This window comes from Streptomyces sp. NPDC044064 (assembly GCF_056434245.1).
On sequence record NZ_JBWKFN010000003.1, the window covers coordinates 1 to 114919 of the forward strand.

Below are 114919 nucleotides of genomic sequence, written 5' to 3' on the forward strand. Positions count from 1 at the left end.
TGGTCGAGCTGTTCGGTCTCGCCCGCGAGCTGAACATCGACGCCGAGGGCATCGACATGGGCCCGTCCCCGACGGACGCCGCCCTGGCCGCCGACCTCGCGCTCCCGATCGAGGAGCTCGAGCTCACGGTCCGCTCGTACAACTGCCTCAAGCGCGAGGGCATCCACTCCGTGGGTGAGCTCGTCGCCCGCTCCGAGGCGGACCTGCTGGACATCCGCAACTTCGGTGCGAAGTCCATCGACGAGGTCAAGGCGAAGCTGGCCGGCATGGGCCTGGCCCTCAAGGACAGCCCGCCCGGATTCGACCCCACGGCCGCTGCCGACGCCTTCGGCGCCGACGACGACGCGGACGCGGGTTTCGTGGAGACCGAGCAGTACTGATCCGGTACTGAGCGTGTTCCACCTCCGGGGCCCGGAAGGGCCCCGGATCTCTGACAGACAACCGTCTGCTCAGATACTGACCTCGGTACCTGGTACGGCCGGGGCAGACACACAGGAGAAGAACAATGCCGAAGCCCACCAAGGGTGCCCGTCTGGGCGGCAGCGCCGCGCACGAGAAGCTGCTCCTCGCGAACCTGGCGAAGAGCCTCTTCGAGCACGGCCGCATCACCACCACCGAGGCGAAGGCCCGCCGCCTGCGCCCGTACGCCGAGCGTCTGGTCACCAAGGCGAAGAAGGGCGACCTTCACAACCGCCGCCAGGTGCTCCAGGTCATCACGGACAAGAGCATCGTCCACACGCTCTTCACCGAGATCGGCCCGCGCTACGAGAACCGGCCCGGTGGCTACACCCGCATCACCAAGATCGGTAACCGCCGTGGCGACAACGCGCCCATGGCTGTCATCGAGCTGGTCGAGGCGCTGACGGTCGCCCAGCAGGCGACCGGTGAGGCCGAGGCCGCCACCAAGCGTGCGGTCAAGGAGGCCGAGGAGACCAAGGCCCAGGAGACCCAGGTCGAGGAGACCGAGGCTCCGGCCGAGGAGTCCAAGGACGCCTGAGGCTCTGCCTGACGCTGGAAGCGGGTCCGCCCTTCGGGGCGGGCCCGCTTCCGCGTTTTTTGAAAGGGACCTGTCCTGAGAGGATTCCCGAGTGAGTGACGAAGTACAGCCCGGGTACGTCCGTGTCCGCCTCGACCTGTCCTACGACGGCACCGATTTCTCCGGGTGGGCCAAGCAGGCGGGTGGCCGGCGGACCGTGCAGGGCGAGATCGAGGACGCGCTGCGCACCGTGACGCGGTCGCGGGAGACGTACGAGCTGACCGTCGCGGGGCGCACCGACGCAGGGGTGCACGCGCGGGGTCAGGTGGCACACGTGGACCTGCCCGAGGGGGTCTGGCGCGAGCACCACGAGAAGCTGCTCAAGCGGCTCGCCGGGCGTCTTTCCAAGGACGTGCGGGTGTGGGCCCTCAGGGAGGCGCCCAGTGGCTTCAACGCCCGTTTCTCGGCCGTCTGGCGGCGCTATGCGTACCGCGTGACGGACAACCCCGGGGGCGTCGACCCGCTGCTGCGCAACCACGTCCTGTGGCACGACTGGCCGCTCGACGTCGATGCCATGAACGAGGCCGCGCGGGTGCTGCTCGGCGAGCACGACTTCGCCGCGTACTGCAAGAAGCGGGAGGGCGCGACCACCATCCGTACGCTCCAGGAGCTGAGCCTGGAGCGGGGTGCGGACGGGATCATCACCGCGACGGTGCGGGCCGACGCGTTCTGCCACAACATGGTGCGCTCGCTGATCGGCGCGCTGCTGTTCGTCGGCGACGGCCACCGGGGCCCCGAGTGGCCCGGGAAGGTGCTGGCCGCGGGGGTGCGCGACTCGGCCGTGCACGTCGTACGACCGCACGGGCTGACCCTGGAGGAGGTCGGTTACCCCGCCGACGAGCTGCTGGCCGCCCGGAACAAAGAGGCCCGGAACAAGCGCTCGCTCCCGTCGGCGGGGTGCTGCTGAGACCTACCGGTTCGCTGCGGCCGAGGCCTGGGCCTCGCCGCGGCGCCAGATCTGGCGGAAGGTGAACTCCTGCAGGTCGTCGCTGACCGAGAAGGCCTTGGTGTCCTTCTTGGTGACGTTCTTGCCGTTCGTGAAGCCGGTGATCGTGAAGTAGCCGTAGCGGCCGACGGCGTTGCGGGTCGAGAAGCAGATCGCGCCGTCGCAGAAGGACTTGACGCCCTTGCCGGACAGTGAGCGCACGATGCTCTTGTCGTCGGTCTGGGACTTGGCCTTCGCCGTCTGGGCCGCGGTGTCGAAGACGGCGACGCCGACGGTGACCGCGATGCCGTCCTTGGTGTAGGTGGCCCGGATCACGCGGGTGCAGCCGTTCGCGGTGAGGATCTTGGGCAGGGTCGCGTCGGCGGCGGAGGCACAGTTCTTCGTGTCCGCCGTGGCGCCCTTCTTGTACACCGTGCTGCCCATGGTCAGCTGGGTGCCCGGGAACAGCGTCTCGGGGCTCAGCGGCGCGGTGTCCTTCTTGGCGCTGGATATGAAGTCCCTCGGGTCCAGCGGTGGCGGGGCGCTGGTCGGTTCGAAGGACGGCGCCGTGGCCGTGCCGCTGGGCAAGGAGGCGCTGGCGGGCAGGCTGGTGGGATTGCCCGAGGCCTTGTTGTCGCCGTTCGCGGACACGACGGCCATCGCGACGGCGGTGCCGATCCCGATCGTGGCGAGCGCGCCGCCGCCGATGAACAGCAGCCTGCGACGCTTGTTCCGTGTCTCCGAGGCCTCGGCCAGCGAGGCCCAGTCCGGAGTGCCGTCGTCGCTCCCGCTGCTCCACGGCTGCTGGGAATTAGGTTTCCAGGGATCCCACTGAGACTGGGGTCCCCCCTGCCCGTAACTCATGGGGCGCATCTTAGACGGGGGGCGAGGGGTGCTGGAGTGCCTCGGGCGGCATGCCTTGTTTGTCCGTCGACATGAGGGGGAAGAGCCTCGTTTTGACCCTGCCGGGGGCGCCCAGGTATTCTGCCTCTTCGTTGTGTATTGGCTTGCTCATTCTCACGGGACGGGCCCTTACACCGGTCCACCGGGCCGATGACCAGCGATCAGCACGCGGTTTGCGTCACCGTGGTGCGGTCGAGGCTGTCGTGATCGTTTCGGTGACCTGTTCAGGACCATTCACTCGAAGCGAAGGCTACGAACCGTGCGTACGTACAGCCCCAAGCCCGGCGATGTGACGCGCCAGTGGCACGTCATCGACGCTCAGGACGTTGTCCTGGGCCGTCTCGCCAGCACCGCCGCCTCCATCCTGCGGGGCAAGCACAAGCCGATCTACGCGCCCCACGTCGACACCGGTGACTTCGTCATCGTCATCAACGCCGACAAGGTGCACCTGTCCGGCAACAAGCGGACCCAGAAGATGGCGTACCGCCACTCCGGCTACCCGGGTGGTCTGCGCTCCGTCCGTTACGACGAGCTGCTCGACAAGAACCCCGAGAAGGCCATCGAGAAGGCCGTCAAGGGCATGCTCCCCAAGAACACGCTGGGCCGTCAGATGCTCTCGAAGCTGAAGGTCTACAAGGGTGACGTGCACCCGCACGCTGCGCAGCAGCCGGTGCCGTTCGAGATCACCCAGGTCGCGCAGTAAGTCCGGCCACCCCCTAAGACTGAAGAGAATCTGAGGAGAATCGTGGCCGAGACCACTGCCGAGCAGCCGATCGAAGAGATCGACATCGAGAGCTACACCACCGAGTCCGAGGTCCCCGTCGAGGGCGAGTACACCTCGGAGTCCCTGGCCTCCCGTTTCGGTGAGCCCCAGCCGGCCGCCGGCCTGGGCCGTCGCAAGAACGCCATCGCCCGTGTCCGGATCGTCCCGGGCACCGGCAAGTGGAAGATCAACGGTCGCACCCTTGAGGACTACTTCCCCAACAAGGTGCACCAGCAGGAAGTCAACGAGCCCTTCAAGGTGCTCGAGCTCGAGGGTCGCTACGACGTCATCGCCCGCATCGCGGGTGGCGGTGTCTCCGGTCAGGCCGGTGCGCTCCGTCTCGGTGTCGCCCGTGCGCTGAACGAGGCCGACGTCGACAACAACCGCGGCCCGCTCAAGAAGGCCGGCTTCCTCCGCCGCGACGACCGTGCGGTCGAGCGCAAGAAGGCCGGTCTGAAGAAGGCCCGCAAGGCCCCGCAGTACAGCAAGCGCTAACCAGCAGCTGCCTGCTCGTACTCCGAACGCCCCGGCGGCACGCCACATGTGCCGTCGGGGCGTTCGTTTATCCCGGCCAAGGGCGTATAACGACACAAGACGCTCAAAGGCTGGTGTGATCGGATGTTCAGCCGTCTGCCATCATTCCCGGCAGCAATGAAGCTTCCCTTGGAGGACACGTGGGACGACTCTTCGGTACGGACGGCGTGCGTGGTGTCGCCAACGCGGACCTGACGGCCGAGATGGCGCTCGGCCTGTCCGTGGCGGCGGCGCACGTGCTGGCCGAGGCGGGCACCTTCGAGGGCCACCGGCCGACGGCGGTGGTCGGGCGGGACCCGCGTGCGTCCGGGGAGTTCCTGCAGGCCGCCGTGGTCGCGGGCCTGGCCAGCGCCGGCGTGGACGTGCTGACCGTGGGCGTCCTGCCGACGCCGGCGGTGGCGTTCCTGACCGGCGCGCTCGGCGCGGACCTGGGCGTGATGCTCTCCGCCAGCCACAACGCCATGCCGGACAACGGCATCAAGTTCTTCGCCCGCGGCGGCCACAAACTCGCCGACGAGCTCGAGGACAAGATCGAGGCCGTGTACGAGTCCCACCGGCACGGCGAGCCCTGGGAGCGGCCCACCGGTGCCGGGGTCGGCCGTGTGCGGTCGTACGACGAGGGCTTCGAGCAGTACGTCGGCCATCTGCTGGCGGCGCTGCCGAACCGTCTCGACGGCCTGAAGATCGTCCTGGACGAGGCGCACGGCGCGGCAGCGGGGGTCTCGCCGGAGGTGTTCTCGCGGGCCGGCGCCCAGATCGTCACGATCGGTGCCGAGCCGGACGGGCTCAACATCAACGACGGCTGCGGCTCCACCCACCTGGACAAGCTGAAGGCCGCGGTGCACGAGCACGGCGCGGACTTCGGTGTCGCGCACGACGGCGACGCCGACCGCTGCCTGGCCGTGGACCACACCGGCGAGGAGGTGGACGGCGACCAGATCCTGGCCGTGCTCGCGCTGGCGCTGCAGGAGCGCTCCGAGCTGCGCTCCGACACCGTGGTCGCGACCGTGATGTCCAACCTGGGCTTCAAGCTGGCGATGGAGCGGGCGGGGATCCACCTGGTGCAGACCGCCGTGGGCGACCGGTACGTGCTGGAAGAGATGAAGGAGCACGGGTACGCCCTGGGCGGTGAGCAGTCCGGCCACGTGATCATCCTCGACCACGCGACCACCGGTGACGGCACGCTGACCGGGCTGCTGCTGGCGGCGCGGGTGGCGCAGACCGGTCGTACGCTGCGTGAGCTGGCCGCGGTCATGGAGCGGCTGCCGCAGGTCCTCATCAACGTGCCGGACGTGGACAGGTCCCGCGTGAAGACGTCCGCCGACCTGGCCGCCGCCGTCGCCGAGGCGGAGCGGGAGCTGGGCTCCACCGGGCGGGTGCTGCTGCGTCCCTCGGGCACGGAGCCGCTGGTCCGCGTGATGGTCGAGGCGGCGGACATCGAACAGGCCCGGTCGGTCGCCGGGCGGCTCGCCGACGCCGTGAAGTCGGCCCTCGGCTAGCCCACTTCCCGCTTTTCCACCGCCGGCCCGGAACCGCTTCCGGGCCGGCGGTGTCGTCGGGTCAGAGCTTGCGCAGACGCAGCCGCTGGACCTTGTGGTCGGGGCCCTTGCGCACGACGAGGGTGGCGCGGCCGCGGGTGGGGGCGATGTTCTCGACCAGGTTGGGCTTGTTGATCGTGCGCCACTGGGTGCGCGCGTAGTCGAGGGCCTCCTCCTCGGAGACCTGGGTCCACTTGCGGAAGTACGAGGACGGGTCCTGGAAGGCCGTCTGGCGCAGCTTCTTGAAGCGGTTGAGGTACCAGCTCTCGACGTCGTCGGCGCTCGCGTCGACGTACACGCTGAAGTCGAAGTAGTCGGCGAGACCGACGCGGGTGCGGCCGTCCTTGCCGGGCAGCGCGGGCTGCAGGACGTTCAGGCCCTCGACGATCAGGATGTCGGGCCGGCGTACGACGAGCTTCTCGCCCGGGACGATGTCGTAGATGAGGTGGGAGTAGACGGGGGCGGTGACCTCGTCCTTGCCCGCCTTGATGTCGGCGACGAACCGGGTCAGCGCCCGGCGGTCGTACGACTCGGGGAATCCCTTGCGCGACATCAGTCCGCGGGCCTGGAGCTCCTGGGTCGGCAGCAGGAAGCCGTCGGTCGTGACCCGCTCCACCCGCGGGTGCTCGGGCCAGCGGGACAGGAGGGCCTGGAGCAGACGGGCCACGGTCGACTTGCCGCACGCCACGGATCCGGCGATCCCTATGACGAAGGGCGTGCCCGACTGCGAGCCCCCCTCGCCCAGGAACGTGTTCAGGGCGCTTCTGAGCCCGTCCGTGGCGCCGACGTAGAGGTTGAGGAGGCGGGAGAGCGGGAGGTAGATGTCCCGCACCTCGTCGAGGTCGATGACGTCGCCGAGGCCGCGGACCTTCTCGACCTCTTCGGCGGTGAGCGGCAGCGGAGTCTTGTCGCGCAGCGCGCTCCACTCGGTACGGGTGAGGTCGACGTAGGGAGTCGCCTCCGGCTTGGGCCGGTGGGCGCTCCGGGGCATCGAGGAGACCGGTGAGATCACAGTCCATTGTTAACGGAGTTTGAACGGGGGTGCGGGGTGGGGTGCGTCACGTGTGGGCGGGAGCGGGCATCCGGTCGGTGACCACCCGCTCCAGCGGGGGGACGAGCCCGGTCACCGGAGTGCCGTACAGAGGGTTCTCCGCAACTACGCTGACCGGCTTGTGCGCGACCCCGGGTGCGAGAATCGCGCTCAAGCCGGCCAGTTGCCTGCCGGCGGCGCCGTCATGCCGGAGACCCGGGCATGACGGCACATGTGTCACATCACTGTTCGCCGAATTCCCCGAGCTCGCTGATCAGCCGCCGGCGAGCCGCTGCCAACTGGTCAGAGTAGGAGGAATCGAAGATCGATGACAATTGTGTTTCCAGTGTCCCGTTGATCTTCAACAGGGCAGACCAGACGGCGCGGTCATCGACAATCGCCGAGAATTCTGCCCGATGCATGACGCGACTCATCCAGTCGGACAGGACAAGCGCCTGGTCGTCTGTCAACTCAATCTTCACGGATATCTCTCTTCGGATCGTGCTTTCGTCCCGACGCTCTATCCCTAGAGCTTCCCATCGCGCAGCAGGTAGGTGAGCTGATCCCCGGTGGATCGCCACCCTCCGAGATACTCCCCGACGTTCGGGCCGTCTGTGGCGAATGAGACGTGCAGTCCTGTGTCGTCCACGAAGTGGATGGCTTCCTGACCCCTGTACGTGCCCTTGATCTGCCGTGTTCCCGGGTTCTTCACGAACTGCTCGATCGTGACGATGAATGCCTGCGCATTCACCTTGTTGTAAGGGCCCTTGAGGCCGAAGTCGGCAGCATGCATGACTCCCTCGTCGTTCAGCGACATGTAGTGATGCGGAAGTCTGTCGCCCGAAATCCACAGGCTTCCGCACCCGGGCCCGCTTCTGGCGGCCGAGCTGGTGATGCCGAGCTTCGCGCCATCGGCCTTTCCACCGGCCAGCAGTGCGCTTCCTCCGGCGGGGAGGCTGCCCTTCAGACAGAGTCCGCGCAGCTTCTGAAAAACCTTGCTCATGATGCCCGCGACGGCCTCTTCCGACAGCCCGGCGGCACGCAAGCCCTTGTAGGCGTCGACGAAGCCGATGTCCAGTCTCATGGAGGCGTCCACCGCCTGGACTGCCTTGCTGATCTCGCTGAGTACGCCTTCCACCGGGACGTAGGTCGCGTAGGCCCAGGCGCAGCCGCTGGCGCTGCCGTGGAGGCAGTCCATCATGTCGTCGGCGAAGAAGGAGAACAGGATCGATCCGGCCACGTCACCGAAGAGGCTCTGCCATCCGGCGCGGACGATGTCCTTGCCGGAGAAGTGGTGCTGCCAGTTGTCGATCTTGACGTTCTTCAGCGTCGTCCGCTGGAGGAACTGCCACGCCGGCTTCGGGCAGCCGTCCGCGGTGGCCTGCGCATCCTGATCCGTGCACAGGTAGAAGTCGGCCTCGTAGTTGACGACCAGGTCGAACGTGGCGTCGCAGCCCTTGATGGCTGCTTCCGGCATCCCGGGGCACGTTCCGTGCTGCTTGGAGCTGACGATCTCGACGGTGGACTCGTCCGGGACGGCGAACACACCGGGAATGCCCGTACCGGATCCCTTGGAGGCCTCCTTGTTGGCCTCCGCCCTTTCCGCCCTGTCGGCGGCGTCCTGGGCTTCCTTGGCGTACTTGTCGGCGTCCTTGGCCGCCTGTTCGGCCTCGGTGGCGGCCGCGTCGGCGCGGTCGGCCGCCGCGCGGGCGTCCTTGGCGTCCTGCTCGGCCTGGTCGGCGGCGGAGCGGGCGGCGGAGGCGTCGAGCTCGGCCGCGTCGGCGCTGTCGCGGGCGTCCTTGGCGTAGCCCTCGGCGTTGCCGGCGGCCTTGTCGGCGGCTGCGGCGTCGTCCGCTGCCTGCTGGTCGTAGTCGATGGTGCGGGCCAGGGACGCTGAGGCCGCCGCTGCGGCCTTGGCGGCGTCGGCGGCGTAGCCGAGAGCGTCCTTGGAGTAGGTGCGGGCGTCGGCGGCGTACTGGGCGGCGTTGGCCGCGTGCTGGTAGGCCTCCTTCGCGTCGCCCTTGGCCTGGTCGGCGATGTCCTTGGCGGCCTGGGCCTCGGCCGCCGCGTTCTTGGCGTGGGCGTCGGCGACGGCCTGCTGCTGTTCGGCGATCGTCTTGGAGTTCTGCCCGGTCAGGACGACGAGGCCGGCGGCCGAGTCGGTGTCGACATAAGCGGAGCCCAGCTGGATGGCGTCGTTGGCCGGGTTGGCGACCTGCTCCGCCGCCTTGCCGGCGTCCACGGCCGCCTGGGCGGTGACGTGGGCGTAGCCGGCGGCCTTCGCGGCGGCCGCGAGGGCGTTGCCGGCTTCCTTGTTCGCGGCGTCGGCCTGGGTCTTGGCGTCCTTGGCGTGCTGTTCCGCTTCGTCGGCGAGCTTGACCGCGGTCTTGGCCTCGGCGGAGGCGTCCTGGGAGGCCTTGATGGCGTCGGCGACGGCGCTGGTCGCGGTCTTCACCGCGGCGTCGGCCTTGAGCTTGTCGGCCTGGGCGGCGTCCGCGTCGGAGCGGGCGCGTTTGGCGGCCGCCTCTGCGCGGGTGGCGGCGGCGTCCGCGTCGGCGGCCGCCTGGGTGGCGGCATCGGCCTCGGAGCGGGCCTTGGTCGCGGCGGCTTCGGCGTCGTCGGCGTGCTTGTCGGCGTCGTTGGCGGCAGCGCGAGCGGCGTCGGCGGCGTCGCCGGAGTCCAGGGAGTCGGCGTAGGCGTCCTTGGCGTCGGCCTTGGCGCGTGCGGCGTCGGCCTTCTGCTCGGCGTCCCACGCGTCGTCGCGCATGTCCTTGGCGTGGTCCTTGGCCGCTACGGCGTCGTCGCGCCGGTCCTCGGCGGTCTTCTCGGAGGCTTCGGCCTTGTCCTTGGCGTCCTTCGCCTTCGTCGCCTCGGACTCGGCGTTCTTGCGGTGCTCGGCGGCCTCGGCCCGGCTGGCGGCGGCGTTTTCCTTCTCCGCCTTGGCCGTCTTCTCCTCGGCCTCCGCCGCGAGCCGCTTGGCGTGCGCGTCGGCGGCGGCCGCCTTCGCGTCACCCTCGGCCTTCACCGCGACGGCGAGCTTGGCCTCCGCGGTCTCCTTGTCCTTCTTGGCGTTGTCCCGGTGCACCTTCGCCGCGTCCGCGGCGGCCTTGGCCTGCAACTCCGCTGCCTCGGCAGCCTTCTTGCGGAACTCCGCCTTCGACTGGGCGGCCTGGGCGAGGGCGCGCTGCGCGATCGTCGCGCTGTCCCCGGCCGCGGCACGGGTCGCGGCCTCGGCGGTCTCACCGGCCTTCTCCAGGGCCTGAAGTGCGGCAGCCGCACCCTTGGTGACCTGGTCCTTCTGCAGACCGACCAGCAGACCACGACCCCGCGGCGCACCGGCCGCGTCGGCGATGCCATAGGCGGCCTGGAGCGCGGTGTCCGACGTGGTCGCGGCCTTCTGCGCGGCCGCCAGCTGCGCCTTGAGTACGGTCAGCTGGCTCTTCGCGGCGCTCTGGGCGGCCGTGAGACCGGACTTGGCCTTGGTGAACTGGGCCTTGTCCGGGTAGTTCGGGCTGTCGTCGCCGGTGTGCCCCTCGGGGACGAGGCGGAACTTCTGCGCGGCGGAGCCGTTGCAGGTCGACAGCACGGCGTCTTTGCTGTTGTCGAACGTCGGCAGGTGCAGGCACTTGCCGGTGGCCGCGTTGCGCAGCTCGCCCGCCGAGCGGACGTCGAACTTCCACTGCTGGGCCTTGGCGTTGCCACAGTCCCGGATCTGGATCTTCGTGCCGTCGGCGTTGTTGCCGTTCAGCACCTCCAGACACTTGCCCGAGTTGATGTTGCGCAGGGTGTAGCCGCCGTCGTAGGAGCCCCACATCTGCCACTTCTGGCCATTGCCGCCGTTGCAGGTGTAGATCTGGACCGGGGTGCCGTTGGTCTTGCCGGCGCCCTGGACGTCGAGGCACTTGCCGGTAGCGCCCGGCACCTGGATGACCAGCGGAGCGTCACCGATGTAGCCGATGCCGCCGGCGGACCAGTAGTCCTGCCAGCGGGTGATGTGGTCGGCGACCCAGGACTGCCCCAGCATGTCGGAGAGGGCCTTCGCACCCTTGGCCAGGGCGTCGGCGGCGTCCTTGTTCGCGGTGACGATCTGGTTGCGCTGCGTGGCCTGCGAGGAGATCTCCTGCTGCCATTCGCCGGCCGCGGTCGCCGTGACGTCGTCGAGAGCCCGGTCCGGGTCGAGCGGGTCACGCCACGCACACGAGGCGAAGCGGGTCTTCAGGTCCTCGACCGCGATGCGGTACTCCGGCGTGCCCGGCTGCGGGGCGGTGCGCGGGAAGCCACCCGAGGACAGGAAGATACGGGCGTCGTCGGCGCCCATGTTGGCGTTGCTGAAGTCGTGCATCCACTCGAAGGCGTTGTGCTCGTCGAGCGCCCGGTTCCAGTCGGGCTGTTGCGGGTCCGGGTGCTGTGCGTACAGCGGGTTGCCGAGATCGTCGACGGCCTTGACGGTCTTGGCGTCGGCCTTGGGGGTGGAGTCCTTGTAGAAGTCGTCGTCGTTCTTCCAGAACCGGTCGGCGACCCAGGTGGACAGACCCGTCTGCTCGTAGAAGGTCTGTTTGCCGTCGCCCGGCGACCCGGGCGGCCAGTGGAAGTCCGTGTCCGTGAAGCCGACCGGGGTGTTCAGGCCCGACAGGGGCTTCTGCCAACCGTCCCGGGCGGCGGCGAGGTCGTCCAACTGCTTGCCTGCGGCGTCGCGGTCGCTCTTGTAGGCGACGGCGAGGGGAGTCTGCTCCCAGTTCTTCCGGTCGGCCAGGACGTGCAGCTTGTCCGGCGGCTGGTTGAGGCCGTCCTGCGCGGTCGCGGCCATCGACGGGCCGCCGAGGCGCAGTACGTCGGCCATCAGGCACTGGTCCTGCCGCAGTTGCTCGGCGGCCGTGTCCTCGTACCAGGGGTCGGAGTCGCCCACCGGCTCGATGTTCGGCTTCATCGAGCCGGGCTGGACCGCGAGACCGGCCACAACGGCCAGCGCTGCTACCGAGGTGACGGCGGAGGTGAGTGTTCCTGCTCTCCCGAGTCTTCGTGATCCGGGCAGGCGGAACCATGGTCTGGGGTGCAAGGAGCATCCCTTTCTTCGTCCAAGAGGGGGGCGTGGGCCGTGAGGGCGGCCGAAGAGCAGGGAGCGCAGATGCGCTGCGTGGTCCTGAGCGGGACTCAGGAGGACACGGCAGCGGCTGAGTCGATGTGTGCGGGCGCCCGATGCGACGGCATGGCGATGCAACCCCTCCCCGTGAGCGACGGCGTTCCCCCGGTCGCTGTGCGATGTGCGCGACGGTGGACTGGTCAGGTACCCGTCATGCGCGGCGCCACCATACGCAGGTGCGAACAGGGTCGTACAGGGGTTCCTTGCGGGTGGACGGGCGGTGGCCGGAATCTTCCTGCCGCCCGGCGGCCCGCAGGCCGGGCACCGAGTCCACCCATGAGTGGCGTTTCTGTGCACTTCGTGTGTGCACGGGCGGCACGTCGACAAGCGTCGACCGCTCAGAGTTGGCCGATTTTCGCCCCCGGCGACGCCGGCCGGGTGGCCATGGGGTGCGTCACGTGGCCGCAGGGCCGGGCGCCGAGCCCGTCAGCGGGGAGTTGTCGGCGTACCTGACCTCGTAGACGCGCTCCGTGAACCGCCAGCCGTCCGGGGTGCGCCGGTAGCGGTCGTGGTAGAGGGAGTGGTTCGCGTGCGAGGTGCCGTCGCGCATGCGCCCGAACTCCGAGATGTACGCGCGGCCTTCCGCGGCGTCGCCCGTGAGCCGGATCGTGCCCGGGTGCACGTTCTGCACGAAGTAGTCCCAGAAACCCTGCAGCCGCTCGATCCCGGCGCGGATGTCCGCCCGGCCGGTGAACTCGGCGACGCCGGGTATCCGCCAGGCGCCGTCCTCGGTGAACAGGGCGGCGAACCGGTCGTAGTCGCGCATCATCCCCGCGTCGGTGAACTCGCCGCGCAGGGCCTCGATCTCGAAGCGGTCCGCGAGGGACTGGAGGTCGCTCATCAGTTTTCTCTTCTCGTGTCGAAGTGCCGAAGTGTCGAAGTGCGTCAGCCGGCGAAGGAATGGGGGCCGAACCGGCCCCACGCCACGAAGGCGGCCAGCGCGAGCAGGACCACGTTCACCGCGACGGCCTGGGCCTCCTGGCGGCGCAGGTGCGTGATCACCGCGCCGATCATCAGCAGCACCCAGCCGGCGGCGGCCAGCGGTACCAGGACCGGCGCGACGTGGAGTGCGGCGGGCAGGATCAGGCCCGCCGCGGCCAGGACCTTGAGGGCGCCGATGACCTTGACGGTGCCGTCACCGAAGTCCTCGACCCAGGCCCAGCCGGAGGTGGCCAGCTGCTGCCTGGACTGGATCAGCAGCATGGCGCCGCCGGCCAGGGAGCCCACGGCCAGCAGCGCCGCAGCGATCCACAGAGCGATGTTCATGAGGGTTCTCCCAGCGGAGTGGATGTGTCGGTCTCAGCGGTACGACGGCACGGCTCCCCGGGATGTGAGGTGGCGCGCCCACGTCACAGTCCGGTGGGCTGTCCCGTCGTACCGGTGGGTGCAGATACGACCGAGGGAGACGGCGACACATGAGCACACAGTCCGGGCCTGCCGACGGCCCGCTCGATCCGGGCCTGAGCGCGATCACCAGCGAGCGGCGTCAGCTGATCAATCTCGGCTACCGGCTCCTCGGCTCGCTGGCCGATGCCGAGGACGTCGTGCAGGAGACGTACGTGCGCTGGTACGCCATGTCCGCGGAGCAGCGGGACGCCATCGACTCCCCGGGCGCCTGGCTGACGAAGGTCGCCGGCCGTATCTGCCTGGACCTGCTGCGCTCGGCACGGGTCCGGCGGGAGCGCTATGTGGGCGCGTGGATCCCGGAGCCGCTGCCCGACCGGACGGAGTGGATCAGCGGGCGGCCGGGCGGCGGCGCCGTCGACCCGGCCGACCGCGTCACCCTCGACGAGTCGGTCAACATGGCCTTCCTCGTCGTGCTGGAGGCGATGACCCCGGCCGAGCGCGTCGCGTTCATCCTGCACGACGTCTTCCGCTATCCCTTCGCCGAAGTGGCCGAGATCGTCGGCCGCAGCCCGGCGGCATGCCGCCAGCTGGCCTCGTCGGCCCGCCGGCGCATGCGTGCCTCGCAGGCTCCCGCGGCTGCCGGGACTCCCGCGGCCCCGCGCGCCGACGTCGTCAGGGACTTCAAGCGGGCCTGGGAAGCGCAGGACATCGACGCGCTCATCGGCCTCCTCGACCCCGACGTCACGGCGATCGCGGACGGCGGCGGCCTCGCCCAGGCCGCGCTGCTCCCCGTCGACGGCGGCGAGCAGGTCGCGCGCTACCTCGTCGACCTCTCCGCCCGGGCGGTCGGCATGAGCCTCCTGGAGCGTACGGTCAACGGCCGGCCCGGAGTCGTCGTCCAGCAGGACGGCGTCACCGTGGCGGTGCTGGCCCTCGACGTCGTGGGCGACCGGATCCACCGCATCTGGGCCGTCCGGAACCCCGAGAAGCTCCGGCCCTGGACGGCCCAGGGCGGCGGGCCCACCTGGTGAGCGGCGGCGGGCCTACCTGGTGAGCTCGGACGGTTCGTCCAGCCGCGTCAGCTTCCGCGGGTTGCGCACCACGTAGATCCGGGTGATCCGCCCGTTCTCGACCGAGAGGCTCACCGCGGACGGCTCGCCGTCGAACGCGAGCCGGCCCGCGGGGGCGCCGTTGAGCCACACGTCCGTCGCCTCGAACCCGGCCACCACCCGGCTCGCGCGCGCGAGCAGCGGCGCGACGAGCCCGGCGCCGTGGACCGGGGTCAGCGCGGCGGCCACGAACCCGCCACCGTCGGCGATCATGACCACGTCCGGCGCCATGACCTCCATCAGCTCCTGAAGATGCCCGGTGCGCAGCGCGGCCAGGAATCGCTCCACCACCGCCTGCTGTTCCGACCGGCTCACCCGCACCCGCGGCCGCCGGGCCGCCACATGCGCGCGGGCCCGGCGGGCGATCTGCCGCACCGCGGCCGCCGACTTCCCGACGGCCCCGGCGATCTCGCCGTACGGCAGGTCGAAGACCTCGCGCAGTACGAAGACCGCCCGCTCGGTCGGGGCGAGCGTTTCGAGCACGGTCAGCACCGCGATCGAGACGCTCTCCGCCAGTTCGACGTCCTCGGCGACATCTGGGCTGGTCAGCAGCGGTTCCGGCAGCCACTGGCCCACGTAGTCCTCGCGGCTGCGCGACAGGGCCCGCAGCCGGTTGAGCGCCTGCCGGGTGACCGTCCGGACCAGGTAGCCCCGCGGGTCACGCACCTGCGCCCGATCGACGCCGGCCCACCGCAGCCAGGACTCCTGCAGCACGTCCTCCGCGTCGGCCGCCGACCCGAGCATCTCGTAGGCGACCGTGAACAGCAGGCTGCGATGGGTGACGAACGGGTCCTCGGTCATGCGCCGGACGCCGCGCGGGGGTGGGCGGGCCGCGCGGCCAGGGGAATCTCGCACGCGTCGGAGTAACCCTGCGACGTGATCCCGTGCGCCGTGTTGCTCCTGGTCGCGAAGTTGGCGAAGGCGATGAACACGGTCAGCTCGACCAGCGCCGCCGGGCCGAGCCGGTCGAGCAGGCTCGCGGACAGCTCGTCGGTGACGGTCGTCGGCGTGTTCGTCATGGCCTCGGCGTACTCCATCACGTCCCGCTCCAGCGGGGTGAACACGTCCGACTCCCGCCAGCGCGGCACCTGGCTCGCCTTGGCCAGGTCCAGGTGCTGGTTCTGCGCCTGGAAGTAGCCGATGTCGAGGCACCAGCTGCAGCCGACCTGTGCCGAGACGGCCATGTGCGCGAACGACTTGAGGCTCGCGTCGGCCGCGTTCCAGGCGGCAACCCTGGCCGAGAAATCCATGTTGGCCAGGGCGACGTCGGGGTTGTTGAACACCACCTCGACGGGCTCGGGCACGGCACCGAGCTGCTTGGTCAGGTTCTCCTTCAGCTCGGGGTCGAGCTCCGCCTTCGGAATGCGTGGCGCCATGGTGTCCTCCTCGGACGTCTGCCTGCCGGGCAGTTCAGCTGCCGGGCTGTCGGGCTGTTCGACATGAAGACACCGCCGGACCCGCGCATGTGACACCCGCCGAGTTGATGATCCGGACCGTCGTAGACCTTCGTACCCCGGCGGGAATTTCCGATTTCGGGCAGGCGAAGGCCACTTGTGCCGCTCGTCGGCCCGTAGGCTGCCGGTCATGTGCGGAATCGTGGGATACGTAGGGTCGCAGTCGGCGCTCGAGGTCGTGATGGCCGGGCTGAAGCGGCTGGAGTACCGGGGGTACGACTCGGCGGGCGTCGCCGTGCTGGCGGACGGCGGGCTGGCCGCCGGGAAGAAGGCCGGGAAGCTCGTCAACCTGGAGAAGGAACTGGTCGACCGGCCGCTTCCGGCGGGCTCGACGGGCATCGGCCACACGCGCTGGGCCACCCACGGCGGCCCGACGGACGCGAACGCGCACCCGCATCTCGACAACGCCGGCCGGGTGGCGGTCGTCCACAACGGCATCATCGAGAACTTCGCCCTGCTGCGGGCCGAGTTGGCCGAGCGGGGACACGAGCTGTCGTCCGAGACGGACACCGAGGTGGTCGCACATCTGCTGGCCGAGGAGTTCTCGGCGTGCGCCGATCTCGCCGAGGCCATGCGGCTGGTGTGCCGGCGCCTGGAGGGCGCGTTCACGCTGGTCGCGGTGCACGCCGACGAGCCCGACGTGGTCGTGGGCGCGCGCCGGAACTCCCCGCTCGTGGTGGGCGTGGGGGAGGGCGAGGCATTCCTGGCCTCCGACGTCGCCGCGTTCATCGCCCACACCCGCTCGGCGATCGAGCTGGGCCAGGACCAGGTGGTGGAGCTGCGCCGGGACGGCGTGAAGGTGACGGGCTTCGACGGCCGCGAGGCGGACGTGCGCTCCTACCACGTCGACTGGGACGCCTCGGCCGCCGAGAAGGGCGGCTACGACTACTTCATGCTCAAGGAGATCGCCGAGCAGCCGAAGGCGGTCGCCGACACGCTCCTGGGCCGTATCGACGCGGCCGGTTCACTGACCCTGGACGAGGTGCGCATCTCGCCGTCCGAGCTGCGCGAGGTGGACAAGGTCGTCATCGTCGCGTGCGGTACGGCCTTCCACGCCGGCCTGATCGCCAAGTACGCCATCGAGCACTGGACCCGGATCCCGTGCGAGGTGGAACTGGCCAGCGAGTTCCGCTACCGGGACCCGATCCTGGACGGCCGCTCCCTGGTGATCGCCATCTCCCAGTCCGGCGAGACCATGGACACCCTGATGGCGCTCCGGCACGCGCGGGAGCAGGGCTCGAAGGTCCTGGCCATCTGCAACACCAACGGTTCGACGATCCCCCGCGAGTCGGACGCGGTGCTGTACACGCACGCCGGGCCAGAGGTGGCCGTCGCCTCCACCAAGGCGTTCCTGACGCAGCTGGTGGCGTGCTACCTGGTGGCCCTGTACCTGGGCCAGGTGCGGGGCACCAAGTGGGGCGACGAGATCCGTGCCGTGATCCGGGACCTGTCGCAGATCTCGGGCGAGGTCGAGCGCGTGCTGGAGACGATGGAGCCGGTACGGTCCCTCGCCCGGTCCCTGGCCGGCAAGAACACGGTGCTGTTCCTGGGCCGGCACGTGGGCTATCCGGTCGCCCTCGAAGGAGCCCTCAAGCTCAAGGAGCTCGCCTACATGCACGCCGAGGGCTTCGCGGCGGGCGAGTTGAAGCACGGTCCGATCGCGCTGATCGAGGAGGACGTGCCGGTGGTGGTCGTCGTTCCGTCGCCGCGCGGCCGGTCCGTCCTGCACGACAAGATCGTGTCCAACATGCAGGAGATCCGGGCACGGGGTGCGCGGACGATCGTGATCGCGGAGGAGGGGGACGAGGCGGTGGTCCCGTATGCCGACCACCTGATCCGGATCCCGGCCACGCCGACGCTGCTGCAGCCGATGGTGGCGACGGTGCCGCTGCAGGTGTTCGCCTGCGAGCTGGCCACCGCCCGCGGCAACGAGGTGGACCAGCCGCGGAACCTGGCCAAGTCGGTGACGGTGGAGTGAGCCACTGAGGGGCCGGTTCCTCACCGTAGGGTGCTCACCATGAGCATCATCGGGGTCGGAATCGACGTAGCCGAGATCGACCGGTTCCGGGCGTCGCTGGACCGGACGCCTGGGCTGGCCGATCGGCTGTTCGTCGAGAGCGAGTTGTTGCTGCCGAGCGGGGAGCGGCGGGGTGTCGCGTCGCTCGCGGCGCGGTTCGCCGCCAAGGAGGCGCTGGCCAAGGCGCTGGGTGCGCCGCCCGGGCTGCACTGGACCGACGCCGAGGTGTTCGTCGAGGACAGCGGGCAGCCCCGGCTGCGGGTGAAGGGCACCGTGGCCGCGCGGGCCGCGGAACTCGGGGTGCGGTCCTGGCATGTGTCGCTCAGCCATGACGCGGGGATCGCGTCGGCCGTGGTGGTCGCCGAGGGCTGACGCCCCCGGGTGTGGCGGCAGGGGTTTCCGGGGCAGACTCGATGCCATGCGTACTGCGTACAGCGTGGAGACGGTGAGGGCGGCCGAGCGGGAGCTGATGGCGCGGCTTCCGGAGGGTGCGCTGATGCAGCGGGCCGCCGCGGGGCTGGCCGCTGCCTGTGCGGACCTGCTCGGGCGGGTCTACGGCAGCCGGGTGGTGCTGCTCGTCGGCAGCGGGGACAACGGCGGCGACGCGCTGTACGCGGGGGCGCGGCTGGCGCGTCGGGGGGCCGGGGTCACGGCCGTACTGCTGGCGCGGCCCGAGCGGACCCACTCCGGGGGGCTCGCGGCGTTGCTCCGGGCGGGTGGACGGGTGGCTGCCGACGGTGCCGCCGAGGAGGCCGTCGAGCGGGCCGACCTCGTCGTGGACGGCATCGTCGGGATCGGGGGCAAGGGCGGACTGCGGCCGGACGCGCAGGCGCTGGCCGGTGCCGTCGAGCGGTCGCGGGCCGCCGTCGTCGCCGTGGACCTGCCGAGCGGGGTCGAGGCGGACACGGGAGAGGTGCGGGGGACGGCGCTGCGGGCCGACCTCACCGTCACCTTCGGGACGCACAAGCCGGGGCTGCTGGTCGACCCCGCGCGGGAGTACGCCGGGTCGGTGCGGCTCGTCGACATCGGGCTCGAACTGCCGCCGGACGCCGAGCTGGAGGCGTTGCAGCACGCGGACGTGGCGCGGCTGTTGCCGCTGCCGGCCGCGGAGAGCGACAAGTACCGGCGGGGTGTGGTCGGGATCGCGGCGGGGTCCGCGCGCTATCCGGGGGCCGCCGTGCTGGCCGTGTCCGGGGCGCTGCGGGGCGGGGCGGGGGCCGTGCGGTACGTCGGGCCCGCGGCGCAGGCGGTCATCGCCCGCTTCCCGGAGACCCTCGTGTCCGACCGGGGTCCTGCCAAGGCCGGCCGGGTGCAGGCCTGGGTGGCCGGGCCGGGCGCAGGGGACGACGCGGCGACCGTGGCGGAGGTGCTGTCCACCGAGGTGCCGGTGCTGCTCGACGCCGACGGGCTGCGGCTGGCCGAGCGGAACGCCGTGCGCGGGCGTACGGCACCGACGCTGATGACTCCGCATGCCGGTGAGGCGGCGGCGTTGCTCGGGGTGCCGCGGGAGGAGGTCGAGGGGGCCCGGCTGGCCTCGGCGCGGGAGTTGGCCGCGGTGTACCGGGCGACCGTGCTGCTGAAGGGGTCCACCACGTTGGTGGCGGACTCCGGCGGCGGGGCGGTGCGGGTGAACGCCACAGGGACGGGGTGGCTGGCCACGGCCGGGAGCGGGGACGTGCTGTCGGGGCTGGCCGGGTCACTGCTGGCAGCTGGGCTGTCCGCGTCGGACGCGGGGAGTGTGGCGGCGTATCTCCATGGCCTGGCGGGCCGTTTCGCCGCCGACGGGGCACCGGCCGGGGCCCACGACGTCGCGGACAGGATCCCGGAGGCGTGGCGGGATGTGCGCGGGTGAGCCGTGGCCGGCCGGGAGGCGGCTTCGCCCACCCGCGCCGGGCGGGGCACCGGACGGTGGCTGTGGCCCGCAGCCGAAGGACCGTCACTCAGCCCTTCAGGTAGGCCAGTACCGCCAGCACCCGCCGATTGTCCTCCGGTGACTGCTCCATCCCCAGCCTGGCGAAGATCGACGCGATGTGTTTGGCCACCGCGCTCTCGCTGATGTGGAGGGTGCCGGCGACGGCCGTGTTGGAGCGGCCCTCGGCCATGAGGGCGAGGACCTCGTGCTCGCGGGGGGTCAGCGAGTCCGTGCGGCCCCGTTTCTCGCTGCGCGTCAGGAGCTTGGCGATGACCTGGGGGTCCATCACCGTGCCGCCGGCAGCGACCGTGTGCAGGGCGTCGACGAACTGCGCCGTGTGGGTGACGCGGTCCTTGAGGAGATAGCCGACGGCACCCTCGCCTGAGGCGAGGAGTTCATGGGCGTAGAGCTGGTCGACGTACTGGGAGAGGATCAGGACCGGCAGCCGCGGGCGGGTGCGGCGGGCCTCCAGGGCCGCCTTCAGGCCCTCGTCCGTGTGCGTCGGCGGCAGCCGGATGTCGATCACCGCGACGTCCAGGTCCGTCTCGCGCAGCGCCCGTACCAGCGCGGGCCCGTTGTCCACCGAGGCCACGACCTCGCAGCCGTGCTCGCGCAGGGTGCGGGTCAGGCCGTCGCGGAGGAGGAAGAGGTCTTCGGCGAGGACGACGCGCACGGGATCTCCAGGGTCGCGGTGGTCGGGCCGCCCGGCGGGCTGTGCAGGGCGAGCGTGCCGTCGAAGGTATCCAACCGGCGCCGTACGCCGGGCAGTCCGGTCCCGGCCGACGGGTCGGCACCGCCGTGGCCGTCGTCGGTCACCGTCACCCGCAGCCGCGTGCCGTCGTGGCCGAGGGCGATGTCGACCCGGCTCGCGTCCGCGTGCTTGGCCGCGTTCGTGAGGAGTTCGGACACCGCGAAGTAGGCCGCCGACTCGACGGGCGCGGGAAGACGTTCCGGGGGCAGGTGCACGGCCACGTCGACGTCCAGGTGGCTGTCCAGGGCCAGGGAGCGGACCGCGTCGCCGAGGCCCCGGTCCGCCAGGACCGGCGGATGGATGCCGTGGACCAGGTCGCGCAGGTCCTGCAGCGCCCGTGCGGACAGGGCGCGGACGTCCAGGAGGAGGGTGCGCGCGGTCCCGGGATCGGTGTCCAGCAGCCGGGTCGCCTCGCCCAGAGTGAGGCCCAGGGCCACCAGACGCGCCTGGGCGCCGTCGTGCAGGTCCCGTTCGATACGGGTGAGTTCGGCCGCGTGCACGTCCAGCGCGGCGGCCCGGGTGTCCGTCAGCCGGCTCACACGGCGGGCCAGTTCGGTGGTGCGCGGGGCGGCGAGGAGGCGTCGGGTGAGCCGGGCGTGCAGGGCCGCCATGACCGGCGCCAGGCGCAGGCCCGCCACGATGAGGGCCAGACCGAGGAGCAGGGCCATGAGCATGGTGGCCCTGGAGGTGACCGGTACGAACGCGTACCAGTTGCCGTCGCCCAGCAGACGCCAGACGAAGGGCTGGACCAGCGCGCCGAACACCCCGTACTCGACCAGCGCGAGCGGAACCGCCGCCAGCACCCCGCCGGTCCACGGCTCGAGCCAGGCCCAGCGCAGGTCGCACCAGAAGCCGTCGTCCCCGAGGATCGCGGCGCTGCTGCGGCGGGCCGACGTGCCGCGGGGGAGGGGGTCGGGAGCGCTCAGGGGACGGCCGGTCCAGCGGGCCGCGCGGGCCCGGTACGTGTCGGACACGCGGCGCAGCAGCCCGGCGGCCGCGGGCAGCACCCGGAAGCCGATGCCGAGCGGCAGCAGCGTCAGCGCCGCACCGGCCGACAGCGCGGCCCCGACGACGAGAAACCCGGCCAGTCCGGCCAACTGGCACCGCCAGAGAGCGACCCAGTCCGCGCGCCGCAAACCCCGCACCCCACGCCCCCTCACCCCACGGCCGCCGGGATCGTAACCTCCCGCCCGCGCCACACCCACGGCACCGCCGCCACCGCGCAGGCCAGCCCGAACAGGACCATCGGCAGCGCCCTGCCCGTCTCCTCGTCCATGAACAGCAGCATTCCGAGGTTGACCAGGGCGTGGAAGCCGCCCGCGAGAAGCAGGCGCCGCAGTCCCCCGACCTCCTCCAGGGCCAGACCCAGGACGACGGACATGGCGGTCGTGGCGAGCAGGAAGCCCGCCGCGTAGGCCGGGCTCCGACCCAGCACCTGGACGTGCCACAGGCCCCACACCGCCCCGACCGCGACCGACGCGGTGAGCGGGCCGAAGCGGGTGCGCAGCAGGGGCTGCAGGAAGCAGCGCCAGCCGATCTCCTCGCCGCAGGCACCGACCAGTTGGGCGAGGGCGATGAGGAGGAAGGGGTGGTGCAGGCCGCGTGGGTCGGTGGCGTGGGCGGCGCCGGTGAGGAGGGCGTACGGGCCCGCCGAGAGAAGGACGATCAGGAGGGGCGTGGCGAGCAACTGCCGCCAGGGGGAGGCCGGATGCCCCGCGGAACCGACGAGCAGCTCGCGTGTCCGGGACGGCCACAGCAGAGCCGCCAGGGCCACGCCCAGCGCCGGGCCGAACTGGGTCAGTTGGACGACCTCCGTGGGAATCCCGGTGGCCGGCTGCACGGCTCCCAGCGCTCCGGCCGCCAGGAAGGCGACCACCAGGAAGATCCCTGCCGGGACCTTCCACCGCTGTGTCGTATGTGTCGTCTGTCTCGTCCGTGTCGTCTGCATGACCTCGACGATGCCGGGGCGGTGACGTGCGCGGACTGAACCTGCCTGCCGAACCGGGGTGTACCCAGGTGCACCCCCCGGGTGACCCGTCCGCGCGGCATCCGGGATCGGCCGGGGCCGCGCGTTTGGCTGATCGCATGATCAGCAGACGAATCACCCATGGAGGCGTCACGGTGCTGCCCGCCATCGCGAGCCCGGCAAGTCCGGCAAGTCCGGCAAGGCGGAGGAGGCGGGGGAGCGGGGGCGCCGGCCCGGTACCCGATGCTGCACCGGGAGCCCGCACGGGCCTCTGAGACACTGGGGGCGCCATGAGTGAGACTGCAGCTGTGCCGACCGCGCCCCTGCGCGCCCGGGCCGAGATCGATCTGGCCGCCCTGCGCGCCAACGTGCGGGCCCTGCGTGCCCGGGCGAAGGGCGCTGCCCTGATGGCCGTCGTCAAGTCCGACGCCTACGGCCACGGGGCCGTGCCGTGCGCCCGCGCGGCCGTCGAGGCGGGGGCCACCTGGCTCGGCACGGCCACGCCCGAGGAGGCACTCGCCCTGCGCGCCGCCGGCCTTGACACGCGTGTCCTGTGCTGGCTGTGGGTGCCCGGCGGGCCCTGGCGGCAGGCCGTCGAGGCCGACATCGACGTCTCGCTCAGCGGGATGTGGGCGCTGCGGGAGGTGACGGAGGCCGCCCGGCAGGCGGGACGGCCCGCGCGGGTGCAGCTGAAGGCCGACACCGGGCTCGGCCGCAACGGCTGCCAGCCCGCCGACTGGCCCGAACTGGTCCGAGAGGCCCTGCGCGCCGAGCGCGAGGATCTGGTCCGGGTGACCGGTCTGTGGTCCCACTTCGCGTGCGCCGACGAACCCGGGCACCCGTCCATCGCCGCCCAGCTCGCGCTGTTCCGGGAGATGGTGGCGTACGCCGAGGAGCAGGGCGTGCGCCCCGAGGTGCGGCACCTCGCCAACTCCCCGGCCACGCTGACCCTTCCGGAGACCCACTTCAACCTGGTCCGTCCTGGTATCGCCATGTACGGCGTCTCGCCCAGCCCGGAGATCGGCACCCCGGCCGACTTCGGCCTGCGGCCGGTGATGACGCTGAGTGCGTCGCTGGCGTTGGTCAAGCACGTGCCCGGCGGGCACGGCGTCAGTTACGGCCACCACTACGTCACCGCCGGCGAGACCACCCTCGGTCTCGTGCCCGTCGGCTACGCGGACGGCGTTCCCCGGCACGCCTCCGGCAGCGGTCCGGTGCTGGTCGACGGCAAGTGGCGGACCGTCGCCGGTCGGGTCGCGATGGACCAGTTCGTGGTCGACCTCGGCGGGGACGAGCCCCCGGTGGGCGCGGAGGCGGTGCTGTTCGGGCCCGGCGACCGGGGCGAGCCGACCGCCGAGGACTGGGCGCAGGCCTGCGGCACGATCGCGTACGAAATCGTCACGCGGATCGGAACGCGCGTTCCTCGCGTCTATGTGAACGGGGAAGAAGAGGGGTAGCCCCTTCTGAGACGGGCGCCGCGCGCCCGGTTGCTCCTGTCACGACCGGCACCACGCACCAGACCCGCACCACAGCCACACCGGCATCACCTGTTTCATTCACCCAGCGAACTGCAGTACGGCGAAGAGGAGCGGTACGTGAGCGAGAGCAGTGCGGAGGCCGTGGCGGACATCGTCGCCTCGGCGGCCGCCGCCTCCGCCGCGGAGGCGGCCGGCAGCTGGCGCAGGGCGACCGGCATCGCCGGTGCCGCGATAGGCGTGCTCGCCGCGGGCGCGGCCGCCGGTGTCGCCATCGAGCGGATGACCGTGGGCCGCGGGATGCGGCGCAAGGCACGGCTGGCGCTGGACTCGGCGGGCCCCTACGGCGCCCTGCGCGGCACCCCGGGCAAGGCGTACGCCGACGACGGCACCGAGCTTTACTACGAGGTCGACGACGTCGAACCCGACCCCGGCCCGAACGTCTCCCCGCGCCGCCGCCGGCTCTTCGGCCGCAAGGCACCCGCCCCGGTCACCGTCGTCTTCAGCCACGGCTACTGCCTCAACCAGGACTCCTGGCACTTCCAGCGCGCGGCCCTGCGCGGGGTCGTGCGCACCGTGCACTGGGACCAGCGCAGCCACGGGCGGTCCGGGCGGGGCGTCGTCCAGACCCAGGACGGCGTGCCCGTCGCCATCGAGCAGCTCGGCCGGGATCTGAAGGCGGTCCTGGACGCGGCCGTGCCGAACGGGCCGATCGTGCTGGTCGGCCACTCCATGGGCGGGATGACGATCATGGCGCTGGCCGACCAGTTCCCGGAGCTGATCCGGGACCGGGTGGTCGCCACCGCCTTCGTCGGCACGTCGTCCGGGCGGCTCGGCGAGGTCAACTTCGGGCTGCCCCTGGCCGGCGTCAACGCGGTGCGCCGGATCCTCCCCGGAGTGCTGAAGGCGCTCGGCCAGCAGGCGGAGCTGGTGGAGAAGGGCCGCCGGGCCACCGCCGACCTGTTCGCCGGGATCATCAAGCGGTACTCGTTCGCGACCCGGGACGTCGACCCGGCCGTCGAGCGGTTCGCCGAGCGGATGATCGAGTCCACGCCGATCGACGTGGTCGCCGAGTTCTATCCGGCCTTCACCGACCACGACAAGACCGAGGCGCTCGGCTGCTTCCGGGACTTCCCGGTGCTGGTACTGGCCGGAGTGCGGGACCTCGTCACGCCCAGCGAGCACAGCGAGGCCATCGCCGACCTGCTGCCGGAGGCCGAGCTGGTGCTCGTGCCGGACGCCGGGCACCTGGTCATGCTGGAACACCCGGAAGTGGTCACCGACCGGCTCGCCGACCTGCTCACCCGCGCGGGTGCCGTGCCCGCAGGGGCTACCGTAAGTGGCTATGGAAGCACCAGCAGCACCGCACAACCCCGCTGAGACCCGGCTGACCATCACCTCCCCCGAGCAGATGCGGGAGCTGGGCCGCCGGCTGGCCAAGCTGCTGCGCGCGGGCGACCTGGTGATGCTCACCGGGGAGCTGGGTGCGGGCAAGACGACGCTGACCCGAGGGCTCGGCGAGGGGCTGGGGGTCCGTGGCGCGGTCACCTCGCCGACCTTCGTGATCGCCCGGGTGCACCCCTCCCTCGGCGACGGCCCGCCGCTCGTCCACGTCGACGCCTACCGGCTCGGCGGCGGCCTCGACGAGATGGAGGACCTGGACCTCGACGTCTCGCTGACCGACTCGGTGATCGTCGTGGAGTGGGGCGAGGGCAAGGTCGAGGACCTGACCGAGGACCGGTTGCAGGTCGTCATCCACCGGGCCGTCGGTGACACCACGGACGAGGTACGGCACGTGACGCTGAGCGGGCTCGGCCGGCGATGGGCCGAGGCCGGTCTGGACGCGCTCGCCGCCTGATCCGCCGTACTTTCCGACAAGCCGTCGGCAACGTGTTGCGCCGGACGTCCCGGGCGTGGTCACATGGTAGCCAGCCCGTAGTTAGGTGTGCCTAACTACGCCCCGCCCCCGCACGTCAGGAGGCGTCCATGCCCGCTTCTCGACCCACCGCGCAGCCGGCCGAGCCGGTCGCGGTCTCCGCGGTGTCCATGCGTGACCTGCTGGCGTCGTGCGCGGCCGCCGACGCGGTCTCCAGACCACCGCGCCGGCCGGAGCCCGAGAAGACCGACCGGGACCGGGAGCAGGGGCACCGCCGGGCCGCGTAGTCGCCGCTAGCGGATGACGACGACCGGTACGCCGATCGTCGCGAACTTCCACATCGCGTCGCCGTCCTCGCGCCGCTCCCGGATGCCCCCCGTCTTCACGCCGTCGGTGGTCATGCCCACGCTGCTGCCCACCGCCGCGCTGAAGCCGATCACCACGCCGTCCACGCTGGTGAAGCGCACCACGTGCTCGATCGGCGCGCCGTCCGTGCCGGTGACCGCGTTGGAGCGGGACGTGACCCAGTACCTGCCCACCGGCGGGTCGACGGCGCCCGGGTGCACCCCGAAGCCGCGCTGCACCACGTTCCGCTCGTCGACCAGCCAGACCCGGTCGTCGTCCACCGAGTACACGACCCGTTCACCCGTACCGGAGTCGCCCGGCAGGGCGCCCGGGTTGCGCAGGTCGCGCGGTGCCTTGCTGGCGCTGACCGAGGGCGACGCGCCCGCGCCGGCCACGCCGCCGAGGCCCGCCGGTACGGTCGCCTGGGCCTGGTAGGCGAGGAAGCCGACGGTGCCCACGGCGGCCGCGGTGAGGCCGGCCACGATCCCCGAGCTGGTCCCTGCCACGTCCGCCACCTCTGCCTCGCGTCATATGTCGTACTTCGTACAGACCGTAGCAGTCGGTCACCGTCTGCCCCGGACGGCCATGCACGAGCCGCGGGCGCCGTAGGCTGTTCGCGTGCTCTTGCTCGCTCTGGATACCGCCACGCCCGCCGTCACCGTCGCACTGCACGACGGGACGGACGTCATCGCGTCGTCGAGTCAGGTGGACGCGCGCCGGCACGGGGAGCTGCTGCTGCCGGCCGTCGACCGTGTGCTCGCCGAGGCGGGGCTCAAACTGGAGGCCGTCACCGGGGTCGTCGTCGGCACCGGCCCCGGCCCCTACACCGGCCTGCGCGTAGGCCTGATGACGGCCGACACCTTCGGCCTCGCGCTCGGTGTCCCCGTGTACGGCCTGTGCACGCTGGACGCGCTGGCCTACGCCGCCGACATCGAGAAGGGCCCCTTCGTCGTGGCGACCGACGCCCGGCGCAAGGAGGTCTACTGGGCGAAGTACGCCGACTCCCGCACCCGCCTGACCGGCCCGGCCGTCGACCGTCCCGCCGACATCGCCGAGCAGGTCGCCGGACTCCCCGCGGTCGGCGCGGGCGCGCTGCTCTACCCCGACACGTTCCCGAGCGCCCATGAGCCCGAGCACGTGTCCGCCGCCGCCCTCGCCTCACTGGCCGCCGAGCAGCTGGCCGCGGGCGAGGAGATCCCGGCCCCGCGCCCGCTGTACCTGCGCCGCCCCGACGCGCAGGTCCCCAAGAACTACAAGGTGGTCACGCCCAAGTGACCGCACAATTGCGCGAGATGCGCTGGTGGGACATCGACCCGGTCCTCGAGCTGGAGAAGGATCTCTTCCCCGAGGACGCCTGGTCCCGCGGCATGTTCTGGTCCGAGCTGGCCCACTCCCGGGGTGACGAGGCGACCCGGTGCTACCTCGTGGCCGAGGACGCCGGCCGCATCGTCGGCTACGCGGGCCTGGCCTCCTCCGGCGAGCTGGCGGACGTCCAGACCATCGCGGTGGCCCGCGACCAGCAGGGCACCGGGCTCGGCGCCCGCCTGCTCACCGAGCTGCTGAAGGCCGCCACCACGTTCGAGTGTTCCGAGGTCATGCTCGAGTGCCGGGTCGACAACGTCCGCGCCCAGAAGCTGTACGAGCGCTTCGGCTTCGAGCCCATCGGCTTCAGACGCGGCTACTACCAGCCGGGCAACGTCGACGCCCTGGTGATGCGCCTGACCACGGAATCCGGCAGCTCCGCCACGGGTTCCCCCTCCGTACGAGAAACCGAGACCAATGACTGACGAACCTCTCGTCCTCGGCATCGAGACCTCCTGCGACGAGACCGGCGTCGGCATCGTCCGCGGCACCACCCTGCTGGCCGACGCAATCGCCTCCAGTGTCGACGAGCACGCCCGCTTCGGCGGTGTCGTCCCCGAGGTGGCGTCCCGGGCCCACCTGGAGGCGATGGTCCCGACCATCGACCGCGCCCTGAAGGAGGCCGGCGTCAGCGCCAAGGACCTCGACGGCATCGCGGTCACCGCCGGGCCCGGTCTCGCCGGCGCCCTGCTGGTCGGCGTCTCGGCCGCCAAGGCGTACGCCTACGCGCTCGGCAAGCCCCTCTACGGCGTCAACCACCTCGCCTCCCACATCTGCGTGGACCAGCTGGAGCACGGCCCGCTGCCCGAGCCGACCATGGCCCTGCTGGTGTCCGGCGGCCACTCCTCCCTGCTGCTGTCCGAGGACATCACCTCCGACGTCCGCCCGATGGGCTCGACCATCGACGACGCGGCCGGCGAGGCCTTCGACAAGATCGCCCGCGTGCTCGATCTGGGCTTCCCCGGCGGCCCGGTCATCGACCGCTACGCCCGCGAGGGCGACCCGGAGGCGATCGCCTTCCCGCGCGGCCTGACCGGCCCGCGCGACCCCGCCTACGACTTCTCCTTCTCCGGCCTGAAGACGGCCGTGGCCCGCTGGATCGAGGCCAGGCGCGCGGCCGGCGAGGAGGTCCCGGTCCGTGACGTGGCCGCCTCCTTCCAGGAGGCCGTGGTGGACGTCCTCACCCGCAAGGCCGTCCGCGCCTGCAAGGACGAGGGCGTCGACCACCTGATGATCGGCGGCGGCGTCGCCGCCAACTCCCGTCTGCGCGCCCTCGCCCAGGAGCGCTGCGAGGCCGCCGGTATCCGGCTGCGCGTCCCGCGCCCCAAGCTGTGCACGGACAACGGCGCGATGGTCGCGGCCCTCGGCGCCGAGATGGTCGCCCGCAACCGGGCCGCCTCCGACTGGGACCTGTCCGCCGACTCCTCCCTGCCGGTGACGGACCCGCACGTCCCGGGCCACGCGCACGACCACGACCATGTGCACGAGGTCAGCAAGGAGAACCTGTACTCGTGACGGTCGCCCTGATGTGGGAGGCCCGGGCCGCCGAGGGCCGGGGCGGGGAACTGCTCGCCTGGGCACGGGAACAGCGGCTCGCCCCCGCGCCGGTGCGGCGCGAGACCTTCCGCGCCCCGCAGGACCGGGTGTTGGTCATCACGTGGTGGGACGCGCCGTACGACGCCCCGCTGCCCGAACTCCCCGAGCCGGAAGCGGAGTTGGTGACCCGGGCGGTGCACCGGTGGCGGTTCGAGTCGGTGGACGGGGAGCGCCCGGACCGCTGAGTGGCGCACGGGCCCGTTCACCCGCTATGATCATCACACGCGAACGGCCGGAACACCGGCCCGGACGCAGTGCGTTGGTGGTCCAAGGAAAGACGCCCCGCTTCCTGCGGGGAAATGCAGGTGCAAGGCCTGCCCGGCGCTCCATGAAAACCCCGCCCCCGGTTCTCCGGGGGCGGGGTTTTTTCGTTACCGGCGGCCGGCCCTCGCGCGGCTGACCGCCTCCGCCTCCGGGCCTTCGGGCCGGTCCGTCCCGGCCCGCCGCTCCTGCAGCTGTGCGTACGCCATCAGGCCGAGCAGGAGTGCGAGCAGCACCGCCGACGAACCGACCGTCCCCAGGTCCAGACCGCCCTTGGCGACGGGCTTGGTCAGGAAGTCGCCGGCCGTGGCGCCCAGCGGGCGGGTCAGGACGAAGGCGATCCAGAAGAGCAGGACGTTCGGGACGGCCGGCACCTTCATCAGCGCGACCAGGACCAGCAGCACACCGGTCACCAGCGCGGCACCGCCCAGGTAGCCGAGGCCCGAGCTGTCGGAGAGGAAGTCGCCCATCGAGGTGCCGAGCGTGTTGGAGACGAGGATGGCCGCCCAGAACAGGGCCTCGCCCCGGAAGGAGACGATCTCGGTGATCTGGAAGGTCATCCCGCTCAGTTTCCAGGCGAGGAAGATCGCCAGGAGGATCGAGACCAGGATCGCCGCGCCCTCCGGATAGCCGAGGCCGAGGCCCTGCGGGCCCCAGCCCAGCTTCGTGGCGCCGCCCGAGAGGTACTTGGCGCTGGCGTCCCGGTTCATGAAGTCGGACATCGTGGTGCCGGCCATGGAGGTCGACAGGATCACGGTCCAGTAGAAGAACGGGTTGTAGTGGGAGGAGCGCAGCTGGATCACCAGCGTCACCACGAAGACCAGGAACAGGGCGATGGTGGTGAGGAAGTAGCCGAGCTTCAGCGTCTGCGCGAACAGGTCGCCGGCCGTCTCGCCCAGGGTCGTCGCGGCGATCTTCATGATCCAGAACGCCAGCGTTACCTCGGGCAGTTTCTTCATCACGGATTTCGTGGTCGTCAAGGGTGCTCCTGCCAGGGGGGATCAACTTCGGCCCGACCCCGCCGGGCGCAACTCGAACCGATTCCGAACGCCCGTGTCAGAGGTCTTGCGGAACCGGGTTCTCTGTGGTCCCGCTGCGGCTGAATACGTCCCCCCGGCCCCTTCCGCTCAATCGGTTCCCGCGGACACCTCCACCTCGCAGCGCAACCGCCGATCCGCCCCCACCACCCGCACGGGTCCCGTCAGCCGCAGCGCGGCCGTGTGCCGCACCTCCGCGCTCGACGGTCCCAGCCGCAGCTCCAGAGACCGGCGACTTCCACCACGACTCCGGCCACCGCCTGGGCCTGGAGCTGCTGCGCGGCCCCGGCCGGCCCACCGCGGTCTTCGCGGGCAACGACCTGCAGGCGCTCGGTCTGTACGAGGCCGCGCGCGAGCTGGGGCTGCGCATCCGGGAGGGCCTGAGCGTGGTCGGCTTCGACGATCTGCCGGTGGCCCGCTGGGTGGGCCCGCCGCTGACGACCGTACGGCAGCCGCTGACCGAGATGGCCGAGGCCGCGGCCGGGCCGGTGCCGGAACTGGGCCGCGCCGAGGACGAGCGGGCCGCTCCGGCCGCTGCCGTCGGCCTGCTCGCCGCGGTCATGAGAATTTCCCAAGAAAAGCGATTCTCATGGCTTCCGCTAACAGTCTGCTAATAATTCGGACTTACGTTCCTGCCCGTGACGCGACACGAGGAGCAGGGCGACGCGGGCGGACGGGTGGGCCGGCGGCCGAGAGCGCTGAAGGCCGTCGGCCTCACTCTGGCGGGATTCCTGGTGCTGGGCGTGGCCACGGCCGGCTACGCGTACTGGCACCTCAACAACAACATCAAGAGCGTCGACATCAACAGCGCGCTCGGCGACAACCGCCCGGCAAAGGCGGTGGTCACCCCGGCCGCGACCGCCTCGGCCGCCGCCTCCCCGCTGCCCACCGAGGCACTGAACGTCCTGGTCCTCGGCTCCGACTCGCGCAGCGGCGAGGCCAACCGGGAACTGGGCGGCGGCGACAGCTCCGGCGCCCGCTCCGACACGGCGATGGTCGTGCACATCGACGCCGGCCGCACGAAGGCGACCGTCGTCAGCATCCCGCGCGACACCCTCGTCACCCGCCCGTCCTGCCCGCTGTCCTCCGGCGGCTCCACGGCGGTGGCGTACGACGCGATGTTCAACAGCGCCTACTCGGTGGGCGGTCCGGTGTGCGCGGTCAAGACCGTCGAGTCGATCACCGGCGTCCGCATGGACCACTACGTCGAGATCGACTTCTCCGGCTTCGCCAGGCTGGTGGACGCGCTCGGCGGGGTCACGGTCACCACCGCCCAGGACATCGACGACGACAGGAGCCATCTGCACCTCGCCGCCGGCACCCACCACCTGAACGGCACCCGGGCCCTGGCCCTCGCGCGCACCCGGCACGGCATAGGCGACGGCAGCGACCTCGGCCGCATAGGCCTGCAGCAGAAGCTGGTGAAGGCCCTGCTGGAGCAGATGGCCGCCACCGACCTTCTCACCGACCCGGCCAAGCTCTACCAGGCCGCCGACGCGGTCACCGCCGGCCTCACCACCGACACCGGCCTGGACTCGCTGGGCGAGCTGACGAAGCTCGGCCAGAGTCTGAAGGGCCTCACCGCCGACCGGGTGAAGACGGTGATGATGCCGGTCGTCACGGCACCCTCCGACGCCAACCGGGTGGTGGCGAAGGAACCGGCGGCGAGCGAACTGTGGACCTCGCTGCGCTGAGCAGCACCACAGGCTGCCTGGCGGAGCAGCACAACCATCGCTGTGACCCGAGAGTCTCCTGCGGTGATCTGGTCACCGTACACATGGGGGTTTTCCGGTGTTCTCGTTGCGTTCGCACGCCCGTTGGGCGCTTCCGCTGACCCTGGGCCTCACCGCCCTCGGGGTCGCCGTACCGCAGGCGTCCGCGACGCGCCCGGCCGCGCCCGTCCGCGACGACTTCAACGGCGACGGGTACGCGGACCTGGTCGTCGGCGCCCCGCGCGCCACGGTCGGCGGCCAGTCCGGGGCGGGCTACGTGGCCGTGATGTACGGCGGTCCGCACGGCCTGTCCACCACCCACCGCACGATCATCAGCCGTGCCACGACCGGAGTCCCGGGCAGCCCGGCCAAGAACCAGCGCTTCGGCCTCCAGGTCTCCAAGGGCGACCTGGACGGCGACGGCCACGCCGACCTCGTCATCGGCACGGGTTCCGCGTCGGCCGACGCGGTCGTGGTCTGGGGCGGCCCGCACGGCCTGTCCGGCGGCACGTCGATCCCCGCAACCGACACCCAGACCGGCGACTTCGACGGCGACGGACGCCTCGACCTCGCCGCGTTCCGCACCGGCTTCGCCACCGGCGACGACCCGCACGGCACCACCGCGACCCTCTGGAAGGGCCCGCTCAAGCGCTCCGGCACCCCGGCCGCCAGGACCCCGCTCGACCCCGACCACCTCAAGTGGATCGACATCCACGACGGCGGCACCGGCGACGTCAACGGCGACGGCCGTGCCGACCTGCTGCTGACCGGCTACTGCGGCGACGGCAGCCACTGCAGCCGCCTCTACCTGAGCGGTCCGTCCGGCCTCACCCCCGTCACCGGCGGGTACCCGGGAGGCGACGGGGCGGCCGCGCTCGGCGACGTCAACGGCGACGGCCACGCCGACCTGGTCAGCGGATTCGCGGACGACGAGCGGATCTCCGTGGCCTACGGCTCGCCCTCCGGCCTCGGCGGCCAGGACACCTGGCAGTCGTACTCGCAGGACACCCCCGGCGTCCCGGGCGCCACGGAGCCGAGCGACCGGTTCGGCACCTCCCTCTCCGTGGGCGACATCACCGGTGACGGCATCGACGACGTGGCCGTCGGCGCGCCCGGCGAGAACGACGGCGAGGGCGTGGTCGACGTGCTGCGCGGCAGCGGCTCGGGCCTGACCGGCACCGGCGCGCAGGTCTTCGGCCAGAACACCAAGGGCGTCCCCGGCGCCGCCGAGCGCAACGACTCCTTCGGCGCCACGGTCGCCCTGCTCGACACCGGCCGCGACGGCCACGCCGACCTCGCCGCCACCGCACTGTTCGAGGACGCGGGCAACGGCGCGGTCACGGTCCTGCAGGGCCGTACCACCGGCCTGGTCACGGACGGGGCCCTCGCCTTCGGCGGCAGGGGGGTCGGGGCTCCGTACACGAAGGCGGCGTTCGGAGCCGAGCTGAAGTAGCGGGGCCGCACGCCCGCGGAAAAGATTTCTTCGAGGAATTTCCGAGAGCGTGTCGATCCAGGTGTCTCCCGATCGACGCATGGGTGAGCGGCGGGGACGGACCCCGCCGCACCGACCGAAGGAGTCACCATGCCCCGCTACCTGTCGATCGTGCACATCGACGAGTCCTCCGCCCCCGCCGAGGGCCCCAGCGAGGAGCTGATGCAGCGGATGGGCCAGCTGATCGAGGAGGTCACCAAGGCCGGGGTCATGCTCGACACCGCCGGCCTGACCCCCTCCGCCCAGGGCACCACCGTGCGCTGGACGGGCGGGAAGATCTCCGTCACCGACGGGCCCTTCACCGAGTCGAAGGAGGTCATCGGCGGCTACGCGATCATGCAGTGCAAGGACAAGGCCGAGGCCCTGGAGTGGGCCAAGCGGTTCCTGCAGGTCCACGAGGACTACTGGACCGTCAGCTGCGAGGTCCGGGAGATCGCGGAGGGCTGAGCCTTTCTTGGCCTCGGGCCGCCCGGGGGTGTTGCATGGTGGGCTGTGGAAGCACAGCCCACCGCGGCGCACGCGATCGAGACCGTCTTCAGGCTGGAGTCCCCGAGGGTCGTCGCCGGCGTGGCGCGCATCGTGCGGGACGTCGGCATCGCCGAGGAACTGGCGCAGGACGCGCTGGTCGCGGCGCTGGAGCGATGGCCCCGGGACGGCGTGCCCGACAACCCCGGCGCCTGGCTCATGGCCACCGCCCGGCACCGCGCCGTCGACCTGGTCCGGCGCCGTGAGACCTACGCCCGCAAGCTCGCCGAGATGGGCCGGGACCTGGAGACCACGGCACCGCCGGAGGAACCCGCCGACCCCGAGGACATCGACGACGACCTGCTGCGGCTCGTCTTCACCACCTGTCACCCGGTGCTGTCCACGGGGGCCCGCACCGCGCTGACCCTGCGGCTGCTCGGCGGCCTGACCACCGCCGAGATCGCCCGGGCCCACCTCGTCCCCGAGCCGACGGTCGCCCAGCGCATCGTCCGCGCCAAGCGCACCCTGGCCACGAAGAACGTCGCCTTCGAGGTGCCGTACGGCCCCGACCGCGAGGCCCGCCTCGGCTCCGTCCTCGACGTCATCTACCTGATCTTCAACGAGGGGTACGCGGCCACCACCGGGGACGACCTGCTGCGCCCCGGGCTGTGCGAGGACGCCCTCCGGCTGGCCCGTGTGCTCTGCGCCCTGATGCCCAAGGAGCCCGAGGTGCACGCCCTGACCTCGCTCCTGGAGTTCCAGGCCTCCCGCACCGCCGCCCGCACCCGCCCCGACGGCACCCCGGTGCTGCTGAAGGACCAGAACCGCCGTCGCTGGAACCGCATGCTCATCGCCCGCGGCATCCGGGCCCTCGGCCGCGCCGAGGCCGCCGGTGCCCCCGGCCCCTACGCCCTCCAGGCCGCCATCGCCGCCTGCCACGCGCACGCGTACACCTACGAGGAGACCGACTGGCGGACCATCGCCACCCTGTACGGTCTGCTCGCGGCCCGCGCCCCGTCCCCGGTCGTCGAGCTGAACCGCGCCGTCGCCGTGGCGATGGCCGAGGGCCCGGCCGAGGGGCTGAAGCTGGTCGACGCCCTGACCGCCGAACCCTCCCTGCGCGACTACCACCTGCTGCCCAGCGTGCGCGGTGACCTGCTGGCACGGCTCGGGCGCACCGCCGAGGCCCACGAGGAGTTCGTGCGCGCGGCGGGGCTGGCGCGCAACGAGCGGGAGCGCGCGCTGCTGATGGGCAGGGCGGCGGAGTGCCTCTCGTAACTCTGTTCCCATCCGTACTGGCGACCCGCACCTGGAGCCGCTCAGGACGCTCCACCGGCAGTAGCCGGTGACTGCGCGGGGGCGCCGATCAGCATGGTCGGGGCCCCCGCGACCCGGGTGAGGAACACCGTTGCCGAGCCCGGCCCCTGCGGCTTGACCTTCCTGCGCAGCTCCTCCGGCTCCACCGCCGACCCCCGCTTCTTCACGGTCAGCGTGCCGACCTCCCGCTCCCGCAGCAGAGCCTTCAACTTCTTGACGTTGAAGGGGAGCCGGTCGGTGATCTCGTAGGCCGAGGCGTACGGCGTCGGGTGCAGTTCATCGGAGGTGACGTACGCGATGGTCTCGTCGACCAGGCCGCCGCCGACCTCCTCGGCCATCTCCGCGACCAGATGGGCGCGGATGACGGCGCCGTCGGGTTCGTACAGGTACCGCCCGACGGGGCGCACCCGGGGATCGGGCAGACCCCGGCCGAGGAGTGCGCGCGGGCCCGGCAGCAACGTGGCCCGAACGGCCCCCGGCGCTCCGGTGCCGAACCACAGCACCGCTTCCTTCACGTCCCCGCCGTCCGAGATCCACTCGGCCTCGGCCTCGGCGGGAATCGCCTCGTGCGGGATGCCCGGGGCGATCTTCAGGGCGGCGCGGGGCGCCCCGAGGGCCGTGGCGACCGCCCAGGACAGGGGTGGGGAGTACGCCTCCGGGTCGAAGATCCTGCCCCGCCCGCCCCTGCGCGCCGGGTCCACGAAGACGGCGTCGTAGCCGGCCGTGTCCACCTCCGTGACGTCCGCCTCCCGGACCTCGATCAGCCCGGCGAGCCCAAGCGCCTCGGCGTTCGCCCGTGCCGTGTCCGCCGTCCGCGGATCCCGGTCCACGGCCAGCACCCGGATCCCGGCCCGGGCCAGCGCGATCGCGTCGCCGCCGATCCCGCAGCACAGGTCGGCGACCGAGGTCACGCCCAGTTCCCGCATGCGGCCCGCCCGGTACGCCGCCACGCTCGCCCGGGTCGACTGCTCGACCCCGTTCGGCGTGAAGAACATCCGCCGCGCGTCCTCGGCTCCGAACTTCGCCACGGCCCGCTGCCGCAGCCGGGCCTGCCCCAGTGCCGCCGACACCAGCTCGGCGGGGTGTTCGCGGCGCAGCCGGGTGGCCACGGCCAGCTCCTGTGCTGGGTCGGTGTCGCGCACCTCGTCGAGGAGGGCGCGGCCTTCGGAGGTGAGGAGAAGGGCGAGGTCGTTCACCGGGTCATTGTGGGCCAGTCGGTGGATGGTGCGCCTCCGGCAGCGGTGTCGGACCGGGGCGGGGGCCCGGGGCTGGAAGGATCCGACACCATGCGAGTAGTAGTACAAAATGACAAAAGTCGGGCACTGATCCCGAAGGTCGCCCTTCGCTGCGCGGCAGCCGCGCTGGCCTCCACCGCCCTCGTTTCCGGCTGTTCCGCCCCGGGTTCGGACTCCGCCGCCCGGAGCGCCCCCGGCCACGGCGGCCCGGCGGACCAGCAGGCCCGCCTCGCCGCCGAACACGCCCGCCTGGTCGCCTCCGCCCGGCACTGGAACCTCGACACGGTCCCCCTGAGACCCCCGGCGCCACCGGCTGTGAAACCGAAGATCACCGCGCGCGCGGGCTTCGAGGTGGACGGCCAGGAGGAGGAGAACCTCCCCCCGGTCTTCACCACCGTCCCCACCCGGCGGAAGGTCGTCTTCCTCACCATCGACGACGGCGCCGAGAAGGACCCGGCGTTCCTGCGCATGATGAGCGACCTGAAGATCCCCTACACGGCCTTCCTCAGCAACTACCTGGTCAAGGACGACTACGGGTACTTCCGCCGGATGCAGTCCGAGGGCCACACCCTCAACAACCACACCCTCACCCACCCCTATCTGCCCGGACTGTCCTACGAGGAGCAGAAGGACGAGATCTGCGGCATGCAGGCCGTCATGAAGCGGCAGTTCGGAAAGGCGCCGACCGTCTTCCGCCCGCCCTACGGCAACTACAACGGCGACACCCTGCGCGCCGCCAAGTCCTGCGGGATCAAGTACGCGCCGATCTGGGACGAGGAGGTCTTCGTCGACCACTGGGAGTACCGCGAGGACGACAGGAATCTGCACCCCGGCGACATCGTGCTCACCCACTTCCGCGGCCGCAGCGACTGGGACGGCACGATGGTCGACGACATGCGCCGGTTCCTGAACAAGGTCACGCGCGAGGGGTACGCCGTGGCGCGCCTGGAGGACTACCTGTGAGGAACCGGGGGCGACCGGGGCGCGGCCCGGGAGGAGTCCGGTCGGGGCTGGCCGCCGTCCTCGCGTCGGCCCTCCTCCTCGCGGGCTGCGCACAGTCGGTCGACCCCATCGAACGCCTCGGCAAACGGGCGGCCCAGGGCGTACGGAAGCCCAGCCCGGCCGTCGGTCAGGCGTACCGCCGCTGGGGCCTGGCCGCCCCGCTCGCCACGCCGCCCCACCACCGGGTCCGCCCCCTGACGGCCCACGGGGCGGGCGCCTCCCCGCCCCGCGTCGTGGACCACGTCGCCACCACCGACAAGGTCGTCTTCCTCACCTACGACGACGGCGCCGAGCGCGATCCGCGCTTCGTCGACATGGTCCGCGACCTCGGACTGCCGGCCAGCTTCTTCCTCACCGACAGCGTCGTCGGCCCCGGCTACGGCCACTTCGCCCGCCTGCGTGCGGTCGGCGCCGACATCGAGAACCACACCCTCGACCACCCGGCGATGCCCGGACTGCCCTACGCCGGCCAGCGCGCCGAGATCTGCGGCCAGCAGGACAAACTCAAGTCCCGCTTCGGCATCCGCCCCCACCTCTTCCGTCCGCCCTACGGCACGTACGACGCCACGACGCTGCGCGCCGCCGGTGACTGCGGCATCTCCACCCTCGTCCTGTGGCGCGCTGCCATGACCTCCGACGGCATCGCCTACACGCGCGGAGAACACGACCTGCGCCCGGGCGACATCGTCCTCGTCGGCCCCGACGAGGCCACGGGCCCCGCGCTCAAGGAACGCACGGCACGCCTGCTGCGGCGGGTCCAGTCACGAGGGCTGACGGTCGGGCGCCTCGAGGACTACCTGTAGCCGTGCCTTCCGGTGCCGGCCGGCACCGGCGGCCCGTCCGGCGTTCGAGGACGAGGCCGTTCAGGCCGTCAAACGGCCGACGCGCCGCACGGCATTGGCACTCCGCTTGACCGAGTGCTAATCGCGGTCATAGTCTCGGCTCTGGCACTCCCCCCTGGAGAGTGCCAACGCGCGACGGGCAGGTCCGGCACCCGCGACGACGGATCGACCTGGTCGCCACCTCAGACAGTTAAACCCCGTGAGATCTCCGAAGGGGGAGGTCGGATCGTGACGACCACCAGCTCCAAGGTTGCCATCAAGCCGCTCGAGGACCGCATCGTGGTCCAGCCGCTCGACGCCGAGCAGACCACCGCCTCTGGCCTGGTCATCCCGGACACCGCGAAGGAGAAGCCCCAGGAGGGCGCCGTCCTCGCCGTGGGCCCGGGTCGCTTCGAGAACGGCGAGCGCCTTCCGCTCGACGTCAAGGTCGGCGACGTCGTCCTGTACAGCAAGTACGGCGGCACCGAGGTGAAGTACAACGGCGAGGAGTTCCTCGTCCTCTCGGCTCGCGACGTTCTCGCGATCATCGAGAAGTAATCGCCTCGAGCACTCAGTTGCTTCCGACTGCGCCCCTGGCCCCCGCGACCACATAAGAAGCCGGGCGCCCGGGGCGCAGTTCTTTTTCACCCACAGATTTCCGAGAGGGCTGCCGCTGTCATGGCGAAGATCCTGAAGTTCGACGAGGACGCCCGTCGCGCCCTCGAGCGCGGCGTCAACAAGCTGGCCGACACGGTGAAGGTGACGATCGGCCCCAAGGGTCGCAACGTCGTCATCGACAAGAAGTTCGGCGCTCCCACCATCACCAACGACGGTGTCACGATCGCCCGCGAGGTCGAGGTCGAGGACCCGTACGAGAACCTCGGTGCCCAGCTGGTGAAGGAGGTGGCGACCAAGACCAACGACATCGCGGGTGACGGTACGACCACCGCCACCGTGCTGGCCCAGGCGCTGGTCCGCGAGGGCCTGAAGAACGTCGCCGCCGGTGCCTCCCCGGCCGCCCTCAAGAAGGGCATCGACGCGGCCGTCGCCGCCGTCTCCGAGGACCTGCTCGCGTCGGCCCGCCCGATCGAGGAGAAGTCCGACATCGCCGCCGTCGCCGCGCTGTCCGCCCAGGACCAGCAGGTCGGCGAGCTCATCGCCGAGGCGATGGACAAGGTCGGCAAGGACGGTGTCATCACCGTCGAGGAGTCCAACACCTTCGGTCTGGAGCTGGACTTCACCGAGGGCATGGCCTTCGACAAGGGCTACCTGTCGCCGTACTTCGTGACGGACCAGGAGCGCATGGAGGCGGTCCTCGAGGACCCGTACATCCTCATCAACCAGGGCAAGGTCACCTCGATCCAGGACCTGCTGCCGCTGCTGGAGAAGGTCATCCAGGCGGGTGCCTCCAAGCCGCTGCTGATCATCGCCGAGGACGTCGAGGGCGAGGCCCTGTCGACCCTGGTCGTCAACAAGATCCGTGGCACCTTCAACGCCGTCGCCGTGAAGGCCCCCGGCTTCGGCGACCGCCGCAAGGCGATGCTGCAGGACATGGCCGTCCTCACCGGCGCCACGGTCATCTCCGAGGAGGTCGGCCTCAAGCTCGACCAGGCCGGTCTGGACGTGCTGGGCTCCGCCCGCCGCGTGACGGTCACCAAGGACGACACCACCATCGTCGACGGTGCCGGCAACTCCGAGGACGTCGTCGGCCGGGTCAACCAGATCAAGGCCGAGATCGAGAACACCGACTCCGACTGGGACCGCGAGAAGCTCCAGGAGCGCCTCGCGAAGCTGGCCGGCGGCGTGTGCGTCATCAAGGTCGGCGCCGCCACCGAGGTGGAGCTGAAGGAGAAGAAGCACCGTCTGGAGGACGCCATCTCCGCGACCCGCGCCGCGGTCGAGGAGGGCATCGTCTCCGGTGGTGGCTCCGCGCTGGTCCACGCCGTCAAGGTGCTCGAGGGCAACCTCGGCAAGGACGGCGACGAGGCCACGGGTGTCTCGGTCGTCCGCCGCGCCGCCGTCGAGCCGCTGCGCTGGATCGCCGAGAACGCCGGCCTCGAGGGCTACGTCATCGTCTCCAAGGTGGCGGAGCTGGAGAAGGGCAACGGCTACAACGCCGCCTCCGGCGAGTACGGCGACCTGGTCAAGGCCGGCGTCATCGACCCGGTCAAGGTCACCCGCTCCGCCCTGGAGAACGCCGCTTCCATCGCCTCCCTGCTGCTCACGACCGAGACCCTGGTCGTCGAGAAGAAGGAAGAGGAGCCGGCCGAGGCGGGCCACGGCCACGGCCACGCCCACTGAGGCACCTCAGCACCGAGGCCCGGCACCCCGGGGGGGTGCCGGGCCTTCGCCGTGCGCCCCGCTGCCGTGCGCCCTACTTCTCCAGCTCGTCCAGCGCGCCCAACTGCCCCAGCAGCCCCAGCCGGTCGTACTGCCACCAGGACTCGCAGATCTTGCCGTCGTGGTCGAACCGGAAGACGGTCGTACCGGTCATCGACACCTGCCGGCCGGTGTTGGGCAGACCCATGAACTCGCCCGTCTGGATGCCGTTCCAGCTCCAGCGGGTGCAGACCCGGTCCGACTGGGTGATCTGGTCCTCGACCGTGAACGTGAAGTTGAAGGCGTTCCGCCACATCTCGATCTCACGCCGCATGTTGTCCAGCCCCAGCTGGTCCTGCTCGTTGGCCGGATCGTGGTCGTGGTAATGCTCCGCGATCAGATCGTTCAGCGCGGGCAACGGCCCCTGTATCGCGACGGTGTCGAAGAACCGGCGCGCCTGGGCCGCGTACAACGGCTCGTCGCGCACGACGTCCAGGTCCGTGAACGTGGGCATCTCGTCGCACAGGGCGACCAGATCCCGGAAGATCCGGTCGGTCTCCGGCAGGTTCGAGTTCCGCATCGCCTCCTCGTACGAGGGGAACTCCACGATCTCGATGACGTGCGACGCGTCCGAGCGGTCCTTGCCGACCACCGCATGCGTCGCGGTCCGCTTCCCCTTGGTCTGTTCGACCCACTGGTCCATCAGCCGGTTCATCTCGTCGATCCGGCTGGTCCTGCAGTCGATGAGCTGTACGAACGTCATGGCGCCGCCTCCCGGCCCCCTGGGTCCGGATCCGTCAGGCCCATTTTCCCACCGGAACGCGGACGCCACCCGTCCTACTGAGGCCCGTACTTGCGCCCCGTCCTCGAGCTGATGCCGCCCATCAGCCCGCGCGGGGCGACCTTCACCAGGCCCATCAGCGCCTTGTACCGGGGGTCCGGGATGGACAGGGTCTTCCCGCGCGCGAGGTCGGCCAGGGCCGCCGCGACCAGCTTGTCCGCGTCCAGCCACATCCAGCCCGGGATGTTGTCCGTGCCCATCCCGGCCCGCTGGTGGAACTCGGTGCGCACGAAGCCGGGGCACAGCGCCATCAGCCGCACGCCGCTGCCCGCCAGGTCCTTCGCCGCGCCCTGGGTGAACTGCACGACCCAGGCCTTCGACGCGCCGTAGGTGCCCCGGGGCACGAAGGCCGCCACCGAGGCGACGTTCACCACGCCGCCGCGGCCGCGCTCGCGCATCGCCTCGGACGCCGCCGACGTCAGCCGCAGCACCGCCTCGCAGTGCACCTTGAGCATCTTCAGCTCGTCGGCCATGGACACTTCGAGATAGCGGCCCTTGTTGCCGAAGCCGGCGTTGTTGACCAGCAGGTCGACCGGGTTCTTCCGGTCGCTCAGCCGCTCGGCCACCGCCTCGATGCCCTTGTCCTCGGCGAGGTCGGCGCTCAGCACCTCCGCCTCGATGCCGTGCCGGTCGTGCAGCTCGGTCGCCTGCTCGCGCAGCCGTCCGGCGTCCCGGGCCACCAGGACGAGGTCATGCCCGTCAGCCGCCAGCCGCCGCGCGAACGCGGCACCGATTCCCGCGGTCGATCCCGTAATCAGAGCCGTTGTCATGGCCCAAGGGTAGTGACCCGGAGCGACGGCGTCCGCTGACCGTGACGGCCCCTCAGCGGCCCTGTCCGGCGACGTACTTGCGAGCCGCGGCCAGCGTCTCGGGGTGCAGCGCCTCGCCCGCCACGAGCAGCTGCGGCAGCAGCTCCCGCTCGGTGGTGACGGCGCGGAACTGCATCGCCGCCGTCACCGTGTGGTCCGGCCGGTGCACGATCTCGATCGGATCGCCCGCCCGGATCTCACCCGGTTCGATCACCCTCAGGTAGGCACCCGTCGCGCCCTTCCGGGTGAACCTCTTCACCCAGCCCCGCTCGCCCAGATGGCCCTGGAACGTCCGGCACGGAATCCGCCCCGACGTCACCTCCAGCACCACCTCGGACCCGATCCGCCAGCGCTCGCCGATCAGCGCCCCGGACACGTCCAGGCCCTCCGTCGTGAGGTTCTCGCCGAAGCAGCCATTGGCCAACGATCTGTCCAGCGCTCGCTCCCAGTCGTCGAGGTCCTCGCGCGCGAAGGCGTACACCGCTTGGTCGTAGCCGCCGTGGTGGCGCAGCTCGCACACCGCGTCCCCGGCCAGTCCGCTCCCGCCGACGCCCTTGGGCCCCGGAGCCGCCACTCTTACCGGCCCGTCCGCCGGCCGCTTGTCGATGCCGGTCACACCCTCCGCCTGGTCCGTGTACGGCACCGGCGTCGGGCGGCCCAGATTGACCGAGAGAAGCTTCATGCTTCGCACGGTACGGGACCGCACCCCAAAGCGTCGACGCAGTATGAGGCGCCATGTCCAAGCCAGGCTTATGCTCGGGGGGTGATCGAGGCCCGTCATCTCCGCGTCCTGCGTGCAGTCGCCACCACCGGTTCCTTCTCGGCGGCCGGGCGCGAGCTGGGCTGCACCCAGCCCGCCGTCAGCCAGCAGATGAAGGCTCTGGAGTCCTCGGTCGGCACCCCGCTGCTGGTCCGCAGCGGCCGCGAGATGCGTCTGACCCAGGCCGGCGAGGCCCTCGTCCGGCACGCCTCCGGAATCCTCGCCGGGCTCACCGCGGCCGAGGAGGAGGTCGCCGCGATCGCGGGCCTGAGGGCCGGCCGGGTCCGGCTGGTCTCCTTCCCGAGCGGCAGCTCCACCCTGGTCCCCACCGCCCTGGCCGCCCTGCGCGCCGCCCACCCCGGCACCCGCGTCTCGCTGGAGGAGGCCGAGCCCCCCAAGTCCGTCGAGCTGCTGCGCGAGGGCGACTGCGACCTGGCGCTCGCCTTCCGCTACGAGGGAGCGGCGGTCGCCGAGGAGTGGGACGACCTCGTCGTACGGCCCCTGCTGGCCGACCGTCTGGTCGCCCTGGTGCCCGAACGGCACCGGCTCGCGCGCGCGGAGTCCGTCGCCATCGGGGAGCTGGCCCGGGAGCCCTGGATCGCGGGGTGTCCGCGCTGTCGCGGCCAGCTGGTGGAGGTGTGCGAGAGCGCGGGCTTCACACCCCGCATCGACTTCGCGACCGACGACTATCCGGCGGTGGTCGGCCTGGTCGGCGCGGGCCTCGGCGTCGCCGTACTGCCGCAGCTCGCGGTGGATTCGGTGCGGCCCCGGGGCGTGCGTACGGTGGCGCTGGAACCCGCGGTACGGCGGCAGATCGTCGCTCTCACCCTGCCCGACCTGGCACAGGTGCAGGCCGTGGCGGCGACGCTCGAGCAGCTCGCCCGGTCGGCCGGGCGGCGGTGACGCCGGTCGGCCGGGGTCTCCGGATGAGGGGCGGCCTCTGAAGGATCACGGGCACGCATGCGCGTGCCCGCGTGCCGAGTTATCGCAGAAACGTTCCTTCATGCGTGCGGTGCGGAGCCCCCGCTGGTCGTCGATGCCGACACCAGCCGGTTGCGCGCCCGCCCCATCAACTCCTCGCGCTCGTCCTCGGTCAGGCCGCCCCAGACGCCGTACGGCTCGCGCACCGCCAGTGCGTGCGCCGCGCACTCCGCACGGACCGGGCACCTCATGCAGACCTCCTTGGCCGAGTTCTCGCGAGCGCTCCGAGCCGCCCCGCGCTCGCCCTCCGGGTGGAAGAAGAGCGAGCTGTCCACCCCGCGGCAGGCAGCGAGCAACTGCCAGTCCCACAGGTCCGCGTTCGGTCCGGGAAGGCGGGAGAAATCTGCCATTACGTGACCCCTTGTAGCCGTTCTGGGCGGATACGGTGCCATCGACCGTACATCTCCGGTCTAAGGAGATGAAAATATGACTCATTGCGAATCTAGCTCCAGACACTGAGAAACGGGAGCAAAAACGGCTAAATGGGGCATAGGTTGTGATGAAAACTTGAGGGTCTGTTGGGCATGTCTGCACCGTGTCGGTGCCCTCACGTAGAGTGCCGAAGACGGCACGCAGCCCCGTAACTCTTTCGAGTGACCGTCGTTGAGAGTGCGGAGGCGGTTGAAAACACAAGCGCTCGGGCAGGCGTCCGAGACGGTCGACCGCACAGGTGACGATTCCGTACCAGCCTGGAGGCTCAAGGTGACGCGCATCAGCTGCGGAGGGCGGTCATGACATCCGTCCTCGTCTGCGACGACTCCCCGCTTGCCCGAGAGGCGCTCCGCCGCGCGGTCGCGACCGTGCCCGGCGTCGAGCGTGTGACGACGGCGGCCAACGGCGAGGAAGTCCTCCGCCGCTGGGGCGCCGACCGCTCCGACCTCATCCTGATGGATGTACGCATGCCCGGCCTGGGCGGCGTCGAGACCGTGCGCCGGCTGCTGTCCGCCGACCCGGGCGCGCGCATCATCATGCTCACCGTCGCCGAGGACCTGGACGGAGTGGCCCTGGCGGTCGCCGCCGGCGCCCGTGGCTACCTGCACAAGGACGCCTCGCGCGCGGAGCTGCGGGCCACGGTCACCCAGGCCCTCGCCGACCCGACCTGGCGTCTCGCCCCGCGTCGCCTCCGTTCGGCCGAGATGGGCGCCGCGCCCACCCTCACCGCGCGTGAGATCCAGGTGCTGGAGGGGATGAGCCACGGCCGCTCGAACGCCGAGATCGGCCGCGAGCTGTTCCTCTCCGAGGACACGGTCAAGACCCACGCCCGTCGGCTCTTCAAGAAGCTCGGCGCCTCGGACCGCGCCCACGCGGTGGCCCTGGGCTTCCGCTGGGGTCTGGTCCGCTAGACCCCGGCCGGATGAGCCGGCCGCGGGCACTCGCCTCCGGCCCGGCTCACCCTCGGGTGTGGGTGTGGTCGGCGGCGAGTGGTGGATCCGTCTCACCCGGAATTCGCGGGCACCTGTCTGACCTGCCGCTTTGCTCTGTGTCCATGGGGGCGGATCCGCCACTCACGCCCTTGCGGGGGGCCGGTGCAGAGCGTGCGGTGCTCGTTTCGGCGCGGATGCCGCATCCTTGAGATGTGGAGTCTCTCGGGGACGAGTCGGTCGAGCGGAAGGGGAGGGCGCAGGGGATGAGTGCCGGCGCACCTGCTCATAACGCTTCGGTGCACAACCACGAACACGATGCGACGGACCGGACGGCCGCAAGGCACCATGGACCGATGCGCGACGACGAGGCGGGCACGGCCCAAGGGGCGATCGGTGCGCTCGTGCATCGTGCCGTCGACGGGGACGAGCAGGCCACGCACGATCTGCTCGCCCATGTGCACCCCCTGGCCCTGCGCTACTGCCGCACCCGGCTGTCCCGGCTGCCCGGCGACGCACGCCACTTCGTGGAGGACCTCGCCCAGGAGGTCTGTGTCGCCGTCCTCCTCGCGCTGCCGCGCTACCGCGACACCGGCCGCCCCTTCGAGGCCTTCGTCTTCGCCATCGCCTCGCACAAGGTCGCCGACCTCCAGCGCGCCGCGATGCGCCACCCGGGCTCCACGGCCGTCCCCTCCGACGAGATGCCGGAACGCCCCGACGACTCCCTGGGCCCCGAGGAGCGCGCCCTGCTCAGCAGCGACGCCGAGTGGGCCAAAAAGCTGATGGCCAATCTCCCGGAGAACCAGCGGGAGCTGCTCCTGCTGCGTATCGCCGTGGGCTTGACCGCGGAGGAGACGGGGCAGATGTTGGGAATGTCACCCGGCGCCGTGCGGGTGGCCCAGCATCGGGCGCTGAGCAGGCTGCGCGCGCTTGCCGAGCAGTAACTGCCCTGGGTGGAGCCTCCGTAGCTCCCTTCTTTGAACAGGCCTGCGTTCGTTTCCGTACGAACATACGAAGCCTGAAGTCATCCCGGACCGTGGAATTTGCTAGCCGTGCTTCCCGTTAGCATGGACATCCGCACCGATCAAGGCCATTTGGGGAAGGTGTCATGACTGCAAACGTCGACGGAGTGCCCGGTAAATTCGCGACACTCGGGCTGACCTACGACGACGTGCTGCTGCTGCCGGGCGCATCCGAGGTGCTCCCCAACGCGGTCGACACCTCGTCCCGCATCTCCCGCAATGTCCGGGTCAACATCCCGCTGCTGTCGGCGGCGATGGACAAGGTGACCGAGTCCCGCATGGCGATCGCGATGGCCCGGCTGGGCGGCGTCGGCGTGCTGCACCGCAACCTCTCCGTCGAGGACCAGGTCAACCAGGTCGACCTGGTGAAGCGGTCCGAGTCCGGCATGGTCACCGACCCGATCACGGTGCACCCGGAGGCCACGCTCGCCGAGGCCGACGCCCTGTGCGCCAAGTTCCGCATCAGTGGTGTCCCGGTCACCGACCCGGCCGGCAAGCTGCTGGGCATCGTCACCAACCGCGACATGGCCTTCGAGAGCGACCGCACGCGCCAGGTGCGCGAGGTCATGACCCCGATGCCGCTGGTCACCGGCAAGGTCGGCATCTCCGGGCCCGAGGCCATGGAGCTGCTGCGCAAGCACAAGATCGAGAAGCTGCCGCTGGTCGACGGTGAGGGCGTCCTCAAGGGCCTGATCACGGTCAAGGACTTCGTCAAGGCCGAGAAGTACCCCAACGCCGCCAAGGACGCCGAGGGCCGTCTGCTCGTCGGTGCCGCCGTCGGTGCCAGCCCCGAGGCGCTGGAGCGCGCCCAGGCGCTCGCCGAGGCCGGTGCGGACTTCCTGGTCGTCGACACCTCGCACGGCCACAACAGCAACGCCCTCGCCTGGATGGCGAAGATCAAGTCCAGCGTGAACGTCGACGTGATCGGCGGCAACGTCGCCACCCGCGACGGCGCCCAGGCGCTCATCGACGCCGGTGTCGACGGCATCAAGGTGGGTGTCGGCCCGGGCTCGATCTGCACCACCCGCGTGGTCGCCGGCATCGGCGTCCCGCAGGTCACCGCCATCTACGAGGCCTCCCTCGCCGCCCGTCCGGCGGGCATCCCGCTGATCGGTGACGGCGGTCTGCAGTACTCCGGCGACATCGGCAAGGCGCTCGCCGCCGGTGCGGACACGGTCATGCTGGGCAGCCTCCTCGCCGGCTGTGAGGAGTCGCCGGGCGAGCTGATGTTCATCAACGGCAAGCAGTTCAAGTCGTACCGCGGCATGGGCTCGCTGGGCGCCATGCAGTCCCGCGGCCAGGGCAAGTCGTACTCGAAGGACCGCTACTTCCAGGCCGAGGTGTCCTCCGACGAGAAGCTCGTGCCCGAGGGCGTCGAGGGCCAGGTGCCCTACCGCGGCCCGCTCTCCAACGTGCTGCACCAGCTCGTCGGCGGTCTGCGCCAGACCATGGGCTACGTGGGCGCCGCCACCATCGAGGAGATGGAGTCCAAGGGCCGCTTCGTGCGGATCACCTCGGCGGGCCTCAAGGAGAGCCACCCGCACGACATCCAGATGACGGTCGAGGCGCCGAACTACAGCAGGCAGAAGTGACGCACGCGCACGCGTGAGGGCCGTACAGGCCGTGCAAGGGCGGTCCCGGAGCATCCGGGGCCGCCCTTGTCGTAGCTGTCGGCGATACTGGAAGACGCTGCAATGCATCAGGGAAAGGCCAAGACGTGACTGAGATCGAGATCGGGCGCGGCAAGCGCGGCCGCCGGGCGTACGCCTTCGACGACATCGCCGTCGTCCCCAGCCGCCGTACGCGGGACCCGAAGGAGGTCTCGATCGCCTGGCAGATCGACGCCTACCGCTTCGAGCTGCCCTTCCTGGCCGCCCCCATGGACTCGGTCGTCTCCCCGGCCACCGCGATCCGGATCGGCGAGCTGGGCGGCCTCGGGGTGCTGAACCTCGAGGGCCTGTGGACGCGGTACGAGGACCCGCAGCCGCTGCTCGACGAGATCGCCGGGCTGCCCGCCGAGCAGGCGACCCGCCGCCTCCAGGAGATCTACGCGGCTCCCATCAAGGAGGAGCTGATCGGCGCCCGCATCAAGGAGGTGCGCGACTCCGGCGTGGTCACGGCGGCCGCGCTCTCCCCGCAGCGCACCGCCCAGTTCTCCAAGGCGGTCGTGGACGCGGGCGTGGACATCTTCGTCATCCGCGGTACGACGGTCTCGGCGGAGCACGTCTCCGGCGCGCACGAGCCGCTGAACCTGAAGCAGTTCATCTACGAGCTGGACGTCCCGGTGATCGTCGGCGGCTGCGCCACCTACACCGCCGCCCTGCACCTGATGCGCACCGGCGCGGCCGGTGTCCTGGTCGGCTTCGGCGGCGGCGCCGCGCACACCACGCGCAACGTGCTCGGCATCCAGGTCCCGATGGCCACCGCGGTCGCCGACGTGGCCGCGGCCCGCCGCGACTACATGGACGAGTCCGGCGGCCGGTACGTGCACGTGATCGCGGACGGCGGCGTCGGCTGGTCCGGCGACCTCCCGAAGGCGATCGCCTGCGGTGCCGACTCCGTGATGATGGGCTCCCCGCTGGCCCGTGCCACGGACGCGCCCGGCAAGGGCCACCACTGGGGCATGGAGGCGGTCAACGAGGAGCTGCCCCGCGGCAAGAAGGTCGACCTGGGCACGGTCGGCACGATCGAGGAGATCCTCACCGGCCCGTCCCACACCCCGGACGGCTCGATGAACTTCTTCGGTGCCCTGCGCCGCGCCATGGCCACGACCGGCTACAGCGAGCTCAAGGAGTTCCAGCGGGTCGAGGTGACGGTGGCGGACAGCCAGCACCGGCGGTAGCCCACCGGCTCGCGCCGAGGGCCCGGACCGTGTCCCGTCCGGTCCGGGCCCCTTGTTCCCTGTCTGTGCTGGGACAAGGCTCAAATGTTGATCAGATATCCGGTTCCGGTTGTCTGTTGTGTTCCTGACATCGTTAGTCTCGTTCCGCTGCTTGACCAGCAGCAGAACGAGGGGAACTCCGTTGCGATCGACCAACTCTGCCGTATCCCGTGGCGTACGCGCCGCAGCCGTCGCCCTTGCCGTCCTCACGGGCACCGTGGGCATGACCGGCGAGGCCGGCGCCGCCTCGAGGACGCCGTGCCGGAGCATGCGGCTCGACTACAACCCGGCCCTGTGCGGCATCAAGAGCGTCAAGTACCACGGGCTGGTGCAGGGCAAGAACTCCATCGCCGTCGTTCAGGGGCCAGGCCCCATGACGCTCACGCTGACCGCCATCGAGACGGTGAGCAACACGAGGAGCACGAACATCACCGTGACCGCGGAAGCGGTGTCGGGGGGCGTCGGCTTCGACGTCACGAAGTCGCGCACGAAGAGCATGGCCGGCAGCTGGGACGTCCCCAGGGGCAAGTTCGGCACCCTGAACGCGTACCCGCTGTACAAGGAGTACTCGTTCAGCGTGTACAGCAAGATCACTGGCAAGTCCGTGGGCAAGGGGATCGCCCGCAAGGCGGTCGGCTACCGCTACGAGCACTCGGCCCGGTGATCCGTCGGGTCTGACGAACGGCCCACCGGTCCGACCGGTGGGCCGTTTCGTTTCGCTTTTGGGCTTCCCGGGCCTCCCGGGGCCGGCCGCGCGGGGCGGGCTCACAAACGGTGCGCAGCCCCCGTGGGTGTGGCCCCTCGGGTGTCCAGCAGCAACTGGGCCTTCACCGACAGGCCCTGCAGGTCGTACGTCCGGTGCTGCTGGAGCAGGATCGTCAGGTCGGCGTCGGCGGCCGCCTCGTACAGGGAGTCCGCACGGGGGACCGGGCGGTCCAGGACGCTCCAGGACGGCACGTACGGGTCGTGGTAGCTGACCGAGGCGCCCAGTTCCATCAGGCGGACGGCGATCTCCCGGGCGGGGGTGCCCTGCAGGTCGGCGAGGTCGGGCTTGTAGGTGACGCCGAGGAGCAGGACGCGGGCACCGCGCGCGGACTTGCCGTGCTCGTTCAGGAGCGTGGCGGCGCGCTGGACGACGTACCGGGGCATGCGGTGGTTGACCTGCTGGGCCAGCTCCACCATGCGCAGCGTGCGGCTCGCGTGGCCGCTGAGGTCCTGCGGGACGCCGTGCCCGCCGACGCCCGGGCCCGGCCGGAACGCCTGGAAGCCGAACGGCTTGGTCTCCGCGCAGCGGATGACGTCCCACAGGTCGACGCCCAGCTCGTTGCAGAGGACGGCCATCTCGTTGACCAGCGCGATGTTGACGTGGCGGTAGTTGGTCTCCAGGACCTGCACGGCCTCCGCCTCGCGCAGTCCGCGCGCGCGTACCACCTTGTCGGTGAGCCGTCCGTAGAAGGCCGCGGCCGACTCGGTGCAGGCGGGGGTGAGACCCCCGATGACCTTCGGCGTGCCGGCGGGGGTGCGGTCACGGTTGCCGGGGTCGACGCGGCTGGGCGAGTAGGCGAGGTGGAAGTCGCGGCCGGCGCGCAGCCCCGAGCCCTCCTCCAGCAGGGGGCGCAGGAACTTCTCGGTGGTTCCGGGGAGCACGGGCGACTCCAGGATGACCGTGGTGTGCGGGCGCAGCCGCTCCGCCAGGGTGCGGGCGGCGGCCTCCACCTGGCCGAGGTCGACCCCGCCGTCGGCGCCGCGCGGGGTGGGCGCGCAGATCACGGCGGTGCGCACCCGGCCGAGCTGGGCCGGGTCGGTGGCGGGCCGGAAGCCGGCCGCGTGCATCCGCCGCAGCTCCGCCGGGCTGAGCGAACCCGCCTCGGGGCCGGTGGCGTACCCGATGGTCGGGATGCCTGCGGCGACGGCGGCCTGGGCGAGCGGCAGGCCGCAGGGACCGAGTCCGATGACGGCGAGATCTGCGGGCATGGCGTGGGCCCGTCCTTCCCAGTAACCGAAGCGGGACAGATGCGCAACCGCTGTGGACTGCCAGAGCGAGCGCACTGTCACACTAGGAGTAAATATGACCGTTATGTGGGATTGTGTTCGTGTGTCTTCCGGGGGTTGTGTTCGTGTTGTCCACAGGTTGGAAGCCCGTGGTGGCTGAAGTCGGGCAAGCCGGTCAGAATTTGGGCATGAGGAGGGGATGAACCGGGGCTTCGCCCACCCGGGTGCGGCCGACGCGAGCGAGTTCTTCGACAGCGGGAGGCAGCGGTGAGGACAGCGACTCTGGGTCCGGCGCAGCGCGCCGAGGCACTGGCGGCGATGGCGGAGCGCGAGCTGGACGTGCTGGTGGTCGGCGGCGGAGTGGTCGGCGCCGGGACCGCACTGGACGCCGTGACCCGCGGTCTGTCCACCGGCCTGGTCGAGGCCCGCGACTGGGCCTCCGGCACCTCCAGCAGATCGAGCAAGCTCGTCCACGGCGGCCTGCGCTATCTGGAGATGCTCGACTTCGCCCTGGTCCGCGAGGCCCTGAAGGAGCGCGGCCTGCTCCTGGAGCGGCTCGCCCCGCACCTGGTCAAACCGGTGCCATTCCTCTACCCGCTGCAGCACAAGGGCTGGGAGCGCCTGTATGCGGGCTCGGGCGTGGCCCTGTACGACGCGATGTCCATGGCCCGCGGACACGGCCGGGGTCTGCCGCTGCACCGCCACCTGACCCGCCGTCACGCCCTGCGCGTCGCCCCCTGCCTGAAGAAGGACGCCCTGGTCGGCGCCCTCCAGTACTACGACGCGCAGATGGACGACGCCCGCTATGTGGCGACCCTGGTGCGCACGGCGGCGTCCTACGGCGCGAAGGTGGCCAACCGGGCCCGCGTGACCGGGTTCCTGCGCGAGGGCGAGCGGGTGGTCGGCGCCCGGGTGCAGGACGTGGAGGGCGGCGGGGAGTACGAGATCCGCGCCCAGCAGATCGTCAACGCCACCGGTGTGTGGACCGACGACACGCAGGCCATGGTGGGGGAGCGGGGCCAGTTCCACGTCCGCGCCTCCAAGGGCATCCACCTGGTCGTGCCCAAGGACCGCATCCACTCCACCACCGGTCTGATCCTGCGCACGGAGAAGTCGGTCCTGTTCGTCATCCCCTGGGGCCGGCACTGGATCGTCGGCACCACCGACACCGGCTGGGACCTGGACAAGGCCCACCCGGCCGCCTCCAGCGCCGACATCGACTACCTGCTGGAACACGTCAACTCGGTGCTCGCCGTCCCGCTCAGCCGCGACGACGTGCAGGGCGTGTACGCGGGCCTGCGTCCGCTGCTGGCCGGCGAGTCCGACGCCACCAGCAAGCTGTCCCGCGAGCACACCGTGGCGCATCCGGCGCCGGGCCTCGTGGTCGTGGCGGGCGGGAAGTACACGACGTACCGGGTGATGGCGAAGGACGCCGTCGACGAGGCGGTGCACGGCCTCGACATGCGTGTCGCCGACTGCGTCACCGAGGAGATCCCGCTGCTGGGCGCGGAGGGCTACCGGGCGATGTGGAACGCGCGGGCGCGGATCGCGGCCCGCACCGGACTGCACGTGGTCCGGGTGGAGCACCTGCTGAATCGGTACGGTTCGATGGCCGAGGAGATCCTGGACCTCATCGCCGCCGACCCCGCGCTGGGCGAGCCGCTGCATGCCGCCGACGACTATCTGCGCGCCGAGGTCGTGTACGCGGCCTCGCACGAGGGCGCCCGGCACCTGGACGACGTGCTCACCCGCCGCACCCGCATCTCGATCGAGACCTTCGACCGGGGCACCCGCAGCGCCCGTGAGGCCGCCGAGTTGATGGCGCCCGTGCTCGGCTGGGACAAGGACCAGATCGAGCGCGAGGTGGAGCACTACGAGAAGCGGGTCGAGGCCGAGCGGGAGTCCCAGCTCCAGCCGGACGACCTGACGGCGGACGCGGCGAGGCTGGGGGCGCCGGACATCGTGCCGCTGAGCTGAGCCGAGCCGAGCCTGAGGTGGGCTGGGCTGAGGTGGGCTGGGCTGAGGTGGGCTGAGCCCGAGGTGGGCTGACGGCGGCCCACCTCCGACTTTCACTCGAACGAGTGTCGCGAACCGGGATCTTCGTTCGGAACCGGTGCGTTCTACCGGGTGCGAGGGCAGAACTCGGCGGAGAGCAGGGCCGGTTCGAGCCGGGGATCTGCGACCGCGTCCGTGTTCACACGGAAGGTGAGGACATGCCGGCCGTCGGCGGTGGCCGCGGTGCGCACGTAGCTCCCGGATATCCGGCCGTTGTGTCCCCACACCGTGATGCCGCACGGGAGCTTTGCCGGAAAGATCCCCATGCCGTACGCGCCATGCGCGGCACGGGTGTTGAGCATCTCGCGCAGCCAGTGCGAGGGCAGCAGCCGGCCGCCGAGCAGGGCCGCGTAGAAGCGGTCCAGGTCGGCCAGCGTGGTCACCAGCTCACCCGCCGCGCCGGCCACGCGCGGGTCGAGCCGGGTGACGTCGGAGCCGTCGGCGGTGTAGGCGCGGCCGTGCGGCGGCGGAAGTGACGTGCGGGATCCGGGAAGGGAGGTGTCCGCAAGGCCGAGCGGAGCGATGATCCGGCGCCGGACCTCGGTGGCGTACGAGTGGCCGGTGACCTGCCGGACGGCCATGCCGAGCAGGACGTAGTTGGTGCTGGAGTAGGCGTAGCGGCCCGGGCGGGCCGGAGGGAGGGCGAGGGCGACGCGTACGGCCTGAGGCGGGGTCAGGGGGACGGTCCCCCGGGTGGCCCGGGTGAAGTCGGCGAGCCCGCTGGTGTGGGTGAGCAGGGCGCGCAGGGTGATGTGCCGTCCGTCGGTGCCGCGTCCGCGGAGCAGTCCCGGCAGGTGCCGCTCCACGGTGTCCGACAGAGACAGCCGGTGTTCCGCGGCCAGTTGCAGCACGACCGTGGCGACGAAGGTCTTGGTGACGCTGCCGGCGCGGAAGTGGTCGGCGCGCGCCATGCCCGGACCGGCGGCCGAGTAGTGGAAGCGGTTCGCGTCCAGGGCCAGCAGGCCCGCGGCGGGCGCCCCGCCCCGGGTGACCAGCAGCGGGAGGACCGAGTCCGTGGCGGTGGACGCCGAGTCCGCGGGGGAGGTGGCGCAGGCGAGCAGCAGGGCCAGCAGCGCCGGTATGGACAGGACTGTCCGAAGCGTCGGCATCCGGGCTCCTCTCTGCTCGGGTCCATCATCCCGGTAAGCGGAAGCTCACCTTCAGTGGGTGTTGCGGTGCGCGGAGTCCGGGACGGGTTCAGGGGCACCCTGGGCGTCGGCCACTTGTCGGGTGAGAGACAATGGAGGCTCTGTCAGGGCGGGTTGCATGAGGGGACGCATGTCGGAGGCGGAGCGGGCGGGCACATCTCGTCAGGAGACTCGTCAGGACAAGAGCGAGCGTCGTCTCCTCGCCGGGCGGTACCGGCTGGGTGACGTGCTGGGCCGCGGCGGCATGGGCACGGTGTGGCGTGCCGAGGACGAGACCCTCGGCCGGACGGTCGCCGTCAAGGAGCTGCGGTTCCCGTCGAACATCGATGAGGAGGAGAAGCGGCGCCTGATCACGCGCACCCTGCGCGAGGCCAAGGCGATCGCCCGGATCCGCAACAACAGCGCGGTGACGGTCTTCGACGTGGTCGAGGAGGACGACCGGCCCTGGATCGTCATGGAGTTGGTCGAGGGTAAGTCCCTCGCCGAGGCCATCCGCGAGGACGGCCTGCTGGAGCCCAGGCGTGCCGCCGAGGTCGGGCTGGCCATCCTCGACGTGCTGCGCTCCGCGCACCGCGAGGGCATCCTGCACCGTGACGTGAAGCCGTCCAACGTGCTCATCGCCGAGGACGGCCGGGTCGTGCTCACCGACTTCGGTATCGCGCAGGTCGAGGGAGACCCGTCCATCACCTCCACCGGCATGCTCGTCGGCGCTCCCTCCTACATCTCCCCGGAGCGCGCCCGCGGGCACAAGCCGGGACCCGCGGCCGACCTGTGGTCGCTGGGCGGCCTGCTGTACGCGGCGGTCGAGGGTCTGCCGCCGTACGACAAGGGTTCCGCGATCGCCACGCTGACCGCGGTGATGACCGAGCCCCTGGAGGAGCCCAAGAACGCGGGTCCGCTCCGGGACGTCATCTACGGCCTGCTCACCAAGGACCCGGCCCAGCGGCTCGACGACGCCGGGGCCCGGGCGATGCTCAACAAGGTCATCCACGCGCCGGAGCCGGAGGCGATGGACGCCACCCGGGTGGTTCCGCTGCCGGCGCAGCCCGAGGGGCGCGAGGGCAAGCGGGGCGAGGAGGCCGGGGAGAAGCTGCGCGGGGCGCTGCGCTCGGTCCGCAAGGCTGCCGGGGCGGCGGGCTCCTCGTCGTCCGCGCGCGCCAAGAGCGGTGGCGGTACGGCGGCTGCGGGCACCGGCGGCAAGCCGGCCGCGGAGAGCGGTTCGGGCACGGGTGCCGGGGCAACCGGCCGGCCGACCGTCCCGGCCCAGGCTTCCGCCACGCCGAACTCCAGCGCGAACAAGCCGAGTTCCGGGTGGCCCGTGGTGCCGCCGCCGGACCTGGACCTGTCGCCGCGGCCGGTGCCGAGAGCTCCGCTCACCGACGTGGTGCCCAGGCGGACGCTGGTGATCATCGCGGTGGTGGTCGTGCTCGCCGTGATCGGCACCGTGCTGACCATCGTGCTCAACGGCGGCGACGGCAAGGGCAGCAGGAACGGCGGTGCCAGGAGCGCGGCCAGCGCCAGCGCCTCCACCAAGCAGGACAAGGGCCCGGGCGGCAAGAACGGCACCGACGGCGACGCCAGGACGGACGGGAACACCTCGGCCTCCGCCACGACCGGTTCGGCGACGGAGACGGGCGCGAGCCAGGCGGGCGACGATGACGATTCCGGCTCGTCCGGCTCGTCCGGCTCGAAGAGCGGCGGCGGCGCACCGGCGGAGTCGACCCGAAAGGGCACCCAGGGGTACTCGATCGGACTCCCCAAGGGGTGGAGGTTCAAGTCCACCGGCCAGGCCGGAGACCGCTACACCGGGCCGAACGGGCAGATGCTGCTCGTCGGCTGGACCAGCACGCCCAAGGACGACCCGGTGGCGGACTGGAAGAACCAGGAGCGCTACATGTACCGCTCCCAGTACCGGAAGATCCGCATAGCCCAGGTGGACTACCGCAGCTGGAACACGGCCGACTGGGAGTTCACCTACGTGGAGGGCGGCACCAAGTACCGTTCGATCGACCGGGGGTTCGTGGTGAACGGCAGCCTCGGGTACGGGCTGATGTACACGGCGAAGGCCGCGGCGTGGAACAGCCCGCTGCGCAAGGCCACCTGGAAGACGCTGACGACGTCGTTCGAGCCCAAGTCGTGATGTGAACGAGCCCTGTTTGGGGCCGTGAGAATCCGTCATCCCCTCAATGCGACTTGCCTCCGGCACGTATCGTGAATGGTTGCGGACCGTACGGAGCCGGATTGTGGCTGCGCAACGGCCCGTACGGGAACGGATGTGAACGACCGGGCGGTCGGGGGAGGCAACGTGGACGACTATGCGGGCCGGGTGCTCGCCGACCGCTACCGCCTGCCGCTGCCGCCCTCCGACGAGTACGAACTGACCGAGACCCGGGCCTTCGACACCTACAGCGGGCAGGAAGTGCTGGTCCGTCAGGTGCCGCTGCCGGAGGTCGTCGAGGCCGAGGTGCTCGACGCGGACGGGCTGCCCGAGGGGTTCACCGCCCGTGAGCGCGGGGCGCGTCGTACCCCGGCGGCCCGGACCGCCACCCGCCGCCCCTCGGACCCCGCGGTGCGGCGGGCCGTCGAGGCGGCGCAGGCGGCCGCGAGCATCCCCGACCATCCGCGGCTGGACCAGGTCTTCGACGTGTTCGCCGAGGGCGGCTCGCTGTGGATAGTGAGCGAGTGGGTGGCCGCACGTCCGCTGTCCGCGCTGCTGGCCGAGCAGCCGCTGACGCCGTACCGGGCGGCCGAGGTCGCCTCCGACGTCCTCATGGCGCTGCGTGTCCTGCACGGCCACGGCTGGGTGCACCGCAACATCACCGCCCGCACGGTCCTCGTCTGCGACGACGGCCGCGTGATGCTGACCGGCCTGGCGGTCGGTGCGGCGGAGGAGGCGCTGTGCGGGTACGACCCGGTGCCGGTTCCGGACGGGCAGCAGGGCCAGGAAGGGCCGGCAGGGGCCCTCGGGCCGGGCGGCGGTGCCGCTGAGGGCGTCGGCACGGGCGGACAGGGCCGGCGCGGGCAGGGGCCCGGCGGCTCCCGTGGCCAGGGCTTCGGTGACTCCGCCGGCCGGGGTCCCGGTGGCGACGGCGGGCGGGGTGCCGCAGGCGGCGGTGTCCCGGCCGGTGCGGTGAGCGGCTCTGTGGACGCTTCGGGACCTGTGCCGTCGCCCGACGCGGATCCCGAGGCCGCGCGGCGGGCCGCGATCCAGGCACGGGCCGCCGGTGGGCTGCCGGTGCCGGGCACGAACGGGGCGTCGGGTGAAGCCGCCGTCCCCGGACCTGCGGGCCGACGGGCCCTGGAGAGCGGCGACGACATCCGTGCCGCGCGGGCCGGGGCCATCGCCGCCTACCGTGCGGGAGCCCGGGCCGCGGCCCGGGTGCAGGAAGCCCGGCAGAACGGCCACGCCGCCCTGCCCGGAGCCCGCCCGCCCGCCGACGGCGAGGCCGCGGCCGACGGCACGGTGCAGCCGCCGTACTCCTCCGGCCAGGCCGCCGCACCGCCCGGCCGTATCGCCGACCCCTACGGGGTGCACGGCTCCTCCTGGCACGGCGCCGCACCGCGCTCGGGCCCCGCAGGTACGCCGGCCGAGCCGGGCGGTGACGGACGGCGACCCGTCCTGCCGCCCGGGGAGTGGCGTCCCGGCGCAGCACCCGACGCGGGCCGGCTGCCCGTACCCGGTCAGGCGCCTGCCGGTCAGCCGCGCGGCACAGGTCGGGGTGCCCCCGTTCCCGGACAGCCCCCCGCCCTCCCCGCAGGCGCGGCCCTCACCCCGGCCACCGGTGCCGCCCGCTGGGACGAGCACGGCGCCGGAGCCGTGCGCCGCGGTCCCGCCACCGCGCTCGCGGCCGAGCGGGCACGGCAGGTGCGGATGACCGTCGTGGGGCCGGTGACCGAGCGATGGGCGCCGGAGCAGGCCGGGCCCGTGCACGAGAACTGGCAGCTGGCGGCGCCGATCGGGCCCGCCACCGACCTGTGGGCCCTCGGGGCGTTGCTGTTCCGGGCCGTGCAGGGGCATGCGCCCTACCCCGAGGAGTCCACGGCCGAGCTGGTGCAGCTGGTGTGCGCGGAGCCGCCCGCCTTCGCCGAGGAATGCGGTCCGCTGCGCCCGGTCGTGGAGTCGCTGCTGCGCCAGGACCCCACCGACCGGCTGGACTTCGAGGAGCTGAGCGGCTGGCTGCGCTCGCTGGTGCGCTCGGCGCCCGAGCCGGACGCCGGCACCCATGTCGTCCCCGTCCCGCCCGCCGACCCGAGACGGCTGCCGATCGTCCGGCGTCGCGGTGAGCTGGTGCGGCGGCGGCGCGCCGGGATGCCCGCGCCCCATCCGCACGGCCGGCACAAGCGGGCCCGGGACGAGGCGGTTCGTTCCCCGCGCAGCCTCGGCCGGACGCTGCTCCTGCTGATACTGCTCCTGCTGGCCGGGGCGGTGGCGTACGCGGTGCTCTTCATGCCGAAGCAGGGGGAGAGCGGCGCGGCGGGCAGCGACCGTACCGGCAGCGCCGGGGAGGCGAGCCCCGCGCCGTCCCGCGCCGGGCAGCCGTCCTCCGGGCAGACCGCGAGCGGCAGTCCCTCGGCGTCCGAGCCCGCCACCGAGACACAGACCGGCGGCGATCCCTCCGTCGCCGACGGGTTCACCCTGCGCACCGACCCGGAGGGCTTCAAGGTCGCCGTCGCCAAGGGCTGGGACCGCACGCCCAAGAACGGCAGCGGCCAGGTGGTCTACTCGCACGGGAACTTCGAGCTGATCCTCGTACCGGGACGGGACAGCGCCTCGGCGGGCGGCAGCGATCCGATGGTCTACCAGCGGGACAAGGAGCGCGAACTGCAGCCGTACCGGGACTCCAGCTGGGCCACGGCCACCGGCCTGAGAACCATCGAGGTGGGCGGACGGACCATGGCCGAGGGCCAGTTCACCTGGACCGACGGGCAGGGACGCGACCTTTACGTGCGCAACATGGCGATCCTGCTGAACGGCCGTTACCACATCGTCCAGGTCCGGGGTCCGGAGGCCGAGCGGGATACGGTGACGCGGCTGTACGAGCAGGCTACGGCGACGTACCGCTACACGCGTTGAGCGCCGTGTATACCGGTCGGGCGACCGAGGATTCGGTTCCCGTTCGCGAGGAGAAGCGACAACCGTCACAGTGCGGTTTCCTTGGCCCCCCGCTTGTTCCCAGCGGGCAGGCCGGTCCTTAGTCTGAGCCTGTCAAGAGCATTGCGGGGCAACGTGAATCAGATGCAGGGCCTGCTGATAGCGGGCCGCTACCGGCTCGCCGATTCCATCGGCAGCGGCGGCATGGGCCGGGTGTGGCGCGCCCACGACGAGGTGCTCCACCGGGCAGTGGCCGTCAAGGAGTTGACCGCCGCGCTCTACGTCTCCGAGAGCGACCAGGCCGTTCTGCTCGCCCGCACCCGGGCGGAGGCCCGCGCCGCCGCGCGGATCAACCACTCCGCCGTCGTCACCGTCCACGACGTGCTCGAACACGACGGCCGCCCGTGGATCGTGATGGAGCTGGTCGAGGGCCGCTCGCTGGCCGACGCGGTCAAGGACCGCGGCCGGCTCGACGCGCGCGAGGCCGCCCGGATCGGCCTGTGGGTGCTGCGGGCGCTGCGCGCCGCGCACTCCGCGGGCGTGCTGCACCGGGACGTCAAGCCCGGCAACGTACTGCTCGGCGAGGACGGCCGGGTGCTGCTCACCGACTTCGGCATCGCCCAGATCGAGGGCGACACCACCATCACCCGCACCGGTGAGGTCGTCGGCTCGGTCGACTACCTCGCGCCCGAGCGGGTGCGCGGTCACGACCCCGGCCCGTCCTCGGACCTGTGGGCGCTCGGCGCCACGCTGTACACGGCGGTCGAGGGACGTTCGCCGTTCCGCCGCACCTCGCCGCTGAGCACCATGCAGGCGGTCGTCGAGGAGGACGCGGAGGAGACCCGCCACGCGGGTGCGCTCGGCCCCGTCATCACCGCCCTGCTGCGCAAGGAGCCGGCCCAGCGGCCGAGCGCCGAGGAGACGGAGCAGTTGCTCGCCGAGGCGGCGGAGGGCCGTCGGCCGAGCGCCGCACAGGCGTTCGTCCCGACCCAGGGCCGGGGCGTGAGCACCGGCGGGTCGTACGGCGGCGGCTCGTACGGCAGTGATTCGTACACCTCCGGGGCCGGCACTTCGGGGCACGGTTCCGGGCCGCGTGCCGAGGGGCGCTCCGTCACCGGTCCGACGGCGGTGGGACCGCAGGGGATGGACCCGACCATGGTGGGGCCCGCCGCACCGGCTCGCGCCCGCCCCCGCCCCCGGCGCCGTCTGCGCACGCTCGCGCTGGTCGTCGCCCTCGCGGCCGTGCTCGGCGGTGGCGCCGCGGTGGCCTACAAGCAGTGGGGCACGATGCAGCAGGACACCGAGACGGGCGGCGGGGCGAGCCCGGCGCCCGCGACCTCGGGCAGGAGCAGCCCGGGTCCGGGGAGCGCGGTCGGCGACGGCTGGGTGCGCCAGAACGACCCGTTGGGCTTCAGCCTCTCCCTGCCCAAGGGCTGGACGCGCAAGGTGTACCAGAATGACGGCGACCTCAAGCAGGTCGACTACTCGCCCGACGGCGGCGTGCACTTCGTCCGCATCGCCATCGACACCGACCCGGACTTCGCCGACCCCTTCCAGCACCAGAAGGACCTGGAACAGCAGCTCCAGCGGCTGATCGACTACAAGACCGTGACCATGCACCAGAACACCTACCGCGACTGCAAGGGATCGCTGTGGGAGTACACCTGGACCGCGCAGAAGACGGTACCGCCCTACGTGGCCGGCCCGCGGCACGCCGTCGAGGAGACGTACTTCTCGCGCGAGGGCGTCGAGTACGCCATCTACATGTCGTCGCCCGCCGCCGACTGGGCGACGACGAACAAGCAGTTCAAGCGGGTCCTGCAGGGCTGGCAGCCGAACTCCGGCTGAGTCCCCGAGGCTTGGCCGATGACCGCCCCGGAAGGCGTGCGGCCGGTGCGGCATGATGGGGCTCATGGGATCCGAGGGGGACGACTTCCGTGTGATCGCGGGCCGTTACCGCCTACTGGCGCGGATCGGGCGCGGCGGAATGGGCGTCGTATGGCGGGCCGCCGACGAGCTGCTGGGCCGTCAGGTGGCGGTCAAGGAGCTGGCTCCGGACGACTCCCTCACGGACGACGACGCCCGTCGCCGCCGGGAGCGCACCTTCCGCGAGGCGCGGGCGGTGGCGCAGCTGCGGCACCCGCACATCATCGTCGTGCACGACGTGGTCGAGCAGGACGAACGGCCGTACATCGTCATGGAGCTGATCGACGGCGGCTCGCTCGCCGACCGCATCGCCGCAGGTGGGCCGGTCGACGCCGCGGAGGCCGCCCGGATCGCCGTCGACCTGCTGAGCGCGCTGCGCACCGCGCACGCGGCCGGGGTGCTGCACCGCGACATCAAACCGGCGAACGTGCTGATCGATTCCGACACCGACCGGGTCGTGCTCACCGACTTCGGCATCGCACAGGTCGCGGGCGCCACCACGCTCACCGAGACCGGCTCCTTCGTCGGCTCGCCGGAGTACACCTCCCCAGAACGGATGTCCGGCGTCCGTACCGGGCCGGAGTCCGACCTGTGGTCGGTGGGCGCGCTGCTGTGCACGGCGCTCAGCGGCGAGTCGCCGTTCCGCCGCGACTCGCTCGGCGGCATCCTGCACGCCGTCGTCGCCGCCGACATCCGGCCACCCGCGCAGGCCGAGCCGCTGCTGCCCGTCGTGCTCGGCCTGCTGGAGCGCGACCCCGACCGGCGGCTGGGCGCGGCGGAGGCCGAGCGGATGCTGCGGACGTACCTGGAGACGGGCCGCACCCCGGCCGCACCGGGCGGCACACCGGGCTCGGCCCGCACACTCCGGAGCGGTGACACGAGGGGCCGTACCCCCAGGACCGGTGACTCCAGAGGCCGTACGCCCCGGCTGGGCGACTCCAGAGGCCGTGCCCCCGTGACCCCCTACACGCCCACCGAGCACGACATGCCGCGCGGGCCGCTCACCCCGCCCGCGCCGACCGCCGAACAGCCCCCGGCGGCACGCCAGTCCGCGCGCGGGGTGCTGATCGCCGCGCTGCTGGTGGCCGCGGTGGCCGGCGCCGGCGTCTCGGCGACGGCGCTGCTGCTGAAACAGGGCGGCGGCGCAGGCGGCGGCACCCCGAGCGGAACGGCGACCAGCCCGACGGCACCCACCGGCAGTTCCCCGTCCACCGGCAGCTCCCCGACCACCGGTGCCCCGAAGTCCACCGCGAGCAGCGCACCGGCGGCCTCCACCACGCACACCGCTCCCTCCGGCTACCGCAGCGCCAGGGACCCGGCCGGCTTCTCCCTCGCCGTGCCGGAGGACTTCACCCGCGAAAGCCAGGGCGAGCGGGTCTTCTACCTCTCCCCGGGGCAGACCTTCCGCCTCGGCATCAAGGTCGCCGCGCCCGAGCCGGGCGGTCCCACCGGCGTGATGAACCGGTCGGCGGCCGACGGGCCCAGCACCAACCCCGGTTACCACGACGGCCGGGTCACCACGACCACGCACGCCGGACACCCCGCCGCTCTCTGGGAGTTCACCTGGAACGGCTTCAGCACGGCCGAGGGCGCCCGCCACACCTACGACGTGTGCTGGGAGGAGGGCGGCCGGATGTACGACGTGTGGGTGTCGGCGCCGGTGGGGAAGGTCAAGGAGGCCCGGGAGTACTTCGACGTGGCCGTGGACACCTTCTCGGTCACGGCTTCGTGACCGGTTCGCGTTCCCTGTGGCTGGCGCGCTCATGGCGCGATATGGATGAACCATGAGCAGTGACGGGGGAGTCGGCCGCACGGCCGACGACACGACGAGTTTTGTTCTGCAACCGCCGAGCCCGAACCCGGGCCCGCAGCCTCCGGCGCTGCCCGCCCAGGGGGCCGGGCGGCTGATCGCCGGGCGGTACCGGCTGCTCGCCAAGCTCGGCCACGGCGGGATGGGCACCGTGTGGCGGGCCAAGGACGAGATGGTGGACCGCGAGGTCGCCGTCAAGGAGCCCAGGGTCCCGGACCACCTTCCCGAGCGGGAACGCGCCAACGCCTTCGAGCGGATGCGCCGCGAGGCGCGCGCGGCGGCCCGGCTCGACCACCCCGCGGTGGTAGACGTGTACGACGTCGCGGTCGTCGACGACCGCCCGTGGATCGTGATGGAGCTGGTGCGCGGACGCTCGCTGGGCGACGCGCTCCAGGAGGGCACGCTGGACGCGCGCGAGGCGGCCCGGACCGGTCTGCAGGTGCTCGGCGCGCTGGAGGCGGCGCACGCGGCGGGCGTCCTGCACCGGGACGTGAAGCCGGACAACGTGCTGCTGGGCCGGTACGACCGGGTCGTCCTCACGGATTTCGGCATCGCACAGATCGAGGGCGAGACGAACCTGACCGACACGGGCGGTTTCGTCGGCTCGCCCGAGTACATCGCGCCGGAACGGGTGCTGGGGCAGCGCCCCGGCCCGGCGAGCGACCTGTGGTCCCTGGGCGTGGTCCTCTACACGGCCACCGAGGGCGTCTCCCCGTTCCGCCGCAGCAACACCCCGGCCACCCTGCAGTCCGTCCTCAACGCCGCCCCGGCCGCGCCCGCCGCCGCGCGGGGCCCGCTGGCCGAGGTCATCGACGGCCTGCTCCAGAAGGACCCGGCCCGCCGCCCGACGGCGGCGCAGGTCCGCGCCCTGCTGGAGGCGGCCGCCGACCCGCCGGCGCCGGAACCCATCCAGCAGGTCCGGGGCGCCGAGCCCGCCACCCGCTCCGGGCGGCCGGGCCGGAAGGTCTGGCTGGGCGTGGGCGCCGCCGTGGTCGCGGCCGCCGCTGCCGGATACCTCGTCCTCGCCGACCCCTTCGCCGGCCCGCTCCCCGACGGCTGGGCGAAGCGGGCGGACCCGAAGCTGGGCGCCACCCTCGCCGTCCCCGAGGCCTACCAGGCGGGCCGCCCGGACAAGAACGCCACCGACAAGAGCTGGGTGTCGTACACGGACTGGAGCGGCGGTATCTCGGTCGTCCTCGACCTGACCAGGAAGTCGGAGGACTCCCTCAAGGAGATCAAGAGCAACGCCGTGGCCCAGATGCGCGCCGACGACGAGAGGTTCAAGAACGAGGGCGACTACACCCTCGGCATGGCCAAGGGAGCGCGGACGCACCCGGACGACAACGCCGAGTACCGCGGCCGGCCGGCCGCCACGAACACCGTCGCCTTCACCACCGACGACAGCGAGAACCCGCGCCCGCGGGAGATCCAGATCTTCTACTACCGCACCAGGTCCGGCGACCTGTACCGGCTCACCGTCGGCTACCCGGGCAGGGGCGACTTCACCGCCCGGGGCCGGGAGGTGGCGAAGGCGGCGATCGCGAACCTGGAACTCACGAAGCCGTGAGGACGGGCCCGTCGGCCCGGACCCCCTCCCGGTACCGCCCCGGTGTGGTCCCGAACTCCCGGCTGAAAGCGTGCGAGAGGGCGTACGGGCTGCCGTAGCCGGTCTCCCGGGCCACCGTCGCCAGGGGCACGTCGGAGTCGCGCAGCCGGGTCGCCGCCAGGGTCAGGCGCCACCAGGTGAGGTACGCCATCGGCGGGCGGCCGACCAGCGAGGTGAAGCGGCGGGACAGGGTGGCGCGCGAGACGCCCGCCTCCGAGGCCAGACGGTCGGCCGTCCAGGGGGCGGCCGGATCGGAGTGCAGGGCCCGCAGCGCCGCCGTCGTGACCGGGTCGTTCAGCACCGCCGGCCACGCGCCCGTCTCCGCCCGGGTCATCCAGGCGCGGACCATGTAGATCAGCAGGAGGTCCAGCAGGCTCGGCAGGGCCAGGCAGGCGCCCGGCCGGCGTTCGTCCAGCTCGCGTGCCAGCAGGTCGACGGCGGTGCGCAGTTCGGGATGGTCACCGACCCGGTGCGGCAGGTGCACCACCTGCGGCAGCTCCGCCAGCAGCGGGTGTGTGCGACTGCGGTCGAGACGGTACTTGCCGCACAGCAGCTCGACACCGGGGCCGGACCCGGGAAGCCGTACGTCCGTGTCCCGCACCTCCTCGTCCCGCACCTCCTCGAACGGCACCGCCCGCCGGATCTCGGCCGCCCCCGCCGCCCGGTCCGCCAGCACGTGTCCGGCCCCGTGCGGCAGCAGCACCACGTCCCCCGTGTTCAGGGGCACCGGGTCGCCGCCCCCGTCCGGCACGAGCCGGCACGCGCCGCTCAGGACGACATGGAAGCCCGCCCCCTCGTACGGCGCGAGCCGGACGCTCCAGCTGCCGCGCACCCGCAACCGGTTCGAGGACGGCCGGCCGGACCGGACCGCCGAGATCGCATCGCTCACCACATCCATGAGACAACAGCGTATTGGACAGAGCCAAATGAGCATTGGGACGTTCAGTCCGGGCTCCTAGGGTCATCGGTATGGCTGATGACAAAGTGCAGAGCTTCAGGGTCGGCGACGTCGAGGTGCTCCGTATCGTCGAGTGGCGGGGGCCGTACGTGCCCGCCGGGGCCCTCGTCCCGGACTGCGGTCCCGAGGTGTGGAGCGCCCACGAGCAGGAACTCGTCCCCGACCACCGGGAGTCCGGTGGCGACCGTGCCGTGGTGGCGCTCCAGACCTGGGTGGTGCGTTCCGGCGGGCGCACGGTGCTGGTCGACACCGGCGTCGGCAACGGCCGCGAGCGACCCGGCAATCCGCTCTTCCACCGACGGCAGGGGGACTTCCTTGACCGCCTGGAGCGGGCCGGGGTCCGTCCGCAGGACGTCGACGTCGTCGTGAACACGCATCTGCACGGCGACCATGTCGGCTGGAACACCCGTGACGCCGACGGCGTGTGGGTACCGTCCTTCCCCGGTGCCCAGTACCTCCTGCCGGCCGCGGACGACCACCACTTCGGGCCCGAGGGCGGCTACGCGGGCGGCGTGCGCGTGGACGACCGGCTCGTCTACGAGGACAGCGTCGCGCCCGTGCACCGGGCCGGGCAGGCCGTGGTGTGGGACGGCGAGTACCGCATCGACGAGCATCTCGTCCTGGAGGCCGCCCCCGGGCACACTCCGGGTTCCTCCGTGCTGCGCCTCGCCTCGCGCGGCGAGCGGGCCGTGTTCGTCGGCGACCTGCTGCACAGCCCGGTGCAGATCCTGCACCCCGAGTGCAGCAGCTGCTTCTGCCTCGACCCGCGGCAGGCGGCCGTGGCCCGGCACCGAGTGCTCGAACGCGCGGCAGAAGAGCGGGCGTTGGTCGTCCCCGCGCACTTCGGTGGCGCCGGCGCCGTCGAAGTGCGCAAGGAGAAGGGGGAGTTCACGCTGCACCGGTGGGCCGCCTGACCGCCCGCTTCGACAACGACGTGGTGCGCACGGTACTCATGTGACATGACTGGAGACGGCGAACGCTCGCCCGACGGACAGTTGATCGGTGGGCGCTACCGGCTCCTGGAACGCCTGGGCGCCGGCCCGTCCGGGACCGTCTGGCGGGCCCGGGACGAGCAGGGCCGGCGGGACGTCGCCGTCAAGGAGCCGCTCCTGCCCGGGGATCCGGCCGGCGACGAGGAGAGCCGGCGGATCGCGCACCGTCTGTGCACGGAGGCGCGGGCCGCCGCCCGGGTACGGCATCCCTCGGCCGTCACCGTGTACGACGTCGTCGCCGAGGACGGACTTCCCCGGATCGTCATGGAGCTGGTCCGCGGGGAGTCGCTGCGGGAGGCCGTCGGACGTGGGCCGCTGGAGCCCGCCGAGGCCGCCCGGGTCGGACTCGCCGTCCTCGGGGCGCTCCGGGCCGCGCATGCCGTCGGGATCGTGCACCGGGACCTCAAGCCCGCCAACGTCCTGATCGAGTCCGGCACCGGGCGGGTCGTCGTCACCGACTTCGGGATCGGGGACGGGCACGCCGGAGACGGGCCCGCCGAGTTCGTCGCGCCGGAGCGGGCGTCGGGGCCCGGCGCGGGTCCCGCCTCCGACCTGTGGTCCCTCGGGGCGCTGCTCGCCGCCGCCGTCGAGGGCGGGGAGGCCGGCCCGCTCGGCCCGCTGCTGACCCGGCTGCATGCACCGGAGCCGGAGGCGCGGCCGGGCGCGGAGCAGGTCGCGGCGGTGCTGGAGGCGTGCGCCGGCGTGCTGCCCCCGGCGGAGACGACCCCCGAGAACCAACGGGAAGCCCGGCCCGAGCCGGAAGCCCGGCCCGAGCCGGAAGCCCGGCCCGTGTCCTCCGCCCCGGTCGTCGTGCCGCCCGCCCCCACCCCCGACCCCCGCCGTCGCACCCCCCTCGCCGCCCTCGGGCTCCTCCTCGCGAAAAAACCCGGAGCCGAGTGATCGTCACCTCGACAACGCCCTGATCAGCACATTTGCTGCCAGTGATCACTGGCGTTGTGTGTGCACTCCGTGAATCCCCGTTACCGACGGGTACCCAAAGCCTTCGCCTCGGCATACCCTGCGCGTCATGACGGACTCGCAGGCCCCGGACATCACCGGTACCAACCCCCTCGCGCCCGCCCCCGAAGGCGCCCGCACCGCCGCCGACGTGGTCACCCCCGAACTGGTGGCCCAGCTGACCAAGGGCGTCGTCGGCTCGGGCCGTACCGCCAACCACACGCCGTTCACCGGCGAGAAGCTGGCCGACCTGCCCGAGTCCACCCCCGAGGACGTGCTCAAGGCCTTCGAGGCCGCCCGCGCCGCACAGGCGGTGTGGGAGAGGACGCCGGTACGGCAGCGGGCCGCCGTGCTGCTCCGCTTCCACGACCTGGTGCTGGAGCGCCAGGCAGAGGTCCTCGACCTCATCCAGCTGGAGACCGGCAAGGCGCGCCTGCACGCGCACGAGGAGGTCCAGGCCGTCGCGGTGGCCGCCCGCCACTACGGCCGCAAGGCCCCCGCCTACCTGCGGCCCAAGCGGCACGCGGGCGCCATGCCGACCCTGACGAAGGTCACCGAACTCCGCCACCCGCGCGGCGTCGTCGGCCAGATCGCCCCCTGGAACTACCCGCTGGAGCTGTCGGTCGGCGACGCGCTGCCCGCCTTCGTCGCCGGCAACGCGGTCGTGATGAAGCCGGACACCGAGACCTGCCTCACCGCGCTCTGGGCACGTGACCTGCTCATCGAGGCCGGACTGCCCGCCGACGTCTTCCAGGTCGTGCTCGGCGAGGGCCCGGTCGTCGGTCCGGAGGTCGTCCGGCACGCCGACTACGTCTCCTTCACCGGCTCCACCCGCACGGGGCGCGAGGTCGCGCAAGGTGCGGCGGCCCGCCTGGTCGGCGTCTCCCTCGAACTCGGCGGCAAGAACGCCATGCTGGTGCTCGACGACGCCGACATCGAGAAGGCCGCCGCCGGGGCCGTGCGCGCCTGCTTCTCCTCCGCCGGTCAGCTCTGCATCTCCATCGAGCGGCTGTACGTCCACGAGTCCGTGGCCGACGCCTTCCTGGAGCGCTTCGCCGCCCGCACCAGGGGCATGCGGCTCGGCAACTCCCTCGCCTACGGCGCCGACATGGGCTCGCTGGTCGGGGAACGGCAGCTGAAGACCGTCGAACGGCACGTTCAGGAGGCCGTCGCCAAGGGCGCGAAGCTGGTCGCGGGCGGTGCGGCCCGTCCGGACATCGGCCCGTACTTCTTCGAGCCGACCGTTCTCGACGGCGTCGAGGACTCCATGTCCGTGTGCGAGGAGGAGACCTTCGGGCCGGTCGTGTCGGTCTACCGCTTCAAGACCGACGACGAGGCGGTCGAGCGCGCCAACTCCACGCCGTACGGCCTGAACGCGTCCGTGTGGACCAGGAGCGCCCGCCGTGGCCAGGACGTCGCGTCCCGGCTGCGTACCGGCACCGTGAACGTCAACGAGGGCTACGCGCCCGCCTACGGCAGCGTCCAGTCCCCGATGGGCGGCATGAAGGACTCCGGTCTCGGCCGCCGCCACGGCTCCGAGGGCATCCTCAAGTACACCGAGGCCCAGACGGTGGCCGAGCAGCGGCTGCTGCCGATGGCGCCGTCGCTCGGCATGGACGACGAGAAGTACGCCGCCTTCATGAGCCGCAGTCTCCGCCTCATGAAGGCGTTCCGCTTCCGCTAGAGCAAGACAACCCCGTTCTCGACGAGGAGAGCACGTGTCGCAGGAGAAGTCTGTCCAGACCCGGGACGAGGACGGGTACGACTACGACGTCATCGTCGTGGGCTCGGGGTTCGGCGGCTCGGTGACCGCCCTGCGCCTGACCGAGAAGGGCTACAAGGTGGGCGTCCTGGAGGCCGGCCGCCGCTTCGCCCGCGACACCCTCCCGAAGAACTCGTGGGACCTGAAGAACTACCTCTGGGCCCCCAGGTTCGGCATGTTCGGCATCCAGCGCATCCACCTGCTGGGCAACGTGATGGTGCTGGCGGGCGCCGGGGTGGGCGGCGGCTCGCTCAACTACGCCAACACCCTCTACGTGCCGCCGAAGGCCTTCTTCGACGACCCGCAGTGGAAGGACATCACCGACTGGCAGGAGGAGCTGAAGCCGTACTACGACCAGGCGCGGCGCATGCTCGGCGTCCGGCTCAACCCCACCATGACCCCCTCCGACGTGCACCTGAAGGCGGCGGCACAGCGGATGGGCGTCGGCGACACCTTCCACATGGCGCCGGTCGGCGTGTTCTTCGGCGACGGCAAGGACGCCGACGGGACGGCGAAGGCGAGTCCGGGCGGGCAGGTCGACGACCCGTACTTCGGCGGGGCGGGCCCGTCCCGCAAGGCCTGCACCGAGTGCGGCGAGTGCATGACCGGCTGCCGGCACGGCGCGAAGAACACCCTGAACGAGAACTACCTGTACCTCGCCGAGAAGGCGGGTGCGGTGGTCCACCCCATGACGACGGTCGTGTCCGTCACCGACGACTCGCGGGGCGGCTACGCGGTGGCGACGCTGCCGACGGACCAGAAGAAGAAGGGCAAGGGACGGCTCTTCACCGCGCGGCGGGTCGTGATCGCGGCCGGCACGTACGGCACCCAGACCCTGCTGCACCGCATGAGGTCCGGCGGCCAGCTCCCCTACCTCTCCGCCCGCCTCGGCGATCTGACCCGCACCAACTCCGAGGCGCTGGTCGGCGCGCAGACGGACAACCGCCGCTACCGCAGGGCGACCGGAGAGGCGAGGGCCGACTTCACCCGCGGTGTCGCCATCACGTCCTCCATCCACCCCGACGAGAACACCCACATCGAGCCCGTCCGCTACGGCAAGGGCTCCAACTCGATGGGCGGCCTGTCGATCCTGCAGGTCCCCTACGCCGAGGGCTCCTCGCGCGTCCTGGCCTGGCTCGCGAACGCGGCCCGCCACCCCGTGCTGGTCGCCCGTTCCCTGTCCAACCGGCGCTGGTCGGAGCGGACCATCATCGGCCTGGTGATGCAGTCCCTGGACAACTCGCTGACCACGTACCTGAAGCCCGACGGCGTCGGCAAGGGCCTGCTCACGGCCCGGCAGGGCCACGGCGCGCCGAACCCCAAGCAGATCAAGGCCGCCTCCGAGGCCGCCTCGGCCCTCGCCACCGAGATCAACGGCTTCGCGGGCAGCAACGTCGGCGAGCTGATGGGCACCCCGCTGACCGCGCACTTCCTGGGTGGCTGCCCCATCGGCGCCTCCCCGGAGACGGGCGTGATCGACCCGTACCACCGGCTGTACGGCCACCCCGGCATCTCGGTCGTGGACGGCGCCGCGGTCTCGGCGAACCTGGGCGTCAACCCGTCGCTGACGATCACCGCGCAGGCCGAGCGGGCCATGTCGTACTGGCCGAACAAGGGCGAGGAGGATCCGCGTCCGGCGCAGGGAGCGGCGTACGAACGCCTGAAGCCGGTGGAGCCGCGCACCCCCGCGGTCCCGGCGGACGCGTTCGGTGCGCTGAAGCTGCCGTTCCTGGGGATCCCGGCGGTGCCGCCGAAGAAGTAGCCGGACCGGAGAAAGCACCGAGGGACCTGCATCCCCCTCCGAACGCAGGTCCCTCGCTCTTACCGTCTTCTTGATCCGGTAGCAGGTTTGATCAGCGAGTGGCCTGAACGGTTGTGCCACCTCACGCGATATTTATGTGACGTGAGTCACGCGTGAGGGGGGTGGGGTGGGCGTGACGGGTGTGCGGGCATGACGAAAGGGCCCCGCGGGCTTGAGCCGCGGGGCCCTCTTTCGTCAGCACCGACGTCAGGGCGGCGCCGGTGCCTGGGGGGCGGCGCCGGGGGGTTGCGCCACCTCTCCTGTGGTCTCGACCCCGGGCGGACAGGCGGGGATGGGGCAATGCCGTTGTCTGCGAGGGGACTTGGGGGGCTTTCTACGCATCGTGCTGGATGAGCGAGGCATCCGCAACCGTTTGACCCGGCACTGGTGCATTTTTGCAATTTTCCGCCGGTCGGCCCCGGGCGTCCCCGGAGCCGACCGTTCTCTTGGGTGACCGGGCTGCTGTCCCCTGCCGTCCGGTCACTTCTCTGGAGCGAGGTCCCACGGTGCACGGCACGACCCGTACACCTCATCGCTCCAGCGAGCCACGCGTGGTTCTGTCGGGCCCGCCCCTGGCTGGCACGGACACCGGGATCAACGAAGCGGTCCGTGGGCCGGTCACGCGCCGTACGGGTGAGAGCGGGACCGAACTCAGATGCGACCCCGGCACAGCTCCAGCAGCGTCATCGCGAGGGCGGTGCCCGGCTTGCCGAGGGCCTCGCGGTAGCGGCCGAGGATCTCCATCTCGCGGGAGAGGTTCACCCGCCGGCCGCCGGAGGCGATGCGGGTCTGCTGGACGACGGTGGACACGGCCATCCGCTCCTGGATGAGCCCGATGATCCGGTCGTCGAGCGCGTCGATGCGCTCGCGGGCGTCGGCGATGGTCCGGTCCGCACTGGGCGTGGCCGCGATGCTCATGATGGGGGCTCCTCGTGAGGTGACTGACGGATGCCCCGGAACGACAGAACCCGGAAAACGACAGGCGCCCCGGGCCTTGTCGGCCCGGGGCGCCTGGGAAGTCGCTTGGCGTTCAGCTCAAGCAGCACGACCATGGCAGCCGGCGGGCCGGGTGCCATAGGTAAAGACGAAGGTCGAGTGCTTGCGCATGGGGCCAGTATGCCACGGCGCTTTTCTGCACGGCCGGTCCGGGCGGAGCCCCCCGGCCGACGGGAGCTGTCCCGTCGGCACCCCAGTTAGAATCGGAGACACAGACCCCCGCCCAGACCGCCGGAAGGCACCCCGTGTCATCAGCGACTCCCGCTGCCGCCACCCCCGACACCGTCCTGGTCGTCGACTTCGGCGCGCAGTACGCCCAGCTCATCGCCCGCCGTGTCCGCGAGGCGCGGGTCTACAGCGAGATCGTGCCGAGCACCATGCCGGTCCAGGACATGCTCGCCAAGAACCCCGCGGCGATCATCCTCTCCGGCGGCCCCTCGTCCGTGTACGAGGAGGGCGCCCCCCGTCTGGGCCGCGAACTCTTCGAGGCCGGCGTCCCCGTCTTCGGCATGTGCTACGGCTTCCAGCTCATGGCAGAGGTCCTCGGCGGCACCGTCGACAACACCGGCGCCCGTGAGTACGGCCGTACCGACCTGCATGTCTCCCGCACGTCCTCCACCCTCTTCGAGGGCACCCCGGCCGAGCAGCACGTGTGGATGTCGCACGGCGACGCCTGCTCCGCCGCCCCCGAGGGCTTCACCGTCACCGCGTCCACGGACGTCGTCCCGGTCGCCGCCTTCGAGAACGACGAGAAGCAGCTCTACGGCGTCCAGTACCACCCCGAGGTCATGCACTCCACGCACGGCCAGCAGGTGCTGGAGCACTTCCTCTACCGCGGCGCGGGCCTGACCCCGTCCTGGACCACGGGCAACGTGATCGAGGAGCAGGTCGCCGCGATCCGCGAGCAGGTCGGCGACAAGCGCGCGATCTGCGGTCTGTCCGGCGGCGTGGACTCCGCTGTCGCCGCCGCCCTCGTCGCCCGCGCCATCGGCGACCAGCTGACCTGCGTCTACGTCGACCACGGTCTGATGCGCAAGGGCGAGACCGAGCAGGTCGAGAAGGACTTCGTGGCCGCGACCGGCGTCAAGCTGGTCGTCGTGGACGCCGAGGAGCGCTTCCTGACCGCGCTCAAGGGTGTCAGCGAGCCCGAGGAGAAGCGGAAGATCATCGGCCGCGAGTTCATCCGCGTCTTCGAGCAGGCGCAGGCCGAGATCATCGCCGACGAGGGCCCGGCCGTGGAGTTCCTGGTCCAGGGCACCCTGTACCCGGACGTCGTCGAGTCCGGCGGCGGCACCGGCACCGCCAACATCAAGTCGCACCACAACGTCGGCGGCCTGCCCGAGGACCTGGAGTTCAAGCTCATCGAGCCGCTCCGCAAGCTCTTCAAGGACGAGGTCCGCATGGTCGGCCAGGAGCTGGGCCTGCCGGAGGAGATCGTCCAGCGCCAGCCCTTCCCGGGCCCCGGCCTCGGCATCCGTATCGTCGGCGAGGTCACCAAGGAGCGCCTGGACCTGCTCCGGGACGCCGACGCCATCGCCCGCGAGGAGCTGACGGCGGCCGGCCTGGACCGGGACATCTGGCAGTGCCCGGTGGTCCTGCTCGCGGACGTCCGCTCGGTCGGCGTCCAGGGCGACGGCCGCACCTACGGCCACCCGATCGTGCTGCGCCCGGTGTCCTCCGAGGACGCCATGACCGCCGACTGGTCGCGTCTGCCGTACGAGGTCCTCGCCCGCATCTCGACCCGGATCACCAACGAGGTCCGGGACGTCAACCGGGTCGTCCTCGACGTGACGTCGAAGCCGCCGGGCACCATCGAGTGGGAGTAGTCCCGCTTCTGAGGATCATGTCCGCTTGAGGGCTCGCACCGGCTCTCCGGGCTTCCAGACCTGGGTGACCAGGTACTTCTCGTCCTCGACGTAGGTCCGTACGACCTCCGTCAGCTCGGTGCGGAAGAGGTGGAACGGCTGCGGCGGTTCCACCTCTTCGACGTATGCCGCCCTGGCCGCGCCGTCCTCGACCTCGAACGCCCGGCCACCGATCCGCACGTCCCCGCTGCCCACGTCGGCGCCCGGGTTCGCCTGGAGCGCGAAGCGCGGGTCACGCAGCAGGTCGAGGGCCTTCAGGGAGCGCGGCATCATGCCGAGCCACAGCTCACCGCCCAGGAACCGGACCTCCAGGCCGGACGTGCGCGGGGACCCGTCCCTGCGCAGCGTCGCGAGGACGTGGTGCCGGTAACCGCCGAAGCGCTCCTCGGCGAGCGCTGCCAGATCGGGTGCTGCGGTGCTGAAGGCTGCCCAGTTCATACGTGCCAGTCTCACCGGCAAACCGGACATCCTCTGTCGTGTATTCGCTGCGTACGTCATCTTTACAAAACAGCTCTGCCCTTTTGCGCTGACCGGCGGTAACTTCCGGCCCGTACAGCACTCCCCACGCTGGAGGATCTATGCACGGGCCGACCCCGCCCCTGCCGCTGCCCACCGACCAGCTGCAGTTCGCCATGCCGCCGATGCACGACTCGGTCGAGGACGAGCGCCGGCACCGCAAGGAGCGGCTCGCGGGCGCCCTGCGGATCTTCGGGCGCGCCGGATTCGAGGACGGGGTGTCCGGCCACATAACCGCGCGCGACCCCGAGTTCAGCGACTGCTTCTGGGTCAACCCGTTCGGGATGCCGTTCAAGCACGTCACCGTCGGCGACCTCGTCCTCGCCAACCAGGACGGGCAGGTCGTCGAGGGCCGCTACCACGTCAACCAGGCCGCGTTCACCGTGCACGCCCAGGTCCACGCCGCCCGCCCCGACGTCGTCGCCGTCGCCCACTGCCACTCCGTGCACGGCCGGGCCGTCGCCGCGCTCGGCGACCTGATCGACCCGATCACCCAGGAGAGCTGCGCCTTCTACGAGGACGTGGCGCTCTACGACGGCTACACCGGCGTCACCGTCGACGCCGACGAGGGCCGCCGTATCGCGACGGCCCTCGGCTCCCGCAAGGCGCTCGTGCTGCGCAACCACGGGCTGCTGACCGTCGGGGACTCGGTGGACGCCGCGGCCTGGTGGTTCATGTCGCTGGAGCGGTCCTGTCAGGTCCAGCTGATGGCGAAGGCGGCCGGCCGGCCCGTCCTGATCGACCACAAGCAGGCCGTGGCCACCCGTGAACAGCTCGGCGGCGACCTGGTGGGCTGGATCAACTACCAGCCGCTGTGGCAGGACATCAGCCGCAGCGAGCCGGATCTGCTCAGCTAGAAGCCCCGCTAGAAGCCCCGCAGGACGGTGGCCTTCGTCCGCGCGAACTCCTCGTCCGTGAGCACCCCGTCGCGGTGCAGCTCGCCCAGCTCCCGCAGCCGGCGCAGCAGCACGTCGTGGTGGTCGGCCCGCGCCGGACCGGTGGCCGGCGGCCGGTCCCGCTGCGTGATCGCTTCGCCGGTGCGGGTGGCGGGATGCGGCAGCCGGGCGGTGACGGCCGCGGCGACCAGCGCGGTCAGCAGGTCGCGCCGGACGCTGCCCCACAGGTCGAGGGTGTAGGGATCCCGCTCCGGCGGCAGCTTGGAGAACGCCGTCTCCCGGGTCACGAACCTGAGGAAGCCGTCCTCGTAGCCGGAGTTGGGCAGCCACTCGACCTGGACCAGGTCGCCGAGGCCGATGATCCGTGGGCCGGTCGCGCGCTTGACCCGGTCGGAGGTGTCGGCCCAGTCGACGCGCACCTGCGCGCCGTCGAAGGAGACCGTGCCGTCGGAGGAGCGCACCGAGACCGGCACCGGCGGACCCGGCAGGAGGTAGGCCGCCGTGGGCTCCTTGGGGACCTGGTCGAGCAGCAGTGCGTGCCGGATCTCCTCGGCGACGAACTCGGCGACCCCGCCGCGGTCCGCGTCCACGGTCAGCCGGTAGGGGTCGGCCGCCTCCGGCAGCCGCCCGCCGGTGGCCTGCAGCAGCGGGTCGGCGCCCTCGCGCAGCCGCATCCGCAGCCGGCCGCGCCCCCGCTGGGGTTCGTAGCCGACGCCGGACACCGCTTCCAGCGGCACGGCGATCTCCCCGTACGTCTGCCGGAACAGCGGTACGGAACGGTGGAGTCCGGGGGTGATCCGGATCGTGCTGCCGTCGAACGCCCAGGTGCCGTCCCGCTGGATGATCTCGGCCATGGGGAGATTCTCGCAGCCGGGTCAACTCGGTGGCCCGAACTTCACTCTTATGGACCTGGAGAGTGGGGCCGGAACGCCCCTGCGTAGGGCACAATTCGCTCTCGACACAGGGGAGTTGCACGGCGGTGGGGCGGCCCGCAGAGGGGGCCGTCGGCCGTGTCCCGGGGCGAGGGGAAGGCGGGCGTCGGGCGTGGCGGTGCAGGAGGCGAGACAGGGCGCGGCAACGGGTGCCGAAGGGGCGCACGGAGGCGGCTGCGCCTGCGGGGACTGTCCGCACGGGGCCCGCGAGGGGCATCGGCGGGGCAGGGCCTGCCGACGGGCGTGGCGCACTCGGCGTCCGCCTCCCGCCAGTGGGTCTCCGCGGAGCTGACCGAACAGGCGGAGGCCGTCGCCGAACGGGGCCGGGCGGCGGGCGGGGCCTGGCTCGCCCGGCTGTGGCTGCGCACGGCGTGCGCGGTGTGGGGCGCTGTCGTCGCCCTGCTGCTCGCAGAGTCGCTCACCGCGGTCGGCGCGGGCTGGACCGGCGCCCGTACGGCCGCACTGCTCGCCGCGCTCGTCGTCGCGGCCGCCCTGACCGCCGCCTCCTGGTTCCACCGGGCACGCGGCGGCGTCCTGGCCCCCGTCATCGGCGAGGACAACCGGATGTCCACCTCCCGTACGGTGGCCGCCTGCTGGGTGCTGTTCGTCGTCTACGCGGTGCTGCTGCTGGCGGGCCGCCTGGCCGCCGCCTCCGACCACGCCGCACGCGACGCGCTGCTCTCCGGCCTCGACCTCGCGCGCGGGGCGGGCGTGGTGACCGTCCTCGCCGTCGTGTGCGGCATCGCCGTGCTGGTCCGCCGGGTCGTCGGCCTGCGCATCATCGGTCTGCGGCTGCAGAAGGTGCCGGCCCACCGGCCGCGCGCCGCCGACCTGCTGACCGACGACTCCGGCCGGGGCGCCTTCGCGGACATCCAGTACGTCGTCGTCAGCGCCGTCGCCCTGGCCTTCGCCGCGGTACGGCTGGCCCGCCGCCCCGACCAACTGCCCGACCTGCCCTGGGGTCTCGCCGTGGTCGTGCTGATCTCGGCCGCGACCTATCTGGCCGGCAAGTACGCCGAGGGCGGCCGTCCGGTGATCCTTTCCGTGGTCCGCGCCCGTGAGCCCGGCGACCTGGACGGACCGATCCGCACCGGCGACGACATCGAGATCCGCGGCACCGGCTTCGTCCCACCCGGCGCCCACGGGGCCGACCGCCTCTCCCGCATGGTCGTGCGCATCGGCGCGGTGGACGTCCACGTCCCTCTGGTCCCGGTTCCCGGCGGCTTCCGCAATCCCACGGACACCGTGCTGACCGTCCCGGTCCCGGCCGAGGTGGAGCCCGGCTCCGTGGAGGTACAGGTGGTCACGGCGGCCGGGGTGGCGACCAACCGGTGCACAGTCCACGTGACGGAGTGAGAACGCGCGGCGTCCCTCCCGGGGACGGGGAACCGAAATCCGGAAAACGTCCGGAGAGGATTGAACCGTTCCCGTTCGTCGTGCGTATCGTCGAGTGAGGGGTAGGCGCACGGCGGGTGAGAGGCGGCCAACGGCGATGACTCACGGCATGCGGACGGACACGCAGACGTCCTATCCGAACCGCGGCGACTGGCGGGACACGGCCACCCGCTACGCCCTCCTTCCGCTCCGGATCTTCCTCGGGGTCACCTTCATCTACGCCGGCCTGGACAAGCTCACCGACAGCGCGTTCATGAAGTCCGGCGGTGCCGGCTCGGTCGGCGACATCATGCGCGCCGCCCGCGACTCCGCGGCCGTTCCCGCCCTGATCGACATGGCCCTGAAGAGCCCGGCCGGGTTCGGCTACGCCATCGCCCTGGGCGAGCTGGCCGTCGGCATCGGCACCCTGGTCGGCCTGCTGGCCCGGCTGGCCGCCCTCGGCGGCGCGCTGATCTCGCTCAGCCTGTGGCTGACCGTCAGCTGGGCCACGACCCCCTACTACTACGGCAACGACCTCGCCTACCTGATGGCCTGGCTGCCCCTGGTCCTCGCCGGAGCGCCCTACCTCTCCCTGGACGCGGCCTGGCGCGCCCGCCGACGGCAACGGGCGGGCGGCGGCTACCGCTGAGCCCCCCGGCCGCTCTCGGCGCCGCGCCGTCTGCGGATGCCCCGGGTCACCGCCGCCGTGACACCGGCGAGGACGAGGCCGCCCGCCACCAGCGGAACGGCCATGAACGGGGGCGTGTTCCACAGGTCCGCCGCGTCACCGGCGTAGACGGCGCCGGCGGCGGTGAGGGAGAGACCGGCGACCAGCTTCCCGGGCTGGAACTCATGACGCAGCACGGCTGACCTCCACCTCTCCGACGCCCACCCGCAGATCGAGCCGCAGTGTCCCGGCGTCCTTGCCGCCCTTGCCGTCCTTGACCGGCGACAGCGTCACGGTCCTGTGCCTACCGGGCTGCACGTCCACGTCCTTCCCGTTCTCGCCGGGCAACCGGATGTCGCCCACCCCCACGTCGACGCTCATCCGCACGCTCGCGTCCGCCGGCACGACCACCTTCAGCTGCCCCGCTCCCACCTCGGCGTCCGTGGCCACCGTCTGCCCCTTCGCCGGGTGCACCCGGGTCAGGTCCAGCGTGCCGACACCGGTGCCGAGGCTGTACGAGGACCGCACGTCCGCCGTCGCGGCCGGCTTCCAGGACGTCTGCCGCCAGTGGGTCGTGATGTCCTTGGGCAGAGCCGTGGCCCCGGCGAGCAGCGCCGCCGTGACGATCGCCAGGAACACCGAGCCGGCCCCCGTCCGCCCCAGGAAGGCGCTGAGCGTGATGCCCAGACCGAAGACGACGAGCGCGCAGGCGAGGCCGGCCTGCAGGCTGGTGCCCAGCGGGTGCGTGTCCCAGGTCAACCCGGTGCCCACGCCCCCGGCCAGCAGGGCGAGCAGGAATATCCAGCCGCCGATCCAGCGCGGGCCGCGTGGTCTCGGGGGCGCGGTGCGCTGCGGGTGCGCCGAGCCGTTGTGGGGCCAGGGGATGGCGATGCCGGCGTCCACGGACGAGTTGGGGTCGCGGACGTCCCCGGGGCCCCAGAGGTAGCCGGTGCCGCCGACATGGCTGCCGTCCTTGACGATCGGGTCCCGCCACCAGGACGGGTAGGTGGTGACGACCGGCGGCGCCTGTGCCTCCGGCGGGGCGTCGGCGGCCGCCTGCGCGGCGAGCGGATCGGGGTCGGCGGCACCGCGCCGCCGCGACCAGTACCCGGCGCCGGCCAGCAGCAGGGAGAGCACCACGGCGAAGGTCAGCACCCCGCCGTTCTTCAGCATGGTCAGGAAGATCCCGCAGCCGACCAGGGCGAAGAGCACGGCGGCCAGCGCCTGGCCGTCGACCCGGCCCGTCAGCAGCCTGCGGACCTCGTTCTCCTCTTCCTCCTCGTACGGCACCAGCAGCCAGGCGAAGCCGTAGAAGATGAGACCGATGCCGCCGGTCGCGGACAGCACGGCCAGGGTGATCCGGAAGATCACCGGGTCCATGTCCGTCTGCCGCCCGAGCCCGGCGCACACCCCGGCGATCATCTTGTGCCGGCGGTCGCGCCGGAACCGGAGGACGCCGTCGGCGGTCTCCGGCTCCCCGGCGGTGTCCTGGTCCCGCGTCGCTTCCGTCCCTTCCCTCTCTCCTGCCGTTCCCGTTCCTCCCGTCGCGGCGGGCGCGGCATCCGTCGGTCCGGTGCCCGGGGCCGGGCGCGGGCCGGGGCCGGGTCCCGGACCCGTCGCGGCGTGCTCGTGATCCGTCATGCGTCCATGGTGACGGCCCGGCCGCCGCGACGGCAGTCGGGATGACCCTGGGCGAACCCTGAGATCGGCCCCGAGAGACGCGGGGAGGCGTCCGACACCCGGCCGGCGGGCCGGTTCGAACGCCCGGCTCGAAGATCAGGGGAGTCTAGGGGGCAGACCCTGATGCTCCGCGCCCGCGGCCATGTGACCATCGATGGCATGCCGGAAGCCGCAGCCCTGCCCCTCGACGACCCGCGGCCGCCGCGCAAGCTCTACCGCAGCAGCGACGGACGCTGGCTCGGCGGAGTGGCGCGGGGCCTCGCCGGGCACCTCGGGCTGCCCGTGATCTGGGTACGGCTCGCCTTCGTCGGCCTGTTCATGGCGAACGGACTCGGCGCGCTGCTGTACGCCGCGTTCTGGTTCTTCGTGCCGCTCGGCGTCGGCGGCGTCGGCGACCAGAAGCCGCAGCCGCCGGCGGGCACCGCGACCTCGCCGGAGGGCCGCCGCAGACTGCTGGCCCGCAAGCCGGACAAGGGCCAGATCGTCGCCCTGCTCCTCATGGTCATCGTGTCCATGGTCTTCGTCGGCAGCATCAACCTGACCAGTGCGGCCAAGGCGTATCTGCTGCCCTCCGTCCTGGTCGCGGCCGGTGTCGCCCTCGTCTGGCGCCAGGCGGACAACGCCCGCCGCGCCCGCTGGGTCGAGGTCGGCAGCCGGCGCCGCACCCTCACCCTGCTGCGCGCGGGCGCCGGCGTCCTGCTGGTCACCGCCGGCGTCTCCGCCATCTTCGTCATGCAGGGCTCGGCCGCCCACCTCGGCGCGGTCCTCCAGGCCGCGCTGGTCGTCCTCGTCGGCATCACGCTGCTCGCCGGCCCCTACCTGGTCCGCATGACCCAGGACCTGTCCGAGGAACGCCTGATGCGCATCCGCGCCCAGGAGCGCGCCGAGGTCGCCGCCCACGTCCACGACTCCGTGCTGCACACCCTCACCCTGATCCAGCGCAACGCCGACAACGCGGGCGAGGTCCGGCGCCTCGCCCGCGCCCAGGAGCGGGACCTGCGCACCTGGCTGTACAAGCCGGAAGGAACCGGCAAGGACGAGGCCGACGAGCCGGACACGGTCGCCGAGGCGGTGCGGCGCAGCGCGGCCGAGGTCGAGGACAAGCACGGCGTGCCCATAGAGGTGGTCGTGGTCGGCGACTGCCGGCTGGACGAGAGGACCGCCGCACAGATGCAGGCCGCGCGCGAAGCCATGGTCAACGCCGCCAAGTACGGTGGCGACGGCGGTGCCGTGCAGGTCTATGCCGAAGTCGAGGGAAGGACGGTCTTCGTGTCCGTCCGTGACCGCGGCCCGGGCTTCGACCTCGACTCGATACCCGCCGACCGCATGGGCGTTAGAGAATCGATCATCGGCCGTATGGAACGCAACGGCGGCACGGCCCGGCTGCGGGCGGTGCCGGGCGGCGGCACGGAGGTCGAGCTGGAGATGGAGAGGGCGGAGAAGACGTCATGAGCGACGCGACCGAGGCGAACGGTACGGCGGGAGCGGCGGAGCCGGCCGGGTCCGGCCCCGCCGGGGAGCGGCATGTGCGCGTGGTGCTCGTCGACGACCACCGCATGTTCCGCACCGGGGTGCAGGCCGAGATCGGTCAGACCGCCGAGACCGGAGTGGAGGTGGTCGGCGAGGCCGCCGACGTCGACCAGGCGGTCACGGTCATCACCGCGACCCGGCCCGAGGTGGTCCTCCTCGACGTCCACCTGCCGGGCGGCGGCGGGGTCGAAGTGCTGCGCCGGTGCGCCGGGTTGATGGCGGACGCCGAGCAGCCGGTGCGCTTCCTCGCGCTGTCCGTGTCGGACGCGGCCGAGGACGTCATCGGTGTGATCCGCGGCGGTGCCCGCGGCTATGTCACCAAGACCATCACCGGCACCGACCTGGTCGACTCGATCTTCCGGGTCCAGGAGGGGGACGCCGTCTTCTCCCCGCGCCTGGCCGGGTTCGTCCTGGACGCCTTCGCCTCCACCGATGCGCCGCCGGTCGACGAGGACCTGGACCGCCTCACCCAGCGTGAGCGGGAGGTGCTGCGCCTGATCGCCCGGGGCTACGCCTACAAGGAGATCGCCAAGCAGCTGTTCATCTCGGTGAAGACGGTCGAGTCCCATGTCTCGGCGGTGCTGCGCAAGCTCCAGCTGTCCAACCGCCACGAGCTGACCCGCTGGGCCACGGCCCGCCGCCTGGTCTGACGGCGCCGGGCAGCCGCCCTCACGCCACCCGGGTGGCCCCCGCGAACGGCATCTGGTCGATCGGGGCCACCCGGACCGGTGCCGAGGGGTTCGGGGCGTGGATCATCTGGCCGTTGCCGATGTAGAGGCCCACGTGGCTGATGCCGGAGTAGAAGAACACCAGGTCACCGGGCTGGAGTTCCGAGCGGGAGATCCGCCGGCCCGCGTTGATCTGGGCGTAGGTGGTGCGCGGCAGGGAGACACCGGCGGAGCGGTAGGCGGCCTGGACCAGGCCCGAGCAGTCGAAGGCGTCCGGGCCGGTCGCGCCCCACACATAGGGGCTGCCGAGCTTCTGGTAGGCGTAGGCGACGGCCGCCGCCGCGCGGGAGCCGGGGGCGGCGGGGGAGCCCGTCGGCTCCAGGTCCGGCCGGGCGTCCGGGGCCGAGCGCGAGGCGTGCCCCGCCGCGGTGCCGTCGCCGGTGACCTGCGCCCGCTGCGCCGGAGTGAGCCCGGCCAGCAGCTCGCGCGCCTGGGCCAGTTTCCCGGTGATGGTCTTCTTCTGCCGCTTCAGCTCCGCCTGCCGTGACCGCAGCGCGTTCAGATCGGTCCGGGCGGCGCCGCGCAACTGCTCGATCTCCCGCAGCTGTTCGCGCACCCGCGTCACCGCTCCGGCCTGCCGGTCGCCGGCCCGCTCCGCGAAGGCGGCCCCGTCCAGGTACCGGTCGGGGTCGCTGGACAGGGCCAGCTGCCAGGCGGGGTCGATCCCGCCCTCGCGGTACTGCGCCGCCGCGTACGAACCCAGGGCGTTGCGGGCCGCGTTGAGCTTGTCCTGCTTGCGGGCGGTCTCGTCCCGCAGTGAGTTCAGCCGCCGCTGGGCCGTGTCCGCCTTCTCCTTGGCGCCGTTGTACTTCTCGGTGGCGGTCTCCGCCTCCTGGTACAGCTTGTCCACCTCGGCCTTCACCTGTGTCGGTGTCAGCTGCGGCTCTGCGTGGCCGGTTCCGTCGAAGGCCGTCGCGGTGGCCGCACCCGCCAGGGCGAGGGTGACGGCCGTCCGGGCCGTGTTCCCGCCGAGCGAGCGCTGTCTGGGCTTGCGGTGCGCTGCCACCTGGACCGTCACGTCCTTCCGTAGGACTCCTGCGACCGAACGAGCGGTGCGTCCGGCGACGGCCCGCACAGGGGGAACGGGCCGCCGCCGGACCTTTCTCGGCGGTGGTGCCCGACTGCCGCCCCTGGCCCGGGCGGCGGTGGGGAGCCGGTCACCTGGGGGAGGACGCTAAACCCGGGTGTGACGGTCTGGTAACGCGGAGTGCGGAACTGGCTTCGAGCGATCGATGCGTGACCGCATGTGACCGGATTGCCGGTCTGTACTCGTCGTGTTCACGTAGCGTGGTGACCGATGCGCGGAATGTGGGACGCGGGGTAGCCGTCTGCTGCTATGGACGCATATATGCACGATCCACGGATGCTCCCGGCGGGCCCGGTGACAGAGCGCTGTCGGGGCCCTGATTAGGCTCCGGGCCCATGGACGTACTCATCCATCTCTTCGTCGGCCTGCACATCATCGGCATCGCCGCGCTGCTCGGCGGTTTCCTCACCCAGATGAAGGCGATGGGCCGGGGCACGGCCCGCTTCGTCCCCGGGATGCTGCACGGCGCGTTCACCATGCTGGTCACCGGTGTGGCCCTGGTCGGCCTCAACCAGGCCGACGGCCACCACGTCAACACCGTCAAGATCGGCGTGAAGCTCGCCCTGCTGATCGTGATCCTCGGGCTGGTGTACGTGAAGCGCGACGAGGAGCAGGTGGACAAGAGCCTCTTCGGGCTGGTCGGCCTGCTGACCACGGCGAACATCTTCATCGCCGTGCTGTGGACGTGACGCTCAGCGCCGTCCGCCGATCCCGGCGCGAGCCGCCGTGAGAGCCGCGCCGGCCGCGACCGCGAGCCACGCCGCCACCGCCACCCACATCAGCACCCGCCCCGGCCCCGTCAGCCGGCCGATGCCCAGGGCGGCCGCCACCGACAGCGTGGCCGCCCCGGTCATCCCCAGGGGGAACACCGTCGCCCAGCGCCGCATGTCGTAGTGCAGCCGCGGCCGGGCCGCCTCGGCGGCGAGCAGGACCACGTACCAGGCCAGGTCCAGGAAGAGCAGCGCCACCGTCACGTTCCGCAGCACGCCGCGGTCGTCGTCGTTCCACAGGTACAGCCGCGCGCTGTCGGCGGAGAGCAGCTTCGCCCCGGCCAGCGCCGAGATGGCGAGCGCCCCGCCCGCGATCCAGTGGTCCCCGGCCCCCTCGAGGACCTGTCGCGGATCGAAGCGCAGCAGGGCGAGGCCGTAGAACACCAGGCCCAGCCAGAACAGCACCAGCGCGGCGTGCGCGAGCCAGGCCGTCGTCTCCGCCGCGGCCAGCGTGGCCGCCAGTACCGCAAGCCCCTGTGTGGCCACGCAGGACAGGAACACCGCTCCCGGCATGCGCCGCTCCCAGTGCTGCACGACCAGGTACAGCAGCACCGGCCAGAGCACCACGGCCAGCGCCAGCGCCGCCTCGGCCAGGGTCTGCCGGCCGAGCGCCGAGAACCGGGTGCCGAGCACGGCCGTGGCGGCGACGGCGGTGAGCGAGCCCGGGCTGTGCGCCTCGGCCACCCAGCGCTCCGGCTGCGCCACCAGCCGTACGAGGAAGTCGGCGGCCAGCGCCACCCAGGCCAGGCAGGCCAGCCACAGGAAGACCCGGGACACCGTCTCGGCGCCCGTCAGATGCAGGCCCACCGAGACGATGCCGGTCGCCATGACGGCGGCACCCGCCGCCGGCGGACGCCCCGCCCACCACGTACGCAGAGCTGAGATGCCGGGCATGGGCCGATGCTAGGCAGCCGCGCGGGCGGGGCACGGAGGCCACGCGCGCGCGTGGCGCTCGAAACCTCGAAAAGGGGACGGCGGGGCCGGTCGGAGGAAGGGGGTCAGGCGGGGCGCACCACGCTGTGGATGATCGACTCGCCGCCGTAGTAGATCGACTCCTCGCGGACGTACGCGCCCGGCTTGGGGGCGTGGATCATCATGCCGTTGCCTATGTAGATGCCGACGTGGCTGATGTCGTCGTAGAAGAAGATCAGGTCGCCGGGCTTCGCGTCCGCGAGGGAGACCGTGGTGCCGACGTCGACCTGCGCGTAGGTGGTGCGCGGGAGCGAGACGCCGGCGGCCTTCCATGCGGCCTGGGTGAGGCCGGAGCAGTCGTACGAGCCGGGTCCGGTGGCGCCCCACACGTAGGGCTTCCCGATCTGGGCGCGGGCGAAGGCGATCGCCTTCTCGGCCTTGGTGGTGTACGTCCCGGAAGGCGTCGAAGAGCCTCCGGAGCCGGACGAGCCGCCGGACGTGGAGGAGCCGCCGGAGGTGGACGAGCCGCTCGCCTGCTGCGCCTGCTCCTTGGCCTTGGCCGCTGCCGCCTGCTGCTTGGCCAGCTCCGCGGCCTTGCGCGCGGCCTCCTCCTGCTTCTGCCGCTCGATCGCCGCCAGCCGGGCCTTCTCCTCGGCCGTCAGCTGGGACAGCAGCCTGCGCGCGGAGGCGAGCTTCTTCTGGACGGTGGCCTTGGCCGTCTGCAGTTCGTTCTGCGACTCGGACAGCGTCTGGAGGCTCCTGGCAGCCTCCTGCCGCTTCTTCATGGTCGCGGCCTGCTGGGTGACGTAGTCGTCGACGGCGCTCTTCTGCCGCGTGGTCAGCCGGTTCATCAGCTGGCTCTGGTCGAAGTAGTCCTGGGGACTGTCCGCGAGCAGGAAGGTGGCCGTGTCGGGCGTGGTCGCCCCGGTCCGGTACTGGGCGGCGGCGAACGTGCCCAGTTCCTCACGGGCCTTGTTCATCCGGGCGGTCCGCCGGGCGACCTCCTCGCGCAGACTGTCGATGTGGGTGCGCTGCTTGGTGGTCTGCTCCTTGGCGGCGTCGTACTTCTCGGTCGCCGACTCCGCCTGGCGGTAGAGGTCGTCGACCTTCTTCTCGACCTCCTCCAGGCTCGGCTTCCCGTCGGCCGGGGGAGCGGCGTCGGCCGTCTGGGACAGCACGGCCACGGAGGTGAGGGCGGCGGTGGCGAGGACTGGGGTGCGGAAACCTGCTCCGAGTGAGCCCGCGGGGCGCGACTTGCGGTGCGACGCCAAGGGAGGCGACTCCTTCCATGTGCCGCCTACCGGGTTAGCTGTCGGGTTCGGGCGCGTGCTCGGAAGGTTTGCCCTACGGCTCCTGTCCCGGGACGGGACGTGTGCCGATTCACCCCAAGGTCGGGTGGGTCCCCGGCTCCGGGCACCGTACGGGGGGTGCGCCGGACTCGACGGGGGCCGCGCGGATCGGCGACGTTCGCCGGAAGGGGGCGTGCGGCCCGCCCCGCAACCTAGCCAACTGGTGTGTCTCGTGTGAAGGTTGGTGCACGATATGTCCGATACATTTTCGTGACCTGAGTGTGGAATCGCTCCCGTGTCACAGGGTGATTCCGCTGCGTGAGGGCTTGTTCGGCCGTTCCGGGAGTGAAGGACCGGGTCCTTTCGAACCGGCCATGTTCCCGGGACGGCGGCAGGTTGTCGGTGCGGCGCCCTAGACTCGGAGAGCGATGAGCAGCCTCTTTGACGACAGCTTCCTGGCGGACCTCCAGGCCCCTCGCGGGCATGCGGAGGAGCCCCCGCCGCCGCCCGAGGACGATCACGCTCCGGAGCCGCTTCCGGACGATCTGTTCGGCGGGAAGTTCGATGTGCCGCCGGACCGGGACGTGCACTACCGCGACGGCGCCCCCCGCCCCGCGCTCGACGCGGCCGCGCTGCTGGAAGGGCTGAACGAGAACCAGCGCGCCGCTGTCGTGCACGCCGGCTCCCCGCTGCTCATCGTCGCCGGCGCTGGTTCCGGCAAGACCCGTGTGCTCACCCACCGCATCGCCCACCTGCTCGCCGAGCGGAACGTGCACCCGGGCCAGATCCTCGCGATCACCTTCACCAACAAGGCCGCGGGCGAGATGAAGGAGCGCGTCGAGCAGCTCGTCGGCCCGCGCGCGAACGCGATGTGGGTCATGACCTTCCACAGCGCGTGCGTACGCATCCTGCGGCGCGAGTCGAAGAAGCTCGGCTTCACGTCGAGCTTCTCCATCTACGACGCCGCCGACAGCAAGCGCCTGATGGCCCTGGTCTGCCGCGACCTGGACCTCGACCCCAAGCGCTTCCCGCCCAAGTCCTTCAGCGCCAAGATCAGCAACCTCAAGAACGAGCTGATCGACGAGGAGGACTTCGCCGCCCAGGCCGCCGACGGCTTCGAGAAGACCCTCGCCCAGGCCTACGCGCTCTACCAGTCGCGGCTGCGCGAGGCCAACGCGCTCGACTTCGACGACCTGATCATGACGACGGTCAACCTGCTGCGCGCCTTCCCGGACGTCGCCGAGCACTACCGCCGCCGCTTCCGGCACGTTCTGGTCGACGAGTACCAGGACACCAACCACGCCCAGTACGCGCTGGTGCGCGAGCTGGTCGGGACGGGCGAGCACGCCCCCGACGGCGTCGACACCCCGCCGAACGAGTACGACCTCCCGCCCGCCGAACTGTGCGTGGTGGGTGACGCGGACCAGTCGATCTACGCCTTCCGGGGCGCGACCATCCGCAACATCCTCCAGTTCGAGGAGGACTACCCGAACGCGACGACGATCCTGCTGGAGCAGAACTACCGCTCCACGCAGACCATCCTGTCCGCCGCCAACGCGGTCATCGAGCGCAACGAGTCCCGCCGCCCGAAGAACCTGTGGACCAACGCCGGCCAGGGTGCCCGGATCACCGGCTACGTCGCCGACACCGAGCACGACGAGGCCCAGTTCGTCGCCGACGAGATAGACCGCCTCACGGACGCGGGCCAGGCGAAGTCCGGTGACGTCGCCGTCTTCTACCGCACCAACGCCCAGTCCCGTGTCTTCGAAGAGGTCTTCATCCGCGTCGGCCTGCCCTACAAGGTCGTCGGCGGCGTCCGCTTCTACGAGCGCAAGGAGGTCCGGGACGTCCTGGCCTACCTGCGCGTTCTCGCCAACCCCGAGGACTCGGTGCCGCTGCGCCGCATCCTCAACGTCCCCAAGCGGGGCATCGGCGAGCGCGCCGAGGCGATGATCGACGCCCTCTCCCAGCGCGAGAAGATCAGCTTCCCGCAGGCCCTGAAGCGCGTGGACGAGGCGTACGGCATGGCCGCGCGGTCCACCAACGCGGTCAAGCGGTTCAACACGCTGATGGAGGACCTGCGCACGATCGTGGAGTCCGGTGCCGGACCGGCGACCGTCCTGGAGGCGGTGCTCGAACGCACCGGCTACCTGGCCGAGTTGCAGGCCTCGACCGACCCGCAGGACGAGACCCGCATCGAGAACCTCCAGGAACTCGCGGCCGTGGCCCTGGAGTTCGAGCAGGACCGCGGCGAGGGCGAGTCGGTGGCGCTGTCCGACTTCCTGGAGCAGGTCGCGCTGGTCGCCGACTCCGACCAGATCCCCGACGAGGACGAGGAAGGCTCCGGCGTCATCACCCTGATGACCCTGCACACCGCCAAGGGCCTGGAGTTCCCGGTCGTCTTCCTGACCGGCATGGAGGACGGCGTCTTCCCGCACATGCGCGCCCTCGGCCAGACCAAGGAGCTGGAGGAGGAGCGGCGGCTGGCGTACGTGGGCATCACACGCGCGCGAGAGCGGCTCTACCTCACCCGGTCCACGCTGCGCAGCGCCTGGGGCCAGCCGTCGTACAACCCGCCCTCCCGCTTCCTGGAGGAGATCCCGTCCGCCCATGTGGAGTGGAAGCGGACGGGAGCCGTCGCCCCGGTGTCCTCCGGTCCCGCCTCCGGGATCGCGGCCTCGCTGTCCTCGTCCCGCTCCCGCTCGTCGGCGGCGGGCGCGTCCGGGTTCGCCACCCGGCGGGCCTCCGACAGGCCGGCGGTGTCCCTGGCCGTCGGCGACCGGGTCACCCACGACCAGTTCGGGCTCGGCACGGTCGTCGCGGTGTCGGGCGTGGAGGACAAGGCCCAGGCGACGATCGACTTCGGGGACGGGAAGCCGAAGCGGCTGCTGCTGCGGTACGCGCCGGTGGAGAAGCTCTAGGGAGACGAGTGAGCCCCGCCGGATCGGCGGGGCTCGGTTCGTATCGGGCTCAGGTCGGGTCCAGACCGTGGCTGCGCAGCCACGGCAGGGGGTCTATGGCCGCCCCGCCCGCCGGGCGTACCTCGAAGTGCAGGTGCGGTCCGGTGGAGTTGCCCGAGTTGCCGGAGTAGGCGACCGGTTCGCCGGCCTTGACGGTCGTGCCGGAGGCGACGCGGTAGCTGGAGAGGTGGCAGTACCAGGTCTCCGTGCCGTCCTTCGCCGTCACGATCAGCATGTTGCCGTAGGCGCTGTTCCACTTCGTGGAGACGACGCCGTCGGTGGCGGACATGACCGTGGTGCCGTACGAGACCGGGAAGTCGATGCCCGTGTGCACGGACATCCAGTTCACGCCGGCCTGGCCGAAGTAGGCGCTGAGCCCGTGCTGGGTGACCGGCAGGGCGAACTTGGGACGCAGCCGCTCCTTGAGCGCGGCCTCCGCGGCCGCCTTCTTCTGCTGCAGTTCCTGCTGCGCCTTGAGGTCGATGCGCTCCTGCGTCCGGCTGGCCCGGTCGGCGAAGTCGTCGGCGCCGGCGGAGAGGGTGCGCAGCTGGGAGTCCAGCTTGCTGTTGGCGACGGACGGCTGCACCGCGTGCGCGTCCGAGGCGGTGGCGGTGGTGTCCTTGTTGTCGTCGGTCAGGCCGCCGACGGAGGCGGCGGCGATCCCGGCGACCCCCATCACACAGACCGAGGGCACGGCGACGGTCAGCAGCGCGGAGCGCTTGGGGGGCGTACGGCGCCGGGAACGCGCTGCGCTGCGGGAGCCCGCGCGGGTCGCCGGGGCCGGGGTGCTCTCTTCCTGGTCGTCGAGCAGGGACGGTACGGCGGGCAGCTCGCCCGTGTCGCCCGACCCGCCGTCCTCGGAAGGCAGTTCGGTGAACTCGCCGACGTGCTCGAAGGTGGCCGTGGCCTGCTGGTCGAACGGTTCGCCGACGTGCTCGAAGGTGGCCGTGGCCTGGTGGTCGAACGGTTCGGCAAGCTGCTCGTGCGGCGCGGCCGCGCCGTCGGAGTTCCACTGCGTCGCGTCGTACGCGCCCGTCTCGAACGACTGGGTGCCCCACTCCCACTGCTGGGTGGGGTCGGCGGCGGGCTGGCCGGGCTGGAGCCAGGCGGTCGCGTCCCACTGGCCGCTGATGTCGTTCCCGGTGGCCTGCGCCGGGACCGACCAGGCGCTGTTGTCGTACACGCCCGAGTCGTAGGCCGCGTGGTGCTGGGCCGCGTACGGGTCGTAGTTCAGGAACTGGCCGGTGCCGGTCTGCCACTGCGTGGTGTCGTACGCGCCGGTGTGCTGCTCGTTGCCCGGGAGGCCGCCGAAGAGCGGGTCGACGGCGAAGGATCCGGTACCGGTGGTGCCGCCCGTGAAACCTGTGGCGTCGTAGCCGCCGTACGTGGTGAGGTCGTCGTACTGGGCTTCCTGTGCCCCGTACTGCGCGTAATGCGCGGCGGAGGCGTCGGAGGCCGGGGCCGGGGTGGTCATGCTCCCCGACGGGTGACGGTCGTTCACCAACTTCTCTTTCGCCTCGACAACAGGGGCTGCCAGAGCAGTGCGGCGACTGTACCCGGCGGTACGCGGGCGCGACAATCTTCGGCCGGTTTCGCGTTGGCCGGAAACGGGCAATCAGCCGTGTTTTGGCGGACGGCGGGCACGAGTTTGGCCTTGTGTTCGAAGAGTGTTCGATGTCGGGTGACCGTGCGTCATCTGTGCACCGGCTGTGTCGCGCCCATGCCGTCGCCCTGGCCGACTGTCCGGCCGTCTGTCCCGCCGCCGCGCTCAGGCCACCGTCAGGCCGTCGCTGACCGGTTCCTCGGGGAGGGTGTCGTCGAGCGCGTCGCGTATCCCGGCCGCCACCGCGGGGTGCACCGGCAGTGCGAGATGCCCGATCCCGGTCACCCGGACGTTCAGGGCGTCCAGGTCGGGGTGCTCGATGCAGGCCGTCTCCAGCGGGTCCATCACCGAGTCGAGGTCGCTCCAGAAGCTGACGAACCGCGTCCGGCAGCCGGGTGCGGGCCGGGTCAGCTCCTCGATCACCTCCGAGCCGGGCCGCATCTGCCGCACGATCGGATGGGCGCTGGCCAGCGGTACGGCCCGGGTGCCGGAGTGCGGGGTACCCAGCGTGACCAGGGTGCGTACCCGCAGGTCACCGCCGAGGCACTGCACGTAGTAGCGGGCGATCAGCCCGCCGAGGCTGTGGCCCACGATGTCGACCTGGCCGTTTCCGGTGCGCTCGCAGATCTCCTCGACGTGCCGTCCCAGCAGCTCGGCGGCGGTGCGAATGTCGCAGGTCAGCGGGGAGTAGTTGAGCGATTCGACGCGCTGCCTGCCGTTGCGGACGAGGTTGCGGCGCAGCAGGACGAAGACCGAGCGGTTGTCGATGAAGCCGTGCAGCAGGACGACCGGCGGTCCGGGCCGGTCGGGAAGCCGTGTGGCGCCGTCCCCGCAGGGGAGCGCGGGGGAGCGGCGCTCCTGGGTGAGGCCGGTCGGATACAGCAGCAGGTGGCCGGCCAGGATCGCGGCCTCGAGTGCGGTCGCCTTGAGGAGGGTCATGGACAGCTCGACCAGTCTGCCGGGCCACAGGCGCCGGTAGAGCGGGAGGAAGAGTGGCAGTACCCCGGTGACCTTCATGGGCCGACCTCCTGTCGGCGCACGGAGAGACGACTCGATCCCCCGTGCGCCCTCATGTCCCACCGTGTGATTTCCCCCTCGCTGCGCACCGTAAAACCGCCGGTTGCGGGATGCTGGAGATAACGTTCGTTCACTTCCCGACGGGTGGCGGAACGTGCCAGATATGCGGTACTTGTCGGTACGGACGGAAGCGGCCGCTTCCGTGGTCGCTTGATGGAGGCAGTGATGGGTGTGGCAGCCGGTCCGATCCGCGTGGTGGTCGCCAAGCCGGGGCTCGACGGCCACGACCGTGGGGCCAAGGTCATCGCGCGGGCGCTGCGCGACGCCGGTATGGAGGTCATCTACACCGGGCTTCACCAGACGCCGGAACAGATCGTCGACACCGCCATCCAGGAGGACGCCGACGCGATCGGTCTGTCCATCCTCTCGGGCGCCCACAACACCCTCTTCGCCGCCGTCATCGACCTCCTCAAGGAGCGCGACGCCGCGGACATCCTCGTCTTCGGCGGCGGCATCATCCCGGAGGAGGACATCCCGCCGCTGAAGGAGAAGGGGGTCGCGGCGATCTTCACGCCCGGCGCGACCACCACGACGATCGTGGAGTGGGTCCGGGAGAACGTGCGTCAGCCGGCCGCGTCCGGGGGCTGAGCCCCGACGCCGGACAGGCCGCCTCCGCTCAACTCCGCGGCCATCGCCGCCCGCAACCGCAGCGTGCTCGCCAGCCGCTGGAACGCCTCCGCCCAGTAGCCCCCGGCGCCGGGCGAGGCGTCCTCGCGCTCGTCGGGTACCGCCAGCAGGCCGTCCAGACGGGCGGCCTCGGCCGGGTCCAGGCAGCGCTCGGCCAGCCCCATCACCCCGCTGAAGCTCCAGGGGTAACTGCCCGCGTCCCGGGCGATGTCGAGGGCGTCCACCACGGCCCGGCCGAGCGGGGCGCCCCAGGGGACGTCGCACACCCCGAGCAGCTGGAACGCCTCGGACAGGCCGTGGGTCGCGATGAATCCCGCCACCCACTCGGCCCGCTCCCCGTCCTCCAGCGTGGCCAGCAGCTTCGCGCGCTCCCCCAGGGACACCGCCCCGGGCCCGCCGGCCTCCGGCGCCGACGGCACCCCGAGCAGCGCCCTCGACCACGCGGCATCCCGCTGCCGCACCGCCGCCCGGCACCAGGCCGCGTGCAGTTCGCCCTGCCAGCCGTCGGCCACCGGCAGCGCCACGATCTGCTCCGGGGTACGTCCGCCCAGCCGGCCCGGCCAGGTGCCGAGCGGTGCCGCCTCCACCAACTGGCCCAGCCACCAGGACCGTTCGCCTCGGCCCGTGGGGGGCTTGGCCGTCACACCGTCCCGCTCCATGCCAGGGTCGCACTCGGGGGGCGCCTCCACGACGATCGTGGGCCTGTTCCCCGTGTGGTCGACGGCCACGCAGGCGGTGGCCCGCACCGCCATCCGCCCGGCGAGCGCCGAGCCCGGCAGCGCGGACAGCAGCTCCGCCGCCGTCGCCCGGACGTTGCGGCTGCGATCCCCCAGGGCCTGCTCGAGGAACGGCTCGTCCTCGGCGGACAGGCCCGTGCGCAGCGCGTCGAGGAACATCAGCCGGTCCTCGGCCCGCTCCGTCGCCCAGGTCGCGCTCAGCAGCTCCCGGGCGGGTCCTGGCGTGCGGGCGCGCAGGGCTGACAGCAGGGCGACCCGCTCGGCGAACAGGCCCTCCTGCCACAGCCGTTGCACCGCCTCGGCGTCCTCGGGGCCGGGCAGCGTCGCTCCGCCGCCCGGTGCCGAGCGCAGGGCGAACCGCCAGTCCGGGTTCAGCCGGGCCAGCCACAGGGCCCGCGGCCCGGCGAACGCCAGCGCCGCCGGCCGCAGGTCCGTACGGCCCCGGGCGGCGTCCAGCAGCGCGGGCAGCGCCTGCGGGGGTGCCGCGTACCCGTGGGCGTTGGCAGCCGCGAGCCACTGCGGAAGCAACTCCATGAGGTCCGGTGCGCTGCCCCGCCTGCCACCGCCCCCGGAACGGTCGGCCAGCAGCATCGCGAGCCTGCGCGCGGCAGCGGCGGGCAGCGGCGGACGCCGGTCCTCGGCAGCGGGCTCCGGCCGCGGCGCGGCCGGCCCGGGCCGCAGCCCCGCCCGCCGCCGCAGGGTGGCCAGCGCGGCGGCGTCCAGCAGGGCCACGGGTGCCTCCCGCCCGGGCACGGCCTGCGCCGGAGGGCGCCGGTCGGTGCCGAGGAGGGCGGTGGTGACGAGGTCCTCCCAGGAGGCTGGGGGCAGCGCCTGACCGGCCGTCGCGGTCGAGGTTGAGTGCATCACGTTCCCTTCTCTTCGTGTCCCTGGGTGGCCGGGCAGGTCAGCACAGCGTCACGGGGGCGCCCGGGCCCTCGGGCCAGGCCGTCAGCGGGGTGAAGCCGCGATGGCCGCACTCGCCGAAGACCTTGACGGGGGCGCCGCCGGAGAGGGCGGCCAGGCGCCACAGGCCGGGGCGGGAGCCGGCGGACGGGGTGAGCGGGAGCGCCGAGTCCCCTTCGGCGTCGGCCAGTTGCCAGGAGCCCGCTTCGGTGTCCGGCGTCGGAATGACGCGGTCCAGCGTGACCGGGACCGACTCCAGCCACGGGTCCTCGCGCAGGGCGTCGCCGTAGCGGGCCGCCGCCTCGGCCGTGCTCACGCCCGGCGGGCGCAGTGCGACGGGCGCGGGCGGGGCGTGCTGCTCGCCCAGGGCCGCCCGCAGCTGTCCGGCGCCGGGGAACACGGACAGCTCGGCCTCCACTGCCAGACCGACGGGCAGGGACAGTTCCGGTGCCCTCCCGGCCGCGCCGTAGGAGAGGAGCAGCCGGGTGCGGCCCGACTCGGCGCCGTGGAGCCAGATCCGGCGCGTCGTCAGCTTCGGGTCGACCGTGTCGTACTGGGCGAGGACCAGCCAGCGGTCGCGCACCGGTGGGCCGTCCGCCGAGGCGGGCAGGCCGAGCCGGGAGTGGACCGTCGCCGCGAGGGAGTCCGGCAGCCGGTCGCGGCGCAGCCAGCCCTGGTCGAGGAGATGCAGCAGAGCGCACTCCTCCAGCAGGCGCGCGGGCCAGCCCGGACCGGAGGCGGGCACCGCTCCCAACTCTCTTGCACGAGAAGCGAGTCCGGGGGCCTGTGCGTCGACCATGCGGGCCGCCGTCTCGTCCCACATCCCGTATCCCGCCTGTTCGGCCGAGGCCAGGCCGCCGCGCAGCAGGTCCGCGAGGCGCTGCTCCAGCTCCGTCGCGCCCGCCGTGACCCGCTCGGCCCGGCGCTCCGCCCGGCGCCGCGCCGCGTCCGGGTCAGCGGACCCGGACGCGGAACTCCCGTCGCCCTCCGTCCGTTTGCTCTCCGCGCGCCTGCGTCTGTCCGAGAGCCACTGCTCGGCCCACTCCGGCGGCTCGGCCGCCGCCGGCACCGCGCCGTCCCCCTCCGCCCACAGCAGAAGCAGCCCGAGCGCGTGCTTGCACGGGAACTTCCGGCTCGGGCAACTGCACTTGTACGCGGGCCCGGTGGCGCCCGCGAAGTCCACCACCGTCTGGTACGGCCTGCTGCCGCTCCCCTTGCACAGCCCCCACACCGTCCCCTCTCCGCTGCCCGACCCGGACCACGGTCCGGCCGTGCCCAGCTTGCTTCCCGCCTTGCGTGACGCGGCGTCAGGCGCCAGTGCCAGCACCTGCTCCGCGGTCCAGCGCACCCCCTGCTCAGTCATGCCACCGACGGTAGATCCCGCCACTGACAATCGGCCCTGCGAGAGCGTTTGCGCAGGTCGGGGCGATTGTCAGTGGCGTGGTGCACGGTGGATGCCAGATCCGAACCGGCCGAGCTGGAGGGGGCCTCAGCCATGACTGTGTCCGTGGAACCGACGTCCGTCGAAGCGAGCGGGAGCAAGGGTCCGCAGGCGTTGCGACCGCACGCCGAGCACGCCTTCGCAGCCGAACTCGGCGCGCTGGCAGCCCAGGACGACCGCCCGCGCCCGGAGCGCTGGAAACTGTCGCCGTGGGCGGTGGCGACCTATCTGCTCGGCGGCACCCTGCCGGACGGCACGGTGATCACACCGAAGTACGTGGGCCCGCGCCGCCTTGTCGAGGTCGCCGTCACCACTCTCGCCACCGACCGCGCACTGCTGCTGCTCGGCGTGCCCGGCACGGCCAAGACCTGGGTGTCGGAACACCTGGCGGCCGCCGTCAGCGGCGACTCGACCCTGCTGGTGCAGGGCACGGCGGGCACGCCGGAGGAGGCGATCCGCTACGGCTGGAACTACGCGCAGCTGCTCGCGCACGGACCCAGCCGCGACGCCCTGGTGCCCAGCCCCGTCATGCGGGCCATGTCCGAGGGCATGACGGCCCGTGTGGAGGAGCTGACCCGCATCCCCGCCGACGTGCAGGACACGCTGATCACGATCCTGTCCGAGAAGACCCTGCCGGTCCCGGAGCTGGGCCAGGAGGTGCAGGCGGTCCGCGGCTTCAACCTCATCGCCACCGCCAACGACCGCGACCGCGGTGTCAACGACCTCTCCAGCGCGCTGCGCCGCCGCTTCAACACCGTGGTGCTGCCGCTCCCGGAGAGCGCCGACGCCGAGGTCGAAATCGTCACGCGCCGAGTCGAGCAGATCGGCCGCTCCCTCGACCTGCCGGCCGTGCCCGACGGCATCGAGGAGATCCACCGGGTCGTGACGGTCTTCCGCGAGCTGCGCGACGGGACGACCGCCGACGGCCGGACGAAGCTGAAGTCGCCGAGCGGCACACTGTCCACCGCCGAGGCGATCTCCGTCGTCACCAACGGCCTCGCGCTGGCCGCCCACTTCGGTGACGGTGTGCTGCGCCCGGGCGATGTCGCCGCCGGCATCCTCGGCGCCGTCGTCCGTGACCCGTCGGCCGACCGCGTCGTCTGGCAGGAGTACCTGGAGACGGTCGTCCGCGAGCGCGACGGCTGGAAGGACTTCTACCGGGCCTGCCGGGAGGTGAGCGTGTGAGCGACGACTCCACGTGGGGCAGGGCCCGTGCCGCCGGGCCGCTGCTGCTCGGCGTACGGCACCACGGGCCCGGCTCCGCGCGCGCGGTGCGGGCCGCCCTGGAGGCAGCCCGGCCCGGTGTCGTGCTGATCGAGGGGCCGCCCGAGGCCGACGCGCTGATCCCGCTCGCCGCCGACCCGGACATGCGGCCGCCGGTCGCCCTGCTCGGCCACGCCGTGGACGAGCCCGGACGCTCGGCCTTCTGGCCGCTGGCCGAGTTCAGCCCCGAATGGGTGGCGATCCGCTGGGCTCTCGAACAGGGCGTCCCGGCCCGCTTCATCGACCTGCCCGCCACACACACGCTGGCATGGGAGACCGGGCCGAAGACGCCGACCGACGATGACGAGGACGAGGGCGAAGAGGACACCGAGGGCGAGCTGGGCGCGGTGCGGGGCCTGCGCGTCGACCCCCTCGCCGTGCTCGCCGAGGCCGCCGGGTACGACGATCCCGAGCGCTGGTGGGAGGACGTCGTCGAGCACCGGGGCCCGGGGCAGTCGGACCCCTTCGCGCCGTTCGCCGCGCTGGAGGAGGCCATGACGGCGCTGCGCGAGCGCTACGGCGCCGGCGGGCGGCCCCGCGACCTGGTGCGGGAGGCCCACATGAGACTCCAGGTGCGGGCCGCGCACCGGGAGTTCGGGGACGCGGTGGCCGTGGTGTGCGGGGCGTGGCACGTGCCCGCGCTGCGGGAGAGGACCGCCGTCACCGCGGACCGGGCGCTGCTGAAGGGGCTGCCCAAGATCAAGGTGGACCTGACCTGGGTACCGTGGACGCACCGCAGGCTGGCCCGGTCGAGCGGGTACGGCGCCGGGATCGACTCGCCGGGCTGGTACGGGCATCTGTTCCGGGCACCGGACCGGCCGGTCGAGCGGTGGCTGACCAAGGTCGCGGGGCTGCTGCGCGAGGAGGACCGGATCGTCTCCTCCGCGCACGTCATCGAGGCGGTGCGGCTCGCCGGGACGCTCGCGGCCGTGCGCGGCCGTCCGCTGCCCGGCCTGAGCGAGACCACCGACGCCGTGCGCGCGGTGATGTGCGACGGCTCGGACGTGCCGCTGGCGCTGGTGCACGACCGGCTGGTGGTCGGCGACGTGCTGGGCGAGGTGCCGGAAGCGGCGCCCGCGGTGCCGTTGCAGCGCGACCTGGCCCGGGAGCAGCGCCGGCTGCGGCTCAAGCCGGAGGCGCTGGAGCGCGAGCTGGAGCTGGACCTGCGCAAGGAGACCGACGCCGGCCGCAGCAGGCTGCTGCACCGCCTGCGGCTGCTCGGCGTCGGCTGGGGCGAGCCGGCCGAGTCACGGGGGAGCACGGGCACCTTCCGGGAGACCTGGCGGCTGCGCTGGGAGCCGGAGCTGTCGGTGCGGGTCGCCGAGGCGGGGGTGTGGGGGACGACCGTGCTCGCCGCGGCCACGGCCAGGGCGGAGGCGGAGGCGACCACCGCGGGAGCCCTCGCGGAGGTCACCGCGCTCGCCGAGCACTGCCTGCTGGCCGGGCTGCCGGACGCGCTGCCGGTGGTGATGCGGGTGCTCGCCGACCGGGCGGCCCTCGACTCCGACGTCGGTCACCTCGCCCAGGCGCTGCCCGCCCTGGTCCGCTCGCTGCGCTACGGCGATGTGCGCGGCACCGACACCGGCGCGCTGGCCGGTGTCGCGGCGGGCCTCGCCGAGCGGGTCTTCGTCGGCCTCCCGCCGGCCTGCACCGCCCTGGACGCGGATGCGGCGGAGGAGATGCGCGGCCATGTCGACGCCGTGCACGGCGCCGTGGGACTCCTGGCCGAGACCCTGACCGGCACCCCGGACAGCGGCCGGGGGGACCTGCGCGGCCGCTGGCGGTCCGTGCTGCGGACCCTGGCCCTGCGGGACACCGTGCCCGGTGTCGTACGGGGGCGGGCCGTCCGGCTGCTGCTGGACGACGGTGAGCTGGGACCCGAGGAGGCGGCCCGGCTGATGGGCCTGGTGCTCTCGCCGGGGACGCCGCCCGCCGACGCGGCCGCCTGGATCGAGGGCTTCGTCGGCGGCGGGGGCGGCATGCTGCTGGTGCACGACGAGCGGCTGCTCGGCCTGGTCGACACCTGGCTGACCGGGGTCCCGGCGCAGGCCTTCACGGACGTACTGCCGCTGCTGCGGCGCACGTTCTCGGCGTACGAGCCCGGAGTGCGCAGAACCCTCGGCGAACTGGTGCGGCGCGGGCCCGGAGAGGCCGCCGGCCCGACGGCCCCGGCCGCCGGAGCGCCCGGTTTCGCCGCCGAGCCGGACACCGGGCGCGCGGACGCCGTGCTGCCGGTGGTGCGCCTGCTGCTCGGCCTGGACGCGGAGCAGGAACACACGGCAACGCACGACAACAGCCTTGCGGGGGTGGGCGCATGACGACCGAACCGTTGGCGGCCGGAGCACCGGCCGAGTACGCCGACCCCGCGCGCGAGCGGCTGCGGCGCTGGCGGCTGGTGCTCGGCGGCGACCAGGCCGACGGCACCGGATGCGCCCTGTCCGGCCGGGACGCGGCGATGGACGGAACGCTCACCGCGCTGTACGGCAAGGGGGACAGACCGCAGACGGGGCGGGACCGTTCGGCGGGGCTCGGGGCCTCGGCGCCGTCCGTGGCGCGCTGGCTCGGGGACATCCGCACGTACTTCCCGTCCTCCGTCGTCCAGGTCATGCAGCGCGACGCCATCGACCGGCTGGGGCTGGCCGCGCTGCTGCTGGAGCCGGAGATGCTGGAGGCCGTGGAGGCCGACGTGCACCTGGTCGGCACGCTGCTCTCGCTCAACAAGGCGATGCCGGAGACGACGAAGGAGACGGCACGGGCGGTCGTGCGCAAGGTGGTCGAGGACCTGGAGAAGCGCCTCGCCACCCGGACCCGGGCCACCCTCACCGGCGCCCTGGACCGCAGCGCGCGCATCAGCCGCCCGCGCCACCACGACATCGACTGGAACCGCACCATCGCGGCCAACCTCAAGCACTACCTGCCCGAGTACCGCACGATCGTGCCGGAGCGGCTCATCGGATACGGGCGGGCCGCCCAGTCCGTGAAGAAGGAGGTCATCCTCTGCATCGACCAGTCGGGCTCGATGGCGGCGTCCGTGGTCTACGCGTCCGTGTTCGGGGCGGTGCTCGCCTCGATGCGCTCGATCAACACCCGGCTGGTCGTGTTCGACACGGCGGTCGTGGACCTCACCGACCAGCTGGACGACCCGGTCGACGTCCTCTTCGGCACCCAGCTCGGCGGCGGCACGGACATCAACCGGGCGCTCGCCTACTGCCAGTCGCAGATCAACCGGCCGGCCGAGACGGTGGTCGTGCTGATCAGCGACCTCTACGAGGGCGGCATCCGCAACGAGATGCTCAAGCGGGTCGCGGCGATGAAGGCGTCCGGAGTGCAGTTCGTGGCGCTGCTCGCGCTGTCGGACGAGGGGGCGCCCGCCTACGACCGTGAGCACGCGGCCGCGCTCGGGGCGCTCGGCGCACCCGCCTTCGCCTGCACGCCCGACCTGTTCCCCGAGGTGATGGCGGCGGCGATCGAGAAACGCCCGCTGCCCATACCGGACACCGCGTGACGGCGGACCGGAAAAGGGACATGACTACCCATCGGTAACAGGGGGGTTGCGCTACCTCGGGCCGACCGTGCGAGGATCGAGCCGCCGCCACCCCCCGCCGCACCGACCGGAAGTCACTCGTCTTGACCTTGCCAGCCACTGTGTTCGGTATCGCTGTGCGCGTGCTGCGTACGGCGGCCGGGCGGCGTGCGCTGCAACTGGCACTGCTGGTCGGCGGGTTGTTCCTGCTCGGTTTTCTCTGCGGCGAGCAGGCCCAGGCGGCCGAGCGGACGCCGGCGACTCCGGTGGCCTCCGCGGCCCCGGTGACCGGGCACGAGGACACGGTACGAACCGTCACCGAACGGGTCGTCACCCCCGTGCGGGAGGTCGTGCGGTCGACCTCCCGAGCCCTCGACGAGACGCGGACCCAGGCGCCCACGCTGCCGGCCGCGCCCTCCGTGCCGCTGCCGGAGCTCCCGGCGGTGCCATCGGTCCCGGAGGTCTCCGTGCCGCCCGTGCACCCGCTGCCCGCGCCGGTCGCCCCGGGGCCCGGGGCGGAGCGGCACGACAGCGCGGCACCGGCGGCGGGCAAGGGCGACCGAGCCCGCACCGAGGCCCGTACCGCCGTCTCCGCACCGCCGCGGGCCGCCACGTACGGACCGGACTTCGCGCTCCCGGCGCACCCCCCCCGGACCCCGGCGCACACCTCCGTGCACCGCGCCGCCGCGGCCATCGGCGCCCCCGCCCGGCCCGCGCCCACCGGAGACCCGGACGGCGTGCTCGGCAAGCAGGCGGCCGTCGGCACCGCGTCCCGCCACGGTGACGCGTACGCCGTGGCCCTCGACGGCCGGGCGCCCCTGCGGCTCCTGTCCGGCACCACCGCGCGCGTCGACGCGCCCGGGACCCGGGAACGGCACCGGGACATCCCGGTCTTCCCCGGCTAGGCCAAGGGCCGACCTCCCCGCCACGGACCTGTCGCGCGGGGGCGGAACAGGTCTGCCCACTCCGCCGGACCCGCCGGCCTCCCCGGCGCCCTCCGGACGGAACCCCCTAGCCGTTTCCGAAGGACTTGACGCACGCATGAACAAGAACATCCGCCGCTCGATCGTGATAGCCGCCGGGGTCACCGGCGCCTGGGCCCTCGGCTCGGCCGCGGCCAGCGCCGACGAACTGCCCGCCCCGGCGGTCTCCGTGCCCGACACCGAGAGCACCACCGGCACCCTCACCGACACCGTCGACGGCGTCCTCACCGACGTCCACGACACCGTCTCCGGCGTGACCGGCACGGCCACCACGGCCGTCTCCGGCGTCGCCGCCAAGGCGCAGCAGCCGACCCGCACCGTCACCGGCACCGCCGACCGGGCCCGCCGCTACGTCGACGCGGAGGTCCCGGCCACCGCGAAGACCAGGGGCGGCCAGGCCATCCAGGGTGCCCGGGCCGCCCGCGCCGCCCAGGCACAGACCGAGGCGCACGTGCGGGCGGCGGGCGCCCGGGCCACCACCGAGGCCACCGCGGCGACGCACGCGGCCACTCACCCGTCCGTGCCCGTCACGCCGGTCGCGCCCTCCGCTCCCACCCCGCAGGACGAGATCGACTACCTCTTCGGCCCCCTCGCCTCCTTCGCCCCCGAGGTGGAGGAGGCCCTGGCGGCTGCCCAGACCAAGCTGCAGGCCACCCAGGCCGCCGCGCGCCTGCGGGCCGCGGGGGTCGAGGGCACCGTGCGGACGACGGCACAGCAGACCGTGGCCGGGGCACAGGGCCGTACCGCCGGTGCGGCCGCCCTCGCGGACGGCGAGGCGGCACGGGTGACCGGCGCCGCCGAGGCCTCCGTCGCCGCCGTCCCCGCGCACGTCACCGGCACGGTCGCCGGTGTCGGGCAGCGGGTCGTCGGCACGGTGCGGGCGGTGCCGGGCACCGTCGCACCCGTCGTCGAAGAGACGACCGCGGCCGCCGCCCCGCCGGTGGCCTCCGCCGCCGTGGCTGGGGTGCTGCCGGTCGCCGACGACGCGGTGGCCGGCGTCCTTCCGACCGCGGGGCACGCGGTCGCCGGCGTCCACGGCACCGCCTCGGGCGCCGTGACGGGCGTCCGGGGGACCGCCACCGGCACCGTTACGGGCGTGCTGCCCACCGCCGGGTACGCGGTCGCGGGAGTGCAGGGCACCTCCTCGGGCGCGGTGACGAGCGCGCAGGGCACCGCCACCGGCACGGTCGGGGGCGTGTACCGCACCGCAGTGGACGCCGTGACCCAGGTGCACGGGCTCGCGGCGGACGCCGGGTACGGCGTGTACGGGCTCGCCACGGGTGCCGTCGCCGACGTGCACGGGGTCGGCGCGGGTGCCGTGTCCGGCGTGCACGGCGTCGCCACCGGCGCCGTGGGCGAGGTGCACGGGGTCGGTACGGGTGCCGTCACCGGTGTGCACGGTGTCGCCGCCGGTGCCCTCGCCGACGCGCTGCCCCTCGCCGGCGGGGTCCTCGCGGACGTGCCGCCGTACGCCACCGGGCTGGGCGGCCAGGTGGCCCACGGCGCCGTGGACGCCGTGCTGCCGCCCGTCGCCGGGACCGCCGTGCACGGGGTCGTGCCGGTCGCCGGGCAGGCCGTGGCGGACGCGGGGACGCTCGCGTACGGCGTGACGGGCGACGTGCACCCGTTCGCCGACGGTGTCGTGGGCGCCGTACCGCCGCTCGCCCACGGGGTCACCGGACAGACCGGCGCTTTCGCGGCGGGAGTGACCGGACAGGTGCCGCCGTTCGCGGCGGGAGTCACCGGTGCCGTGCAGCCGGCCGTGGACATGATCACCGGGACCGTGTCGCCGGTCGTGGACGGTGTCGGCGGCAGTGCGAGCGGGCTGGCGTACGGCGTGGCGGGCGGGGCCGGTCCCTACGCGGACGGTGTCGTCGGCGCGACCGCGCCCCTCACGCAGCAGGTCGGGCCGTTCGCGCAGGACCTCGCCCGGACCGCACAGGTCACCGGCGGTCCGCTGGCCGGGCACGGCGTCGCCGGAGCCGGGGGCGTCGCCCACTCCGTCACCCCGGGTTACGTCCAGGGTCTGGCGCACGGCCACGGCGTGCAGTAGGGCTGAGCGCCCACGCAGGTTCCGCGGGGGCCGGGAACCCGGACGGCCGAACGCCGACGGTCCGTCCGGCCGCACCCCCCGCGGTACGGGGCGGGTGGTCCCCATTGGGGTGGGGATCAACCGCCCCGGGCCTTTCGGGGCCCGTCCGGAGGCCTCACCGGGTCAACCCCAGCCCGGTGAGGCCTCGCACATCCCCCCGATCGCCCTCGATCGCGGCACGCCGTGTCAGCAAAACCGGCATCATGTGACAGGTATCACCGCTCAGGTGTGACCCTCGATTTAGGGAGCCCACGCAAGCGGCGATAACCTGCGAGACGGACATGCCGCGCGCTCGGACACCGTGTGCGCTTCCCTAGTGACAGCGGACGTCACGTTGCCCTTCGCGGCACGCCCACGCATCCAACGAACCGCGAGATCACTGATAGGGACGGAAGCGCGTGGACCTGTTCGAGTACCAGGCGAGGGACCTCTTCGCCAAGCACGATGTACCGGTGCTGGCCGGTGAAGTCATCGACACGCCTGAGGCGGCGCGCGAGATCACCGAGCGGCTGGGCGGCAAGTCCGTCGTCAAGGCGCAGGTGAAGGTCGGTGGTCGCGGCAAGGCCGGTGGCGTCAAGCTGGCCGCCTCCGCGGACGAGGCCGTCGCCCGGGCGACGGACATTCTCGGCATGGACATCAAGGGCCACACGGTCCACAAGGTCATGATCGCCGAGACCGCTCCGGAGATCGTCGAGGAGTACTACGTCTCCTTCCTCCTCGACCGTGCCAACCGCACCTTCCTCTCCATCGCCTCCGTCGAGGGCGGTATGGAGATCGAGGAGGTGGCGGCCACCCGTCCGGAGGCCGTCGCCAAGACGCCGATCGACCCGATCGACGGTGTGGACGAGGCCAAGGCCCGCGAGATCGTCGCGGCCGCCAAGTTCCCGGCCGAGGTCGCCGACAAGGTGGCGAACGTCCTCGTCAGGCTGTGGGACACCTTCATCAAGTCGGACGCCCTCCTGGTCGAGGTCAACCCGCTCGCGAAGGTCGCCTCCGGCGAGGTCATCGCCCTCGACGGCAAGGTGTCGCTCGACGAGAACGCCGAGTTCCGCCACCCCGAGTACGAGGAACTGCACGACAAGGACGCGGCCAACCCGCTCGAGGCCGCCGCCAAGGCGAAGGGCCTCAACTACGTCAAGCTCGACGGCGAGGTCGGCATCATCGGCAACGGCGCGGGTCTCGTCATGAGCACCCTGGACGTCGTCGCCTACGCCGGTGAGAACCACGGTGGCGTCAAGCCCGCCAACTTCCTGGACATCGGCGGTGGCGCCTCCGCCCAGGTCATGGCGAACGGTCTGGAGATCATCCTGGGCGACCCGGACGTCAAGTCCGTGTTCGTCAACGTCTTCGGTGGCATCACCGCGTGTGACGAGGTCGCCAACGGCATCGTCCAGGCCCTGAAGCTCCTGGAGGACCGCGGCGAGAAGGTCGAGAAGCCGCTCGTCGTCCGCCTCGACGGCAACAACGCCGAGCTGGGCCGCAAGATCCTCACCGACGCCAACCACCCGCTGGTGCAGCGCGTCGACACCATGGACGGCGCGGCCGACAAGGCCGCCGAGCTGGCCGCCGCCAAGTAAGCACAAGGACGAGGACTCACACCACCATGGCTATCTGGCTCAACAAGGACAGCAAGGTCATCGTCCAGGGCATGACCGGCGCCACGGGCATGAAGCACACCAAGCTCATGCTGGGTGACGGCACCCACGTCGTCGGCGGCGTGAACCCGCGCAAGGCGGGGCAGACCGTGGACTTCGACGGCACCGAGGTACCCGTGTTCGGCACGGTCGCCGAGGCCATCGAGAAGACCGGCGCCAACGTCTCCGTCATCTTCGTGCCGGAGAAGTTCACCAAGGACGCGGTCGTCGAGGCCATCGACGCCGAGATCCCGCTGGCCGTCGTGATCACCGAGGGCATCGCCGTGCACGACACGGCCGCCTTCTGGGCGTACGCCGGCAAGAAGGGCAACAAGACCCGCATCATCGGCCCCAACTGCCCCGGCATCATCACCCCGGGTCAGTCGAACGTCGGCATCATCCCGGGCGACATCACGAAGCCGGGCCGCATCGGCCTGGTCTCGAAGTCCGGCACGCTGACGTACCAGATGATGTACGAGCTGCGTGACCTCGGCTTCTCGACCGCCGTCGGCATCGGTGGCGACCCGATCATCGGCACCACGCACATCGACGCCCTGGCCGCGTTCCAGGACGACCCCGACACCGAGCTGATCGTCATGATCGGTGAGATCGGTGGCGACGCCGAGGAGCGCGCGGCCGCGTTCATCAAGGAGAACGTGACCAAGCCGGTCGTCGGCTACGTCGCGGGCTTCACCGCGCCCGAGGGCAAGACCATGGGCCACGCCGGCGCCATCGTCTCCGGTTCGTCCGGCACCGCCCAGGCGAAGAAGGAGGCCCTCGAGGCCGCGGGCGTCAAGGTCGGCAAGACCCCGACCGAGACGGCGAAGCTGGCCCGGGAGATCCTGAGCGCCTGAGCTTCCTGACTACGCACCGGTAGGCCCGTCCCGTTCGCGGGGTCGGGCCTACCGGCGTTCTCGCTCGCGGTGCCGGGTGCGGCCACGCGGCTCAGCGTGCCGCCGGCGCGAGCCGCTCCGGGCCGTTGGACTCCGTTCGGTGCAGCTTCGCCCGCAGCGCCGCTTCCTCCCGCGACAGCGGACCCATGGCCGGCGGCGGCGGAACCCCCTGTACCGCCTGGGCCGGGGCGATCGGCGCCTCGTAGTGGGTGGGCGCCGTCCGCAGGGTCAGGGCCGTCGAGCCGATGATCGCGACCGTGAAGGCGATGGCCGCCCGGGTCCAGAACACGTTCCGGCGTTCGCCGACCGTCCGCACCGTGGGCGGTCTGGCGGCGCGCAGGTGCTCCCTGGAGGCCAGTTCCAGCAGCCGTCGGTGCAGTGCGGCGGGGTCGGCCAGTTCCGGGACGTGCTCGGCCACGGCCGCCCGGGCGCGGGTCAGCCGGCCGGCCGCGGCCGGGGTGCTCGCCTCCGTCTCCGCCGCCGTCTCCGGCAGGTCGAGGCCGACACCGTCGTACAGGATGAGCGTGCGCCGGTACGACGGCGGGAGCTTCAGCAGCGCCTCCAGCAGCGCCCGGTCGGCCGGGTCGGCGGGCGGGGGTTCGGGGGACCGGTAGCGCGGGCGGTAGGAGTGCCAGGGGGAGAGGGCGTACTCGTAGGCCATCGCCCGGACCCAGCCGCCCGGGTCCCGGTCCTGGGCCACCTCCGGCCAGCGCTGCCAGGCGAGTTGGAAGGCCCGCTCCACGGCCTCCCGGGCCAGCTCCCGGCGCCCGGTGAGCAGATAGGTCTGGCGCACGAGGGCGGGGGTGCAGAACGCGTAGAGCGCGTCGAAGGTCTGCGTGGGAGTCAGGGCGTCACCGGTCAGCAGGCGGGCGTACACCTCGCCCTCGTGGCCGCCCGGGATGCTGCGCCCTCTCTCCCACGAGCGGACCGTGGACCGGCTCACGCCCACCTGCGTGGCGACCTGAGCCTGCGTCAGCGAGCGGGACTCGCGCAGCCGGCGGCGTTCCTTCGGTGGTGGCAGCGAGCCGGCGGGGATCTCCGTCACAGTACCTCACCCCTTCGTACGAAAAAGTACATAAACATATATTGGGCGACACATCCGGGGTTCGGCTGTTACGACGGGAAAGCGCGTGTCGTTGGGAGCATGGAGGTCGTGACGCTGATGACCGCTCGCCGACCGTCGTTGTCGCTGCTGCTGCACCGGATGCGCGACCGTCCGCCCGGGCTGGGCGCGAGCCTGCTCGGCGGTGCGGTCGCCGCCGGGCTCGGGCTCGGCTCGCTCGCCGTGCTCGTCCTGGGGCTGTGGATCAGCTCGCCGTACCCCGACAGCGGGCCGGGCGGCGCACTGCACATCGCCGCCGCGCTGTGGCTGCTGGCGCACGGTGTCGAACTGGTCCGCACCGACACGCTCTCCGGCGCGCCCCAGCCGCTCGGCGTGACCCCGCTGCTGCTGCTCGCGCTGCCGGTGTGGCTGCTCTACCGGGCCGCGCGGGACGCGACGGACGCCTCCACCGAACCCGACGCCCCGCCGCCGGTCCCGGCACACACGGCGTGGACGGGGGTGGTCCTCGGCTACCTCGGCGTCGGCGTCGCGGCCGCGCTGTACTGCTCGGGCGGCGAACTGCGTCCCGTGTGGGGCTGGGTGACGGTGTGTCTGCCGCTCGTCGCGGCGAGCGCGGCGGGGGCCGGGGTGTGGTCGGCGTACGGCCGCCCGCGCGAGCCCGTGCTCGGTGCGCTGATGCTGCTGCCGGGGTCGGTGCGGCGGCTGCTGTTCGGGTCGGACGTGCGGGCGCGGCTGGGTACGGCCGTACGGGCCGCCCTGGCCGGGACGGCGGTGCTCTTCGGGGGCGGGTCGCTGCTGCTCGGCGTCTCGCTGGTCCTGCACGGCGCGGCCGCCCAGGGGTCCTTCCTGCAGCTGACGGAGGGCTGGACCGGCCGGTTCGCCGTCCTGCTGCTCGGCATCGCGCTGATCCCCAACGCGGCGGTGTGGTCGGCGTCCTACGCCCTCGGCCCCGGCTTCGCCCTCGGCGCCGGACACCTGGTGCACCCCCTCGCCTCGGACCCGGCCCCGCTGCTGCCCCCGTTCCCGCTGCTCGCGGCCGTGCCGGACACGGGCACCGGAACCGCGCTGAACTGGACGGCGGGAGCGGTGCCGGTGGCGGCCGGGGTGACGGTCGCCTGGTTCGTGGGGCGGGGGGCCGCGGGGTGCGTGGACCCGGAGGCGCAGGATGCGCCGAGAGCGCCCTGGCCGGCCGCGCGGACCGCCGGAGTGCTCGTGCTGTCGGCGCTCCTCTGCGGTGCGATCCTCGCCCTTCTCGCCGCGCTGTCCGGCGGCCCGCTCGGCGTGGCCGCACTGGCCCGCTTCGGCCCGCTGTGGTGGCAGAGCGGGGGAGCGGCCGCGCTCTGGCTCACGGTCGCGGGGATGCCGGTCGCGCTGACGGTACGGGCGTGGCGGCTGTGGCGGCGGCGGGCGCGGGGCACGGTTCCGGCGCAGGGGAGGGAGCCGGGGAGCAGGCGGCCGACGGACACGGGGAAGAGGGCGGCGGCGGGCAGGGCGACGGCCAAGGAGGCCGTGAAGGGGTCCGCGAGAGGGGCGGCCGAGGAGGCAGTGAAGGGGGTGGCCGAGGAGTCCGCCAAGGGTTCCGCGAAGGCCGCCGCGAAGGAACAGGCGAAGGAACAGGCGAAGGAACAGGCGAAGGAAACGCGCGCGAAGGCGACCAGGCCGGGGAAGGCGCCTAAGACCCGGGCCCACCAAGAGGACGCCCCGTCCCCCCTCGCCCGGCCCGACGAGGACGAGGGGTACGACGTCCTGCCCGCCGCCGACCCGTTCCCCCCGGCCTGGCACGACGACGTGGCCCGAGCCACCCGCTGGGCGGCCCTGCGAGCGGCGTCGACACCCCTGGGCGCGCCCGCCCCGCCCGCCGGACCCGGTTGGCCACCCCTGCGGGACCCATCGCCCCCGGCAGCCGCCCACGCGCCCGTGCCGGAGTCCTCACCGCCGCTGGTCGGCCGTTCACCCGCGCCGGATCCGTCGCGCGAGCGGGGCGGCCACCCGCCCGTGCCGGAGCCTCTGCCGCCGCTGGTCAGCCACTCACCCGTACTGGACCCGTTGCCCCCGGCAGCCGCCCACGCACCTGTGCCGGAGCCTTTGCCGCCGCTGGTCGGCCACTCACCCGCACTGGATCCGTCGCCGGAGCGGGGTGGTCACCCGCCCGTGCCGGAGCCTTTGCTGCCGTTGAACGGGCGCTCTGCCGTGCTGGATCCGTCGCCGGAGCGGGGTGGTCACCCGCCCGTGCCGGAGCCTCTGCCGCCGTTGGTCGGCCACTCACCCGCGCCGGATCCGTCGCCGGAGCGGGGTGGTCACCCGCCCGTGCCGGAGCCTTTGCCGCCGTTGAACGGGCGCTCTCCCGTGCTGGATCCGTCGCCGGAGCGGGGCGCCCCCGCGCCTGTGCCGGAGCCCTCGCTCCCGCCGGTCGCCGCCCCGGAGTCCTCGCCCCCCGCGGACGCCCATCACCGGCCCACCGAACCCCCCGACTCGGAATCCGCCCGCTGAGCCCTCCACTGGGGGAGCACCCGCTGGAAAACCGCCCGCTGAGCCTCCGACCGGGAGAGCCGCCCGTTGGGAAGCCGCTGGAAAGCCACTCGCCGAGCCTGGCTCGGGAGGCGCCTGCCGGACCCCGCAGGGGCTAGTCGTTCCCGACGCCCAGCACGCCCCGCAGCTGCTGGGGCAGATGCTGCTCGCAGGACTGCTTGGCCTCGTGGGTCAGGGCGTCGCCGACGCACGTGTAGTAGTCGCGGTAGACCAGCTGCACGGCGAAGGTCGTGGCCACCAGGGCGAGGGCCAGGGAGGCCGTGACCAGGCCGCCGATCGCCGCAGTGGTCTGCGGGCGGGGGCCCGGGGCGGGCGCCGGGGCGTTCGGGTCGGAGGGGCGGGGCTTGGCGCGCAGGGCGCTGATGCCCCAGTACAGGGCCAGCGCGCCCAGCAGCAGGGCGACGTAGGGCCAGCTGAAGAGGGCGAAGAAGACGGCCCACATGCCGGACAGGAGCGCGAAGCGCGCGTGGCGCTGGGCCGGGTCCGTCGGGTCCCAGCGCATGCCGGGGCCGGTCGGACCGCCCGGGCCCTCGGGGCCGCGGCCGGGCCGCTCGCCGAAGCCGCCGGGGGAGCGGCCGGGCTGGCGGTCGCTCCACTGGGTGCCCCAGGGGGAGCCGCCCCCGGAGCCCGAGGAGCCCTCGGGGTGGCGCGGCTGCCACGGCTTGTCGGGGGTGCCCTCCGGCGGCGGAGCGAACGGGTTGTCGTCCTGCTGCTCGCCGCCGCGTCCCTCGCCGTCCCGCCCGCCCTGGGGCGCCTGGGGCGGCGAGGCCGGCCGCTCCCGCAGCAGCACGGCGCCCCGCTCGCCTCCCTGGGCCGGGCGCGAGGGGAACGTGAGGAGTCGCAGGCTGCGATCGGGCATCAAAAGAGCGTCTTCCCCTAGGTGAATACGGCGGTCCGACGTGAGCTTCCACCCATGAAACGCACCGCACGGCGACCGCGTTCCCGAGGCTGCTCCTTCGTGACTCCTCCCGAACGCTACCTTCCGGCCACGCCCCCGTCCCGAGGGGGCCTTCCGGAGTGCCGGTATCGTTGCTGGCGGTCGGCCGCTTCGTAGACTTCCCCGTATCCGGGGGCGCGAAGCATTCGTACGACTGTACAAACGCCGGCCGGACACAACGCTTCCCCGAGAAAGGGCCCCACCGTGGCCGCCACCCCCGCTGGCCAAGCGGTCAAGCGCCTCGTCGTGCTGGTCTCCGGATCCGGCACCAACCTGCAGGCGCTCCTGGACGAGATCGAGCGCACCGGAGCCGAGTCCTACGGCGCGCGGATCGTCGCCGTCGGGGCCGACCGCACCGGTATCGAGGGGCTCGCCCGCGCCGAGCGGGCCGGGCTGCCGACCTTCGTGTGCCGGGTGAAGGACTTCGGGACGCGCGAGGAGTGGGACGCCGCCCTGGCCGAGGCCGTGGCCGCGCACGAACCCGACCTCGTGGTCTCCGCCGGGTTCATGAAGATCGTCGGGAAGGAATTCCTCGCGCGCTTCGGCGGGCGGTTCGTCAACACGCACCCCGCCCTGCTGCCCAGTTTTCCCGGGGCCCACGGCGCGCGGGACGCGCTCGCGTACGGCGTCAGGGTCACCGGCTGCACCGTCCACTTCGTCGACGACGGCGTCGACACCGGGCCGATCATCGCTCAGGGCGTGGTCGAGGTCCGGGACGAGGACGACGAGAGCGCGCTGCACGAGCGCATCAAGGAAGTCGAGCGAAGGCTGCTCGTCGAGGTCGTGGGGCGGCTCGCCCGTAACGGCTATCGCATTGAGGGACGAAAGGTAGTTATCCAGTGACCGCCACCGCCGAGAGCACCAAGCGGCCCATTCGCCGGGCGCTCGTCAGCGTCTACGACAAGACCGGGCTCGAAGACCTCGCGCGCGGGCTGCACGAGGCAGGTGTCGAGCTCGTCTCCACCGGCTCCACGGCCGGCCGTATCGCCGGCGCCGGTGTCCCCGTGACCAAGGTCGAGGAGCTGACCGGCTTCCCCGAGTGCCTGGACGGCCGGGTCAAGACCCTGCACCCCAGGGTGCACGCGGGCATCCTCGCCGACCTGCGTCTGGACAGCCACCGCGAGCAGCTCGCCGAGCTGGGTGTCGAGCCCTTCGACCTGGTCGTCGTGAACCTCTACCCGTTCCGGGAGACCGTCGCCTCCGGCGCCTCGCCCGACGAGTGCGTGGAGCAGATCGACATCGGCGGTCCGTCGATGGTCCGTGCCGCGGCCAAGAACCACCCCTCCGTCGCCGTGGTCACCAGCCCGGAGCGGTACGCCGACGTGCTCGCCGCCGTCGCGGCCGGCGGTTTCGACCTCGCCACCCGCAAGCGGCTGGCCGCCGAGGCCTTCCAGCACACGGCCGCCTACGACGTGGCCGTAGCCTCCTGGTTCGCGTCCGCGTACGCGCCCGTCGACGACTCGGCGTTCCCCGACTTCCTGGGTGCCACCTGGGAGCGCGAGAACACCCTGCGCTACGGCGAGAACCCGCACCAGCCCGCCGCCCTGTACGTCGACGCCGCCGGCGCCGGTCTGGCCCAGGCCGAGCAGCTGCACGGCAAGGAGATGTCGTACAACAACTACACGGACACGGACGCCGCCCGCCGTGCCGCGTACGACCACGCCGAGCCGTGCGTCGCGATCATCAAGCACGCCAACCCCTGCGGCATCGCGGTCGGCGCGGACGTCGCCGAGGCGCACCGCAAGGCGCACGCCTGTGACCCGCTGTCCGCGTTCGGCGGCGTCATCGCCGTGAACCGCCCGGTCAGCAAGGAGATGGCCGAGCAGGTCGCGGAGATCTTCACCGAGGTCGTCGTCGCGCCCGGCTACGAGGAGGGGGCGCTGGAGGCCCTCACCAAGAAGAAGAACATCCGGGTCCTGAAGGCCCCGAACGGCCCGGCCAACCCGGTCGAGGTCAAGCCGATCGACGGCGGCGTGCTGCTGCAGGAGACCGACCGGCTCCAGGCCGAGGGCGACGACCCGGCCAACTGGACGCTGGCCACCGGTGCGGCGCTCTCGGCCGACGAGCTGGCCGAGCTGGCCTTCGCCTGGCGGGCCTGCCGCGCGGTGAAGTCCAACGCGATCCTGCTCGCCAAGGACGGCGCCTCGGTCGGCGTCGGCATGGGCCAGGTCAACCGGGTCGACTCCGCGAAGCTGGCCGTCGAGCGGGCCGGTGCCGAGCGCGCCCAGGGCTCGTACGCCGCTTCGGACGCGTTCTTCCCGTTCCCGGACGGCCTGGAGGTCCTGACCGCGGCGGGCGTCAAGGCCGTGGTCCAGCCGGGCGGTTCGGTCCGTGACGAGCTGGTCGTGGAGGCCGCGAAGAAGGCGGGCGTCACCATGTACTTCACGGGCACGCGCCACTTCTTCCACTGATCCCGCAGGGCCACGCAAAGCGGCCTCCGGCTCCCTTCGCAGGGGGCTGGAGGCCGCTTGCCGTTCAGGTGATCAGCTCGGTTCGAGCGGATGGCGCTCGGCTCAGTTGGAGCGGATGACGATCGAGCCGCAGACCTTGTCGGCGAACGTCTGACGCTTGGCGTCCCAGGCCGGCCACAGGTAGCCGAGGTAGCAGGGCAGGCCGTCCAGGATGTGGGCCAGCTGGCGCACGAACGCCATGCCACCGCCGAGCGGCTGCCCGGTCTCCTCCTTGAGCGTGCGGATGCCCAGCGCCTTCTTGCCGACGGTCTGGCCGGTCTTGCCCTCCATGATGATCTGCCAGACGAACAGGCCGATCAGGGCGAGGAAGCCGATGATGGCGAGGAACGGGGCGTTCTTGGCACCCGCGATCGCGATGCCGTAGGGCACGGCGTACAGCAGGCTGTCGAGCAGCCGGGCCAGGAAGCGCTGTCCCCAGTTCGCGTACGTCGGCTGCATGCCGTAGCCGGGCTGCTGCGGGTAGCCCGGGTATCCGCCCTGCGGCGCCTGCGGGTAGCCGTAACCCTGCTGCGGCGGGACGCCCTGCGGGGCCTGCGGGTAGCCGGGCTGCTGCGGGTAGCCGTAGCCCTGCTGCGGATCCTGCGGCTGACCGTACGGGCTGTTGGGCGAGCCGAAACTCATGGCGGATTTCCTCCGTTGACACTGCGGGGACGACGCGGAAGGAACGGAGGAACGTCAGGATCTGAGCGGTTTGCCCCCCAACCGGACCGCGATACTGCGCCGCTCATGGTCGTAGGAAAGGCCGATTGTTGTCCAGCCGGATTCGCAAGGTGTTGTGCAAGTGCAACATCATCGATCAAGCACGGGACAGCGGGAACCGGCCCGGGCGGCCCCGGATTGGAACCGGGACCCGGTCATCCGCGAGGATGGTGTCATGACCGCCCAGATTCTCGATGGCAAGGCCACCGCAGCCGCGATCAAGTCCGATCTGACCGCCCGCGTGGCGGCGCTGAAGGAGAAGGGCGTCACGCCCGGCCTCGGCACGATCCTGGTCGGGGACGACCCCGGCAGCCAGAAGTACGTCGCCGGCAAGCACCGCGACTGCGCCCAGGTCGGCCTCGCCTCCATCCAGCGCGAGCTGCCCGCCACGGCCACCCAGGAGGAGATCGAGGCGGTCGTCCGCGAGCTGAACGAGGACCCGGCCTGCACCGGCTACATCGTCCAACTCCCGCTGCCCAAGGGCATCGACGAGAACCGCGTCCTGGAGCTGATGGACCCGGCCAAGGACGCGGACGGCCTGCACCCGATGAACCTCGGCCGTCTCGTCCTGAACGAGCCGGCGCCGCTGCCCTGCACCCCCAACGGCATCCTGACCCTGCTGCGCCGCCACGGCGTCGAGATCAAGGGCGCCGAGGTCGTGGTGGTCGGCCGGGGCGTGACCATCGGCCGTCCGATGCCGCTGCTGCTCACCCGGCGCAGCGAGAACGCGACCGTGACCCAGTGCCAC

General features: G+C 72.2%; 98 protein-coding genes, 2 pseudogenes and 1 riboswitch (1 of these 101 cut by a window edge). Of the genes and pseudogenes, 63 read left to right on the forward strand and 37 right to left on the reverse strand.

The annotated features are described in order from the left end of the window. The 3 genes from AC07DS_RS05480 to truA form a co-directional block, all read left to right on the forward strand. Positions 1-380 (forward strand): DNA-directed RNA polymerase subunit alpha C-terminal domain-containing protein (locus tag AC07DS_RS05480; protein ID WP_308435782.1); only part of this gene is annotated, 380 nt, incomplete at its 5' end. Positions 381-505: 125 nt separating this feature from the next. Next, positions 506-997 (forward strand): 50S ribosomal protein L17, encoded by a 492-nt coding sequence (gene rplQ, locus AC07DS_RS05485; protein ID WP_479142918.1) that lies wholly within the window; start codon positions 506-508, stop codon positions 995-997. A 91-nt stretch (positions 998-1088) separates the two neighbouring features. Next, positions 1089-1943, forward strand: coding sequence for a tRNA pseudouridine(38-40) synthase TruA (gene truA, locus AC07DS_RS05490; protein WP_479142920.1), 855 nt, complete (start codon positions 1089-1091; stop codon positions 1941-1943). Positions 1944-1946: 3 nt separating this feature from the next. On the opposite strand, the gene AC07DS_RS05495 is transcribed toward truA, so the two are convergent. Further along, on the reverse strand, positions 1947-2825 hold the full coding sequence (locus tag AC07DS_RS05495) for a hypothetical protein (RefSeq protein ID WP_479142921.1): 879 nt from the start codon (positions 2823-2825) through the stop codon (positions 1947-1949). A gap of 298 nt (positions 2826-3123) precedes the next feature. On the opposite strand from AC07DS_RS05495, the gene rplM reads away from it, so the two are divergent. From rplM to glmM, 3 genes are all read left to right on the forward strand, one after another. Beyond that, positions 3124-3567 (forward strand): 50S ribosomal protein L13, encoded by a 444-nt coding sequence (rplM, locus tag AC07DS_RS05500; protein ID WP_479142923.1) that lies wholly within the window; start codon positions 3124-3126, stop codon positions 3565-3567. Positions 3568-3609: 42 nt separating this feature from the next. Next, positions 3610-4122, forward strand: coding sequence for a 30S ribosomal protein S9 (gene rpsI / locus AC07DS_RS05505; protein ID WP_145879486.1), 513 nt, complete (start codon positions 3610-3612; stop codon positions 4120-4122). 179 nt (positions 4123-4301) lie between these two features. Beyond that, complete coding sequence (gene glmM, locus AC07DS_RS05510; protein WP_479142925.1) at positions 4302-5660, forward strand: phosphoglucosamine mutase; 1359 nt, start codon at positions 4302-4304, stop codon at positions 5658-5660. 61 nt (positions 5661-5721) lie between these two features. Here the strand turns inward: glmM and coaA are convergent, their stop codons facing one another. The 6 genes from coaA to AC07DS_RS05540 all read right to left on the reverse strand — a co-directional run bounded on the left by coaA (position 5722) and on the right by AC07DS_RS05540 (position 13135). After that, positions 5722-6690 (reverse strand): type I pantothenate kinase, encoded by a 969-nt coding sequence (coaA, locus tag AC07DS_RS05515; protein WP_479143545.1) that lies wholly within the window; start codon positions 6688-6690, stop codon positions 5722-5724. A 67-nt stretch (positions 6691-6757) separates the two neighbouring features. Continuing rightward, positions 6758-6904 carry a hypothetical protein gene (locus AC07DS_RS05520; RefSeq protein ID WP_479142926.1) on the reverse strand — a complete coding sequence of 49 codons (147 nt, stop codon included), beginning with the start codon at positions 6902-6904 and terminating at the stop codon, positions 6758-6760. Positions 6905-6971: 67 nt separating this feature from the next. Further along, the gene (locus AC07DS_RS05525; RefSeq protein ID WP_479142927.1) at positions 6972-7211 is read right to left on the reverse strand and encodes a hypothetical protein; all 240 of its coding nucleotides are present in this window, start codon (positions 7209-7211) and stop codon (positions 6972-6974) included. A gap of 44 nt (positions 7212-7255) precedes the next feature. After that, on the reverse strand, positions 7256-11785 hold the full coding sequence (locus tag AC07DS_RS05530; protein WP_479142929.1) for an RICIN domain-containing protein: 4530 nt from the start codon (positions 11783-11785) through the stop codon (positions 7256-7258). 478 nt (positions 11786-12263) lie between these two features. Then, complete coding sequence (locus AC07DS_RS05535) at positions 12264-12710, reverse strand: nuclear transport factor 2 family protein (RefSeq protein ID WP_479142931.1); 447 nt, start codon at positions 12708-12710, stop codon at positions 12264-12266. A gap of 44 nt (positions 12711-12754) precedes the next feature. Then, complete coding sequence (locus AC07DS_RS05540) at positions 12755-13135, reverse strand: DoxX family protein (protein ID WP_479142933.1); 381 nt, start codon at positions 13133-13135, stop codon at positions 12755-12757. Between the two features lie 149 nt (positions 13136-13284). Here AC07DS_RS05540 and sigJ point away from each other — a divergent pair, with 149 nt between their 5' ends. Continuing rightward, positions 13285-14247: an RNA polymerase sigma factor SigJ gene (gene sigJ, locus AC07DS_RS05545; RefSeq protein WP_479142935.1), complete on the forward strand. Its 963-nt coding sequence runs from the start codon at positions 13285-13287 to the stop codon at positions 14245-14247. Between the two features lie 12 nt (positions 14248-14259). On the opposite strand, the gene AC07DS_RS05550 is transcribed toward sigJ, so the two are convergent. Then, positions 14260-15126 carry an RNA polymerase sigma-70 factor gene (locus AC07DS_RS05550; RefSeq protein WP_479142936.1) on the reverse strand — a complete coding sequence of 289 codons (867 nt, stop codon included), beginning with the start codon at positions 15124-15126 and terminating at the stop codon, positions 14260-14262. Continuing rightward, complete coding sequence (locus AC07DS_RS05555; protein WP_479142938.1) at positions 15123-15701, reverse strand: carboxymuconolactone decarboxylase family protein; 579 nt, start codon at positions 15699-15701, stop codon at positions 15123-15125. The genes AC07DS_RS05550 and AC07DS_RS05555 overlap by 4 nt, the downstream gene beginning before the upstream one ends. Positions 15702-15909: 208 nt before the next feature. Between AC07DS_RS05555 and glmS the strand changes: the two genes are divergently transcribed. From glmS to AC07DS_RS05570, 3 genes are read left to right on the forward strand one after another with little or no spacing between them, the layout of a single operon-like run. Then, entirely contained in the window at positions 15910-17757 is a 1848-nt protein-coding gene (gene glmS / locus AC07DS_RS05560) for a glutamine--fructose-6-phosphate transaminase (isomerizing) (protein WP_145879506.1), read from the forward strand. Positions 17758-17796: 39 nt separating this feature from the next. Then, entirely contained in the window at positions 17797-18168 is a 372-nt protein-coding gene (locus AC07DS_RS05565; protein ID WP_479142939.1) for a holo-ACP synthase, read from the forward strand. Between the two features lie 46 nt (positions 18169-18214). Beyond that, on the forward strand, positions 18215-19648 hold the full coding sequence (locus AC07DS_RS05570) for an NAD(P)H-hydrate dehydratase (protein ID WP_479142941.1): 1434 nt from the start codon (positions 18215-18217) through the stop codon (positions 19646-19648). A gap of 88 nt (positions 19649-19736) precedes the next feature. On the opposite strand, the gene AC07DS_RS05575 is transcribed toward AC07DS_RS05570, so the two are convergent. The 3 genes from AC07DS_RS05575 to AC07DS_RS05585 are packed head-to-tail and all read right to left on the reverse strand — an operon-like array spanning position 19737 to position 22407. Continuing rightward, positions 19737-20381, reverse strand: coding sequence for a response regulator (locus AC07DS_RS05575; protein ID WP_479142943.1), 645 nt, complete (start codon positions 20379-20381; stop codon positions 19737-19739). Beyond that, a complete protein-coding gene (locus AC07DS_RS05580) occupies positions 20333-21604 on the reverse strand; it encodes a sensor histidine kinase (protein WP_479142945.1) in 1272 nt (423 codons plus the stop codon). Before AC07DS_RS05580 ends, AC07DS_RS05575 begins: the two co-directional genes overlap by 49 nt. An 11-nt stretch (positions 21605-21615) precedes the next feature. Further along, positions 21616-22407, reverse strand: a complete 792-nt coding sequence (locus AC07DS_RS05585) for a CPBP family intramembrane glutamic endopeptidase (protein ID WP_479142947.1) — start codon at positions 22405-22407, stop codon at positions 21616-21618. A gap of 308 nt (positions 22408-22715) precedes the next feature. Here AC07DS_RS05585 and alr point away from each other — a divergent pair, with 308 nt between their 5' ends. The 4 genes from alr to AC07DS_RS05605 all read left to right on the forward strand — a co-directional run bounded on the left by alr (position 22716) and on the right by AC07DS_RS05605 (position 26063). After that, positions 22716-23882 carry an alanine racemase gene (gene alr, locus AC07DS_RS05590; protein WP_479142949.1) on the forward strand — a complete coding sequence of 389 codons (1167 nt, stop codon included), beginning with the start codon at positions 22716-22718 and terminating at the stop codon, positions 23880-23882. A 138-nt stretch (positions 23883-24020) separates the two neighbouring features. Further along, a complete protein-coding gene (locus AC07DS_RS05595; RefSeq protein WP_479142950.1) occupies positions 24021-25280 on the forward strand; it encodes an alpha/beta fold hydrolase in 1260 nt (419 codons plus the stop codon). Next, positions 25246-25758: a tRNA (adenosine(37)-N6)-threonylcarbamoyltransferase complex ATPase subunit type 1 TsaE gene (gene tsaE, locus AC07DS_RS05600; protein ID WP_479142952.1), complete on the forward strand. Its 513-nt coding sequence runs from the start codon at positions 25246-25248 to the stop codon at positions 25756-25758. The genes AC07DS_RS05595 and tsaE overlap by 35 nt, the downstream gene beginning before the upstream one ends. Before the next feature lie 128 nt (positions 25759-25886). Continuing rightward, positions 25887-26063, forward strand: coding sequence for a hypothetical protein (locus AC07DS_RS05605; protein WP_479142954.1), 177 nt, complete (start codon positions 25887-25889; stop codon positions 26061-26063). A gap of 6 nt (positions 26064-26069) precedes the next feature. On the opposite strand, the gene AC07DS_RS05610 is transcribed toward AC07DS_RS05605, so the two are convergent. Beyond that, positions 26070-26627: a hypothetical protein gene (locus AC07DS_RS05610; RefSeq protein WP_479142956.1), complete on the reverse strand. Its 558-nt coding sequence runs from the start codon at positions 26625-26627 to the stop codon at positions 26070-26072. A gap of 112 nt (positions 26628-26739) precedes the next feature. Here AC07DS_RS05610 and tsaB point away from each other — a divergent pair, with 112 nt between their 5' ends. Genes tsaB through AC07DS_RS05630 form a run of 4 tightly spaced genes read left to right on the forward strand, consistent with a single transcriptional unit; the run spans position 26740 to position 29264 of the window. Next, the gene (gene tsaB / locus AC07DS_RS05615) at positions 26740-27396 is read left to right on the forward strand and encodes a tRNA (adenosine(37)-N6)-threonylcarbamoyltransferase complex dimerization subunit type 1 TsaB (protein ID WP_385167627.1); all 657 of its coding nucleotides are present in this window, start codon (positions 26740-26742) and stop codon (positions 27394-27396) included. Between the two features lie 17 nt (positions 27397-27413). Then, a complete protein-coding gene (gene rimI, locus AC07DS_RS05620) occupies positions 27414-27908 on the forward strand; it encodes a ribosomal protein S18-alanine N-acetyltransferase (protein WP_479143547.1) in 495 nt (164 codons plus the stop codon). Continuing rightward, positions 27901-28998: a tRNA (adenosine(37)-N6)-threonylcarbamoyltransferase complex transferase subunit TsaD gene (gene tsaD, locus AC07DS_RS05625; protein WP_479142958.1), complete on the forward strand. Its 1098-nt coding sequence runs from the start codon at positions 27901-27903 to the stop codon at positions 28996-28998. Before rimI ends, tsaD begins: the two co-directional genes overlap by 8 nt. Continuing rightward, positions 28995-29264: a hypothetical protein gene (locus AC07DS_RS05630; protein ID WP_479142960.1), complete on the forward strand. Its 270-nt coding sequence runs from the start codon at positions 28995-28997 to the stop codon at positions 29262-29264. Before tsaD ends, AC07DS_RS05630 begins: the two co-directional genes overlap by 4 nt. Before the next feature lie 186 nt (positions 29265-29450). On the opposite strand, the gene AC07DS_RS05635 is transcribed toward AC07DS_RS05630, so the two are convergent. Further along, positions 29451-30320: a COG4705 family protein gene (locus tag AC07DS_RS05635; protein WP_479142961.1), complete on the reverse strand. Its 870-nt coding sequence runs from the start codon at positions 30318-30320 to the stop codon at positions 29451-29453. A gap of 284 nt (positions 30321-30604) precedes the next feature. Between AC07DS_RS05635 and AC07DS_RS05640 the strand changes: the two are divergent. The 5 genes and pseudogenes from AC07DS_RS05640 to AC07DS_RS05660 all read left to right on the forward strand — a co-directional run. Beyond that, positions 30605-30991, forward strand: a pseudogene (locus tag AC07DS_RS05640) (substrate-binding domain-containing protein); the annotation flags it as partial. A 24-nt stretch (positions 30992-31015) separates the two neighbouring features. Further along, positions 31016-32071 carry an LCP family protein gene (locus AC07DS_RS05645; RefSeq protein ID WP_479142963.1) on the forward strand — a complete coding sequence of 352 codons (1056 nt, stop codon included), beginning with the start codon at positions 31016-31018 and terminating at the stop codon, positions 32069-32071. Positions 32072-32168: 97 nt separating this feature from the next. After that, entirely contained in the window at positions 32169-33542 is a 1374-nt protein-coding gene (locus AC07DS_RS05650) for an FG-GAP-like repeat-containing protein (RefSeq protein WP_479142964.1), read from the forward strand. A 129-nt stretch (positions 33543-33671) separates the two neighbouring features. After that, entirely contained in the window at positions 33672-34028 is a 357-nt protein-coding gene (locus AC07DS_RS05655; protein ID WP_336112844.1) for a YciI family protein, read from the forward strand. Between the two features lie 45 nt (positions 34029-34073). Further along, positions 34074-35324: an RNA polymerase sigma factor gene (locus tag AC07DS_RS05660; RefSeq protein ID WP_479142966.1), complete on the forward strand. Its 1251-nt coding sequence runs from the start codon at positions 34074-34076 to the stop codon at positions 35322-35324. 41 nt (positions 35325-35365) lie between these two features. Here AC07DS_RS05660 and AC07DS_RS05665 read toward each other — a convergent pair whose 3' ends face one another. Continuing rightward, the gene (locus AC07DS_RS05665) at positions 35366-36559 is read right to left on the reverse strand and encodes a class I SAM-dependent methyltransferase (protein ID WP_479142967.1); all 1194 of its coding nucleotides are present in this window, start codon (positions 36557-36559) and stop codon (positions 35366-35368) included. Positions 36560-36649: 90 nt separating this feature from the next. Between AC07DS_RS05665 and AC07DS_RS05670 the strand changes: the two genes are divergently transcribed. From AC07DS_RS05670 to groL, 4 genes are all read left to right on the forward strand, one after another. Next, positions 36650-37561: a polysaccharide deacetylase family protein gene (locus AC07DS_RS05670; protein WP_479142969.1), complete on the forward strand. Its 912-nt coding sequence runs from the start codon at positions 36650-36652 to the stop codon at positions 37559-37561. Next, on the forward strand, positions 37558-38403 hold the full coding sequence (locus AC07DS_RS05675) for a polysaccharide deacetylase family protein (protein ID WP_479142971.1): 846 nt from the start codon (positions 37558-37560) through the stop codon (positions 38401-38403). The genes AC07DS_RS05670 and AC07DS_RS05675 overlap by 4 nt, the downstream gene beginning before the upstream one ends. 267 nt (positions 38404-38670) lie before the next feature. Continuing rightward, complete coding sequence (gene groES, locus AC07DS_RS05680) at positions 38671-38979, forward strand: co-chaperone GroES (RefSeq protein ID WP_057584642.1); 309 nt, start codon at positions 38671-38673, stop codon at positions 38977-38979. Positions 38980-39099: 120 nt separating this feature from the next. Continuing rightward, complete coding sequence (gene groL / locus AC07DS_RS05685; protein WP_479142972.1) at positions 39100-40722, forward strand: chaperonin GroEL; 1623 nt, start codon at positions 39100-39102, stop codon at positions 40720-40722. Between the two features lie 73 nt (positions 40723-40795). On the opposite strand, the gene AC07DS_RS05690 is transcribed toward groL, so the two are convergent. The 3 genes from AC07DS_RS05690 to AC07DS_RS05700 form a co-directional block, all read right to left on the reverse strand. Further along, positions 40796-41503 (reverse strand): ester cyclase, encoded by a 708-nt coding sequence (locus AC07DS_RS05690; protein WP_479142973.1) that lies wholly within the window; start codon positions 41501-41503, stop codon positions 40796-40798. A 74-nt stretch (positions 41504-41577) separates the two neighbouring features. Continuing rightward, positions 41578-42351: an SDR family NAD(P)-dependent oxidoreductase gene (locus tag AC07DS_RS05695; protein ID WP_479142974.1), complete on the reverse strand. Its 774-nt coding sequence runs from the start codon at positions 42349-42351 to the stop codon at positions 41578-41580. A 52-nt stretch (positions 42352-42403) separates the two neighbouring features. Next, complete coding sequence (locus AC07DS_RS05700; RefSeq protein ID WP_479142976.1) at positions 42404-43072, reverse strand: MOSC domain-containing protein; 669 nt, start codon at positions 43070-43072, stop codon at positions 42404-42406. A gap of 81 nt (positions 43073-43153) precedes the next feature. Between AC07DS_RS05700 and AC07DS_RS05705 the strand changes: the two genes are divergently transcribed. Further along, complete coding sequence (locus tag AC07DS_RS05705) at positions 43154-44053, forward strand: LysR family transcriptional regulator (protein ID WP_479142978.1); 900 nt, start codon at positions 43154-43156, stop codon at positions 44051-44053. Between the two features lie 98 nt (positions 44054-44151). Here the strand turns inward: AC07DS_RS05705 and AC07DS_RS05710 are convergent, their stop codons facing one another. Next, the gene (locus AC07DS_RS05710) at positions 44152-44481 is read right to left on the reverse strand and encodes a WhiB family transcriptional regulator (protein ID WP_145879553.1); all 330 of its coding nucleotides are present in this window, start codon (positions 44479-44481) and stop codon (positions 44152-44154) included. A gap of 381 nt (positions 44482-44862) precedes the next feature. Here AC07DS_RS05710 and AC07DS_RS05715 point away from each other — a divergent pair, with 381 nt between their 5' ends. The 5 genes from AC07DS_RS05715 (at position 44863) to AC07DS_RS05735 (ending at position 50059) form a co-directional block, all read left to right on the forward strand. Then, a complete protein-coding gene (locus AC07DS_RS05715; protein WP_003948568.1) occupies positions 44863-45474 on the forward strand; it encodes a response regulator transcription factor in 612 nt (203 codons plus the stop codon). 374 nt (positions 45475-45848) lie between these two features. Continuing rightward, positions 45849-46436 carry a sigma-70 family RNA polymerase sigma factor gene (locus AC07DS_RS05720; RefSeq protein WP_479142981.1) on the forward strand — a complete coding sequence of 196 codons (588 nt, stop codon included), beginning with the start codon at positions 45849-45851 and terminating at the stop codon, positions 46434-46436. Positions 46437-46600: 164 nt separating this feature from the next. Then, complete coding sequence (guaB, locus tag AC07DS_RS05725; protein ID WP_479142983.1) at positions 46601-48106, forward strand: IMP dehydrogenase; 1506 nt, start codon at positions 46601-46603, stop codon at positions 48104-48106. A 125-nt stretch (positions 48107-48231) separates the two neighbouring features. Next, positions 48232-49356: a GuaB3 family IMP dehydrogenase-related protein gene (locus AC07DS_RS05730; protein ID WP_479142985.1), complete on the forward strand. Its 1125-nt coding sequence runs from the start codon at positions 48232-48234 to the stop codon at positions 49354-49356. Between the two features lie 181 nt (positions 49357-49537). Beyond that, entirely contained in the window at positions 49538-50059 is a 522-nt protein-coding gene (locus AC07DS_RS05735) for a hypothetical protein (RefSeq protein ID WP_479142987.1), read from the forward strand. A 101-nt stretch (positions 50060-50160) separates the two neighbouring features. Here AC07DS_RS05735 and AC07DS_RS05740 read toward each other — a convergent pair whose 3' ends face one another. Continuing rightward, positions 50161-51369, reverse strand: coding sequence for a nucleotide sugar dehydrogenase (locus tag AC07DS_RS05740; protein ID WP_479142989.1), 1209 nt, complete (start codon positions 51367-51369; stop codon positions 50161-50163). Positions 51370-51654: 285 nt separating this feature from the next. On the opposite strand from AC07DS_RS05740, the gene AC07DS_RS05745 reads away from it, so the two are divergent. Then, entirely contained in the window at positions 51655-53364 is a 1710-nt protein-coding gene (locus AC07DS_RS05745) for a glycerol-3-phosphate dehydrogenase/oxidase (protein WP_479142991.1), read from the forward strand. Positions 53365-53507: 143 nt separating this feature from the next. Here AC07DS_RS05745 and AC07DS_RS05750 read toward each other — a convergent pair whose 3' ends face one another. Continuing rightward, complete coding sequence (locus AC07DS_RS05750) at positions 53508-54551, reverse strand: serine hydrolase domain-containing protein (RefSeq protein WP_479142992.1); 1044 nt, start codon at positions 54549-54551, stop codon at positions 53508-53510. Between the two features lie 169 nt (positions 54552-54720). Here AC07DS_RS05750 and AC07DS_RS05755 point away from each other — a divergent pair, with 169 nt between their 5' ends. The 5 genes from AC07DS_RS05755 (at position 54721) to AC07DS_RS05775 (ending at position 64985) form a co-directional block, all read left to right on the forward strand. Continuing rightward, on the forward strand, positions 54721-56730 hold the full coding sequence (locus AC07DS_RS05755) for a serine/threonine-protein kinase (protein ID WP_479143549.1): 2010 nt from the start codon (positions 54721-54723) through the stop codon (positions 56728-56730). Positions 56731-56895: 165 nt separating this feature from the next. Then, positions 56896-59664 carry a protein kinase gene (locus tag AC07DS_RS05760; RefSeq protein ID WP_479142994.1) on the forward strand — a complete coding sequence of 923 codons (2769 nt, stop codon included), beginning with the start codon at positions 56896-56898 and terminating at the stop codon, positions 59662-59664. 162 nt (positions 59665-59826) lie between these two features. Next, positions 59827-61530 (forward strand): serine/threonine-protein kinase, encoded by a 1704-nt coding sequence (locus AC07DS_RS05765; protein WP_479142996.1) that lies wholly within the window; start codon positions 59827-59829, stop codon positions 61528-61530. A 64-nt stretch (positions 61531-61594) separates the two neighbouring features. Next, the gene (locus tag AC07DS_RS05770; RefSeq protein WP_479142998.1) at positions 61595-63340 is read left to right on the forward strand and encodes a serine/threonine-protein kinase; all 1746 of its coding nucleotides are present in this window, start codon (positions 61595-61597) and stop codon (positions 63338-63340) included. A gap of 52 nt (positions 63341-63392) precedes the next feature. Then, positions 63393-64985: a serine/threonine-protein kinase gene (locus AC07DS_RS05775; protein ID WP_479143000.1), complete on the forward strand. Its 1593-nt coding sequence runs from the start codon at positions 63393-63395 to the stop codon at positions 64983-64985. Here AC07DS_RS05775 and AC07DS_RS05780 read toward each other — a convergent pair. Further along, positions 64972-65922: an AraC family transcriptional regulator gene (locus AC07DS_RS05780; protein WP_479143001.1), complete on the reverse strand. Its 951-nt coding sequence runs from the start codon at positions 65920-65922 to the stop codon at positions 64972-64974. The genes AC07DS_RS05775 and AC07DS_RS05780 overlap by 14 nt on opposite strands. A gap of 71 nt (positions 65923-65993) precedes the next feature. Between AC07DS_RS05780 and AC07DS_RS05785 the strand changes: the two genes are divergently transcribed. The 4 genes from AC07DS_RS05785 (at position 65994) to AC07DS_RS05800 (ending at position 71455) form a co-directional block, all read left to right on the forward strand. Further along, the gene (locus AC07DS_RS05785; RefSeq protein ID WP_479143003.1) at positions 65994-66896 is read left to right on the forward strand and encodes an MBL fold metallo-hydrolase; all 903 of its coding nucleotides are present in this window, start codon (positions 65994-65996) and stop codon (positions 66894-66896) included. 45 nt (positions 66897-66941) lie between these two features. Beyond that, positions 66942-67874 carry a serine/threonine-protein kinase gene (locus AC07DS_RS05790; RefSeq protein WP_479143004.1) on the forward strand — a complete coding sequence of 311 codons (933 nt, stop codon included), beginning with the start codon at positions 66942-66944 and terminating at the stop codon, positions 67872-67874. 127 nt (positions 67875-68001) lie between these two features. Then, positions 68002-69615 (forward strand): succinic semialdehyde dehydrogenase, encoded by a 1614-nt coding sequence (locus tag AC07DS_RS05795; protein WP_479143006.1) that lies wholly within the window; start codon positions 68002-68004, stop codon positions 69613-69615. Positions 69616-69649: 34 nt separating this feature from the next. Continuing rightward, positions 69650-71455 (forward strand): GMC family oxidoreductase N-terminal domain-containing protein, encoded by a 1806-nt coding sequence (locus AC07DS_RS05800; RefSeq protein WP_479143008.1) that lies wholly within the window; start codon positions 69650-69652, stop codon positions 71453-71455. A 690-nt stretch (positions 71456-72145) separates the two neighbouring features. Here AC07DS_RS05800 and AC07DS_RS05805 read toward each other — a convergent pair. Further along, entirely contained in the window at positions 72146-72412 is a 267-nt protein-coding gene (locus AC07DS_RS05805) for a chorismate mutase (RefSeq protein ID WP_479143010.1), read from the reverse strand. A gap of 323 nt (positions 72413-72735) precedes the next feature. Between AC07DS_RS05805 and guaA the strand changes: the two genes are divergently transcribed. After that, a complete protein-coding gene (guaA, locus tag AC07DS_RS05810; protein ID WP_479143012.1) occupies positions 72736-74316 on the forward strand; it encodes a glutamine-hydrolyzing GMP synthase in 1581 nt (526 codons plus the stop codon). 15 nt (positions 74317-74331) lie between these two features. On the opposite strand, the gene AC07DS_RS05815 is transcribed toward guaA, so the two are convergent. Beyond that, entirely contained in the window at positions 74332-74793 is a 462-nt protein-coding gene (locus AC07DS_RS05815) for a pyridoxamine 5'-phosphate oxidase family protein (RefSeq protein WP_479143015.1), read from the reverse strand. 140 nt (positions 74794-74933) lie between these two features. Between AC07DS_RS05815 and AC07DS_RS05820 the strand changes: the two genes are divergently transcribed. After that, complete coding sequence (locus tag AC07DS_RS05820; protein WP_479143017.1) at positions 74934-75728, forward strand: class II aldolase/adducin family protein; 795 nt, start codon at positions 74934-74936, stop codon at positions 75726-75728. Positions 75729-75736: 8 nt separating this feature from the next. On the opposite strand, the gene AC07DS_RS05825 is transcribed toward AC07DS_RS05820, so the two are convergent. Then, positions 75737-76621: a DUF4429 domain-containing protein gene (locus AC07DS_RS05825; protein ID WP_479143019.1), complete on the reverse strand. Its 885-nt coding sequence runs from the start codon at positions 76619-76621 to the stop codon at positions 75737-75739. Positions 76622-76811: 190 nt separating this feature from the next. Between AC07DS_RS05825 and AC07DS_RS05830 the strand changes: the two are divergent. Beyond that, positions 76812-78055 (forward strand): annotated as a pseudogene (locus AC07DS_RS05830) (hypothetical protein). Positions 78056-78203: 148 nt separating this feature from the next. After that, positions 78204-78722, forward strand: coding sequence for a DoxX family protein (locus tag AC07DS_RS05835; RefSeq protein WP_479143021.1), 519 nt, complete (start codon positions 78204-78206; stop codon positions 78720-78722). Here the strand turns inward: AC07DS_RS05835 and AC07DS_RS05840 are convergent. Both AC07DS_RS05840 and AC07DS_RS05845 read right to left on the reverse strand, forming a co-directional pair. Then, positions 78713-78937 carry a hypothetical protein gene (locus tag AC07DS_RS05840; RefSeq protein ID WP_479143023.1) on the reverse strand — a complete coding sequence of 75 codons (225 nt, stop codon included), beginning with the start codon at positions 78935-78937 and terminating at the stop codon, positions 78713-78715. The genes AC07DS_RS05835 and AC07DS_RS05840 overlap by 10 nt on opposite strands. Next, a complete protein-coding gene (locus tag AC07DS_RS05845; RefSeq protein ID WP_479143024.1) occupies positions 78924-80381 on the reverse strand; it encodes a PspC domain-containing protein in 1458 nt (485 codons plus the stop codon). Before AC07DS_RS05845 ends, AC07DS_RS05840 begins: the two co-directional genes overlap by 14 nt. Before the next feature lie 198 nt (positions 80382-80579). Here AC07DS_RS05845 and AC07DS_RS05850 point away from each other — a divergent pair, with 198 nt between their 5' ends. Together AC07DS_RS05850 and AC07DS_RS05855 are read left to right on the forward strand one after the other, a co-directional pair. After that, positions 80580-81872 (forward strand): ATP-binding protein, encoded by a 1293-nt coding sequence (locus AC07DS_RS05850; RefSeq protein ID WP_145879603.1) that lies wholly within the window; start codon positions 80580-80582, stop codon positions 81870-81872. Continuing rightward, positions 81869-82600, forward strand: coding sequence for a LuxR C-terminal-related transcriptional regulator (locus AC07DS_RS05855; RefSeq protein ID WP_145879605.1), 732 nt, complete (start codon positions 81869-81871; stop codon positions 82598-82600). The genes AC07DS_RS05850 and AC07DS_RS05855 overlap by 4 nt, the downstream gene beginning before the upstream one ends. A gap of 19 nt (positions 82601-82619) precedes the next feature. Here AC07DS_RS05855 and AC07DS_RS05860 read toward each other — a convergent pair whose 3' ends face one another. Continuing rightward, positions 82620-83684, reverse strand: coding sequence for a C40 family peptidase (locus tag AC07DS_RS05860; protein ID WP_479143551.1), 1065 nt, complete (start codon positions 83682-83684; stop codon positions 82620-82622). Between the two features lie 416 nt (positions 83685-84100). Here AC07DS_RS05860 and AC07DS_RS05865 point away from each other — a divergent pair, with 416 nt between their 5' ends. Next, positions 84101-84454, forward strand: coding sequence for a hypothetical protein (locus tag AC07DS_RS05865; protein ID WP_479143026.1), 354 nt, complete (start codon positions 84101-84103; stop codon positions 84452-84454). Between the two features lie 3 nt (positions 84455-84457). Here AC07DS_RS05865 and AC07DS_RS05870 read toward each other — a convergent pair whose 3' ends face one another. Both AC07DS_RS05870 and AC07DS_RS05875 read right to left on the reverse strand, forming a co-directional pair. Next, positions 84458-85429: a tellurite resistance/C4-dicarboxylate transporter family protein gene (locus AC07DS_RS05870; RefSeq protein ID WP_479143027.1), complete on the reverse strand. Its 972-nt coding sequence runs from the start codon at positions 85427-85429 to the stop codon at positions 84458-84460. Positions 85430-85533: 104 nt separating this feature from the next. Beyond that, positions 85534-86718 (reverse strand): C40 family peptidase, encoded by a 1185-nt coding sequence (locus tag AC07DS_RS05875; RefSeq protein WP_479143029.1) that lies wholly within the window; start codon positions 86716-86718, stop codon positions 85534-85536. An 8-nt stretch (positions 86719-86726) separates the two neighbouring features. After that, a riboswitch (cyclic di-AMP (ydaO/yuaA leader) is annotated at positions 86727-86873 on the reverse strand. A gap of 291 nt (positions 86874-87164) precedes the next feature. Here AC07DS_RS05875 and pcrA point away from each other — a divergent pair. After that, on the forward strand, positions 87165-89657 hold the full coding sequence (gene pcrA, locus AC07DS_RS05880) for a DNA helicase PcrA (RefSeq protein ID WP_479143031.1): 2493 nt from the start codon (positions 87165-87167) through the stop codon (positions 89655-89657). A gap of 49 nt (positions 89658-89706) precedes the next feature. On the opposite strand, the gene AC07DS_RS05885 is transcribed toward pcrA, so the two are convergent. Beyond that, complete coding sequence (locus AC07DS_RS05885; protein ID WP_479143032.1) at positions 89707-91197, reverse strand: M23 family metallopeptidase; 1491 nt, start codon at positions 91195-91197, stop codon at positions 89707-89709. A gap of 267 nt (positions 91198-91464) precedes the next feature. Further along, the gene (locus tag AC07DS_RS05890) at positions 91465-92316 is read right to left on the reverse strand and encodes an esterase/lipase family protein (protein WP_479143034.1); all 852 of its coding nucleotides are present in this window, start codon (positions 92314-92316) and stop codon (positions 91465-91467) included. Positions 92317-92541: 225 nt separating this feature from the next. On the opposite strand from AC07DS_RS05890, the gene AC07DS_RS05895 reads away from it, so the two are divergent. Then, a complete protein-coding gene (locus tag AC07DS_RS05895; protein WP_145879621.1) occupies positions 92542-92964 on the forward strand; it encodes a coenzyme B12-dependent isobutyryl CoA mutase small subunit in 423 nt (140 codons plus the stop codon). On the opposite strand, the gene AC07DS_RS05900 is transcribed toward AC07DS_RS05895, so the two are convergent. Together AC07DS_RS05900 and AC07DS_RS05905 are read right to left on the reverse strand one after the other, a co-directional pair. After that, positions 92940-94604 (reverse strand): DUF5691 domain-containing protein, encoded by a 1665-nt coding sequence (locus tag AC07DS_RS05900; protein WP_479143035.1) that lies wholly within the window; start codon positions 94602-94604, stop codon positions 92940-92942. The genes AC07DS_RS05895 and AC07DS_RS05900 overlap by 25 nt on opposite strands. 40 nt (positions 94605-94644) lie before the next feature. Then, complete coding sequence (locus AC07DS_RS05905; RefSeq protein WP_479143037.1) at positions 94645-96006, reverse strand: SWIM zinc finger family protein; 1362 nt, start codon at positions 96004-96006, stop codon at positions 94645-94647. Between the two features lie 132 nt (positions 96007-96138). Here AC07DS_RS05905 and AC07DS_RS05910 point away from each other — a divergent pair, with 132 nt between their 5' ends. The 7 genes from AC07DS_RS05910 to sucD all read left to right on the forward strand — a co-directional run bounded on the left by AC07DS_RS05910 (position 96139) and on the right by sucD (position 106433). Then, positions 96139-97269 carry an ATP-binding protein gene (locus tag AC07DS_RS05910; RefSeq protein ID WP_479143038.1) on the forward strand — a complete coding sequence of 377 codons (1131 nt, stop codon included), beginning with the start codon at positions 96139-96141 and terminating at the stop codon, positions 97267-97269. Beyond that, the gene (locus tag AC07DS_RS05915) at positions 97266-99665 is read left to right on the forward strand and encodes a DUF5682 family protein (protein ID WP_479143040.1); all 2400 of its coding nucleotides are present in this window, start codon (positions 97266-97268) and stop codon (positions 99663-99665) included. Before AC07DS_RS05910 ends, AC07DS_RS05915 begins: the two co-directional genes overlap by 4 nt. Further along, entirely contained in the window at positions 99662-100852 is a 1191-nt protein-coding gene (locus tag AC07DS_RS05920) for a VWA domain-containing protein (RefSeq protein WP_479143042.1), read from the forward strand. The genes AC07DS_RS05915 and AC07DS_RS05920 overlap by 4 nt, the downstream gene beginning before the upstream one ends. A 140-nt stretch (positions 100853-100992) precedes the next feature. Next, entirely contained in the window at positions 100993-101775 is a 783-nt protein-coding gene (locus AC07DS_RS05925) for a hypothetical protein (RefSeq protein ID WP_479143044.1), read from the forward strand. A gap of 136 nt (positions 101776-101911) precedes the next feature. Beyond that, a complete protein-coding gene (locus AC07DS_RS05930) occupies positions 101912-103906 on the forward strand; it encodes a proline dehydrogenase family protein (RefSeq protein WP_479143045.1) in 1995 nt (664 codons plus the stop codon). A gap of 437 nt (positions 103907-104343) precedes the next feature. Beyond that, positions 104344-105522, forward strand: coding sequence for an ADP-forming succinate--CoA ligase subunit beta (gene sucC / locus AC07DS_RS05935; RefSeq protein ID WP_479143047.1), 1179 nt, complete (start codon positions 104344-104346; stop codon positions 105520-105522). A gap of 26 nt (positions 105523-105548) precedes the next feature. Further along, positions 105549-106433 carry a succinate--CoA ligase subunit alpha gene (gene sucD, locus AC07DS_RS05940; RefSeq protein ID WP_479143048.1) on the forward strand — a complete coding sequence of 295 codons (885 nt, stop codon included), beginning with the start codon at positions 105549-105551 and terminating at the stop codon, positions 106431-106433. A gap of 91 nt (positions 106434-106524) precedes the next feature. On the opposite strand, the gene AC07DS_RS05945 is transcribed toward sucD, so the two are convergent. Next, the gene (locus AC07DS_RS05945) at positions 106525-107517 is read right to left on the reverse strand and encodes a sigma factor-like helix-turn-helix DNA-binding protein (protein WP_479143049.1); all 993 of its coding nucleotides are present in this window, start codon (positions 107515-107517) and stop codon (positions 106525-106527) included. Positions 107518-107616: 99 nt separating this feature from the next. On the opposite strand from AC07DS_RS05945, the gene AC07DS_RS05950 reads away from it, so the two are divergent. Continuing rightward, positions 107617-110025: a cell division protein PerM gene (locus AC07DS_RS05950; RefSeq protein WP_479143050.1), complete on the forward strand. Its 2409-nt coding sequence runs from the start codon at positions 107617-107619 to the stop codon at positions 110023-110025. A 133-nt stretch (positions 110026-110158) separates the two neighbouring features. On the opposite strand, the gene AC07DS_RS05955 is transcribed toward AC07DS_RS05950, so the two are convergent. Beyond that, positions 110159-110923 carry a hypothetical protein gene (locus AC07DS_RS05955; protein WP_479143052.1) on the reverse strand — a complete coding sequence of 255 codons (765 nt, stop codon included), beginning with the start codon at positions 110921-110923 and terminating at the stop codon, positions 110159-110161. A 282-nt stretch (positions 110924-111205) separates the two neighbouring features. On the opposite strand from AC07DS_RS05955, the gene purN reads away from it, so the two are divergent. Together purN and purH are read left to right on the forward strand one after the other, a co-directional pair. Then, on the forward strand, positions 111206-111844 hold the full coding sequence (gene purN / locus AC07DS_RS05960; protein WP_403959857.1) for a phosphoribosylglycinamide formyltransferase: 639 nt from the start codon (positions 111206-111208) through the stop codon (positions 111842-111844). Beyond that, complete coding sequence (purH, locus tag AC07DS_RS05965; protein ID WP_479143054.1) at positions 111841-113412, forward strand: bifunctional phosphoribosylaminoimidazolecarboxamide formyltransferase/IMP cyclohydrolase; 1572 nt, start codon at positions 111841-111843, stop codon at positions 113410-113412. The genes purN and purH overlap by 4 nt, the downstream gene beginning before the upstream one ends. A gap of 102 nt (positions 113413-113514) precedes the next feature. On the opposite strand, the gene AC07DS_RS05970 is transcribed toward purH, so the two are convergent. After that, positions 113515-114093 (reverse strand): RDD family protein, encoded by a 579-nt coding sequence (locus AC07DS_RS05970; RefSeq protein ID WP_479143055.1) that lies wholly within the window; start codon positions 114091-114093, stop codon positions 113515-113517. Between the two features lie 253 nt (positions 114094-114346). Between AC07DS_RS05970 and AC07DS_RS05975 the strand changes: the two genes are divergently transcribed. Beyond that, a protein-coding gene (locus AC07DS_RS05975; RefSeq protein WP_145879650.1) for a bifunctional methylenetetrahydrofolate dehydrogenase/methenyltetrahydrofolate cyclohydrolase crosses the window boundary here: on the forward strand, positions 114347-114919 show its 5' portion. 282 nt of this gene lie beyond the right edge of the window; only the first 573 of its 855 coding nucleotides appear in the window; it begins with the start codon at positions 114347-114349; the stop codon falls past the right edge of the window.

Bases quoted from the DNA above. Each gene is read 5' to 3' on its own strand.
- rplQ (WP_479142918.1), top strand. From the start codon at position 506: ATGCCGAAGCCCACCAAGGGTGCCCGTCTGGGCGGCAGCGCCGCGCAC.
- AC07DS_RS05495 (WP_479142921.1), bottom strand. From the start codon at position 2,825: ATGAGTTACGGGCAGGGGGGACCCCAGTCTCAGTGGGATCCCTGGAAA.
- coaA (WP_479143545.1), bottom strand. From the start codon at position 6,690: ATGCCCCGGAGCGCCCACCGGCCCAAGCCGGAGGCGACTCCCTACGTC.
- AC07DS_RS05535 (WP_479142931.1), bottom strand. From the start codon at position 12,710: ATGAGCGACCTCCAGTCCCTCGCGGACCGCTTCGAGATCGAGGCCCTG.
- AC07DS_RS05540 (WP_479142933.1), bottom strand. From the start codon at position 13,135: ATGAACATCGCTCTGTGGATCGCTGCGGCGCTGCTGGCCGTGGGCTCC.
- sigJ (WP_479142935.1), top strand. From the start codon at position 13,285: ATGAGCACACAGTCCGGGCCTGCCGACGGCCCGCTCGATCCGGGCCTG.
- AC07DS_RS05550 (WP_479142936.1), bottom strand. From the start codon at position 15,126: ATGACCGAGGACCCGTTCGTCACCCATCGCAGCCTGCTGTTCACGGTC.
- AC07DS_RS05555 (WP_479142938.1), bottom strand. From the start codon at position 15,701: ATGGCGCCACGCATTCCGAAGGCGGAGCTCGACCCCGAGCTGAAGGAG.
- glmS (WP_145879506.1), top strand. From the start codon at position 15,910: ATGTGCGGAATCGTGGGATACGTAGGGTCGCAGTCGGCGCTCGAGGTC.
- AC07DS_RS05565 (WP_479142939.1), top strand. From the start codon at position 17,797: ATGAGCATCATCGGGGTCGGAATCGACGTAGCCGAGATCGACCGGTTC.
- AC07DS_RS05570 (WP_479142941.1), top strand. From the start codon at position 18,215: ATGCGTACTGCGTACAGCGTGGAGACGGTGAGGGCGGCCGAGCGGGAG.
- AC07DS_RS05585 (WP_479142947.1), bottom strand. From the start codon at position 22,407: ATGCAGACGACACGGACGAGACAGACGACACATACGACACAGCGGTGG.
- alr (WP_479142949.1), top strand. From the start codon at position 22,716: ATGAGTGAGACTGCAGCTGTGCCGACCGCGCCCCTGCGCGCCCGGGCC.
- tsaE (WP_479142952.1), top strand. From the start codon at position 25,246: ATGGAAGCACCAGCAGCACCGCACAACCCCGCTGAGACCCGGCTGACC.
- AC07DS_RS05605 (WP_479142954.1), top strand. From the start codon at position 25,887: ATGCCCGCTTCTCGACCCACCGCGCAGCCGGCCGAGCCGGTCGCGGTC.
- rimI (WP_479143547.1), top strand. From the start codon at position 27,414: ATGCGCTGGTGGGACATCGACCCGGTCCTCGAGCTGGAGAAGGATCTC.
- tsaD (WP_479142958.1), top strand. From the start codon at position 27,901: ATGACTGACGAACCTCTCGTCCTCGGCATCGAGACCTCCTGCGACGAG.
- AC07DS_RS05655 (WP_336112844.1), top strand. From the start codon at position 33,672: ATGCCCCGCTACCTGTCGATCGTGCACATCGACGAGTCCTCCGCCCCC.
- AC07DS_RS05670 (WP_479142969.1), top strand. From the start codon at position 36,650: ATGCGAGTAGTAGTACAAAATGACAAAAGTCGGGCACTGATCCCGAAG.
- groL (WP_479142972.1), top strand. From the start codon at position 39,100: ATGGCGAAGATCCTGAAGTTCGACGAGGACGCCCGTCGCGCCCTCGAG.
- AC07DS_RS05690 (WP_479142973.1), bottom strand. From the start codon at position 41,503: ATGACGTTCGTACAGCTCATCGACTGCAGGACCAGCCGGATCGACGAG.
- AC07DS_RS05695 (WP_479142974.1), bottom strand. From the start codon at position 42,351: ATGACAACGGCTCTGATTACGGGATCGACCGCGGGAATCGGTGCCGCG.
- AC07DS_RS05700 (WP_479142976.1), bottom strand. From the start codon at position 43,072: ATGAAGCTTCTCTCGGTCAATCTGGGCCGCCCGACGCCGGTGCCGTAC.
- AC07DS_RS05710 (WP_145879553.1), bottom strand. From the start codon at position 44,481: ATGGCAGATTTCTCCCGCCTTCCCGGACCGAACGCGGACCTGTGGGAC.
- AC07DS_RS05715 (WP_003948568.1), top strand. From the start codon at position 44,863: ATGACATCCGTCCTCGTCTGCGACGACTCCCCGCTTGCCCGAGAGGCG.
- AC07DS_RS05720 (WP_479142981.1), top strand. From the start codon at position 45,849: ATGCGCGACGACGAGGCGGGCACGGCCCAAGGGGCGATCGGTGCGCTC.
- guaB (WP_479142983.1), top strand. From the start codon at position 46,601: ATGACTGCAAACGTCGACGGAGTGCCCGGTAAATTCGCGACACTCGGG.
- AC07DS_RS05740 (WP_479142989.1), bottom strand. From the start codon at position 51,369: ATGCCCGCAGATCTCGCCGTCATCGGACTCGGTCCCTGCGGCCTGCCG.
- AC07DS_RS05750 (WP_479142992.1), bottom strand. From the start codon at position 54,551: ATGCCGACGCTTCGGACAGTCCTGTCCATACCGGCGCTGCTGGCCCTG.
- AC07DS_RS05755 (WP_479143549.1), top strand. From the start codon at position 54,721: ATGTCGGAGGCGGAGCGGGCGGGCACATCTCGTCAGGAGACTCGTCAG.
- AC07DS_RS05765 (WP_479142996.1), top strand. From the start codon at position 59,827: ATGCAGGGCCTGCTGATAGCGGGCCGCTACCGGCTCGCCGATTCCATC.
- AC07DS_RS05770 (WP_479142998.1), top strand. From the start codon at position 61,595: ATGGGATCCGAGGGGGACGACTTCCGTGTGATCGCGGGCCGTTACCGC.
- AC07DS_RS05775 (WP_479143000.1), top strand. From the start codon at position 63,393: ATGAGCAGTGACGGGGGAGTCGGCCGCACGGCCGACGACACGACGAGT.
- AC07DS_RS05780 (WP_479143001.1), bottom strand. From the start codon at position 65,922: ATGGATGTGGTGAGCGATGCGATCTCGGCGGTCCGGTCCGGCCGGCCG.
- AC07DS_RS05785 (WP_479143003.1), top strand. From the start codon at position 65,994: ATGGCTGATGACAAAGTGCAGAGCTTCAGGGTCGGCGACGTCGAGGTG.
- AC07DS_RS05790 (WP_479143004.1), top strand. From the start codon at position 66,942: ATGACTGGAGACGGCGAACGCTCGCCCGACGGACAGTTGATCGGTGGG.
- AC07DS_RS05795 (WP_479143006.1), top strand. From the start codon at position 68,002: ATGACGGACTCGCAGGCCCCGGACATCACCGGTACCAACCCCCTCGCG.
- AC07DS_RS05805 (WP_479143010.1), bottom strand. From the start codon at position 72,412: ATGAGCATCGCGGCCACGCCCAGTGCGGACCGGACCATCGCCGACGCC.
- AC07DS_RS05815 (WP_479143015.1), bottom strand. From the start codon at position 74,793: ATGAACTGGGCAGCCTTCAGCACCGCAGCACCCGATCTGGCAGCGCTC.
- AC07DS_RS05820 (WP_479143017.1), top strand. From the start codon at position 74,934: ATGCACGGGCCGACCCCGCCCCTGCCGCTGCCCACCGACCAGCTGCAG.
- AC07DS_RS05825 (WP_479143019.1), bottom strand. From the start codon at position 76,621: ATGGCCGAGATCATCCAGCGGGACGGCACCTGGGCGTTCGACGGCAGC.
- AC07DS_RS05835 (WP_479143021.1), top strand. From the start codon at position 78,204: ATGCGGACGGACACGCAGACGTCCTATCCGAACCGCGGCGACTGGCGG.
- AC07DS_RS05845 (WP_479143024.1), bottom strand. From the start codon at position 80,381: ATGACGGATCACGAGCACGCCGCGACGGGTCCGGGACCCGGCCCCGGC.
- AC07DS_RS05850 (WP_145879603.1), top strand. From the start codon at position 80,580: ATGCCGGAAGCCGCAGCCCTGCCCCTCGACGACCCGCGGCCGCCGCGC.
- AC07DS_RS05855 (WP_145879605.1), top strand. From the start codon at position 81,869: ATGAGCGACGCGACCGAGGCGAACGGTACGGCGGGAGCGGCGGAGCCG.
- AC07DS_RS05865 (WP_479143026.1), top strand. From the start codon at position 84,101: ATGGACGTACTCATCCATCTCTTCGTCGGCCTGCACATCATCGGCATC.
- AC07DS_RS05870 (WP_479143027.1), bottom strand. From the start codon at position 85,429: ATGCCCGGCATCTCAGCTCTGCGTACGTGGTGGGCGGGGCGTCCGCCG.
- pcrA (WP_479143031.1), top strand. From the start codon at position 87,165: ATGAGCAGCCTCTTTGACGACAGCTTCCTGGCGGACCTCCAGGCCCCT.
- AC07DS_RS05890 (WP_479143034.1), bottom strand. From the start codon at position 92,316: ATGAAGGTCACCGGGGTACTGCCACTCTTCCTCCCGCTCTACCGGCGC.
- AC07DS_RS05895 (WP_145879621.1), top strand. From the start codon at position 92,542: ATGGGTGTGGCAGCCGGTCCGATCCGCGTGGTGGTCGCCAAGCCGGGG.
- AC07DS_RS05900 (WP_479143035.1), bottom strand. From the start codon at position 94,604: ATGCACTCAACCTCGACCGCGACGGCCGGTCAGGCGCTGCCCCCAGCC.
- AC07DS_RS05905 (WP_479143037.1), bottom strand. From the start codon at position 96,006: ATGACTGAGCAGGGGGTGCGCTGGACCGCGGAGCAGGTGCTGGCACTG.
- AC07DS_RS05910 (WP_479143038.1), top strand. From the start codon at position 96,139: ATGACTGTGTCCGTGGAACCGACGTCCGTCGAAGCGAGCGGGAGCAAG.
- AC07DS_RS05920 (WP_479143042.1), top strand. From the start codon at position 99,662: ATGACGACCGAACCGTTGGCGGCCGGAGCACCGGCCGAGTACGCCGAC.
- AC07DS_RS05930 (WP_479143045.1), top strand. From the start codon at position 101,912: ATGAACAAGAACATCCGCCGCTCGATCGTGATAGCCGCCGGGGTCACC.
- sucD (WP_479143048.1), top strand. From the start codon at position 105,549: ATGGCTATCTGGCTCAACAAGGACAGCAAGGTCATCGTCCAGGGCATG.
- AC07DS_RS05950 (WP_479143050.1), top strand. From the start codon at position 107,617: ATGGAGGTCGTGACGCTGATGACCGCTCGCCGACCGTCGTTGTCGCTG.
- AC07DS_RS05955 (WP_479143052.1), bottom strand. From the start codon at position 110,923: ATGCCCGATCGCAGCCTGCGACTCCTCACGTTCCCCTCGCGCCCGGCC.
- AC07DS_RS05970 (WP_479143055.1), bottom strand. From the start codon at position 114,093: ATGAGTTTCGGCTCGCCCAACAGCCCGTACGGTCAGCCGCAGGATCCG.